Raw genomic sequence first — 110,906 nt, forward strand, 5'->3', positions numbered from 1 at the left:
GTGGTCGCGCCAGGCGCCGACCGGGTATTCATATTCGCCCGCCTTCTCGAACCCATAGGCGGCGTACAGGCGCTGAGCCTTTTCGTTGCCGCTCCAGACGCCGATCCAGAGCGGGCCGCCCGTGTTGGCCTCCATCCAGTCCAGCGACAGTGTCAGCAGCTTCGTGCCCAGGCCCAGGCCCTGGGCGGCCTTGGACACATACAGGCGGCGCAGCTCCATATGCTCCGGCCGCGCCTCGGGGTGGGGCAGGCCGTTGGGACCGGCGTTGGCGAAGGCCAGGAGTTCGCCGTCCCGCTCGGCCACCCACCAGGCTGCGTTGGGTTCGGCCAGCTTTTTCCGTGTCGGTTCGGGATCGAAACTGGCGTCCAGAAAGGCCGTGAGGTCCGTCTCGGGATAGGGAATGCCGAAGCCGGTCACGAAGGTCTCGACGAAGGTCCGACGCCCCAGGGCGCCCAGGGCTTCGGCGTCCTCGGGGCGGGGGGTGCGGATCAGGATCTCGGTCATGACCCGCCCCTTAGCCTCAGAAGCCGTCCAGCGCGACCTTGCCGATCGTCGAGCCGCTTTCCAACTGGCGATGCCCGTCGAGAAGGGTCTCGACCGAAAGCCGGCCCAGGTTGCGGGTCAGGGTGGTGCGGATGGCGCCGGCGTCGACCGCCTCCGACACGGCGTTCAGGATTTCGTGCTGCCGGATCATGTCGGGGGTCTGATGGACCGGACGGGTGAACATGAACTCCCAGACGAAACCGGCCGCCTTCTGTTTCAGCAGTTCGACCGGCAGACCCTTGAAGTCGTCAATGGCGCCGATGACCCCCTGGGGCGCGCCGGCGCGGGCCAGGGCCTCGAAATGGCCGGCCGTGTGGGTCAGGGATGCGATATATTTCGGCGCCCGTTCGCCGGCTTCCGTCAGGGCTTCGTCGATGGGGCGGGCATGGTCGATGACGGCGTCCGCCCCCAGGTCCAGGCACCATTGGCGGGTTTCAGGGCGAGAGGCGGTGGCGACGACACGCAGTTTCGTCATGGCCTTGGCGATCTGGATCAGGATGGACCCGACCCCGCCGGCGCCGCCGACGATCAGCAGGCTCTCGTCCTCGTCCCGGTCGGCTTTCATCCGGTCGAACAGCAGTTCCCAGGCCGTGATGGCGGTCAGGGGCAGGGCGGCGGCCTCGGCATAGGTCAGGGACTGCGGCTTGCGACCCACGATCCGTTCGTCCACCGCCTGACGTTCGGCGTTCGAGCCCGGACGGTCGATCTGGCCAGCGTAGAAGACCTCGTCTCCGACCTTGAACAGGCTGACCTCCGCCCCGACGCCGATCACCACGCCTGCGGCGTCGTAGCCCAGGATGCTGGGCTGGTCCGGCTGCCGACTGCTGCGCACCTTTGTATCCACGGGGTTCAGGCTGACGGCCTTGACCGCAACAAGCAGATCCCGCGGGCGCAGTTCAGGCTCGGCCGCCTCGAACGCGATCAGGGCGGCGGGATCCGAAACGGGGCGGGGGCCGGTCGTGCCGATGGCCTTCATGACAATGCTCCTTGGCTTGTGTCGTCGCGTCCCACATCGCCTTCAGCTACATTCGGCGCAAGAACGGCATTTTTCTATATGTAGTACCCAAATGGATACCGTCTTTTCCGAGACCTTCGTCGCGCCGCCTCGAAACGTGCGGCCGGGTGAATGCGTCGTCGACGCCGCCCTCAATCTGATCGGCGGCAAGTGGAAGGGGGTGATCGTCTATCATCTGCTCGACGGCCCCTTGCGGTTCAGTCAGGTGAAACGTCATCTTCCCGGCGTCACTCAGCGGATGCTGACAAAGCAGTTGCGCGAGCTGGAGGCGGCGGGACTGGTGCATCGGACGGTCTATGCTCAGGTTCCGCCCCGCGTCGATTACCGCCTGACGGAGGCGGGGCGGACGCTGTCTCCGGTCATCCTCGCCCTGCGCGCCTGGGGCGAGGCTCATCTGCGCATGGAGGCTGAGACATGACCCACCTGCCGATCTTCACCCACCCGTCGATGCCGGCCCATGCGCCGGTCGCCCCCCTGCGGCGCGCGATCCGCTGGCGCTCCTGTCGCTCGAGGCCGAGGATTTCGCCTGGGCGACCTGCGCGGTTCGCGGAAACGCGCGCCGGACCTGTTCGGGCAAGGTTGTGTCCGCGCGCGAGGGCGGTTACGACCTTGAAGGACCAGGCCGCTCCGCGGTCGCACACGTCGCCGCGCTCGGGGAGGATTAGGACGTATAAGGCCTTGAAACCTTAAGCTTCGTCCCATCGCCATGTCAGCCCCCGCCCTGTCCCTCGATTCGACTGAAGAGACCGCCGTTCAGGTGGGCGGCTCTGTTGGCGCGCCTGCTGCGAGCGGCGTGCGGCCCGGCGCCATCATCTTGACGCGCCACGGCGAACCCGCCCTGTCGCGCAAGTGCCTGATCACTGCCCGCGAGTACGGAGACTGGTGGGCGAAGTACGAGGTCGGCGGTCTGCTGGCGGGCCAGACGCCGCCGCCCGAACTGGTCGCCGCCGCCCAGGGCGCCGGGGCCATCTACGCCTCCACCCGCCAGCGGGCCCAGGAGACGGCCGCCGCGGTCGTCGCCGGGCGGGAAGTGATGTCGGACGTCATGTTCATCGAGGCGCCCCTGCCGCCGCCGCCCATTCCCGACTGGATCAAGCTGTCGCCGAAATGGTGGGGGGTGGTGTCGCGCTTTTGGTGGCACGCCTTCGATCATCACGGCGGCCAGGAGACCCGCGCCCAGGCCGAGGTCCGCGCCGAACAGGCCGCCCAGAAGCTGATCGCCCGCGCCGAGACCGGCCAGGACGTCCTGGTCTTCGCCCACGGCTATTTCAACCATATGGTCGGCGCGCGTCTGAAGGCCGACGGGTGGAAACTGGTGCATAACCAGGGCTTCAAATACTGGTCGCAGCGCCGTTACGAAAAACGCTAGCCGCATAACCGTTGATGCGGGGCGACCGGGTCTTTAGGGTCGCGCGCCATGACCGACGCCGCACCCGCCATTCCCGCCGACCTCAGCTTCGAAGACGCGCTGCAGCGTCTGGAGACCATCGTCTCGCGCCTGGAATCCGGCCAGGCCCCGCTGGAGGAATCCATCGCCCTGTACGAAGAGGGCGCCCGGCTGAAGGCCCATTGCGAGGTGCGTCTGAAGGCGGCCCAGCTGCGGGTCGAAAAGATCGTGGTCGGGCCGGACGGCCAGGCCAAGGGCGTTGAGGCGGCGTCGTTCGAATGAAGCCGCATCGTCCTCTTGCGGCCAAGGGCGGTCGATCGTCTTGAACCGGGTCATCGCCGCCAATTCGCCCGAGCAGGCCGTGATCGACCGGGTCGCTGAGGTCGCCGATCTGGTGACGGTGGCGCTGGATGAGCTGTTGCCGCGCGCGGAAGGGCCGGAATCCCGCCTGACCGAGGCCATGCGCTATGCGGCCCTGGGACCGGGCAAACGGCTGCGGCCCTTTTTCGCCCTTGAGGCGGCGCGGCTGTTCGACATCGACGCGCGGTCGGTGCTGCGCGCCGCCTGCGCCCTGGAATGCGTCCATGCCTACAGCCTGGTCCACGACGACCTGCCCTGTATGGACGACGACGACATGCGGCGCGGCCGCCCGACCGTCCACCGCGCCTATGACGAGGCCACGGCGGTCCTGGCCGGCGACGCGCTTCAGACGGCGGCCTTCGACATCATTCTGCACGAGGACACCCACGACGATCCCGCCGTCCGCTGCGAACTGGCGGCCCGGCTGTCGCTGGCCTCGGGCGCGCGGGGCATGGCGGGCGGTCAGATGATCGACCTCCTGGGGGTTCGCGACGATCTGGGCGGGGTCGCCCGAATGCAGCGGCTCAAGACGGGCGCCCTGTTCGCCTACGCCTTCGAAATCCCGCTTATCATCGCCGAGGCCTCGGCCCAGCATCAGCACGCCCTGATCAGCTTCGCCCACGACGTCGGCCTGGCCTATCAGATCGTCGACGACATTCTGGACGCCGAGGGTTCGGCCGAGGAAATGGGCAAGGCCGCCGGCGGCAAGGACGCGGCCCTGGGCAAGACCAATTTCGTCACCCTGCTGGGGCTGGACGAGGCGCGACAGAGGGTCGCGCTGTTGTCCGATCAGGCCCGCGCCCATCTGGAGTCCTTTGGCGATGAGGCGGAAATCCTCAAGGCGAGCGTGGACTTTGTGCTAAGGCGCCGGTCCTGATACGAAACGTCGACCGCCCTCGCGGGTTGATTGATCAGACTTCCAAGGTTTTCCCGGCTGATGCCCGACACCCCGCTCCTCGACACCGTCAAGTTTCCCGCCGACATGCGGGGCTTCGACATCGCCCAGCTCAAGCAACTGGCGGAAGAAGTGCGGGCGGAAACCATCGACGCGGTTTCGGTCACGGGCGGCCACCTGGGCGCGGGCCTTGGGGTGGTCGAGCTGACCACGGCGCTTCACCATGTGTTCGAGACGCCAAAGGACATTCTGATCTGGGACGTCGGCCATCAGTGCTATCCGCACAAGATCCTGACCGGACGTCGCGACCGGATCCGCACCCTGCGCCAGGGCGGCGGCCTGTCCGGCTTCACCAAGCGCAGCGAGAGCGAATACGATCCCTTCGGCGCCGCCCACGCCTCGACCTCGATCAGCGCCGCCCTGGGCTTCGCCGCCGCGCGCGACCAGAAGGGCGAACAAAACAAGGTGGTCGCCGTCATCGGCGACGGCTCCATGTCGGCCGGCATGGCCTATGAGGCGATGAACAATGCGGCCGAGGCCACCAGCGGCCAGCTGATGGTCATACTGAACGACAACGACATGTCCATCGCCCCGCCGGTCGGGGGGATGAGCGCCTATTTGGCCGGTCTGGTGTCCGGCGGCGCCTATCAGAACGTTCGCCGCCTGGGCCGCTCCTTCGCCCAGCACCTGCCGCGCCCGTTCCGCAACGCCGCCAAGAAGGCCGAGGAATACGCCCGCGGCATGGTCACCGGCGGCACCTTCTTCGAGGAGCTGGGCTTCTACTACGTCGGCCCCATCGACGGCCACGACATGGAGAACTTGGTGCCGATCCTGAAGAAGGCGGCGGCCATCGAGGACCGGCCGGTTCTGGTTCATGTCGTGACGCAGAAGGGCAAGGGCTACGCCCCCGCCGAGAGCAGCGCCGACAAACTCCACGCGGTGGTCAAGTTCGACGTGGTCTCCGGCAAACAGACCAAGGCCGTCTCCAACGCCCCCAGCTACACCAAGGTGTTCGGGACCGAGCTGATCAAACACGCCAAGGCCGATCCGTCGATCGTCGCCATCACCGCCGCCATGCCCTCGGGCACCGGGCTGGACCTGTTCGGCCAAGCCTTCCCCGAGCGGACCTATGACGTCGGCATCGCCGAACAGCACGCCGTCACCTTCGCGGCCGGTCTGGCCGCCGACGGGATGAAGCCGGTCTGCGCCATCTATTCCACCTTCCTCCAGCGCGGCTATGACCAGGTCGTCCACGACGTGGCGATCCAGTCCCTGCCGGTGCGGTTCGCCATGGACCGGGCCGGTCTGGTCGGCGCCGACGGGGCGACCCACGCCGGATCGTTCGACATCGGCTTCATGGGCGCCTTGCCCGGCATGGTGCTGATGGCCGCCGCCGACGAGGCCGAACTGGCGGGCATGATCTCGACCAGCCTGGCCATCGACGACCGCCCCAGCGCCTTCCGCTATCCGCGCGGCGACGGCGTCGGGGTCGAGATCCCGGAACTGGCCGCTCCGTTCGAGATCGGCCGCGGCCGGATCGTGCGCGAGGGGACCGCCGTCGCCATCCTGTCCCTGGGCACCCGACTTCAGGAAGCGCTGAAGGCCACTGACCTGCTGGCGGCGCGCGGCGTGTCCGCCACCGTCGCCGACGCCCGTTTCGCCAAGCCGCTGGACGCCGATCTGATCCTGCGCCTGGCCCGCGAGCACGAGGCCCTGATCACGGTGGAGGAGGGGGCCATGGGCGGCTTCGGCGCCTTCGTCCTGCAACTTCTGGCGGAGAAGGGCGCTCTGGATCGCGGGCTGAAGATCCGCACCCTGAACCTGCCCGACGTCTTCCAGGACCAGGACACGCCGGCGGCGATGTACGCCCAGGCCGGGCTGAACGCCGACCATATCGCCGCCGCCGCCGTCCAGGCGCTGGGGCTTGCGGCGGCGCGGGCCGTTCGCGCCTGACGCCCGCGCCCGTGGCCGCCGGCATTCCAACCCGGCCGGCCGGGCCGGCCTTCCTCTTCGGCTACGCCGTCGCCTATATCGGCGGCTTCATCGGCGTGGCGCCCCTGCTTCAGGTGCTTGCGCCTCTCCACGCCGAGCTTATCGGCGGCGAGGCCAAAGGCCCCCTGCTCAGTCAGGCCCTGTTCTGGGGCTGTATGGCGGCCGGGGTCGGCAACATCATCGGCGGCGCCCTCAGCGACCGCACCCGGTCCAGACACGGGCGCAGACGGCCCTGGATCATCATCGGCGCGGTGCTGACGATCGCCAGCTACGCCGGCCTTCATCGCGCATCGACACCCGTCGGCTTCGTTCTGGCGCTCGTCGGGTTTCAACTGGCGTTCAACATCCTGCTGGCGCCGCTCCTGGCCCTCTTCGCTGATCGGGTGCCGGAAAACCGGCGCAGCGCCATGTCGGCCGTCATGGGCATGGGCTATCCTCTGGCCGCCATGATCGGGTCGGTGGTCATGGCCTGGGGACCGCAGGGCGAGGCGGCGCGGCTGGCGGTCCTGGCCGCCGTCGTCGCGGCGGCCACCGTGCCCTTCGCCCTGCTGGCGCGCGAAGACCCGCCGCCGTCGGCGCAGGTCCGCCCGGTGTTTTCGGGCTTCTCCCTGGCGAGCCTGCTCAGGCCCTTTGCAACCCGCGACTTCAGCCTGGCCTGGTCCTATCGTTTCCTGGTCGTCACCGGCTATTCGCTGGTGGCCTTTTATCTGCTCTTCTACATCGCCGACGCCATCGGCTTTGCTCGGCTGTTCCCCGGCCGGACGGCTGAGGCGGGTCATTCCCTTGTCACCGCCATCGCCGTGGTCGGGGTGGTCGCGGTCAGCGCCGTGGTCGCCGTCAACGGGTCGCGTGTGACGCGGCGAAAGCCCCTGGGGGTGACGGGGGCGGTCCTGCTGACGATCGCAGCGGCCGTCATGGCGGCGACCCCGGACTGGACCCTGGTCCTGATCGCCTTCGCCCTCTATGGCCTGGGCCAAGGCTGCTACGGCGCCGTCGATATCGCCTTGATGACCGACGTCCTTCCCTCGGCTCAGGATCGGGGCAAGGATCTGGGCCTGATCAACCTGGCCGTGACCCTGCCCCAGGCGATCGCCCCCTTGATCGCTCTGGTCCTGTTGGAGCGGCTGGATCTGGGCTTGCGCAGCCTGTTCGTGGCCGCCGCCCTGTGTTTCTTGGGAGCTGCCCTTGCGGTGGCGGCGATCAGGCGGGTGCGGTGACGTCTTCCAACGGCCCCAGGCCCGTCTCAGTCCGCGCCAGACGATAGCGTTTCAGCGTACGGTTCTCATACGGCTTGGCCAGGATGGTGGAGACGGTGCGCAGTTCGCCGACGGCCTGATCCCGCTCCAGGGTCAGCAGCACGAAACCCTTGGCCGACTGGTCGCAGAACTTGACCTCGGGATTGGCGGCTTGCAGCGCCAGACCCAGGGGCAGGCCGCCGACATGGTCGCCGGGCGAGGGGCTGGAAATGGCCGAGGTTCCGAACTCGACCGCCCGGCGCTCCCCTCCGTTGTCATACAGTTCATTGACCCAGAAGGCGTGGCTGTCGCCGGCCAGGACGATGGGCTCGACCCCCGCCTGTTTCATGGTCTCGTACAGACGCTCGCGTCCGGCCGGATAGCCGTCCCAGCTGTCCAGGTTGAACGGCAGGCCCAGTCTGAACAGCTGGATGGCGGTCTCGACCTGGGGGCGGACGTCGTCGGGCAGGCCGGAGACCATCTGGGCCAGCTGGGCGGGGGGCACCATCTGTTCAATGTTCGGCCCCTTGACCCGGGCCATAATGACCTGATTACCCAGGATCTGCCACGGCCGGCCGGCGGCCTTGGACTGGCGCATGGCCTCGCCCAGCCAGCGGCGCTGGGGCTCGCCCAGCAGATCGCGCGACGGGTCCTGGCGCTGGGCCTCGAAGGCGTCGAGGTCCGGCCGCCCGTCGGCGGTCTTGGGAATGTCGGCGAACTCCATCTGTTCGACGCGGGCCAGCAGCCGGGTCTCGACCATATGCAGGCTGGCCAGGTCGCCGAAGTGGAAGCTGCGGTTGATCGCCTCCTTCATGGTCCCGGGGCGGGCTTCGCGGATCGGCATCCATTCGAAATAGGCCCGTAGAGCCGCCGCCTTGCGCGCGGCGAAGTCGCCTTCGGTCGCGGGCTGATGGTTCTCGGCGCCTCGCATCCAGGTGTCGTTGGCGACCTCGTGGTCGTCCCAGACGCAGATGAAGGCGGCGCGGGCGTGGGCGGCCTGAAGGTCGGGATCGGTCTTGTACTGGGCGTGGCGCGTTCGATAGTCGGCCAGGCTGACGATCTCATGCGGCGGCAGGGGCGACCGGCCCAGCGGCGCACCGGTATTCATGCCGTAGTCGTTCGGAGCGGCGCCGTATTCATAGATGTAGTCGCCGAGGTGGACGACGGCGTCCAGTCGATCCAACTGGGAGATGGCCTCATAGGCGTTGAACAGGCCGCCCGGATACAGCTGGCACGACACCACGGCGAGGTTCACCTGGGGCGTGGCGCCCAGAGGAAGGGTGCGGACCCGACCGACGGGCGAGGTCACGCCGCGGGCGATGAACCGGTAGAAATACTCATGGCCGGGCTCCAGGCCGCGCCCATGCAGATCGTGTTTGACGGTGAAGTCGCGCTCGGCCCGGGCGGTCAGGTCGGCGGTGCGGCGCACCATGTCGGTGAATTCGGCGTCCTTGGCCACTTCCAGAACGACCGGGATATCCCCGGCCGACGGATCGGCCGGGGTGACGCGGGTCCAGAAGACGGCCGAATGATGATCGGGATCGCCGCTCGCCACGCCGTGCAGGAAGGCGACCTGACCGGCATGGGCGGCCTGGGCGACGGCGGGCGTCGCCGCCCCCGCGCCCAACAGACCTAGGAGGCTGCGGCGATCCAGTTTCATCGTTCGATCCTTACAGCTTCAGCTTGAACACCAGACCATAGGCCGCCGGATGACCGGCGATGAAGGTCGGCATGCCCAGGGCGTCGCCGGTGTTGCCGGCGTCCTTGATGTACTTCTCGTCCAGGACGTTTTCGCCGAAGGCTTCGAGGCCCCAGTTTCCGCCTTCCGGCGTATAGCGGACCCGAATGTTCAGCAGGCCATAGGCGTCCTGATATTCGTCCTGGATCAGGTCCGCGACGAAGTTCTGCGTTTGCAGGGCGGGGATGTCGTTGTCGTCGCTGAAGAAGACCTTGGACTGCCAGGTGTAGGTCGGCTGGACCTCGATCTCGCCGCCCGTCGTCGGCAGGCGCCAGGTCGCGCCGATCGAGGCGGCGTGGTCAGGCGACAGGCGGAACTGATTTCCGTCGTAGATGCCGTTCTCGAAGCGCGAGTGGTTGTAGGCATAGGTGGCGAACAGGTCCAAGGTCGAGGCCACGGCGAAGTTCGCCTGACCTTCGAAGCCGTAAGACTTGGCCTCGCCCGCGTTCGTCGTGATGAACTGCGTGCCTTGCTGAATCGTCGTTTGGAAGTTTTCGTAGTTGTACAGGAAGACCGCGCCGTCGACGCGCAGGCGGCCGTCCAGCAGGGCCGACTTGGCGCCGACCTCATAGCTGTCCACGGTTTCCGCATCGACCGGGGTGAAGCGCGCCGCGCCGCTGGGCGCGGACGGCCCCGAGGCGCTGATGACTTCCGGGCGACGACCGCGGGCGTAGTTGGCGTACAGATTGGTCTCGTCGGTCAGTTCATAGCGGGCCGTGAGGCGCCAGGTCAGGCCGTCGTCTTCCGAGTCGAAGTAGGAGAAGTCGCCGTTGTTGGTCGTCGGCTGGGCGGTCAAACCGAACAGCGGGAAGAGGCCGGCGGGCAGGGCGGCGAAGCTCGGATTGGCCAGGGCCGCCAGGAAGCTGGGAACTTGGGTGGCGGGAACGGCGCCGGTCTGAAGACCCAGAAGAGCGCCCAGGGCCGAACGGCGCTCCACCGAACTGGCGTAGCCGGTGGTCTTGTCGTCGCGGGTGTAACGCAGGCCTGCCGACATCTCGAACCGGTCGGTGAAGGCGTAGGTGACGTCGCCGAAGACGTCATAGGAGGTCAGCTCCGACCGGTTGGTCGAGGTCTCGATATGGGCCGGGTCAAGATTGGCGGCGATCGGCGTGGCCAGGGCGCCCGCGCCCAGGGGCGTCAACAGGGCGGCCAGGGCGCCGCGCGCCACGGTGGGATAGGCGGCGAGCGGCAGGGTGCGGTCGCTGACCGTCGTCGGCGAACCGTCCAGCAGACCGGCCAGCTGGGCCAGGGCCAGGCGTTCGTCGAACTGGGCCGGGGTGCGCTGATAGCCTTCTTCGTGGAACCAGCCGGCGCCGACAAAGCCGGTCAGGCGGCCGCCGTTGTCGAAGCCGAGGCGCAGATCCTGGCTCCATTGTTCGCCATGGGTCTCTTCCGCCGCCGTCAGGACGGGCAGGGAGACGCCGTCGGCGTCGAAGGTTTCGTAGTTGTCGAACTCGCGATAGGCGGTGGTCGAATTCAGGGTCCAGGCGGCGTTCAGATTGATCCGGGCCAGACCGGTCACGCCCCAGACTTCACGATCCAGCCCCAGGTCCTTGCCGCCGTCGAAGGCGCCGCCGCGCGTCAGGGCCGCGCCTTCCCAGGGCTCCTTGCCGCCCAGGACGGCGCCCGTGTTCGGGTCGGCCGGCGCATAGGCGATCGACTTGAACGAGGTGCCCGAGGCGTGGTCGTTCTGATAGTTGCCGATCACGTCGAAACGCAGGGCGTCCGACGGGGCCCAGGCGCCGGACAGGCGAACGGCCTTGGTTTCGATGCCGTTGAAGTCGTCGCCGCCCCGCAGGTTCTCGACCGAACCGCCGCGGGTCTTCAGCCGGGTCGCCAGGCGCAGGCCGGCCGTTTCGCCGACCGGCAGGTTCAGCGCGCCCTCGACCATGCGATAGTCTTCATTGCCCGCCTCGATATTGGCGTAGGCTTCGGTCTGGCCGGGCTCGGCGCGGTTCTGGACCAGGTTCACCGCCCCGATCAGGGCGCCGCGGCCGTACAGGGTCGATTGCGGGCCCTTGGCGACTTCGACGCGCGCCAGGTCGAACAGTTCGACATAGGAGCCGCGCGACTTGGAGATCGACACGCCGTCCTGGAACACCGAGACGCGGGGCTCGGCCGTGGCGGCGCCCGAGTCGGAGGTGATGCCGCGCATCACGAAGCCGGGGTTGTTCGGCGACTGGTTCTGCACCAGGAAGCCCGGCACGAAGGCCGACAGCTGTTCGAACTCCTGAATGCCCAGGTCCTCAAGAAACTGGCCGGAATAGGCGGTCAGGGCGAACGGAACCTCGATGGTCTTCTGTTCGCGCAGCTGGGCCGTGACGACGATCTCGTCCAGATCGGTCGGTCCGGCGTCTTGGCTTTGCGCCTGGGCCGCCTGGCCCATGGCCAGGACGCCGCTCAGGGCGGCCGCGGCCATCAGCCGCGTCTTCAGTTCGTTCGCCATCTTTATCCCCAACTTGGCTGAATGGCGCTCAGTAGCGGGGGGCGATGTCGTGTGGACGACGAAAGCGTGCCGTCTGCATGACGCTAGGCTTGAAAATCCGCGACAAATCCACCGTGTGCGGAGGCTTTCAGCCTATCAGCTGCCGCGGCCCGCGGCGATGAAGGCGGCGATTGTCGGCCAGGTGTCGCCCCTGGGCCGCATGCTGTCGCAGGCGAAGCTCTTCAAGGCGCCGTAGATGCCGCCGGCCGGAGACGGCTCCCACGGCGTCTCCTCGGAGTAGCGGTCGGTCTCCGCCCCGTCGGCCCCGATCGTCACATTCGTCGTCGTGCGCGACTGCCCGTCCGAACAGCGGATCGAGACCTCTTCGATCTCATGGCTTTGATCCGCCGCATCGCCCTGAGACGGCACACGGGCGAAGCGGGCGGCGACCACGCCGTCCACGGCGTTCAACTGGTCCAGATCGACCAGATAGGCGATCCGATCCGTCGCCGAAAAACGGCTCCAGCTTTCGGCCGCAGCGGATTGGGCCGTCAGAGTCAGGCCGGCGATCAGTGCGAATGTGGCGATTCCGCGCATCATATCCTCCCCAAGAAGAGGCGATTTGATACCCGTGATCGGCCAATTTCAAGCGGTCACGGCGTCGCGTCAGGGGCGGGCGCGATCCGGCAGGGCCTCGACCTCCGCCTCGGTCAGGGAACGGGTGATGAAGGCGCGGCAGGTGCGGTTGCCCGGCGTGGCGCTGGGGACCAGGATGTTGACCGGATCGCCGACGCAGACGTTTTCGGACACCCCGGCCGTGGGCGTGATGGCGATGGAGATAGCCGAATCCAGATCCCAGCAGCCGCCGCTGGTGTTGATCTCGAACACGTCGCCGCGGACCGAGCGCACATAGAGGTTCGCCGGCCGCTCGGCGCGGAAGTTTCGGACCTGATCGGTGCGGAAGCAGCGCGCCGCCTCGGCCCCGGCCTCGGCGAGGGTCTTCTGCGGGGCAGGGGCGGCGCACCCCGTCAAGGCGGCGCCGGTCAGCAGGCAGGCGAGGGCGGGAGCGATCGGCGTAAAGCGCATGGCGTATCCTTTCAGCTTGGCGCGATGATACACGATCTATCTCGTTAAGTCCGTCGGCAGGCGCGGTTCAGAAGCGATCCGGCGACACCCGTTCCGCCAGGCTTGCGGGGAGGGGCGAGGGCTGGCCGGCGATCAAGGCCGCGACATGTTCGCCCAGCAGGGGCGCGATGCAGAAGCCGCGCGATCCCAGACCTGACAGAATATGGAGGCCGTCGCTCCTCAGACCCGCGACGGGCAGGCGGTCGCGGGTGGTGGCGCGCACGGCGACGCGCCGCCCGCCCTCTTGCGACAGTCGCGCGGCCAGTTGCGGCAGGCGGGCCTTCAATGTCTCAAGATTTTGGCGGCTGTCCGCGTCGCGCGGGGTCAGGTCCACGTCTCCGCGCGTGTGGGTCGCGCCGTACAGCAGGCCGCCCACAGTGGGGGCGACATAGCCGCCCCAGGCCGCCCCTTCGACCGAGGCGCCGTCGCGCCAGTCCGCCTGACCGCGGACGGGCGACAGGCCGCCGGTCTCCAGCAGGGCCTCGACCCCCCAGCCGGCCGCCGCCACGACGGCGTCGGTCGTGACGATGATCCGACCCTGGGCGTCCAGCAGGTCCCAGCGGTCGCCCGCGCGCCGGATGCTCGCCACAGTCGCGGACAGGACGGGGGTCCCTTCCAGCCAGGCCTCCAGAATGGCGGCGGGGCGAACCACGCGGGCGTCGGCCATCATCAGACCGCCGTCGGCCTGGGCCTCGCCCAGACGGTGTTCGGCCGCAGCGGCGTCGATCACCGTCATGGCCCCCTCGCGCCACACGGGCTGGTCGGCGATCTTGGCGAAGCGGGCCCGGTCTCTCTCCGCCTGGGGCAGTTGCAGCACCCCTCGGCCCAGGACGGCGCCCGGCGTGGCGTCGTACAGATGTCGCGCCCGTTCCAGCGCCTGGGCGTAGAGGCCGGCGATGGCCGCGTCTCCCGCATCCAGGCGCGGCGTCGCCAGGCCGGCGGGGAAGCCCGAACCGCCTGCGCCCGGCCGATCGGCCTCGATCACCACCGCCGTCAGCCCCGCGGCCGCCAGGGCGCGCGCGACCGAGGCGCCGGCTATGCCCGCCCCGACGATCGCGACCTGGGGTCGGTGTTCGGCCTGTGGCAGCCCCGTCCGTCGCGCCTCCAGCCGTTCGCGCTTGCGCCCATGCCCCGGCCGCTTGTCGACGACGAAGCCCCGCTCGCTCAATCCCCGTCGCACGGCGCCGGCGACCGTGAAGGTGGCGAGACGGGCGTCGGGCGCGGATCGTTCTGCGATCCGGTCCAGGACCTGCGGCGACCACATGTCGGGGTTCAGGGCGGGAGAGAAGCCGTCCAGGAACCAGGCGTCGGCGGTCCCGCTCCATTGATCCAGCGCCCAGCCTACGTCGCCGACGGCGAGATCAAGCACGGCGTCAAACCCCGGCAGATCGACCCGGTGGAAGCCGGGCGTCGCCTCCGGCCAGGCCTCAAGCAGGGCCTCGGCCGGCTCGGCCAGTTCCGGCCAATTGCTCAGGGCGCGACGGGCTTCCTCGACGGTCAGGGGAAAACCCTCGACGGAAAAGACGTTCAGCCGTGCGCCCTCAGGCCGCGTCCGTCGCCACAGGTCCAGCACGGCGGCGATGTTCAACCCCGTTCCGAACCCCAGTTCCGCCACGGTGAAGCCCTGACGGCCCGCCCAGGCCTCCGGCAGATCGCATCCCTGGAGAAAGACCGCGCGGCTTTCCGCCAGACCGTCGTCGCGCGAGAAATAGACGTCGCCGAACCGGCCCGAGCGCGGCTCGCCCTCTTCGGTCCAGGTCAGTCGGGGGGAGGCGTCTTGGGAACTCATGGCGCGGCTGTACACCCGGACGGCCGCAACGAAAAAGGCCGCCCCGAACGGAGCGGCCTTTAGACGGGGTCTGGACCTTAGTGGCCGGCGTCATGACCGGCGTCGTGCGCCGGCTCGGCCGGCTTGGCCGCTTCCGAATGGGCGGCGTCGACGGGCGGAGTTTCGGTCGGCGTCGTGGCCGCGTTCGCGGCGTCGGCGTCCTGGGCCGCCTCATTGGCGGCGGCGGCGGCTGCGGCGGCGGCCTGGTCCGCAGTCAGGGCGGCGTCGGCGGCGGTTCCGGCGGCTTCGACCGCGTCGCTGGCGGCCTCCTCGGCCTTTTCCTCGGGGGCCTTGGAACAGGCGGCGATGGCGAGGGCGGCGGCCGAGGCGGCGATGAGGGCGGTGATGCGCATGACAATCCTCCAGAAGGCGGTTCGCAAGGTCTGAGGCCTTGCCCGAAACGATAGCGCCGCCGCAAAGGCCGGGGCAAGCGGCGATCGCGACGGCGCAGATCAGGACGAAAACACCCCGGCCTGGGGCGTGTTCCGGTTCAGTCGTTCGACACGTTGTTCAGCGTTTCTTCCATCTCGCTGAAGGACGGCTGGAGGGAGGAGGGGATGTCGCCCCGGCCGATCTCGGCCGAGATCTGGGCCGCATTGCCGTGCAGGTGGGCCACCAGGACCGACTGGATGATCTTATAATAGGCCGCTTCTTCGTTGATGATGGCCGTCAGGCGCGCGGCGAACGGACCGACCAGACCATAGGCCAGGAACACGCCCATGAAGGTGCCGACCAGGGCCCCGCCGATCATGGTGCCCAGCACCTCGGGCGGTTCGGTGATCGAACCCATGGTCTTGATGACGCCCAGCACGGCGGCCACGATTCCGAGGGCGGGCAGGCCGTCGGCTAGGTTCTGCAGGGCGTGGGCGTTTTCCAGATGCTCGTGGTGGTGCTTCTCGAGCTGTTTTTCCATCGCGTCTTCGACCTGGTGCGGATCTTCCAGGTTCATCGTCATCATCCGCAGGGTGTCGCAGATGAAGTCGACGGCGAAGTGATCCTTCAGCACCTTGGGGTACTTTTGGAAAATCGTCGATTCCTTGGGCTTTTCGATGTGGCTTTCCAGGGCCACCACGCCCTTGGACTTCATCGTCTTGGTCAGCTGGAACAGCAGGGACAAGAGGTCCTTATAGTCCTGCTTCTTCCATTTCGGTCCGGCGAAGGTCTTGCCCAGGCCGCCCATCGACCCCTTGATCACGGGCAGGGAGTTGGAGATCAGGAAGGCGGCGATGCCGGCCCCCCCGATGGCCATCAGTTCGTGCGGGGCGGCGTGGATGATGACTTCGAACTTGCCGCCGGAGATGGCGTAGCTGCCGAAGACGAGGCCGAACAGCAGCACAATGCCGATGATCTGAAACATGGGGACGCGACATCCTAGACGGAGAGGCGTCGACCATGGCGGTTATTGATTAAGACGGCGTTTCGCCAAACGCCGTCCAGCCGCCGTCAAAGCCGGCCTTCACCGTTCAGAATGGCCGTGCGCGCCGCCGCAGTCAGCTTCTGATAGCCGCTCTTGCCGCCGCGCACATACAGGGACGCCCCGACCCTTTCGGGATCGAAACCGTCGGCCACAAGGTCGGACTTGCGATATTTGAAGGTGCCGGTGGTCTCGGCTGCCTCGATCATTCGCAGGAAGACGGGTTGGGCGTAGGCTGGCAGTTTGCCATTGATGTGGTCGGCGAAGGTCTTGGGATCGAACTTGCCTTCGATCACCAGGGCGGCCATCCCCGCCTTGCCTTCCTGGCCGGGCACGGGAATGCCGTAAACGATGGCTTCGGCCACGCCCGGCGCATCCATCAGAACCTGTTCGACCTCGGAGGTCGAGACATTCTCGCCCTTCCAGCGGAAGGTGTCGCCCATCCGATCGACGAAATAGAAGTAGCCCTCGGCGTCCTGGCGCATCAGGTCGCCGGTGCGGAACCAGCGATCGCCCTTCTTGAACACGTCGGTCAGGATCTTCTTCTGAGAGGCGGCCTTGTCGGCATAGCCCGAGAAGTCGTGACGGATGTCGTTGCCGATTTCGCCGATCGCTTCGCCGATCTCGCCCACGCGGGCCAGGCGGCACAGGCCGTCGGGCCCCCGAACTGGCTGTTCAGTCTCGACGTCGCACTGAACCAGACGGATGTTGATCTGCTTCTTCAGATAGCTGGGGACGCGGCCGATGGCGCCCTGTTTTCCGTCGAAGTTGAACAGGGAGACATTGCCCTCGGTCGAGCCGTAGAACTCCAGCACCTCGGGAATGTTGAACCGGCTCTGGAACTCAGGCCAGACGTCGCCGCGCATGCCGTTGCCGAAGGCGAAGCGCAGCTTGTGCTTCTTCTCATAGGCCTGGGGCGGACAGTTCACCAGATAACGGCACAGTTCGCCGATATAGACGAACATGGTGGCGCCCGACGCCACGACGTCCGGCCAGAAGCTGCTGGCTGAAAACTTCTTGCGGATCACCAGGCGCGCGCCGTTCAGCAGGGCCGCGCCCACGCCCACCAGACCGCCGGTCGAATGGTAGAGCGGCAGGACGTTGAAGATGCGGTCCTTTGGGGTCGAACGGGTCGCCCCGGCGAAGGCGCGCATATAGGTGCGGGCGCGCGAATGCGGAATGCGGGCGGCCTTGGGCAGGCCGGTGGTGCCGGAGGTGTAGATGTAAAGGGCCGTGTCGCGGTTCGTCAGACCCTCGCGTCCGCTGCGGGCGGGGCGCACCGAAGAGCCGCCGCGCACCGGCTTGTCCAGGCCCCGGCGTTCGCTGTTCTCGTCCTCGTCGTCCAGGCCCAGAACCCACAGCATCAGATTGTGGCCGACCAGGGGGCGGGCGTCCTCGATCTGGCGCCAGCAGTCCTCGTCCGCGACGACCTGGAAGGCATTGGAAATGGTCAGGCAGTGGGCCAGGCCCTGGCCCGTCAGATTGGTGTTGATCAGGGCGGTGGCCACCCCGACCTTCGAAAAGCCGATCCAGGCCGCCAGATATTCGACCCGGTTGGTCATCATCAGGGCGATGGTGTCGCTGCGGCGCAGGCCCCGGCTCTTGGCCCAGTGGGCGAAGCGGTTCGCCATGGCGTCCAGGTCGCGATAGGTCAGGCTGCGGCGCTCGTCCTCGACGGCGATGTTGTCGGCGAACTTGTCGACGGCCTCTTCGAAGTCGTCGCACAGCAGGACGTCGCTATCCAGCTCGATCGGCTTGATGCGCTTGAGCAGACGGAACAGGCCCCGCGCGAACCTCACGTCCCTGCGAATATTCGCTACCAAACCCATGCTCGCCGATTCTCCGGTCTGTGCGTTTCCACCCGTCTTCGTGATGAACGAAGCCGGTCCGTCGGGTCAACCGTGTGGCGGTCAATCACCTGCGAAAGCGCCACGATTGCCGACGGGCGTGTCCCAATTGTTCGCGTGACGTGACGTAAATCTAGACCCAAAAACGCGACAGCGACGTTATGCGTCGCCGACCCTGATCCTCAGCGGGCCGGAAGGGCGGGGTATTCCAGGCGGCTCACGTCATAGCCCAGGGCGCGCGCGCGATCCGTCAGGGCCTTGATCTCGGCCGCGCTCGGCACGTCCCGCGTGTAGATGAACAGGCGGTGGAAGGTGGGATCGGTCGAGATGAACCAGCTGTAGTCGTCGGCGCGGTCCAGCACCCAGAAGTCCCAGGTGACGAAGCCGTGCAGATAGCGCACGCGCAGCTTGGCGTTCGTTCCGGGGTCCAGGATGCGTCCGTCGCCGCTGATCGCCTTCTCCTTCCCTTCGGGCGTGCCGATCTGACAGGTGTCGCGCACCGCGATTCGGTCTCCGCCCAGCGGGCGATAGGCCGAGGCGCCGGCGACGCAGCCGTCGGTCAGCCGGTCCGGCAGGCGCGCCACCTCATGCCAACGCCCGGACCAGAGTCGGTCGATTTCGATCGCCTTCAGCGGCTGCGGCGCCCGATATTCGGACGGCGAAGGGGCCGTGACGCAGGCGGCCAAGGCGCCGCAAAGACTCAGAGACAGGGCGAGGCGGGCGAGCGTTTTCATGATGGAATCCCCTTTCGGCCATAAAGCCGCCACATGCGGCTCAGGTTCCGCCCAGGCTTGGCCGTTCGCCCGTCAGGTGCAAATCTCTCGACGGGCGACAGTATCATTCGCTTGCGACCCATTGCATGCTGGGCTTTCACGTCAGGGTTCGATGGAGACCTGACCTGGTGGACGCCGCCATTCTGACTGAACAGCCGACCCCGATCCGACCCTTGGCGATCAGCCCTTCGCGGCTGACCCATCTTCAGCGCCTGGAGGCCGAGAGCATTCACATCATGCGGGAGGTGGCGGCCGAGGCCGAGCGCCCGGTCATGCTGTATTCGATCGGCAAGGATTCGGCGGTGATGCTGCATCTGGCCAGGAAGGCCTTCTATCCGTCCACGCCGCCCTTCCCCCTGCTGCACGTCGATACGACGTGGAAGTTCCGCGCCATGTACGCCATGCGCGAACAGGCCGCCGCAGACCTGGGCGTCGAACTGCTGGTGCACCAGAACCCGGAAGCCCTCGCGCGCGGCATCAATCCGTTCGACCACGGATCGGCCCTGCACACCGACCTGTGGAAGACCGAGGGGCTGAAACAGGCTCTGTCCCTCCACGGCTTCGACGCGGCCTTCGGCGGCGCCCGGCGCGACGAGGAGAAGTCGCGGGCCAAGGAGCGGATCTTCTCCTTCCGCACCGCTGAACACCGCTGGGACCCAAAGAACCAGCGACCCGAGCTCTGGCGGCTTTACAACACCCGCAAACGGCCGGGCGAGAGCATCCGCGTCTTCCCCATCTCCAACTGGACCGAACTGGACGTCTGGCAATACATCCATCTGGAGAACATCCCCATCGTGCCTCTGTACCTCGCCGCTGAACGGCCGGTGGTGGAGCGCGACGGCGCCCTGATCATGGTCGATGACGACCGCTTCCGCCTGCGGCCCGGCGAGACGCCCCAGATGAAGTCCGTCCGCTTCCGCACCCTGGGCTGCTACCCCCTGACCGGGGCGGTCGAGAGCACGGCTTCGACCCTGCCCGAGGTCATTCAGGAAATGCTGCTGACCACCACCTCTGAACGCCAGGGCCGGATGATCGACCACGACCAGTCCGCCTCGATGGAGAAGAAGAAGCAGGAGGGCTATTTCTGATGGCTCACCAGTCCGACCTCATCGCCCGCGACATCGACGCCTATCTGGACGCCCACCAGCACAAGAGCCTGCTGCGCTTCATCACCTGCGGCAGCGTCGACGACGGCAAGTCCACCCTGATCGGCCGGCTGCTGTACGACTCCAAGATGATCTTCGAGGATCAGATGGCGGCGCTGGAGGCCGACAGCCGCCGCGTCGGCACGCAAGGGGGCGACATCGACTTCGCCCTGCTGGTCGACGGCCTGGCCGCCGAGCGGGAACAGGGCATCACCATCGACGTGGCCTACCGCTTCTTCTCGACCGAAAAGCGCAAATTCATCGTCGCCGACACGCCGGGTCACGAACAGTACACCCGCAACATGGTCACCGGCGCCTCGACCGCCGACGCGGCCGTCATCCTGATCGACGCCCGGCGCGGCGTCCTGACCCAGACGCGGCGGCACGCCTATCTGGTCAGCCTGCTGGGCATTCGCCACGTCATTTTGGCGGTGAACAAGATGGACCTGATGGGCTGGTCCCAGTCCGTGTTCGACGCCATCGTCGCCGACTTCTCCGCCTTCGCCGACCAGATCGGGCTCCAGGCCTTCGACGCCATCCCGATGTCCGCCCTGCGCGGCGACAACATCACCGAAGCCAGCGCTCATTCGCCCTGGTACGCCGGCCCGCCGCTGATGAGTCTGCTGGAAACGCTGGAGGTCGGGGACGATCTTCAGGCCGATCCCTTCCGCCTGCCGGTGCAATGGGTCAACCGGCCCAATCTCGACTTCCGCGGCTTCTCCGGCCAGATCGCCGCCGGCACGGTGCGCCCCGGCGATCCCGTCCGCGTCCTGCCGTCGGGCAAGACCTCGAGCGTCGCCCGCATCGTCACCGCCGACGGCGACCTGGCCCAGGCGGTCGCCGGACAGTCGATCACCCTGACCCTGGCCGACGAGATCGACGTCTCGCGCGGCGACGTCCTGGCCGGCGCCGACGCCCCGCCGGAGGCCGCCGACCAGTTCGAGGCCACGGTGGTCTGGATGGACGACGAACCCTTGCTGCCGGGGCGGCCTTACTTGCTGAAGATCGGCGCCAAGCTGGTCGGGGCGACCATCACCGAGCCCAAGCACAAGGTGAACGTCAACACCCTGGAGCAGCAGCCGGCCAAACGGCTGGAGCTGAACGAGATCGGGGTCTGCAACCTGTCGCTGGACGCCCCCGTCGCCTTCGCCCCCTACGCTCAGAACAAGGACCTCGGCGGCTTCATCCTGATCGACCGCATCAGCAATCGAACGGTCGGGGCGGGCCTGCTGCATTTCGCCCTACGTCGCGCCCACAACATCCATTGGCAGGCCCTGTCGGTGGACAAGGGCTCGCGCGCGGCCATCAAGAACCAAAAGGGCAGGGTGATCTGGCTGACCGGCCTGTCCGGCGCCGGCAAGTCCACCATCGCCGACCTGGTCGAGAAGCGGCTGCATGCCGACGGCCGCCACACCTATCTGCTGGACGGCGACAACGTCCGCCACGGCCTGAACCGCGACCTGGGCTTCACCGAGGAGGACCGGGTCGAGAACATCCGCCGCGTCGCCGAGGTGTCGAAACTGATGGTGGACGCCGGGCTGATCGTCCTGGTCAGCTTCATCTCCCCCTTCCGCGCCGAACGCCGCATGGCCCGTGAGCTGCTGGGTCCGGGCGAGTTCGTCGAGGTCCATGTCGACACGCCCCTGGCCGTCGCTGAGCAACGCGACGTCAAGGGCCTCTACAAGAAGGCCCGCGCCGGCGAACTGAAGAACTTCACCGGCATCGACAGCCCCTATGAAGCGCCCGAGGCGCCCGAGATCGTCGTCGACACCACGACCATGTCGGCCGAAGATGCGGCGGAACGGATCGTGGCCTGGTTGGACGGCCGGTTCTCGACCGAGGATTTCAGCATCTGAGGCGGGACTGCATCGCCGCGAGGAGCCAATATGGAACTGATCATCGGGCCCCGGACCTATTCGACCTGGTCCCTGCGGGGGTGGCTGGTGATGAAGCGCACGGGCGCTGACTTCACCACCGTGGACGTCCGCTATGAGACCCAGGCCCAGAAGGGGGCGCTGCGTCAGGTCTCGCCGTCCGGCTTCGTCCCGGTGCTGAGGCACGGCGATACGCTCATCTGGGATACGCTGGCGATCGCGGAATGGGCGGCCGAGACCTATCCCGAGGCGCGGCTGTGGCCTGCGGACCCGACGGCCCGCGCCCTGGCCCGATCGGCGACGGCGGAGATGCATTCCGGTTTTTCGGCCCTGCGGACCTTTTGCGGCACGGGGCCGGACCGGCCCATGGTCGGCGAGGCCCGGTCCGAGACCCCGTCGGACCCGGCCCTGGACCGCGATCTGGCCCGGCTGGTCGATCTGTTTCGCCAGATGCGCGGCCGGTTCGGGCAGGCCGGGCCCTGGCTGTTCGGGGACTGGTCGATCGCCGACGCCTTCTTCACCCCGGTCGCTGCGCGCATCCGACACTTCCAGATCGACCTCAGCGCCCATGGCGACGACGGCGCAGCCGCAACCCATGTCGCCGCCCTCCTGGCCCAACCGGATTTCCGGCAGTGGGAGGCTGAGGCCCTGGCTTAAGGGTTTCGCAACCTTGGCCGCAGACGGGCCGTTAAGATGACGTCGTTATCTTGACCGGCGTGGGACCGCCCGTTCCACCCGGAGGACGAGATGCCGCTTCACACCCCTGCGCCGACCAAGGCCGCCGTTCAGGTCAAGGCCTCGTCCGAAGGCCTCAGTCCGCTAGCCGGCTACGGCCTGGCGGCCCTGGTGGGAGCGGCCTTCTGGGCTCTTCTGCTGGCGGCGGTGTTCTGAAAACCTATTGGGCGCCGGCGATCGGGCTGGCCTGGGCCACCATCAGGGGCTGTTCCGTCGGCGGCGTATAGTCCAGGGCCAAGGGCACGAGCCGGGCGCCCGAAGCGACCGCATCCAGGGTCTTCAGCGGGCCGCCGAACAGACGCTGATAGATCCAATAGGCGGCGACGACCTTTTCCACATATTCGCGGGCCTGGGGCACGTCGATCGTCTCGATCAGCAGCAGGGGATCGGCGTCCGGCCCCAGTTTTCTCAGGGCCGCCAGCATTGGGCCAGGGCCGGCGTTGTAAGACGCCACCGCGCGCAACAGATCGCCTTGGAAGGCCGGCAGGTTCAGCATCCGGCTGACATAGGCCTGACCCAGCCGCATATTGGTCGCCGGGACCAGAAGCTTGGTCGGGTCGGTCACGAAGGTGCGGTCCCCCGTCATCTCCGCCGCCGTCGTCGGCATGACCTGCATCAGCCCATAGGCGCCAGCGCCGGACCGGGCGTCGGGATTGAAGTCGGTCTCCTTGCGCGCCAGGGCGTAGACCAGGGCCTTTTCGATGACGAAGCCGCCCTCCGGCTCCAGCACCGGCATGGGGAAGCGGGTCGCGTCGATCCGAGCGACGTCGCCGCCGCTGCTGGGCATCATCACCCGCGCCAAGGCCATCCACATCCGCGCGGCGTCGCCCACCGCCGTGCGAAGCCCGGCGCGCAGCTCATTCTCGCCCTCGGTGCGACGGCCGACCTCGTAATAGGCGACGGTGCGCCGGGCGCGGGCGTCGCTCTGCACGAAGGCGTTCAGCTCATCGGCCCCGACGCGGCCGTCCTGGGGCACATAGACGGCGCGCTGCAGCCGGGGTGGGGCCTCATAGGGGCGGGGGCCCAGGTTTTCGATCGCCGGTTCTTCGCCCAGCTGACGCAGGGCGATCTGGCCGTAGAAGGTCGCCGGCCACTGTCCCGCCAGACGCAGATAGTCGTTGACCCGGTCCTGGCGGCCGGACTGGGAGGCCGCACGCGCGGTCCAATAGGCGGCGCCGGCGCGGACCCAGGGATCTTCGGTCGGATCATTGGCGACGCGCTCGAAGGCGGCGAAGGCCTGATGGAACTGACCCAGCCGCCATTCGGCAAGACCCACCGTCCACCAGTCGCCGATCTCGCGGCCGACGGCCGAGGCGCCGGTCAGGTCGTCGTTGTTGTATGCGACGCGCGCCGCCTTCATCGGATCGACGGCCGGTCCCCCCGAGACGGCGGCGACGACGCTGTTCCAGGTCCGCCCCAGAAGGCCCCCTGGCTTGACCGGTTCCGGCGCCCCGTCGGGCCGACGCCGCATGGCGAGGGCGTAGACCCGGTCCGCGCAGGGCAGGTCGGAATAGGACTCAAGCCAGGCGGTCAGCTCTTCATAGGTGGCGACATGGTCCGGGTGGAACAGGCTTTCGAACTCGACCTGACCCAGCAGGACGCGGTCCTGAGCCTGACGCGCCGACAGGCGGGCCGCCTCGATGTCGCCGCGCCGCAGGGCGTCGAAAGCGGTGGTGTAGGACAGGCGATCCGATGAACTCAGGGCCGTAGGGCGGACGGAACCGGAACTGACGTCAGCCATTCCCTCTGCGGGCGCTTCGGCCTGCGCTGCGCCGGCGAAGGCGAGCGACAGCACCAGAGTCGGGGCGATCAGCGCCCGGCGAAACATAATCATACGCGGCGGCCCCGTTGGCGTCGCCCTGCCCGTTCTCGTCAGGCGGGGATCGTGTGGCGTTGGTCGTCAAACGATCATGATGCCTTAAAGCGGCGGTAACCTCAACCTGAGCCGTCCAGCCGCGCCGAAAGCGCCAGCAGATCGCCCCAGACCAGCCGCTTGGCCTGGGGCTGACGCAGCAGGAAGGCGGGGTGCAGGGTCGGCACGACCGGCGCGGACACGGCGCCCTCGTTCAGGCGCCACTCCCGCCACTGGCCCCGGATTTTCATGATGCCCTCCTCGGTCTGAAGCACCGACTTGGCCGAGGCCGCGCCCAGCAACAGCACCGCCCTGGGCTGCAACAGCGCAAAGGCGCGCTCGACGAAGGGCGCGCATACCGCCTGTTCCTGCGGGGTCGGGGTGCGGTTGCCCGGCGGGCGCCAGAAGACGGTGTTGGTGATGAAGACCTTGCCGGTCAGTCCGGCCGCCGCCAGCATTCGATCCAGCAGCTTGCCCGCCTTGCCGACGAAGGGCTGGCCCATCCGGTCCTCTTCGGCGCCGGGGCCTTCGCCGATGATCAGCACCGGCGCGTTCGGGTCGCCACGGCCGAAGACCGACTGGGTCGCCCCCATGGCGCGCAGGGGACAGCCTTCGAACGCCGCCACCGCCGCCGCCAGATCCTGGAGCGTGGCGGCCCCCGCCGCCAGGCGTCTCGCCTGGGCGATCGCATCGACTGCGCCGGGTCCGACCAGGGGCGCGGCCACCGAGGCCGTGGCCTTCTGCACCGCCTTCAGGGCGGGCGGCGGGGCCAGATGGGTATGATCGACCGGCGCGTCGCCGTAGCAGGCGTCCACCCCCGCATCCCGCCAAAAGGCGAGCAGGCTTTCGATTGCAGCGATCTCGTGAGGTTGCGCGTTCATGTCTCAACACACCGATAAGCCTTGACCGCCCTCGCGTCACCTTCCGATAAGCGGCATAACCACACGAACAAGCAGGATTTCAGGGGAAGACATGGCCGAAGAAGCCATCGAGGGCGGCGCGGAAAACGCCCGCCAGGAAGCCATCATCGACAATCTGCCGCCGCTGGAGGCTCTTCAGGGCGTCGAGCGCGAGGTCATGGAGTATGACGTCGTCATCGTCGGCGGCGGCCCCGCCGGTCTGTCGGCGGCCATCCGTCTGAAACAGCGGGCGGAAAAGGACGGCAAGGACATCAGCGTCGCCGTGCTGGAAAAGGGCGCCGAGGTCGGCGGCCACATCCTGTCGGGCGCGGTCATCGACCCCAAGGCGCTGAACGAACTCTTCCCCGACTGGAAGGAGCGCGGCGCCCCGCTGGAGACGCCCGTCACCCAGGACCGTTTCCTGCTGCTGGGTCCGCAAGGGTCGGCCGCCCTGCCGATGGGGCTGATGCCCCCCTTCATGCACAATGACGGCTGCTACATCGCCTCCCTGGGCAATGTGGCGCGCTGGCTGGGCGAACAGGCCGAGGCCCTGGGCGTCGAGGTCTATCCCGGCATGGCCGCCAGCCACGTCGTCTGGGAAGAAGAGACGGGTCGAGTGAAGGGCGTCGTCGCCGGCGTCTTCGGCATCGACCGCGAGGGCAAGCCGACCGGCGACTTCCAGCCGGGCATCGAACTGCACGGCAAATATGTCTTCATCGCCGAGGGCGTGCGCGGCTCCCTGGCCAAGACCATCATCGCCCGCCACAAGCTCCAGGACGGCAGGTCGCCTCAGAAATACGGCATCGGCCTGAAGGAGCTGTGGCAGGTGCCGGCGGATAAGCACCAGCCCGGCCTGGCCCAGCACACCACCGGCTGGCCGCTGGACGAGCACACCGGCGGCGGCAGCTTCCTGTATCATTTCGGCGACCGCTATGTGGCGATCGGCTATGTCGTTCACCTGAACTACAAGAACCCGCATCTGTCGCCGTTCGACGAGTTCCAGCGCTTCAAGCACCACCCGGCCATCGCCTCGCACCTGGAAGGCGGCACGCGCATCTCCTACGGCGCACGGGCCATCACCGAGGGCGGTCTTCAGTCCATTCCGAAGCTCAGCTTCCCCGGCGGCGTCCTGATCGGCTGCTCGGCCGGCTTTGTGAACGTGCCCCGCATCAAGGGCAGCCATAACGCCATGAAGACCGGCATGCTGGCCGCCGACGCCGCCTATGACGCGGTTCAGGCCGGACGCGGCGGCGACGAACTGGTCGAGTATGAGGCCGCCTTCAAGAAGAGCTGGGTCTATAAGGAGCTGTCGGTCGTCCGGAACGCCAAGCCCCTGCTGTCCAAGTTCGGCACCACCCTGGGCGGGGCTCTGGGCATGTTCGACATGTGGTGCCGCACCCTGCTGGGCGGCTGGTCGCCGATCCCGACCCTGCAACACGGCAAGACCGACGCCGCCTCGACCGAGCCCGCAGCCAAGCACAAGCCGATCGCCTATCCCAAGCCGGACGGCAAACTGTCCTTCGACAAGCTGTCGTCGGTCTTCATCTCCAACACCAACCATGCGGAAGAGCAGCCGGCCCACCTGAAGCTGCTGGACCCGTCCAAGCCGATCCAGGTCAACCTGCCCAAATACGGCGAACCGGCCCGGCTCTACTGCCCGGCGGGGGTCTATGAGGTCGTCTATGCGGACGAGGTCGCCAAGACCGACCCCCGTTTCGTCATCAACGCCCAGAACTGCGTCCACTGCAAAACCTGCGACATCAAGGATCCGTCGCAGAACATCGTCTGGACCACGCCCGAGGGCGGCGGCGGCCCGAACTATCCGAACATGTGAGGCAATCCCGGCGCTGGGGTCATAGCCAGCGCCGGATCGTCTCCATGACGACAGCCAGTCGCGCCTCGTCCAACGCCCCGATCCGTTCCGCCGCCGACGCTTCAATGGTGGCGATCTTGGAGGGGCGCACGACCGAGGGGGCGGGCAGGCCGGATTCGCCATAACGGTTACCCAGGTCCAGATCATCGGGCCAGCGCCGGTTGGCGGCGCTGGTGATCATCACCACCCAGATCAAGGCGGCCTGATCCCCGATCCCGCCTGCGGACACCACCAATCCTGGCCGATGCTGGCGGGTGTTGCGGTCGGTATAGGGAAAGGGGATGCGGACGACGTCGCCGCGCTTAAAGGTCGGCATAGGCTTTGCGGTCTGCTTCGCCGTCCCATTCCTCGAAGGTCGCAAAGGGGTCGTCGGCGACCGGTTTGCGGGCCTTTTTCAACAGAACCCGATTCCCCTCGATCTCGTAGATCAGCTCGTCGCCGTCCTGCAGTTTCAGAGCGGCGCGCACGGGCTGGGGAATGGTCGTCTGGGCTTTGGACGTCAGGCGGCTGGTGATCATCATCGCCTCCGTAAGGATTATCCTTACGGTACGCCCTTATCGGCCGTCGTCAACCATCCGCCCACTTGCAGGGGCGGGGGAAAGCGTGAAGGGTCGGGGCATGATCGCCTCCCATTCGCGCCTGTTCGCCGCCTCCCTGACCGTCCTCGCACTGGCCATAGCCCAGGGGGCCGTAGCGCAGGAGACAAGACCGGCGTCGCCGTCCGTCAATCCGTCCCAGGACCATCCGCCCGCCATAATCCTCGAGCCGGGTCAGACGCCTGAAGCCGCGCCCGCCGAAGACGAACCCGAGGACGGCGCGCCTCAGGAAAAGACGCCCGGCGGCGATCCGGCGATCGACGTCGCGGGCGATGACGAACCGGCCGCCCCGCCCATCCCCGAAATCTGGTCGCCGATTCCGACCGACGCCCAGGGCCGCAGCGCCTATGGGCTTTATCTCGCCGGCAAACTGGCCCTGATGACGGGGGAGGGCGAACGGGGCGCCGATCTTCTGGCCCAGGCCCAGGCCCTGACGCCGGAACAGCCGCGCCTGCGCGAACAGGCCTTCACCTCGGCCCTGCTCAGCGGCGATCTGGACGTGGCGGCGCGCCTGGCGCCGACCGCCGACGCCTCGCCGGCGTTTACCGAGGGCGGGCGGCTGATCGCGGCCGTGCAGACCTTCGTGCACGGCGACGCCCGCGCCGCCGACGCCGCATTGGCCGCCCGACCCATCGCCGCCCCGCACGCCCGCGCCGGGCTGATGGTCGCGCCCTGGATCGCGGGGGCGGCCGGCGACTGGACCCGCGCCCTGGCCGCGCCACCGGCCCAGGGCGATCCCGTCACCCTGGCCTTTGCGCGCCAGAACCGCGCCCTTCTCTTGGAAAAGCGCCGCAAATACGCCGAGGCGGAGGCCGAGCTGAAGGCCCTGTCCGATCTGCCGACCCTGGGCGCCCTGTTCCACCGGCCCTATGGCGAGTTTCTGGAGCGGCGCGGCAAGCGGGATCAGGCCCTGGCCGTCTATCAGGCGGCGATGCAGGGACAGACCGATCTGGCGACCGCCCGCGCCCTGGCGCGCCTCCAGGCCGGCGATCCGCCTCCGCCCGCTCCGGACTTCCGCCAGGGCGCGGCCCAGGCCCTGGCCACGGCCGCCGCCCAGGCCGTGGCCGAACGGGGTAATGAGTTTGCGGTGGTCTATCTGCGGCTCGCCCTGAACCTGCACGAGGATGCGGCGACCCAGATTCAGCTGGCCCAGGTGCTGGACCGGGTGGGGCTGAAGTCCGCCGCCCGCACCGCCCTGTCGCGCGTCGGGCCGGAGGATCCGGTTCTCTACGCCAGCGCCCGCGCCCAGCTGGCGATCAATCTGGAGGAGGACGGCCAGTCCGAGGCCGCCCTGACCGAACTGCGCGCCGCCGCCGCCGCCCAGCCGGACGATCCGCGCATCGCCCTGGTCCTGGCGGGCCAGCTGATCCAGGCGCAACAGTTCGAGGCGGCCCTGACCCTGTTGAACGGTCCCTTGCTGAACACGGCGGACCAGGGCGCCCACATCCACTTCCTGCGCGGCGCGGCGCTGGAATCGCTGGACCGCATCCCCGAGGCCGAGGCCGAACTGTGGGCCGCGCATCAGGCAGACCCGAACAACGCCGACGTGCTGAACTATCTCGGCTATCTGTGGGTGGATCGGGGCCTGCGTGTCGATCAGGGCGCCGGCCTGTTGGCCCAGGCCCACGCCGCTGCGCCCGACAACGGCAATATTCAGGACTCCCTGGGCTGGGCCCAGTTCAAGCAAGGCTATTACGACACCGCCGTCGTCACCCTGGAGCAGGCGGTCGAGAAGGAGCCGGCCAACGCCGAAATCAACGACCACCTGGGCGACGCCTATTGGAAGGTGGGGCGTCGGCGCGAGGCGGTCTGGCTGTGGAACCGCGTCCTGAGCCTGGACCCGGAGCCCGAACGCAAGGTCGAGGTCGAACGCAAGATCGCCAACGGCCTGGACGGCGCCGGCCCCGCGACCGGCGTGTCGCAATAGGGGGCGCGCCACCGCACCCTCAGCCCCCGCGCAGACACACCCATGCCCGTCATCCTCGCCCTTGTGGCGAGGATCCAGACTCCCGGTGTGTCCGCAGACGTGCGCCCGCTCGAACACCGGGAGTCTGGATCCTAGGGACAAGCCCTAGGATGACGACCGGGAAGGGAGAGGGGCGCCGTATTCCCCGTTCCGACCCAGCCCCCAAGTCGCTAAGACCTACTCCATGCCACCACTCACGGCCCTGGCCCCGGCCAAGATCAATCTGTTCCTGCACGTCGGCCCGGTGGACGCCGACGGCTATCATCCCCTGTCCAGTCTGGTCGCCTTCGCCGACGTCGGCGACCGGGTGACGGTCGAGCCCGCCGACCGCCTGTCGCTGAGCGTGAGTGGCCCGTTCGGCGCGGGTCTGGCGGCCGAGCCCGACAATCTGATCCTGCGCGCCCTTCGCGCCCTGGGCCAGGCGACCGGAACCGGCGAGCCGCCGCTGAGGGTGACGCTGGACAAGCGCCTGCCCATCGCCGCCGGCCTGGGCGGGGGGTCTTCCGACGCCGGCGCCGCCCTGAAACTGGCGCGTCAGGCCCTGGCGCTGGACATAGACGATGTGGAACTGGAGGCCGTGGCGGGGGTCATCGGCGCCGACGGCCCCATGTGCCTGCGGATGCGCACCGCCTGGGCCGAGGGCCGGGGCGACGTCCTGACCGACGAACAGCACCTGCCGCCGCTCCACGCCGTCCTGTTCAATCCGGGCGTCCCTTCGCCCACCGGCGCCGTCTACCGGGCCTATGACGCCGGTCCGCCGCGCGCCGCTGACCGTCCCGCGCCGCCCGCCGACTGGAGCCCGGCGGCCGTCATCGACTGGCTGGCCGGCCTCCGCAACGATCTTCAGCCGCCCGCCGAGGCCCTGACGCCCGCCATAGCCGATGCGGTTTCAGCGGTGGCGACGACGCCCGGCGTGGTCCTGGCGCGCATGTCCGGCTCGGGCGCCACCGTCTTCGGCCTGTGCCGGTCCGGCGAGGACGCCGCCGCCGCCGCCGCCGCCCTGTCGGCCGCCCATCCGGCCGCCTGGGTCGCCGCGACCCGGCTCGCCGCCGCCTGAGCCATAAATCCCCGGCGCGTGTTGAAGCGCGCGGCGCCGGGCCCTATGGTCCGCCGTCTTTTTTCCAGCCCCTCCCGAGCCCGATTTGACCACCTCGACCGAGCCGCTCGCCTTCCAGGACCTGATCCTGACCCTGCATCGCTATTGGGGCGACCAGGGCTGCGCCATTCTCCAGCCCTATGACATCGAGGTCGGGGCCGGCACCCTGCACCCCGCCACCGTCCTGCGCGCGCTCGGCTCAAAGCCGTGGAAGGCCGCCTATGTCCAGCCCAGCCGCCGCCCCGGCGACGGCCGCTATGGCGAGAACCCGAACCGTCTCCAGCACTATTATCAATACCAGGTCATTCTGAAGCCGAACCCGGACAATCTTCAGGAGCTCTATCTCGGCTCGCTGGCGGCGATCGGGATTGATCCGAAACTGCACGACATCCGCTTCGTCGAGGACGACTGGGAGAACCCGACGGTCGGCGCCTGGGGCCTGGGCTGGGAGGTCTGGTGCGACGGGATGGAGGTGACCCAGTTCACCTATTTCCAGGGGGTCGGCGGCATTGAGGTCGATGTGGTCTCGGGGGAACTGACCTACGGGCTGGAGCGTCTGGCCATGTATGTCCAGGGCGTGGACAACGTCTATGACCTCAAGTTCACCAAGGAGGGGCTGACCTATGGCGAGGTCTTCCTGGAGAACGAGCGCCAGCAGTCGGAGGCCAACTTCCACGGCTATGACGTCGACGGTCTGAAACGCCGGTTCGAGGATATGGTGGCTGAGGTCTCGCGCCTTCTGGCCCTGACCGGACCCCAGGGCCAGCCCCTGGTCCTGCCGGCCTATGATCAGGTGCTGAAGGCCAGCCACCTGTTCAACCTGATGGACGCGCGCGGCGCCATCGCCGTCGCCGAGCGCCAGAGCTACATCGGCCGCATCCGCGAACTCTGCAAAGCCTGCGCGACGGCCTATGTAGAGCGGGAACGGGCCGAGGCATGATTTCCCTTTCCGCTCATCCCCGCGAAAGCGGGGACCCAGTCCTGTCGCGAGGCGCGGTGTCTGGGATGGCGGTTGAAGCCCCTACGGCGCCGGTCGTGCGCCCACAGCGCTGGGTCCCCGCTTTCGCGGGGATGAGCGGACAGATTTGAGACTCTAATGCCCCAACTCCTCCTCGAGATCTTCTCCGAAGAAATTCCCGCCCGCATGCAGCAGGGCGCCGCGCGCGACCTCGACCGCATGGTCTCCGACCGGCTGAAGGCCGCCGGCCTGACCTGGGACGCGCTGACCACCTACGCCGGCCCGCGCCGTCTGACCCTGGTGATCGAGGGCCTGCCCGCCGCCACGCCCGACCGCGAGGAGGAGATCAAGGGGCCCAAGGCCTCGGCGCCGGAGCAGGCGCTGGAGGGCTTCCTGCGCAAGACCGGCCTGAACCGTGACCAGCTGACCGAGCGCGACGGCGTCCTCTACGCCGTCCTGTCGTCCAAGGGCCGGGCCACGACCGATCTGGTCGCCGAGACGGTGGACCAGGTCATCCGCACCTTCCCCTGGCCCAAGTCGATGCGCTGGGGCTCGGGAAGCCTGCGCTGGGTCCGTCCGATCAAACGCATTCTGTGCCTGTTCGACGGCAAGGTGGTCCCGTTCGAGATCGACGGCATCCCGTCCGATGCGATCACCGAGGGCCACCGTTTCCTCGGCTCTGGCCAACTGCTGAAGGTCAGCGACTTCGTCGACTACCGCACCCAGCTGGAGCGGGAGTTCGTCCTGCTGGATGTGGCCGACCGCAAGCTGCGCATCCTGGAACAGGCCAGGGCCGCCTGCGCCGCGCGCGGCCTGGTGCTGGTCGACGACGACGGCCTGCTGGACGAGGTGGCGGGTCTCGCCGAATGGCCGACCCCGATCCTGGGCGACATGGACCCCCAGTTCCTGGCCCTGCCGCCCGAGGTCGTGCGCCTGTCGATGAAGGTGCACCAGAAGTATTTCGCCGTCCGCAGCTCTCCCCCCTCTGGGGGGAGCACCCGCGAAGCGGGGGAGGGGGGCGCGCCCCAACTGGCCCCCAACTTCCTGGTCGTCGCCAATGTCGAGGCGACCGACGGCGGCAAGGCCCTGGCCGCAGGCAACAGCCGCGTCCTGTCCGCCCGCCTGAACGACGCCCGCTTCTTCTGGGACGAGGACCAGAAGGTCGGTTTCGACGCCTGGAACGAAAAGCTGAAGGGCGTCACCTTCCACGCCAAACTGGGCACATTGGCCGAGCGGGTCGAGCGCATCGCCGCTCTGGCCCGCGAGATCGCCCCCCTGGTCGGCGCCGACGCGGTCGAGGCCGAGATGGCCGCCCGCCTGTGCAAGGCCGATCTGGCCAGCGGCATGGTCGGCGAATTCCCGGAACTGCAGGGGATCATGGGCGGCTATTACGCGCGTCTGCTGAGCGCGCCCCCCTCGTCCGCTTCGCGGCCACTCCCCCCTGAGGGGGGAGATCGCACGGATCAATCCTCCCCCCTTGGGGGAGGGGGACCGCGGAGCGGTGGAGGGGGCTGGACGCCTCAAGTGCGCGACCGCATCGCCGACGCCGTCCGCGACCACTACAAGCCGCAAGGCCCCGCCGACACCGTCCCGACCGCGCCCGTCACGGTCGCCGTCGCCCTGGCCGACAAGCTGGACACCCTGGTGGGCTTCTTCGCCATCGACGAAAAGCCCACGGGCTCGAAGGACCCGTTCGCGCTGCGGAGAGCGGCGCTGGGCGTGATCCGTCTGGTGCTGGAGAATGGGGTGCGGTTGTCTTTGGGCGGCGTCCTGTTTGGCGTGGCTGTCGCAAGTAAATTCGGCGCTCCGACGGGTATACTTGCCTTCTTCGCCGACCGCCTGACCGTCCTCCTCCGCGATCAGGGCCAGCGCCACGACCTCGTCGCCGCCGTCTTCGCCCTGGGCGACGACGACCTCGTCCGCATCGTGCGCCGGGTCGAAGCCCTGGCCGCCTTCCTCGCCACCGACGACGGGGCCAATCTGCTGGCCGGCTACAAGCGGGCCTCCAACATCCTGCGCGCCGAGGAGAAGAAGGGACCGGTTCCGACCGGCATGGTCCAGACCGGCCTGCCGAACCAGCCCGAGGCCGAGACCACCCTGGCCTTCGCCGTCAACGCCGCCCGCACCGCCGTCGAGACCGCCCTGGAGACCGAGGATTTCGCCGCCGCCATGACGGCCCTGGCCGGTCTGCGCGCACCGGTCGACGCCTTCTTCGAGGCGGTGATGGTCAACTCCGACGTTTCCGAGGAGCGCGACAACCGTCTGAAACTGCTGGGCCAGGTGCGCGACGTGATGGGCCAGGTGGCGGACTTCGGCCAGATCGCGGGGTAGTCTTCAAGACCCTCTCCCGCTTGCGGGAGAGGTGGCCCGGCGTCCGGCGTAGCCGGACCAGGGTCGGAGAGGGGAGTCTTGTTTCAACAAGAAGACTTCCCCCATCGTCAGGCGTGTCGCTGCGCGCCACGGCCTGACACTTCCCCCGCAAGCGGGGGAAGATCAGCACACTCTAGCCCGACGCCCCCAACCGCCCTAAACCTCGCGCTCAATCCGTCGGACCCGCCTTGACCCCAACCTCGGACATCGCCGCAAAAACCCCCGCCTGGGTCTGCGCGCCCGGCGTGCTGAAGGTCCCCTTCCTCGATGTCTTCCTGAACGACTACGATCTGCGCCGCCTGCCGGGCGATCAGGTCCAGGCCGCGCTGGGCTGGGGCCTGAAGCCGACCGCCGCCGCCGGTCGCCGCTGGGCGGAAGCCAACGCCCGCCCCTATGTCGCGCTGGAGGACGGTTTCCTGCGCTCGGTCGGCCTGGGGGAGGCGGGGGCGGCCAGCCTCAGCCTGATCGTCGATGACCTGGGCGTCTATTATGACGCCACCCGGCCGAGCCGCCTCGAACAGCTGATCCAGACCGCCGACGGCTGGTGCGACGCCGCCCTGACCGCCCGCGCCCGCGCCCTGATCGACCGGATCGTCGCCTCGGGCGTGTCCAAGACCAATATGGGCGGGCCGCTGGACCCCGGCCTGCTGCGGCCCGGCCGCCGCGTGCTGATCGTGGACCAGACCTTCGGCGACGCCTCCATCGGCTATGGGCTGGCGACGCAAGACAGTTTCGACGCCATGGTCGCCGCCGCCCGGCGCGACGAGCCCGAGGCCCAGCTGATCGTCAAACGCCACCCGGCGGTGGCGGCGGGCAGGAAGCGAGGGTGCGTCACCGATCTGTCCGGCGTCACCCTGGTGGACGCCGACGTGCGGCCGGCCGACCTGCTGGCGGCGGTGGACGCCGTCTATTGCGTCACGTCTGCGCTCGGATTCGAGGCCCTGTTGCGCGGCCTGCCGGTGCGCTGTTTCGGGGCGCCCTTCTATTCCGGCTGGGGCCTGACGACCGACGCCGTGGACACCGGCCGCCGGGGTGTAGGGCGCAGTCTGGAACAGGTCGCCGCCGCCGCCCTGATCGCCTACAGCCGCTATGTCGATCCCGTCACCGGCGAACTGTGCGAAGCTGAACAGGCGCTGGAGCGGCTGATTTGCCTGCGTGATCGGGCCGACCGTCTGGCTGGGAACTGGGCCGCTGTCGGCTTCGCCCCGGCCAAACGCCCGCCGGTGCGCCGCCTGCTGAACTCGCCCAAGGCGCGGATGCGCTATTTCATGTCGCCGTCGCGGGCCGCCGCCCATGCCGCCGCGACCAATGGTCGGCTGATCTGGTGGGCGGGCAAGGAGAGCGAGGCCGTGCGCCGCGCCGCCGCAACCTTTAACGGCCCGACGGTTCGCATGGAGGACGGCTTCATCCGCTCGCGCGGCCTGGGGTCCGATTTCGTCGGCGCCCTGTCGGTCGCTCTGGACGACCAGGGGGTCTATTACGACCCGTCGCGCCCGTCGCGGCTGGAGACCCTGATCCAGACGACGGACGCCACGCCGGAGCAGCTGGCCCGCGCCGCTGCGCTTCGGACCCGGATCGTCGAGGCGGGCCTGTCGAAATATAATCTGAAGGGTCAGGCGCCCGCCGACTGGCCCGCGGATCGCGACATTCTGCTGGTCGTCGGCCAGGTCGAGAACGACAAGTCGATCCTGCTGGGCTGCGAACCGGACTTGAACACCAACTCCGCCCTCGTCGAGGCGGCGCGGGCCGATCATCCAGACGCCTTCCTGGTCTATCGCAACCACCCCGACGTTCTGGCGGGCAACCGGCCCGGGCGGCTGGACGCCGCGGCCCTGTCCGCCGTCGACGCCGTGGCGGACGGGCTGGACATCATCGACTGCCTGAACGCCTGCCGCCGGGTTGCGACCCTGACCTCCCTGACCGGGTTTGAGGCCCTGATGAGGGGCAAGGCGGTGTCGGTCTATGGCCGACCCTTCTATGCGGGTTGGGGCCTGACCGACGACCGGCTGAGTTTCGAGCGCCGCACCCGGCGGGCTACGGTCGATCACCTGATCCTGGCCGCCCTGGTCCATTATCCGATCTATGTCACGCCGACGGGCTGGCCCTGCGAGGCCGAGGACCTGGTTCAGGCCCTGATCGCCTCCCGAGACCGGCCGCCGCCCCCGGCGCCGCGCGGCCAAATCCAGCGCTGGGCCGCCGGGATCATCGCCAGTCTCGACCGCAGGCCGCCGCCGTCCTATTGAAGGCGTTCGCAAAGGAAACTGTCTACCCGTGCAACACGCCGTCATCGCCGCAACCGGCCTCTTCACCCCCGAACAATCGGTCTCCAACGCCGAACTGGTCGACAGCTACAACGCCTGGGCCGACGGCTGGAACGCCCGTCACGCAGATCGGATCGAGGCGGGGGAACTGGAGGCCAAGCCCCATTCCTCGCCCGAGTTCATCGAAAAGGCCTCGGGCATCAAGCAGCGGTTCGTGATGGACAAGGCCGGGGTGATCGACCCCGCCCGCATGGCGCCCAACCTGCCCGAACGCAGTAATGACGAGCTGTCGATCCTGGCCGAGATGGCGGTCAAGGCCGCCCGCCAGGCCATCGAGGCCTGGGGCAAGCCGGTCAGCGAGATCGGCGCGGTGCTCTGCGCCGCCTCCAACATGCAACGCCCCTATCCGGCCATGGCCATCGAGGTGCAGCAGGCCCTGGGGATCGAGGGCTTCGCCTTCGACATGAATGTCGCCTGTTCCTCGGCCACCTTCGGGATCAAGACGGCGGCGGACTTCATCGCCGGCGGCTCGGTCAAGGCGGTGCTGATGGTCAATCCGGAGATCTGCTCGGCCCACCTGAACTTCACCGACCGCGACAGCCATTTCATCTTCGGCGACGTGGCGACCGCCGTGATCGTGGAATCCTCGGACACCGCCGGGCCGGGCGGCTGGGACGTGCTGGGCACGCGGCTGAAGACCGTCTTCTCGAACAATATCCGCAACAATTTCGGCTTCCTGAACCGCAACGCGCGCGACACCGACCATCTGGATTCGCCGGTCGCCGACGACAGCGTTCAGAACGACAAGCTGTTCATCCAGCAGGGCCGCAAGGTCTTCCGCGATGTGGTGCCGATGGTTTCGGACATGATCGTCGATCATGCCGGCGAACTGGGCCTGGATCCGCGCGAATTGAAGCGGCTGTGGCTGCACCAGGCCAACATCAACATGAACCAGCTGATCGGCAAGAAGGTGCTGGGTCGCGAACCGTCGTCGGAAGAGAACGTCATCATCCTGGACGACTACGCCAACACCTCCTCGGCCGGCTCGATCATCGCCTTCCACCTGCACAACGACGGCTTCGTCCCCGGTGAGACCGGCCTGATCTGCAGCTTCGGCGCAGGGTACTCGGCCGGGACCGTATTCGTGCGCAAGCGTGGCTAGGGTGACGAAACCAAAAGTTTCGACCGGCGTTACGGCAGGTTAATCCCGATCTGCGACGATAATTTCTGAGGCCACGCTTGAATCCGGCGGCGGATTTTGCGAGGCGTTCGATTGTCGAGAACAGGGGAGTTCCCAGATGGCTCAGACGACGCCGAAGACAGTGCTGGAAAGCCTGGCTCAGGATATCGCCGCCGTGCTGAAGAGCATGGGCGGCTCGGCCCACCAGAATTTGGTCGTCGACTGCGTTGCGGCCCTCCGACGTCAGCGCGGCGAGGCGGTGGACGCCCAGGCCCTGCGTCAGAAGATCATCGAAGCCTTCGAACAGTACCGCGACTGGTTCGTGCGTCCGTTCGGCGAAGGCTCTCAGCGCTGGGCCCTGGCCCGCGACTTCGCCTGAAGTCCTGAAAGCAAAAAGGCGCGCCCCTTTCGGAGCGCGCCTTCTTCAATCCGCCTGATCGCCGGGATCAGAAGCGACGGATGTAGCTGAGCGAATAGGCGTCCGCCTCGCCCGCGTCGTCACGGTAGTCGCGACGGGTCCAGTCGGCCCGCAGGCCGTTCACGCCGTCCAGATAGTAGTTGGCGCCGGCGCCGTAGTTCCAGCTGTCGCCGCCCACGTCGGTGTTGGCGCCGGGGAACTCCTGCTTCAGCTCGGTATGGCCGTAACCACCGCGCGCGAACAGCTCCAGCTTGTCCGAGACCGGCACCTTGCCGACCACATAGCCTGCGGCGTCCCACTCGTGCTTGGTCGTGCCGTCCACGCCGGCGACGGTGAAGTCGTCGTCCTTGACGCCGACCGAGGCCTCGGTCTCCAGAGCCAGGTAGCGGTTCAGATTGACGCCCAGGCGGCCGGTCACGGCGCCGGTGGTGGCGTTGTCGCCTTCAAGATGAGTATAGCCCAGTGATCCGTAACCACGCGGTTCAGGATTGGTTTGAGCAAAAGCCGGAGCGGCGATTGCGGAAACGGCGACAGCAGCGAGAAGAATGTTGCGCATTGTTTCTTATTAACTCCTAGATGTGATGACCGGTTGGATCATCAGCCCCATCCAGCGAGTGCTTAAATAGGTGAGGGCGTTCTCTGTTCCAGAGGCCGCCAGAACAGTCCGTCGTCTGTGGACGGCGAGACACACACTGTGTTCTGTCAAGGTCGGCGACTTTGTGGCGATGCAACAAAAAGGGCGGCCTCGTCAGAGACCGCCCTCTAATCTTTCACCCCGTCATCCTCGGGCTCGACCCGAGGACCAGACGTTGATCGGGCTGTGCGTCAAAGTCTTCGCACAAGCGGCGTCGCGTCCGATCCTCGGGTCAAGCCCGAGGATGACGGAGAATGTCTAACCTCAGCGGTCCTTCTCACGCTCCCCGCTCAGCGCCGCCTGGGCCGCCGCCAGGCGGGCGATCGGCACGCGGTAGGGCGAGCAGGAGACATAGTCCAGCCCGGCCTTTTCGCAGAAGGCGATCGACGACGGATCCCCGCCGTGCTCGCCGCAGATGCCCAGCTTGACCTCGGGGCGAACCGCACGGCCGCGTTCGGTCGCGATCTCGATCAGGCCGCCGACGCCGTCCTGGTCCAGACGCACGAAGGGGTCCGTCTCGAAGATGCCCTTGTCCAGATAGGCCTGCAGGAACCGCCCCGAGTCGTCGCGGCTGATGCCGAAGGTGGTCTGGGTCAGGTCATTGGTGCCGAAGCTGAAGAACTGGGCGTATTCCGCCAGGTCCCCGGCGCGGATGGCGGCGCGGGGCAGTTCGATCATGGTGCCGACCAGATAGTCGACGCTGTCGCCCGCGTCGGCGAACACAGCCTGAGCCGTGCGGTCTGTCAGTTCGCGCAGATATTTCATCTCCAGACCCAGGGCGACCAGCGGGTGCATGATCTCCGGGATCGGCGCCACGCCCGAGGTCTTCTTCACCTCCAGCGCGGCCTCGAGCACGGCCCGGACCTGCATCTCGTAGATCTCTGGATAGGCCACGCCCAGGCGGCAGCCGCGATGGCCCAGCATGGGGTTGGTCTCGTGCAGCTCCTTGGCCCGGCGCTTCAGCTTCTCGGCGTCGATGCCAGACGAGGCGGCCAGGGCGTCGATGTCCTCGTCCGTATGCGGGATGAACTCGTGCAGCGGCGGGTCCAGCAGACGCACCGTCACCGGCAAACCGGCCATGATCTCGAACAGTTCGACGAAGTCCGACTTCTGGAACGGGGCGATCTTGGCCAGGGCCGTGCGGCGCCCGGCCTCGTCGTCGGCCAGGATCATCTCGCGCACGGCGGCAATCCGGGTGTCGTCGAAGAACATATGCTCGGTCCGGCACAGGCCGATGCCCTCGGCGCCGAAGCCGCGCGCGGTCTTGGCGTCCAGCGGGGTCTCGGCGTTGGCGCGCACCTTCAGGCGGCGCACCTGGTCGGCCCAGCCCATCAGGGTCTGGAAGTCGCCGGTCAGTTCCGGCTCGATCATCGGCACGGCGCCGTCCAGCACCTCGCCCTTGGAGCCGTCGATGGTGATGATGTCGCCGGTCTTGAAGCTGCGGCCGCGGGCGGTGAAGACGCCCTTGGCCTCGTCGATATGGATCTCGCCGGCGCCCGAGACGCAGGCCCGGCCCATGCCGCGCGCCACCACGGCCGCGTGGCTGGTCATGCCGCCCCGCGCCGTGACGATGCCCCGCGCCGCATGCATGCCGTGGATGTCCTCAGGGCTGGTCTCCTCACGCACCAGGATGACGGCCTCGCCCAGCCCGGCCAGACGCTCGGCCTCGTCGGCGTCGAACACGATCTTGCCGGTCGCCGCGCCGGGCGAGGCGGGCAGGCCGGCGGCGATGACGGTGCGGGGCGCCTCCGGGTCCAGGGTCGGGTGCAGCAACTGATCGAGCGCCGAGGGCTCGACCCGGCTGACGGCTTCTTCCTGGCTGATCACGCCTTCCGCCGCCAGATCGACCGCCACCTTCAGCGCCGACTTGGCGGTGCGCTTGCCGTTGCGGGTCTGCAGCATCCAGAGCCGGCCCTGTTCGACCGTGAACTCGATGTCCTGCATGTCGCGATAATGGCTCTCCAGCTTGCCGACCACCTCGACGAACTGGCCGAACACCTCGGGCATGGCCTCTTCCATCGAGGGGGCGGTCTCGCCCATCTCCTCGCGGCCGATCCTGGTCAAGGACTGAGGCGTGCGGATGCCCGCCACCACATCCTCGCCCTGGGCGTTGATCAGGAACTCGCCGTACAGCCGCGCCTCGCCGGTCGAGGGGTTGCGGGTGAAGGCCACGCCGGTGGCCGAGGTCTCGCCCATATTGCCGAACACCATCGACTGGACGTTGACGGCGGTGCCCCAGCTCTCGGGGATGTCATGCATGCGGCGATAGAATTTCGCCCGGTCGTTCATCCAGCTTTCGAACACGGCGCCGACGGCGCCCCACAGCTGGTCCTTGGGATCCTGGGGGAAGGGGTGGCCCAGCTCGCGCTCGACCACGGCCTTGTAGTCCTCGACGACCCGCTCCCAGTCCTCGGCCTTCAGATCGGTGTCGACGCTGACGCCCAGCCGGTCCTTGTGGGCGTCCAGCACCTCTTCGAAATCGTCGTGGCTGAGGCCCAGAACCACGTTGGAATACATGGTGATGAAGCGGCGATAGGAGTCGAAGGCGAATCGCCGGTCGCCTGACAGCCTGGCCAGGCCCTCGACCGTCTGGTCGTTCAGGCCCAGGTTCAGCACCGTGTCCATCATGCCCGGCATCGAGGCCCGCGCGCCCGAACGCACCGAGACCAGCAGGGGATTGTCCACGTCGCCGAAGGTCTTGCCGACCACGCCCTCGACCTTGGCCAGGGCCATCTTCACCTGGTCTTCCAGATCGGCCGGATAGGTCTCGCCGTGGGCGTAATAGTAGGTGCAGACCTCGGTGGTGATGGTGAAGCCGGGCGGGACGGGCAGACCCAGGGCGGACATTTCCGCCAGGTTCGCGCCCTTGCCGCCGAGAAGGTTCTTCATCGACGCGTCGCCGTCGGCGGAGCCTCCGCCGAAGCCGTACACCCACTGAGTCATCTTAAGCCCCTGAGCTTTGTCTTAAGGTTCGGCGGGTTGACCCGCTCGCACATGCGGCCTGCTCTAGCGCGGCGAAACCGGCTTGACCATGGCGTTTGTAACAAAGCGTGAGCCTGAAACCGGTTTCCGAACCTCGGTTTTTCGATCACGCCGAACCGTCGGACTGCGCCGTACAGGGACGATTACCAGCCGCGCCCGCCGCGACTCCAACGATCATCGCCATAGTAGCGGTTGTCCGGCACATAGCGGCCGTCCCGATCATACCAACCGTAGCCCTGCTGGTACCGATCATAGCCGTCCAGCGGATAGCCGTAGTCATAGTACTGACCGTCTTCGGCCTCCCACCAGTCGCGCGGATAGGGGCTGTATTGGCAGTCATAGCCGCGGTCGCCGCCGCCCCAGGAGGGGACGTAGCGGTCACGATAGCGGTTTTCGAAACGGGGGCGGCACAGGTCGCGCGACCACACCCGATTGTCGCGGGCCTCAATGCTGGCGCGCGGCTCGCCATAGATGGCGTCGCGGACGCCGGCGAAACTGTTGCCGGTGATCACCGCCCGGCCCGAGGCGGCGGCGACCCCGACCTGATCCACCCGGACGCGGTTCTGATCGAACAGCAGTTCGCCGTTATAGAGGACCGCGCCCTTGTCGCCCTTGCAGATCCGGCTGTTGGAGACCGAGACCGAGGCGCCCTCCACCGCCACCCCTTCGACATAGCCGCAGATCTTGGCGTTGCTGATCTCGACCCGGCCGTAATCGCGGGCGGAGCGAACGATCACTCCGATGGCGCGCGGGCCGAAGCTGTTCGGCTGTTCCGATCCGATCAGGGTGACCGAGGTCAGGCTGGAGGGGGCGGCGGAGCCCGGCGTCAGATCGACGCCCGAGACGGCGCCGGTGATGGCGGTCTCATACAGGGTGACGGCGGCGCCGTCGGCGACCACGGCGGCCGAGACGGTGCGGGCGTCGATCAGGGCGTCGCGCAGGTCCAAGAGGCCGCCGTCGACATAGATCGCCGCCTCGTCGCCCGCGTGGCGGAAGCCGACCCGGCTCATGACGATTTCAGCCCCATAGCCGATGACGCAGGCGGCGTCGCCGGCGTGGGGTGAGGCGAAGACCAGGTCGCGGACCTCGACCCGGACGCCGGGGGCGGCGGTCAGGCAGGGCAGGCCGTCCGGCGCCTGAAGGGTGGGCGTCGCCGCATCCCAGCGGCGCGGATCAAAGCCGCTGTCGCCGATGATGGTCATCGGCTTGTCGATGTTCAGCCAGCCAACGCAGGCGCCGCCCCTGGCCCGGATGATCAAGGTGCCGCCGGGGCGCACGCGCTGGACCGCGCTCTCGATCGCGCCCGAGCCGGGATTGCCGCCGCAATCGACCAGGACGACCTCTTCCTGGTGCGGGGGGCGGGGCAGGGGACGCCAGTCGGGACCACGATACCGGCCGTAGTCGTAGCGGCGATGGGCGCGGGGCCGGGCGCGGGTCGGCGGGTCCAGCAGGACGCCGAAATTGGGCCGGGTCTGGGCCTCGACCTTTGCGGCGACCTGGGCCTGGACCGGGTCGGGCAGGGTCGTCAGGGCGGCCAGGGCGAAGGCCGCCAGGAGCGAGACTTTCGCGAGCGAGCGGATGTTCATGCGACCAGACCCTCCGTTTCAGCGGCGCTGTTGTTGGGCGCGGGACACCTGGGACAGCAGGGCCTGCAGGCGCGAAGCCGAGGGGCCGAAGCCCGACAGCGCGGATTCGATACGGAAGGCGACGGCGTCGGCCTTGTCCTGGTCGGCCACCCCGGCGACGCCGAGGGCGAAATAGGTGGACATGGCGAACTTGGCCTCGGGGCTGCCCTGGCGGGCCGCCTCCTCGAACCATTTGAACGATCGGGCGTAGTCGGCGGGCAGGCCGATGCCCTCGGCGTACATGACGGCCAGGACCAGTTGGGCCTCCGACGAGCCGTTGACGGCCGCCAGCTGGATGGCGCGGACCCGTTCGACCGGGGACAGGCGGCTCTCGGTCGCATGGCCGATCATGGCCTCGAAGGCCTCGATCTGTTGTCGGGACAGCTGTTCGGGGGCGGTGACGACCTCGGGCGTCACGCCCAGATAGCGCAGGGCGCGGCCCACATGGATGAAGGGCAGTTCGCCCTGAAGCCGGGACAGGGCGTATTCATAGGCGTCGCCGCGCGGGCGGCTCTCGTCCGAGAAGGGGACGCCCGAGGCCGGGGCCTCCAGCGGATAAAATTCGAACGGCGGGGTCCACTGGCGGGCTTTGGCCTCGACGAAGCCGGCGTACTGGGCGCGGTTGGGCGAGGAGCGTTCGAAGTCCTTCATCAGGACATAGGCGCCGACGTCCCCGGTCTGAACCGCCAGATAGTTGTAGAGATAGGCGTCGACGTCGTTGCGCTGGAACAGATTGACCGCCGCCCAGTAGCCGCCGTGCGACCGGGGCTGGCCCAGGGCGCCGCCCTCGGGCTTGCGGCCCAGCGCCTCGCGGGCCTCGCGATTGTCGGCCGGTTCGCCGAAGGGGCCGTACAGGCCGTCGTGCAGCCGGGCCAGGGTGCGATAGCCCTCTGCGTCCTGGGTCGAGAGGATGTAGATGACGCGGTCGCGCACCGCCTCCTGCTCCTGGCGGCTCATCCGCGACAGCTGGCGGTCCAGCACCTGATAGGCGCGGTGGCGTTCGAAGGCGCGGCAGTCGTCGTATTTCGACAGGCGGCGCAGACCCCCGCCGAACAGGCCGCCGGCCTTGCGATCGACCCCGTTGATCGGGGCGTAGCCCTCGTCATTGGCCAGGGCCATGGCGTACCAGACCGAGCTTTCGATCGGATCCTCGATATTCTTGTCGGTGGCGCGGACGGCGGCGTAGCGCGAGCCCAGCTCCAGCTGGGCGAAGACGTCGCCACGGAAGGCGGCGCGGCGCAGGTGGCGCAGGCTCGCCTCCTGGGCGTTGAACTCGGACCCTGTGACCGAGGCTGGGCGGGGGCAGGACAGGGCGGCCTCGTTCTGGGCCCCTCGGCGCCAGAAGCCGGGGGCGCCGTCGCCGCAGCTGGCCAGAAGCAGGACGGCAATCAGCAGGACCAGAACCGCCACGGCGCCGCCGGCCAGGGGCATGCGATGCCGCTGGAGCTGGGATGGACCGTGACCGGCGTTGTCGTACTCGCCCATACCTTCCTGTCGCTCCCGCAATCCCAACTGGCCGACGCGACGCAGGACGGCGCGCCGACGCCGACGGGTCAGACCGCCAAACATGGTTAACAATGTTTTGCGACAAAGCGGCGCCACAGCAAGCGGCAAATTTGGCTACGCCGAACCTTGTTGTGCGATTTCCGGTATTTAACAAATTGAACCCTGTGGACGAAGGCTCGCTTCCGGGGGCAGGGGCGCCTATATCGGCTGCGAATCGAAGGAGCGCCCATGTCCTATGTCCCCCGCGACGACCGCCCCGCCGACAAGGCGGACCGCTATGCCGAGGTCGAGGCCGAGATCCTGGCGGTGCTGGACGGGGAGCCGAATCTGACCGCGCGGATGGCGACCGTGGCCTCGATGCTGGCCGACGCCTTCGACCACTTCTTCTGGACCGGCTTCTACGTCGTCGCGCCGGACAAGACGCCGGATGGGGCGGACGAACTGGTGGTCGGACCCTATCAGGGGACGCTGGGCTGTCTGCGGATCGCCTTCGGGCGCGGGGTGTGCGGGACGGCGGCGGCGACACGCCAGACCCAGCTGGTCGAGGACGTCCACGCCTTTCCCGGTCACATCGCCTGCGACAGCCGCTCGGCCAGCGAGATCGTGGTGCCGGTGCTTGACGTTTCGGGCGAACTGATCGCCGTCTTCGACGTGGATGCGACGACCCCGGCGGCCTTCGACGCCGTGGACCAGGCGGGGCTGGAACGCCTGATGGCCAAGGTCTTCGCCGCAGGCTGAGCCGACAGACGAGAGGGGCAAAGGGATGGAGGACGAGATGAAACGGGTGATCGCGATCACGGGCGGGCACGGGGTGCTGGGCCGGGCCGTGCTGGAGGCCGCCCTGGCGGCGGGGCTGGCGGTCGCCGTCATCGACCATGCCGAAGGCCATCCGGTTCCGCCCGGGGTGCTTGAGATCGGCGGCGTCGACCTGACCGACCCGGTCCAGGCCGAGGAGGCCGTGGCCTCTGTCATCAGCCGCTACGGCCGGCTGGACGTCCTGGCCAATATCGCCGGCGGCTTCGTCTGGCAGACGACGGACGACGCGCAGCCGGCCTGGGACCGGATGCAGGCCCTGAACCTGACCACCGCCCTGAACGCCAGCCGCGCGGCTCTGCCCTATCTGAAGGCGGCGTCGGACGGGCGGATCATCAATGTCGGTTCGGCTGCGGCGCTGAAGCCGGGCGCGGGCATGGGGGCTTACGGCGCCGCCAAGCTGGGCGTCCACGCCCTGACCCAGGCCCTGGCGGAGGAGCTGAAAACCACGTCCGTAACGGTCAATGCGGTGTTGCCGTCAATCATTGATACGCCCGCCAACCGCAAGGACATGCCCGACGCCGATCCGGCCGCCTGGGTCGCCCCGGCCGATCTGGCGGCGGTGATCCTGTTCCTGGCCTCGCCCGAGAGCCGGGCCATGACCGGCGCCCTGGTTCCTGTCACCGGGCGGGTCTGATGTCGGGCGAACTGGCTCGCAGCGTCCTCTATCTGCCGGCCTCCAACGCCCGGGCGATCGAAAAGGCCCGGAACCTGGACTGCGATGTCGCCGTCCTTGATCTGGAAGACGCCGTGGCGCCCGAGGCCAAGATTGAGGCGCGGGTGGCCGCCGTGGCGGCGGTGAAGGCGGGCGGATTTCGTCCCCGTCTGGGCGTGCGGATCAACGCCCTGGACACCGACTGGGGCGAGGACGATTTGGACGCTCTGGCTCAGGCGGGCGCCGGCCTGATCGTCGCGCCTAAGGTGGAGACGGTCGAGACCGTCTACGCCCTGTCGGCCCGCGCGCCGGATGCGGCCCTGTGGGCCATGATCGAGACGCCGCGCGGCCTGATCGCCCTGAGCGAGATTGCGGCGGCGGGCGGGGGGCTTCAGGGGCTGATGCTGGGGGTCAACGACCTGGCCAAGGCCCTGAGGACGGGCGCGTCGCCGGATCGCGAACCGTTCAAGCCCTGGCTGGCGGCCCTGGTGGTCGCGGCGCGGGCGCACGGACTGCTGGCCATCGACGGGGTGTTCAACCGGATCGAGGACGTCGACGGCCTGGCGGCCGAGGCGGCGCAGGGCCGGCTGTACGGCTTTGACGGCAAGAGCCTGATCCACCCGTCCCAGATCGCCGCCGCCAACGCCGCCTTCGCCCCGTCCGAGGCTGAGGTCCAGGCGGCGCAGGCGGTGGTGGCGGCCTTCGCCGCGCCGGAAGCCGAGGGGCGAGGCGCGATCCGGGTGGGGGGCGCCATGGTCGAACGTCTGCACCTGGGCCAGGCCGAGGCCTTGCTGGCGCGACACGCCGAGGCGACGAACCGCCGGTAAGGCCCTATCCGGCGTTTCCTAATCCGCCGGGACACTGTAGGAAGCCCGCCCTTCGAGGAGCCGGGTCATGACCACGCCGCAGCCGATCACGATCGGCATAGACTTCGGCACGACCAATTCGGTCGTGGCCCTGGCCGATCCTGCGACCGGCGCCGAGCTGGTCCGTTTCACGGTGGACGGGTCGGGCGGCGTCTCCACCTTCCGCTCGGCCCTCAGCTTCCAGTTTCACCCGGCCGAAGACGGCGGTCGCCCTGAGCGGGTGGTCGAGGCCGGGCCCTGGGCCATAGACGCCTATGTGGACGATCCGGCGGACACGCGCTTCATCCAGTCGTTCAAGACCTTCGCCGCCAGCGCCGCCTTCACCGAGACCCGCATCCACGACCGGCGCTATACGTTCGAGGATCTGCTGTCCGCCTTCCTGCTGAAGCTGCGCCACCATGCGGGGGCCGCCATGGCCGATCTGCCGCCCCGCGTCATCGTCGGCCGCCCCGTGACCTTCGCCGGCAATCGGCCCGACGAGGCCCTGGCCCTGTCGCGCTACGAGACGGCGTTCAAGCGGCTAGGGTTCCAGGACGTCCGCTACGCCTATGAACCCGTCGGCGCCGCCTTCTATTTCGCCCGCACCCTGAAACAGGACGCCACCGTCCTGGTCGCCGACTTCGGCGGCGGCACCAGCGACTTCTCCATCGTCCGGTTCGAACGCACGCCCGAGGGGCTGAAATCCACGCCCCTGGCCCAATCCGGCGTCGGAGTGGCCGGCGACGCCTTCGACTATCGGATCATCGACCATCTGGTCTCGCCCGAACTGGGCAAGGGCAGTTTCTACACCAGCCTGGGCAAGACCCTGCCGGCGCCCCAGCGCTACTATTCCGCCTTCGCCCGCTGGGACCAGCTGGCCCTGCTGCGGGCGTCGCGCGACATGCGCGACATCCGCGCCCTGGCGACCACCTCGCTTGAGCCCGAGAAGATCGAGCGGCTGATCGAGGTGCTGGACGACAACCACGGCCACGCCCTGTACCGCGCCGTCTCCAGCCTGAAACAGGATCTGTCGCGGGACGAGACGGCCGACTTCCGTTTCGTCGCGGGCGGGGTGCGGATCGAGGCGACGGTGACGCGGGCCCAGTTCGACGCCTGGATCGCCCCCGAACTGGCCGAGATGAAGGCGGCGCTGGACCAGGCCATCGACCGCTCCGGCCTGGACCCCTCCGCCATCGACCGCGTCTTCCTGACCGGCGGCACCTCCCTGACCCCCGCCGTCCGCGCCCTGTTCACCCGTCGCTTCGGCCCCGACCGGATCGAGACCGGCGGCGAGTTCGAATCCATCGCCGCCGGCCTGGCCCTGATCGGACTGGAGCCCGACGTCGAACGCTGGACCCAGGGCGGCTGATTCGCAGCAGCCTCAGTCTTCCGCCGCCGTCATCAGGCGGCGCAGCACCGTCTCCGCCTCCCGTCTCTGGCTCGGGTTCAACGGGGCCAGCGCGCGTTCGGCCATGGCGAAGCGCGGGTCTATGAAACCCTCGACCAGGGTCAGACCTTCCGGCGTCAGCTGCGCCAACAGGCGTCGGCGGTCTTCCTTCACACTGTGGCGCGACACCAGGCCTCGCGTCTCCAGACGCCGCAGGCAGGCCGTCAGGCCGCCGGAGCTCAGCAGGACACGCTTAGCCAGATCCGTCGGCGACAGTTCGAACGGGGCGCCGGCCCGGCGCAGGGTCGCCAGCACGTCATAGTCGGAATAGGACAGCCCATGTTCGGCCAGCATCTGGGCGACGGCCTCTTCGTATCGTCGCCCGAGCCACAGGATGCGCCCGACAATATTCAGGGCGTCGGCCTGGGTTTGAGGCCGCGCGTTTCGCCAATCGGCCAGGACGGCGTCGATCACGTCCGGCGAGGAAGAGGTCTGAATCATCGCTGCACGATAGGCGTCGGACGCTCTCGGCACAAATCTTTGCGAAAAATATCTTGACATAAAATATCTTGATGAAAAGATATTGGCGTGATCGAGAGGGCTTGGATGTGGCTTTGAGAATCCTTTGGAAGGCTGCTGCGGCCGCCTCCGTCTTTCTGACCGGTGCGTGCGCGACGCCGCTACAGGCCGCACCGCGCCAGACGCTTCAGGATCCAGCAACCTCTGCCCCCGCAACCTCCGCCCTTGCGGTCTCGCCCGATCTGAGCGCGGCCTTAGACGCCTATATGAAGGCGGCGGTGCGTAACGCGGCCTTCAGCGGGACCGTCCTGGTCGCCGCGCACGGGAGACCTGTCTTCCGTGGAAGCTATGGACTGGCGAACCGGGCCTTCGACGTCCCCAATGACACCGACACCGTCTATCAACTGGCCTCGGTCACCAAGCCCTTCACCGCCCTTCTGATCATGATGCTGCAGGAGGAGGGGCGGCTCAGCGTCGATGACCTGGCCTGCGACCACCTCGCCGACTGTCCCCCGGCTTGGCGGGCCGTCACCGTGCGGCAACTGCTGACCCACACCTCCGGAATCCCCAACTACACCAGCCTGCCGGACTGGGACGAAGCCCTGGACAGCCGAACCTACGGCCCCGGCGGCGTCGTGGCCCTGGTGCGGGATCGGCCGCTCGAATTCGCGCCGGGCCAGGGCTATCGGTACAGCAACACCGGCTACAACCTGTTGGGGACGATCATCGAACGGGTCGCCGGCAAACCCTATCCGGAGGTCCTTCGTGAGCGGATTCTGGCGCCGCTCCACATGGATCATACGGTCTTCAACGCTTCTCGCCGGATCATCCCTCATCTGGCGACCGGCTACTATTCGATCGGCTCCACCTTCATCGAGGCGACGCCGCAGTCGATGACCGGCGTCTACGGCGAGGCGGGGCTCAGCAGCACCGTGGACGATCTGTCGACCTGGGCCCAGGCGGTCGGCGCCGGGCGGCTGGTCTCGCCCGCCTCCCTGGCCCAGATGACCGACGGGGCGCGCAACAACTACGGCTTCGGCTGGGAGATTCGCACCTGGCACGGTCGCCGCATGGTCGGCCATGCGGGCAGCGGGCCGGGGTTTTCCAACATGGTCGCCCGCTTTCCTGACGACGACCTGACCATCGTGGTCCTCAGCAACAGCGACGAGGCCAGCGGCGGCGGGACCGCCCGGGCCCTCGCCGGCCTCTATTTCGGCGAGGCGACGTCCTTGCCGGAGGTTCAGCCCAAGACGGTGATCCTGGATGCGGTGATGGCGGGCGGGGCCGAGGCCGGTATCCGTCAGTATCAGGCCATGAAGGCGGCCCAGCCCTCGGCCGAAGCCTTCGCCACCGACGAACTTCTGGTCGAGATCGGCTATGAGCTGTCCGGCCTGCCCGCGATGGAGGAGGCGCGCCGCCTGTTCGAGTTCACGCTCGAACAGTTTCCGCAATCAGCCTTCAGCCATGACGGCCTGGCCGACATTTCGGTGGCCGAGGGCGACTTTGCGGCGGCGATCGCCCATTTCGAAACGTCGCTGCGGCTTGACCCAGACAATGAGTACGCCCGCGAGGGGCTGAAGCGCCTAAAAGGCCTCCCTGAAAGCTGACGGCGAGCGCTGTCGGACCGAGTCTTCCGCGAGTTCGAATCCATCCCCGCCGGCCTGGCCCTGATCGGACTGGAGCCGGACGTCGAACGCTGGACCCAGGGCGGCTGAGGCTCGCGCTGCGCGTTCGGCGCGACGTCTCATTTCTTCGCAGGCTTCTCCGCGGTCGGGGCTTGCGGCTGAGACGGCTTGTCCGCCGTCGGCTGCCGCTCCTTCCAAGCGAACAGGTTCCGATTGTTCCAGGCGACGCGGATCGTCGCGGATTTGAACTCTCGCACCGCCACCTCATAGGTGGTGAAGGCGCCCTCATGGCAAGGCGGCAAGGCCAGCCGCATCGCCAGATTGTCCTTGATCAGGAAGGCGGAGATGTCTTCTGGAGACGGCGCGGTTTCAGAATGGAAAAGGAACCTCAGTTTTACGTTCGTCACCGGATATCGCATCGAAGATATGGAGTAGAACGGTTCTTTTGCGTTGTATTCATCGACCAGATGAATGACAGTCGTTCTCTTGACGATCACATTGAAGAATGCGCCGAAATTCTTGTAAATCGAATGTACTACCTGGTTGGGCAGTATGGTTACGAGCGGATTTCGAGGCAGGGATTCGTTGTAGATCTCGATCACATTGATCGATTTTTCGTTGCCCTGCTTTATGATTTCCCCCTTGATCGAGCGATGTCCGACCTGGGCGTCAAAGACTTGGTGGTCGGGGTCTATCGACGCCTTTTCCCCATCCACCTTGGTGGTCGAATGATAGGCGCCCACGTCGGGTTGGTTGGCGTGGAAGAATTGCTTCCTCGTCAAAATTGCCCGCTTCATGTCGGGCTCGGCGAAGCTTAGGGTGACGTCGGTCTCCAAAACCGACAGTGGGACGCGCGCATTGTCCCAGTATTCGATCGCCTGTCGAACCCAGATGCCCAGCACCACCAAGGGTATGACGCTCGCCGCCAAGAACAGATAGCCGCCGATCGGCACGTCTGGATAGATCGGCGTCGGGATTTGCAGGAGGGCGATGAAGGTGTCGACGGCGTCGTGGGTGCAGACCTTGGGCAGTTCGCCTGCTTGGCCCGCCGCAACAGCGTTCAGCCGGTGGGCCAAGGCAGGGTCGCTGATCGCCACGCATTTTCCATACTCTCGGATCGGCGGCCAAAAGATCGCCGCCCAGCCCGCGATCCAGGTTATGGCGCCCGCCAACCAACCCAGCCTGTCCCACCACCTGCCTTTGAACATCACGCGCCTCCCGGTGGCATAAAGCTCGTTTTCAGCGAACGCGGCAATCCAAAAAGGAAGGGCCAAAAAGCAGAAAGGACAGGGCTGGTGAGGCCCTGTCCCTTTCACTCGCCGTTCGGCGAAAAACCAGCAGCCCGCTGGCGGGGCTTAGATCGTTTCGGTCGCACGCATACTCATTGCCTCGCTTCCAGAGTCGGAAAATACCGACGTTCAGAGCCTAACGGCCCATGATTAAGAAAATCCCTTCGCCGCCGCCGTGTTCCCGACGGTTGGAAGAGAGAGAAGTGGGTGTTCGACATCGACCGCACAAGCGATCTGCTGTTTGACTACTTGTGTTCGGCCGTTTCGGCTAGACCCCTGAGGGCTGAGAAATTCAGAGAAAGAAGTCCCGTGGTAGGCCCGGAGGGACTCGAACCCCCAACCAGACCGTTATGAGCGGTCGGCTCTAACCATTGAGCTACAGGCCCCCAAGGACGCGGCCGAGAGGCGCGGCGCGGCGGGAGGAACGGCCTAGCAGGGGAGGGCGCGGCTTGCCAAGGGCCTGATCTTCGCCGCGTCCGTTTCGGCGAATTCATCAAGATGAACGGAAACCGACATCGACGACCGGACGTTCGTTCAGGCGTAAAAGGCCAAGGTTACGGCCATGGATCGACGACCCCGTCGGTCGGGATCTTCCACGGAGACATCTTCATGAAACGCGCCTTCCAATCCCTGATGCTGGGCGGGGCCCTGACGGCCGCTGCGGTGATGGGCGCCGTCGCGCCGGCTGCGGCCCAGACGGTCCAGCCGGGCGTCCAAATGATGCAGCCTCCGCCCTCGCTGAACCTGTCGGCCTATGGCGAGGTCAAGGCCGCGCCGGACATGGCGACCATCAGTTTCGGCGTCCAGACCGAGGCGGCGACGGCCCAGGAGGCGATGCGCGACAATGCGACCCGCATGACCCAGGTCATGGCCGCCCTGCGCCGCGCCGGGATCGCCGAGCGCGATGTCCAGACCTCGGGCCTGAACCTGTCGGCGCAATATGACTATCAGCAGAACGAACCGCCCAAGCTGCGCGGCTATCAGGCCGTGAACCGGGTGACGGTGACGATCAACGACCTGACCAAGGTCGGGACCACCGCCGACGCCGTGGTGGCCGCCGGGGTCAATCAGATCGACGGCATCAGCTTCGGCCTGAAGGATCCCTCGGCGGCCGAGGACCAGGCGCGCCGACTGGCCGTGCAGGCGCTTCAGGCCAAGGCCCAGCTGTACGCCCAGGCCCTGAACGTCCAGCTGGCGGGCATCCGCAACCTGAGCGAAGGCGGCGGCTATGCGCCCCAGCCGCCGCAGCCGATGTTCGCCGCCCGCGCCGTGGCCATGGAAAGCCGTGACAGCACGCCGGTGGCCGCCGGCGAACTGACGGTGCGGATCGACATCACCGGCGTCTACGACATCGCCCGCTGATCCCGGGCGCAGAATGAGAAAGGCCCGCCGTCGCCGGCGGGCCTTTTTGCATCGGCGTCGATCTCGGCTCAGGCCGGGCGCTTGATCTCGTTATCATCGTCCAGCAGCACGACATTGGGCGTCCACTGGCGGGCTTCTTCCTGGGGCAGCTGGCCGTAGGTGACGACGATCACCTTGTCGTTCTTCTGGACCAGGCGCGCGGCGGCGCCGTTGACGCCGATGACCCTGGAGCCGCGCGGGGCCTCTATGGCGTAGGTGGTGAAACGGGCGCCGTTGGTGATGTTCAGCACATCGACCTGTTCGTTAGGATAGATTCCGGCCGCGTCCAGCAGGTCCATGTCGATGGCGATCGACCCCTCGTAATCGAGGTCGGCCTGGGTCACCGTGGCCCGGTGCAGCTTGGACTTCATCAGGGTGACCAGCATGGACGGCGGTCTCCGAAATAGGACACGGGGCGATAGGCCCCCGCTCGCAGGCGGCTCATATAGGGATTTCCGCCCTCCGCATCAATCGCGGCGCCGCATCGCAACCGCGGCCGTGTGCGGCGCCGAACTGCGCCCGCACGTTGCACGACGTTCATTTGACGGTGACTGTTCCCGCTCTATGGTGCGGCTGAGCCATTCCGGCCTCTTGCGAGCGCGCCTTTTCCCATGAAGCAATTCTTTCTGACGGTTCTGGGGGTTTTCACCGGACTGATCCTGTTCGTCGTCGTGGTCCCGGTCGTTCTGCTGACGGTCGCCATCGCCGGCGCCTCCAAGCCGACGACGCCCGCGACCATGGTGCTGGAACTGGACCTGCGCGAGGGGATCAGCGACCAGCCCTCGACCAATCCGTTCGCGGCCTTCGGGGGATCGAGCCTGTCGGTGACCCAGGTGGTGGACGGTCTGGCCCAGGCCCAGGAGGACGCCGGCGTCAAGGCCGTGCTGGTCCGCCTGCCGGAAAGCGGCATGACCCCGGCCTCGGCGGATGAGCTGCGCCAGGCGATCCGCCGCTTCCGCGCCTCGGGCAAGCCGGTCATCGCTCACAGCCAGGGCTTCGCCCCTGCGGGCGCGGTGATGTCCACCTATATGGTCGGCGCCTCGGCGTCGGAACTGTGGATGCAGAACACCGCCGGATTCCAGGCCACCGGCTTCTCGGCCGACAGTCTGTTCTTGGGGCGCGCCTTCGACAAATACGGCGTCCGCGCCGATTTCGAGCAGCGCTACGAATACAAGAACGCCGTCAACGAATACACCCAGAGCGACTACACCCCCGCCCACCGCGAGGCGATGACGGCCTGGATGACCTCCATCTATGACAGCGCCCTGGCCAACGCCGCCCAGGACCGCAAGACGACCTCGGCCGCCCTGAAGACGGTGATCGAGGCCGGCCCCTATTCGGCGGAACAGGCCCTGGCGAACAAGCTGGTCGACAAGATCGGCCAGGTCGAGGAGGCCGAGGCCGAGATCAAGCGCCGCGCCGGCAAGGGCGCCGAGATCGTCAAATTCGGCAAATACGTCTCTGAAAAGGGCGAACGGACCGGATCAGGCCGCAACGCCATAGCCATCGTCGGCGGGGAAGGGGCGATCGTGACCGGCCGCAGCGACGGCGGCGGCTTCGGCGGCGGCTCCTCCATCCATTCTGACGATACGGCCGAAGCCATCTATGACGCCATCGAGGACAAGAGCGTGAAGGCCATCGTCTTCCGCGTCTCCTCGCCCGGCGGCTCGCCCGAGGCGTCGGAACAGATCCTGGCGGCGGTGCGCGCGGCCAAGGCCGCCGGCAAGCCGGTGGTGGTCTCCATGGGCGCCTACGCCGCCTCGGGCGGCTATTGGATCAGCTCTGAAGCCGACTGGATCGTGGCCCAGCCCTCGACCCTGACCGGCTCCATCGGCGTGTTCGGCGGCAAGTTCGTGATCGCCGACGCCCTGGGCCGGTTCGGCGTGGACATGCGCGAGCTGACCGTGGGTGGTTCCTACGCCGACGCCTTCTCCCCGACCCAGCCCTTCACCAACAGCCAGCGCGCGGCCTTTGCGGCCTCGATGGACCGGATCTACGACGACTTCATCACGCGCGTCGCCACCGGCCGCAAGCTGGAGCCTGCGCGGGTGCGCGAGATCGCCAGGGGCCGGGTCTGGACCGGCGCCCAGGCCCTGCCTCTGGGACTGGTCGATCAGCTGGGCGGGCTGAACGAGGCGGTGGCCAAGGCCAAGGCCCTGGCCAAGATTCCGGCCGGCGAGTCGGTCCGCTTCAAACATTTCCCCAAGCAGAAGTCGCCGTGGGAGGCCCTGTCGGAAATGTTCGGGGTCCAGAGCGAGGCGGCCCAGGCCCTGGTCATGCTGGGCGGGGTCATGGCCGACCCTCAGGCCCAGGCCGTCATGCGCCGCATCGAGGGTGAGCGGATGCGCAGCGAGGGCGCGGTCATCCTGGCCGATCAGCCGCTTTTCTGAAGGAGGCGTGACGATCAATCGCACACAGGCGTGAGGGGGCGCTCCATTGACCGCACGGCTCAATGGACCGACATTGAGGCTTGGGCGTTCTGCGGAACGTCTGAAAGGATGATCCATGTTCCAGTCTGAACGTCTCGCCTCTCTGGGCGTCGCGGCCCGTCGCCGGCCCAACGGCCTGGTGTCCTCCATCCTGTGGGTCGCCAGCCTGATCGCCGCCGTCGCCGCCATGGCGGTGGGCGCGGTTCTGGCCGTCTTCACCGCCGCCGCGGTGGCCGTGATCGCCCTGTTCGCCGGCGTGCTGGTCTTTCTGGCGGGTCTGGCCATGCGGGCGCGCCGCAACCTGACCCCGCGCCGCCGCGCTGGAGACCCCGAGCTGATCGAGGCGCACAAGGTCAACGGCACCTGGGTCGCCTACGGCTGGGACCGCCACGGCCGCTGAGGCCCCCTGAACCATGGTTGAGCTGATCGCGGCGCCCTCGCCGAACTTCGATGCGCGCCGCGCGCCGCCCGATATGCTGGTGCTGCACTATACCGGGATGGAGACCGGCGAGGCCGCCCTAGCCCGTCTGCGCGACCCGGAGGCCAAGGTCTCGGCCCATTATCTGGTCGAGGAGGACGGCCGCATCTTCCAGCTGGCGCCCGAGGAACGGCGCGCCTGGCACGCCGGTCGGGGCGTCTGGCGGGGCGAGGACGACTGCAACGCCGTCTCCATCGGCATAGAGATCGTCAATCCGGGCCATGAGTTCGGCTATCGCCCCTTTCCCGAGGCCCAGATCGCCGCGGTGATCGCCCTGATGGGCGAGATTCGCCAGCGCTGGACCATTCCGGACAACCGCATCATCGGCCATTCCGACCTGGCGCCGGATCGCAAGGCCGATCCCGGCGAACTCTTTCCCTGGAAGCGGCTGGCCGAGGCCGGACACGGCCTGTGGTTCGAACCGGCGCCCGAACGGATCAAGGCCCTGGGCGGCCTACTGCAGAAGGGCGACCAGGGGATCGGGGTCGTGGTCCTGCGCGCCGGCCTGCACCGGCTGGGCTATGGGCTGGCGCCCGGCGGCGACTATGACGCCGAGACCGAGACCACCGTCCGCGCCTTCCAGCGCCACTGGCGGCCCGGGCGCGTCGACGGTGTCGCCGACGGCGAGACCCGCGCCCGTCTGGTCGGCCTGCTGCAGCTGGCCAGCGTCGAGAGCGTCACGGGCGTGCTGGATTAGTAGGTTCGCGCGCGCGCCGTCGCCGCCAGCAGTCCGACCCCCAGCCAGGCGCCCAGGATCGGGCTCATGCCCACCCCGACCAAGGGAACCGGAAAGGCGCCGAACAAGGGCGTGACCGCCCAGGCGGCCAGACACAGGCTCAGTGCGGCCCCGGCCAGCTTCAGTCTGGCGTCAGGCCGGGTCAGGGCGGCCGGAACCGCTGCGAAGACGGCCAGAAGGATCAGGGCCAGACCGCCGATCAGCGGAGAGACTTGGAAGGCCAGGCCGACGATCTCCTCCACCTCGGCCACCGGCTGCAACGGATCGGGCCGCATCCAGGCCGCTGCGGCCGCAACGCCGGCGAACAGGATCAAGGCGGCCTTCACTCCACGGCTGGGCGCGCGAAAGGCGGCGACCAGGATCAGGACCGCCGCCAGCGTCGTGGTCTGAGAAGCGTCCGGCTGGGCGACCAGCAGGATCAGGGCTGCGACGGCGGCGCCCCAGATCGCCCGACGATCCTCGGCCGCCGCCAGCACGACCGACAGGGACGGCAGGACGACCATGGCGATATTGACGTGCAGAGGCCCGGCGTCGATCCAGCGATGCACCCCCTCCTGGGCTGGATTGAAGAAACTGGCGGCCAGCCCCGTCACGGCCAATCCAGCGACGGTTAGAGCCGCCTCCGGCGACACGACGCGCCGCCCCGCCGCCGCCAGGGCAGCGGCGATCACCGCTCCGACCAGCCAGGCCGCCAGGTTCCGTCCCCAGGAGGCCGCCGATACGCCGCTGAGGGCGCAGACGGCGGCGCCCAATCCCACGGCGGCCAGGGACGCCAGGCCGAATACCGCCATCAGCCGCACGCTCTTGTTCGTCGCCGTCTTCGTCATGGTCTCGCCCCTCCAGCCACGCCCAGCAGTCACGGCGCCCCCGGTCTCGTCAAGCCGCGAATGATCCGCCTGCTGTTGACCTGGGCGGCCGGGCGGCGCATCTAGCCCCCGCCAGACGGCCGGGCGGTCGCGGCGGACTTCGCGTCCGTCGAGGAAAGTCCGGGCTCCACGGTGAAAAGGCGGCGGATAACTTCCGCCCGGGGCGACCCGAGGGATAGCGCCACAGAAAGCAAACCGCCTCCCGTTCGCGGGCGGCAAGGGTGAAAGGGTGGGGTAAGAGCCCACCGCGGACCTGGCGACAGGGACGGCATGGCAAGCCCCGCCTGGAGCAAGACCAAATAGGGACATCGTGCGGGGTTCGCCTCGCGGGGCTCACCGCCCTGGATGTCCGGGTAGGTCGCGAGAACCGTTCAGCAATGGACGGTCCAGAGGAATGATCGTCGCCGTCCTTCGGGGCGGAACAAAACCCGGCTTACAGGCCGTCTGGCATATCTTTTTTTGAGGGCCTATCGGCCTTCGGCCTACTTGAGGCCTTTCGTTTGGGCGGCGCGTCTTCAGCCCGCTTGAGGCAGTTGCTTCCATCCCCATCTTTCGCCGCCGGATCGGGCCGTCCACACGGCGGCGCCCGTTAACCTCTTGTGGGCGCTGGACTGCCTAGACTGATCCACAGCCTGTGAATACTTTGCAAGTTCCGCTTATGTTCTCTCCGTCGGAGCGACTTCAAGTCCAATCGCGTGAAAACATGGTTAAGTAACACTGCTGATCCCATTGAGACCCATTTCATCCCATGCTATCCCACTCTCATGAGATGGGGCTGAGAGGCGGGCGCGGCGGGCGTTCGTCAGGCATCTAAGGGACGGGCCGAAGGGTTCGATTGGGCAGGGCGTGTTTCTCTCGACCTACGAGAAGCAGCTGGACGGCAAGCGCCGTCTCCTGATCCCCAATGATTTCCGCACGGCTGAAAACGGCGCGGCCGGCGGCGTCTTCATCTTCCCTTCCATCGAGGCCGACTGTCTGGAAGCGGGCGGCGACCGCCTGTTCGCCGTCTATGCCGAGATGATCGAATCCCTGCCGTTCGGCTCCGAGGAACGTTCGGCCCTGGAATGGCAGGTGATGGGCGAACAGGTCCGCCTGGCCTATGACGCGGGCGGCCGCATCACCCTGCCCGAATCCCTGTGCGCCGAGGCGGGTCTGGAGGACACGGTCGTCATCGTCGGCTTGAACGACCGGTTCCAGATCTGGTCGCGCGAGAAGTGGGCGGCCCGTCGCGCCGAACAGCGCGCCCTGGCCAAGGCCGGCATGGCCCAGATCGGCGCCCTGAAACTGGCGGCCCAGATGAAGCTGGCGGGAGGCGGTTCGTGACTGAAGCGCCCCACGCCCCCGTCCTGCTCGCCGAGGTGATCGAGGCCCTTAAGCCCGCGCCCGGCGAGGTCGTGATCGACGCCACCTTCGGCGCCGGCGGCTATACGCGCGCCATTCTGGCGACCGGCGCCGCCGTGATCGCCCTGGATCGCGATCCGACGGTTCAGCCCCACGCCGACGCCGTGGCCGCCGACTTCCCCGACCGGTTCCAGCTGGTCCGCACCCCCTTCTCGGGTCTGGCCCAAGCCTTCGCCGACAGCGGCAAGGCCCGGCTGGACGGCGCCGTCTTCGATATCGGCGTCTCCTCGATGCAGCTGGACCAGGCCGAGCGCGGCTTCTCCTTCATGCGTGACGGGCCGCTGGACATGCGGATGTCCGATGAGGGCGAGACCGCCGCCGACATCGTCAACGGCTGGGACCACGGCCCCCTGGCCCACATCTTCAAACTGTACGGCGAGGAGCGTCAGTCGGGGCGGGTCGCCACCGCCATCCTGCGTCGCCGGGTCGAACAGCCCTTCACCCGCACCCTGGACCTGGCCGAGGTGGTCGAAAAGGCATTGGGCGGCCGTCGCGGCGCGCCGATCCATCCGGCCACGCGTGTTTTCCAGGCCCTGCGCATCGCCGTGAACGACGAACTGGGCGAGCTGGAGCGCGGGCTGGAGGCGGCCGAGGCGACCCTGGCCCCCGGCGGCCGTCTGGCCGTCGTCACCTTCCATTCGCTGGAGGACCGGATCGTGAAGGCCTTCCTGACCGAACGGACGGGCAATACGCCCGCCGGATCACGTCACGCCCCGATCGCCGTCGACCCGCGCAAGCCCAGCTTCGCCCTTCAGTTCAAGGGCGCGCGCGAAGCGGGCGAGGCGGAACGCGCCGCCAACCCGCGCGCCCGTTCGGCGAAGCTGCGGGCGGCGATCCGCACCGAGGCCCCGGCCTGGGCGCCCGAAAAGACGAGGATGGCGGCATGACCACGGCGCCCTTCTTCGGCTACTCCCGCAACGCCCTGCAGCGGCTGTTCGACTGGAAGATCCGCGGCGTCCGCTGGATCGAGATCATCGGCGTGGCCCTGGTCGCGGTGATGATCGTCTCGGTCTATGCGGCCAAGGCCGCCGCCGCGCGCGAAAGCAGCCGCATCGCCCAGCTGGAACAGGATATCCGCGAAAACCGCCAGCGGGTCCGCCTGCTGCGCGCCGAGGTGGCCCGCCTGGAACAGCCCGCCCGGCTGGAAAATCTGTCGCGCCAGATCGGCATGGCTCCGGTCGACGTCCGTCGCCAGGCCGATGAAGCCCAGTTGCCGCACCTGAAGTCGGCCGCCGCGCCCGCGTCCCCGGCTCAGCCTCAGGCCGCCGCCCCGTCCGCCGACGCCCCATCCGATGAGGCGGCGCAATGACGGTTCAGGATCATCGCTATCACCGGCCGGCGCCGGGCGTGGATCTGCAAGGCCGGTTGTCGCCCTTCTGGCGCTGGCTGTCGGAACTGGTCTGGCGGCTGGAGCACGGCTTCGAACGCGCCCGCGCCGACGCCCGCCCGGAAGAGGACACCCGCGTCCGCATCTTCCTGATCCTGATCGTCTTCTCCTGCGTCTTCGCCGGTCTGGCGCTGGGGGCCTCCTACCGGGCCCTGTTGGCCCCGGCCGGCGCCCGCGGGTCCGGCGCCAGCCCCGACGCCCTGGTGCGCGGCGACCTGACGGACCGCAACGGCGAGCTGCTGGCGATCAACATCGTCCACTACGGCCTCTATATCGACCCGGCGGAGATCTGGGACCGCGGCCTGGCCTATCGCCAGCTGCGCCGCGCCCTGCCGCGCATTCCGGCCGAGCGGCTTCGGCGGGTGCTGGACGGCGACCGCCGCCTGATCGTGTTGACCGGTCTGACGCCCCAGGAGAAGGCCGCCGTCCACGATCTGGCCCTGGGCGGCGTCACCTTCGAGCCCGAAGATCGCCGCGCCTATCCGCTGGGAACCTCCGCCGTTCACCTGATCGGCGACGCCGATACGGGCGGGCAGGGGATCTCCGGCGCCGAACTGGCCTTCAACGACGAGATCCGGGCGGCGGGCCAGCGCGGCGAAAGCTTCCCCCTGTCGATCGACCTGCGGGTGCAGGGGGTGGTCGAGAACGAACTGGCCGCTGCGGCGATCAAGAACCAGGCCAAGGGCGCGGTCGCCATCGTCACCGACGTCCAGACCGGCGAGGTCCTGGCCATGGCCAGCTGGCCCAACTTCAGCCAGTCGAACCGCGGCGCGGCGCCCGACGGCGCGACCCTGAACCGGGCGGTGTCGGGCCACTATGAAATGGGCTCGGTCTTCAAGACCTTTACGGTGGCGGCCGGTCTCGACACCGGCCGGGCGGACATGGGCACCCTGTTCGACGCCTCCGAGGCGTTCCAGATCGGCGACCGCAAGATCAAGGACTTCCACGCCCAGAACCGGGTCATGACCCTGGAAGAGGTCTATCTGCACTCGTCCAACATCGGCACGTCCCAGCTGGCGGTGCAGATGGGGCCGGACACGATGCGCGACTATTTCCGGCGCCTGGGGCTGCTGGACGCCTCCACCATCGAGCTGAAGGAATCGGCCCGACCGGTCCTGCCGCGTCGCTGGGACAACTCGACCCTGGCCTCGCTCTCCTTCGGCTACGGCATCATGATCACCCCGGCCCAGATGGTTCAGGCCATGGGCGCCCTGACCAACGGCGGGCGGATGGTGCCCCTGTCCCTGCGTCGCGGCGGCGCGCGCGGCGCCAAGCCGCAGCAGATCGTCACCGAGGACACCTCGCGGGCGGTGCTGGAGCTGATGCGCGCCAATGTGGTCAAGGGCTCGGGCGGTTTCGCCGACGCGCCGGGGCTTCGTGTCGGGGGCAAGACGGGCTCGGCCAACAAGCTGGTCAACGGCCGCTATGACCCCAGCCACGCCCTGGGCTCCTTCGCCGCCGTCTTCCCCGTGGACGGGCCTCTGACCGCCAAACGCTACGCCGTCTTCGTCCTGATGGACGAGCCGGGAACCTATCCCAAGACCGGCGCCTATGTGGCCGCGCCCGCCGTGCGCAACATCGCCGACCGGATCGCCGGCTTCCTGGGCGTCGAGCGCCGCGCCGACCGCTGGCGCACGGCCTCGGGCGAGAAGATCCCGCAATATCAGGACGTGCAGGGGGACGGGCTGTGAGCGCGCTTCACCTGTCCGATCTGCTGCGCCGCGACCTGGCGTCCGATCCGATCATCACCGGCGTGACCGCCGACAGCCGCAAGGTCGCGCCCGGCGCCCTGTTCGTCGCCCTGCCGGGTACGACGGCCGACGGCCGCGCCTTCATTCCCCAGGCCCTGGCCCAGGGCGCCGCCGCCGTCCTGGCGCCGGCCGATACGCCCGCCGGCGCCGCGCCGGTGCTGGTGACCTCGGGCGACGTGCGCCGGACCTACGCCATCGCCGCGCGCGGCTTCTACGGCGCCCAGCCCAAGACCTGCGTGGCGGTGACGGGCACCAACGGCAAGACCTCGGTCGCCGCCTTCTGCCGCCAGATCTGGGCGGGCCTGGGCCATAAGTCGGCCAGCATGGGCACCCTGGGCGTCGTCGGTCAGAAGGGCGACAAGACCTACGCCCTGACCGGTCCCGGCCTGACCAGCCCCGACGCCGCCGAGGCCGCCCGCCTGATGGCCGAACTGGCCGCCAAGAACGTGACCCGTGTGGCGGTCGAGGCCTCGTCCCACGGCATCGACCAGCGGCGTCTGGACGGAGTGGCGCTGAAGGCGGCGGCCTTCACCAACCTGACCCAGGACCACCTCGACTATCACGGCACGATGGACGCCTATCGCGCCGCCAAGCTGCGCCTGTTCGAGGCCCTGCTGCCGCGCGGCCGCACGGCGGTGCTGAACGCCGATTCCGACGCCTATTCCGCCTTCGCCGCCGCCTCCATCATGGCGGGCCTGGGGGTCATGGGCGTGGGCGAACGCGGGCGCGACCTGACCCTGATCGGCCGCCAGGCGACGCCGGAGGGCCAGCGCCTGACCCTGGACGTGCAGGGCGAGGTGCGTGACATCCTGTTGCCCCTGGCCGGCGCCTTCCAGGCCTCGAACGCCCTGGTGGCGGCGGGCCTGTGCATCGCCGCCGGCGACCGCCCCGACGCCGTCATCGGCGCCCTGGAAGGCCTGACCGGCGCCCAGGGCCGGCTGCAAAGGATCGGCGGGCCGGAAACCGGGCGCGGCGAGGTCTATGTCGACTACGCCCATACGCCGGACGGGCTGGAGACGGTGCTGACCGCCCTGCGCCCCCATGCGACCGGCCGTCTGATCGTGGTCTTCGGCGCCGGCGGCGACCGGGATCGCGGCAAACGGCCCCTGATGGGCGAGATCGCCGCGCGTCTGGCCGACGTCGCCATCGTCACCGACGACAATCCCCGCTCGGAAGACCCCGCCTCCATCCGCGCCCAGGTCCGCACCGGCTGCCCCGATGCGCTGGAGATCGGCGACCGCCGCGCGGCCATTGAAGCCGCCATCGAAATGATGCGCGACGGGGATGTGGTGGTGATCGCCGGAAAAGGGCATGAACAGGGCCAGATCGTCGGCGGGACGACTCATCCCTTCGACGACGCCACCGTCGCGTCCGAGGCCCTGTCTTTGTATGCCTGATACACCCGCCCGCCCGCTCTGGACGGCCGCCGAGATCGCCGCCGCCACGGGCGGCGTGCTGCACGGCGACGACCGCCCCGTCACGGGCCTGACCTACAACAGCCGCGAGATCGTCCCCGGCGACCTTTTCCTGGCCCTGAAGGGCGCGCGCGACGGGCATGAGTTCGCAGCCTCGGCCTTCGCCGCCGGCGCGGCGGCCGCCCTGGTCGACCGACCGGTCGAGGGCGGACCCTATGTCGTGGTCCCCGACACCCTGCACGGGCTGGAGGCCCTGGGCGTCGCCGCCCGCGAGCGTGCGCCCCAGGTCAAGCGCGGCGCCGTCACCGGCAGCGTCGGCAAGACCAGCGTGACCCAGGCGATCAAGGCGGGGCTTGATCTGGCCGGCCCCGCCCACGGCTCGATCAAGAGCTACAACAACCATATCGGCGTGCCTCTGACCCTGGCGCGGATGCCGGTCGAGACCCGGCGCGCCGTCTTCGAGATCGGCATGAACGCCCCCGGCGAGATCGCGCCCCTGTCGCGCTTCGTCGCCCCCCACGCGGCCTGCGTCACCACGGTCGGTCCGGTCCATATCGAGGCCTTCTCGGATGGAGAGGCGGGGGTGGCGCGCGAAAAGGCCGCCATCTTCCAGGGCCTGGTCCCCGGCGGGACGGCGGTGGCCAACGGCGACGTCGCCTTCTCGGGCCTGCTGTGCGACGCGGCCAGGGCGGTCGGGGCGCGCCTCGTGACCTTCGGGACCGATCCGGGCCATGACGCCCGCCTCAAGGACTTCCGCCCGGACGCCGAAGGGGCGACGGTCTTCGCAGACCTGTTCGGCCAGCCGCTGGAGTACCGCCTGGCCCAGTCCGGCGCCCATTGGGGCCTGAACAGCCTGTGCGTCCTGCTGATGCTGGACGCTCTGGACGTGGCGCTGGACACGGGACTTCAGGCTCTGGCCGGCTTCCAGCCTCTGGCGGGACGCGGCCAGACCCGCACCGTCGCCGTCCTCGGCGGCGCCTTCACCCTGATCGACGAGAGCTACAACGCCAATCCCCTGTCGATGACGGCGGGCTTCAAGAGCCTGGGCGCCCGCCCCGCCGCCGGCCGCCGCATCGTGGTCCTGACCGACATGCTGGAGCTGGGCGACCAGAGCCGCGACCTGCACGAGGGCCTGGCCCAGCCGATCGAGGCCGCCGGCCTGGACCTGGTCCATGCGGCCGGTCCCCAGATGCGTCATCTGTACGACGCCCTGCCGGTCTCGCGACGCGGCCTGTGGCGCGAAACCGCCGCCGAACTCGCCGCCGAGGCGTCCGTGCTGGCGGGCCCCGGCGATATCGTCATGGTCAAGGGATCGAACGGGTCCAGGGCGTCCCTGGTCGCCAAGGCCCTGGCCGATCTTCAAACCGCCCCTTCAAGCCCTGACACGCCCCCGGCGCCCCGATAGAGACCCCGCATGTTCTATCTTCTGTACCTCTATTACGCCGATGTCGCGCACCAGTATCCGCTGCTGAACCTGATCCAGTATCAGACCGTCCGCACGGCCCTGGCCCTGGCCACGGCGGCCATCGTCGCCGTGGCCATGGGCAGCCGCTTCATCAACTGGATCCGCGCCAAACAGGGCCGGGGCCAGCCGATCCGCGACGACGGTCCGGTCTCCCACCTGTCCAAGGTCGGCACCCCCACCATGGGCGGTCTCATGATCCTGGCGGGCATAGGCGTGGCGGTCTTCCTGTGGGGCGACCTGACCAATCCCTATATCTGGATCGTCAGCTTCGTGACGGCGGCCTTCGGCGTCCTGGGCTTCATCGACGACTACGCCAAGGTGACCAAACAGACCTCGGCCGGCCTGACTTCGAAACAGAAGCTGGTCGCCCAGACGGCCGTGGCCGTGATCGCCGGCGTCCTGACCGTGCTTTGGATGACCGCCTCGCCGACCTCGCCGGGGCTTGAGACCTCGATCGCCTTCCCCTTCTTCAAGGCGGTCCTGCTCAATATCGGCTGGTTCTATGTGGCCTTCGCCGCCTTCACCATCGTCGGCTTCTCCAACGCGGTGAACCTGACCGACGGTCTGGACGGGCTGGCGACCGTGCCGGTGATGATGGCGGCGGGGGCGTTCGGTCTGATCTCCTATCTGGCCGGCAACTTCGTCTTCTCCCAGTATCTGCAGATCCACCACGTCCCGGGCGCCGGCGAACTGGCCATCTTCTGCGCCGCCATGATCGGCGGGGGCGCGGGCTTCCTCTGGTACAACGCCCCCCCGGCCAAGATCTTCATGGGCGACACCGGATCCCTGGCTCTCGGCGGCGCGCTGGGCGCCATAGCCGTCACCACCAAGCACGAACTGGTGCTGGGCATCGTCGGCGGCCTGTTCGTGATGGAGGCCGCCTCGGTCATGATCCAGGTCGGCTATTACAAGCTGACCAAGAAGCGCATCTTCCTGATGGCCCCGATCCACCACCATTTCGAAAAGATGGGCTGGCCGGAATCCACCGTCGTCATCCGCTTCTGGATCATCGCCGGCGCCCTGGCCCTGCTCGGCCTGTCGACGCTGAAGCTGAGATGAGCGGGCTCCCCCATTCTCCGTCATCCTCGGGCTTGACCCCAGTTTCGTCATCCTCGGGCTTGACCCGAGGATCGGGCGTGGACCTGACTGTGCGACCGGCCCTTCGCACCAGCGGCGGACCCTCCGATCCTCGGGTCAAGCCCGAGGATGACGGAAAAGGGAGCGTGGAATGATCCCCGTTCCCGGCTATGAGGGCAGGCGGGTCGCGGTCTTCGGCCTGGGACGGTCGGGGATCACGGCGGCGCGCGCCCTGAAGGCCGGGGGCGCGATCCCCGTCCTGTGGGACGACGGCGTCTCGGGCCGGCTTCAGGCCCAGGCCGAGGGCTTCGTGGTCGAGGATCTGACGACCGCCGACTGGTCCGGCTTCGCCGCCCTGGTCCTGTCGCCCGGCGCCCCCCTGACCCATCCCAAGCCGCACTGGACCGTCGACAGGGCGCGCGAGGCCGGCGTGCCGGTCGTCGGCGACATCGAACTGTTCGCCCGCGCCCTGGAGGCCTTGCCGCAGGGGCGGCGGCCCAAGGTCGTCGCCATCACCGGCACCAACGGCAAGTCCACGACCACCGCCCTGATCGGCTGGGTGCTGCAGCAGGCGGGCCTGACCGTCTATGTCGGCGGCAATATCGGCATCGGCGTCCTGGCCCTGCCGGAGCCGACGCCGGGCGCCGTCTATGTGATCGAGGTCTCCAGCTATCAGCTGGACCTGGCGACGCGTTTCGCCCCGGATGTGGCGATCCTGACCAACATCAGCCCCGATCATCTCGACCGGCATGGCGGGATGGAGGGCTATGTCGCGGCCAAGCGACGGATCTTCCAGGCCCAGGGGCCGGAGGCTGTGGCCCTGGTCGGGGTGGACGAGGAGTGGGGGCAGGGGATTTTGTCCGGCCTGAACGGGCGGGTCATCACGATCTGTTCTTCCGCTCATCCCCGCGAAAGCGGGGACCCAGTCCTTTCGCAGGGGCAGGGCGCTGGGGATCAAGATCGTGGCCGCACGGACGAAGTGGACCGCCCAAAGACCTGGGTCCCCGCTTTCGCAGGGATGAGCGGGATTGAGGCCATGCCGGGCGCCATCCGCGCCGAGGGCCGGACTATTGCAGATATTGCACAGGCCCGCTCGCTGCCCGGCCGCCACAACGCCCAGAACGCCGCCTTCGCCTATGCCGCCGCCCGCGCCCTGGGCGTGTCGCACGAGGCCGCCGTCAAAGGCCTGCTGACCTTCCCCGGCCTGGCTCACCGAATGGAGGCCGTCGGCCATATCGGCCCGGTCCGCTTCATCAACGATTCCAAGGCCACCAACGCCGACGCCGCGCGTCAGGCCCTGTCGAGCTATCCCAAGGTCTTCTGGATCGCGGGCGGCAAGCCCAAGGACGGCGGCATCGACGACCTGACCGACCTCTTCCCGCGCGTGGCCAAGGCCTATCTGATCGGCGAGGCGGCCCAGGCCTTTGCCTCCACCCTGGGCGACACGCCCCATGTCATCTCGAACACCATGGACGCCGCCGTGGCCGCCGCCGCCGCAGACGCCCAGGCTGCGGCCGGCGACCAGATCGTGCTCTTGTCGCCCGCCTGCGCCAGTTTCGACCAGTTCCCCGACTTCGAGGCGCGGGGCGAGGCCTTCCGCGCCGCCGTCCTGGCCCTCGGCGCAACCCCGGAGACAGCCCGATGAGCGCCTCCTACACCCCCGCCTTTTCCCGAAACGACCAGAGCCCGATCGCCCAGTGGTTCTGGACTGTGGATCGCGGCCTCTTGGGCGCGGCGCTTGCCCTGATGGGCCTAGGCGTGGCCCTCAGCTTCGCCTCCAGCCCGGCCGCCATCCTGGCCGATGAATCCATCACCGATCCCTTCCACTATTCCTGGCGGATGATCGTCTTTTCAGGGGTCAGCCTGACCCTGATGCTGACCACCTCCCTGATGTCGCCGCGCGGGGTGCGGCGCATCGCCGTCCTGGCTCTCCTGGGCGCCATCGTCGTCATGATGGCCCTGCCCTTCATCGGCGATACGGTGAAGGGGGCGGCGCGCTGGGTGAATTTCGGCCCCTTCAGCCTGCAGCCCAGCGAGTTCGCCAAGCCGGGCCTGATCGTCTTCGCCGCCTGGATGTTCGCCGAGGCCCAGAAGGGGCAGGGGGTGCCGGGCGTCACCATCGCCTTTGGATTCTACGCCCTGACGGTGTGTCTGCTGCTGATCCAGCCGGACATCGGCCAGACCCTGCTGATCACCACCACCTTCATGGCCGTCTTCTTCATGGCCGGGGTGCCGTTCAAATGGATGGCGGTCCTGGCCAGCGCCGGCATGGCGGGGCTGGTGTCGCTCTATTTCGTCTTCGGCCACATGCGCGACCGCCTCAGCCGCTTCTTCTCGCCCGAGACCACCGACACCCACCAGATCGACGCCGCCGCCGAGGCCATCCGCGCGGGCGGCCTCCTGGGCCGCGGGGTGGGCGAGGGGGTGATGAAGCGCCGGGTGCCGGACCTGCACACCGACTTCATCTATTCCGTCGGCGCCGAAGAGTTCGGCCTGATTCTCAGCCTGATCATCATCGGCCTTTACGCCTTCATCGTCGTCCGGGGCCTGCGCCGGGCCATGAAGCTGACCGATCCGTTCGAACAGACGGCCTCGGCGGGCCTCTTCATGCTGATCGGGCTTCAGGCCTGCATCAATGTGGCGGTGAACCTGAACCTGATCCCAACCAAGGGCATGACCCTGCCCTTCGTCAGCTACGGCGGCTCCTCCATGATCGCCATGGGCCTGACCATGGGCTTCGCCCTGGCCCTGACCCGGCGTCGGCCGGGCGCCTATGAGCCGGGCGCCAGCCTGTCGCGGCCGGGGCGGCGGCTGCTTTAGGGCGGCGGCGCGTGAAGGCCCATGATCTGGGCCGTAAACCTGCGCCTTATCAAGGCGTTGATCCGACCAGCCGCCTTCTCCGCATCGCGCCGAAAAACCGTGGCATTCTACGGGGGCGAAGGGCTCAAACGGCCCAACCGGACACATCGGACACATCGGACACTCTTTTTTCCGCCCGCCGTCCTCAGACCGGACAAATCGGACTATTCAGACACTGTTTCTCCCGGAGGCCCCATGTCCAAACTCTGCGTCGTCGCCGCCGGCGGCACCGGCGGCCACATGTTCCCCGCCGAGGCGCTGGCGCGGGAGCTGGCCGGGCGCGGCTGGCGCGTGGTCCTGGCGACCGATCATCGGGGCGAGCAGTACGCCCACGCCTTTCCGGCCGAGGAACGGCTGGCCCTGGACGCCGCGACCGGCGCCGGCCCCCTGGGCCTGATCAAGGCCGGGGTGCAGATCTTCAAGGGCGTCATGCAGGCGCGGGCCGCCTTCGACCGGCTGGGCGCCGACGTCGTGGTGGGCTTCGGCGGCTATCCTTCGGCCCCGGCCCTGGTCGCGGCGGTGACGTCGCAGCGGCCGACCGTCATCCATGAGCAGAACGCCGTCCTGGGCCGAACCAACCGCATCCTGGCCCCCTATGTGGGACAGGTGGCCTCGTCCTTCCCGACCCTGGAACGGGCGCCGGCCCAGGTTCAGGGACGGTCCCACGTCGTCGGCTCGCCCGTGCGCGCCGACATCCGCGCCCTGTTCGACCGCCCCTATGTCGCCCCCGCCGAAGGCGGCCCCATCCAGGTGCTGGTGACGGGCGGCAGCCAGGGCGCTCGCATCCTGTCGGAGACCACGCCCCGAGCCCTGGCGGCCCTGCCGGAGGCCCTGCGTCGTCGCCTGAAGGTGCAGCAGCAGTCCCGGCCCGAAACCCTGGAGGCCGCTCGCCAGATCTATCTGGAAGCCGGGATCGAGGCCGAGGTCGCCCCCTTCTTCCGCGACATGGCTGAACGGCTGTCCAAGGCCCATCTGGTGGTCGGCCGCTCCGGCGCCTCGACCTGCGCCGAACTGGCGATCGCGGCCCTGCCTTCGGTCCTGATCCCGCTCAAGATCGCCACCGACGACCACCAGCGCCTGAACGCCAAGGCCCTGACCGAAGCCGGGGCGGCGGAGGTCATTCTGGAGGACGCCCTGACCGTCGAGAGCTTGACCGCAGCCCTGGATCGCGTCCTGTCCGATTCAGCCCGCCTGGCCGCCATGTCCGCCGCCGCTCGCTCGGTCGCCATCCCCGACGCCGCCGAACGCCTGGCGGACTTGGTCGAGGCGACGGCGGGGGCCGCCTGAGACCGACAACCGTCCCGCTTGTCGCGCGTTTAGGAGCCCATGCCTCCCGAAATCATCGCCCTGACCCGTCAAGTCCGCGCCCTGTGGCGTCAGTTCGACTGGCTGCCCGAATGGGCGGTGATCGGCCTCGTCCTACTGGTCTTCGTCGGCGGCGGCTGGCTGACGCACAAGGTCGTCTTCGCGGTCCTGCGCCGCATGGTCAGGAACAAGGACGTCTTCTGGCGCGGGATCGTCGAGAGGGCGCGGGTCAAGCTGCGGGTGCTGATCATCATCATCGGCGTCGGCATCGGCGTGACCGTGTCGCCGATGCATCCCGAACCCTCGGCCGACATCCGTGCGGTGCTGCTGTTCCTCTCCATCCTGACGCTGGGCTGGATGGCCTCGGGGGTGCTCGACATGTGGTCGGTCATGCATCTGAAGCGGTACAATATCGCCGTCGAGGACAATCTGCTCGCCCGCAAACACCTGACCCAGACCCGCATCCTTCAGCGGGTCGCCAAGGTGATCCTGTTCATCGTCACCGTGGGTCTGGCCCTGATGACCATCTCCGGCTTCCGCCAGTGGGGCGTCAGCCTGCTGGCCTCGGCCGGCGTCGTCGGCATCATCGCCGGTCTGGCCCTCCAGCCGATCCTGACGAACATGGTCGCCGGCATCCAGATCGCCCTGACCCAGCCGATCCGCCTGGACGACGCCGTCATCGTCGAGAACGAGTGGGGTAATGTGGAGGAGATCACCGCCACCTATGTGGTGGTCAAGCTGTGGGACTGGCGGCGTATGGTCCTGCCCCTGTCCTATTTCATCACCAAGCCCTTCCAGAACTGGACGCGCGAGAACGCCCGCCTGATCGGCACGGCCTTCTTCTACGTCGATTACGAGGCCCCGATTGATAAGCTGCGCGAGGCTTTCGAGGGGATCGTCAAGAACTCTAAGCTCTGGGACGGCGACGTCCAGGTCATGCAGGTGACCGACATCACCGAACGGGTGCTTCAGGTCCGCTGCCTGGCCAGCGCCCGCTCGGCCCCGGTCGCCTTCGACCTGCGCTGCGAGATCCGCGAGAAACTGATGGCCTTCATGCGCGACCAATGCCGCGAAGCCCTGCCGCGCGACCGCCTGGAATGGCCGCAGGGGGAAGAGCGGCCCCCTAATCTCCCTCCCCGCTCCGGGGAGGGTGGCCGCGCAGCGGCCGGGTGGGGCGGCGTCAGTCCTTCAACGCCGCCTGGCCCCGAGCGATCGCCTGATCCAGCGTGAGGATCTCCCGCGCCGGAGCCTCCCCGCACGCTACGGCCAGCAACTCCGCCGCATCCCCGCCGGGCGCGGCCTGATAGGCGGGCGCGGCGTCGGGCGTGGCCGGCCCCTCTGTCCCGTCTTCGCGCAGGGAGGCGAAATCCAGCCGGTCCGCCGTGCGCGCCCGGCAATCGAAAACCCAGCGCGACCAGCCGCCGACATAGGTCACGTCCCCCACCTTGAAGCCCGCCTCGGTGACCTGAAGCTCGCGCATCCGGGCCAGGTCTCCGTGCCGCTCGATTGAGGCGACATCGGCGTAGACGGCGAACCGGCCGACGCCGGTCTCGACCAGTTGGGGATCGGCGAATGCGAGCAGCAGGGCGATCATGCGACCAGCTTCTCCGCCTGCTTCAGATCCACGCTGACCAGCTGGCTCATGCCACGCTCGGGCATGGTGACGCCGTACAGCCGATCCATCCGGCTCATGGTCACCGGGTTGTGGGTGATGACGATGAAGCGGGTGTCGGTCCGCGACCGCATCTCGTGCAGCATCTTGCAGAACCGGTCCACGTTCGCATCGTCCAGCGGGGCGTCCACCTCGTCCAGCACGCAGACGGGGGCGGGGTTGGCCAGGAAGACGCCGAAGATCAGGGCCGCCGCCGTCAGGGCCTGTTCGCCCCCCGACATCAGGCTCATGACCGACAGCCGCTTGCCGGGCGGGCAGGCGTAAATCTCCAGCCCCGCCTCCAGCGGATCGTCGCTCTCCACCAGTTTCAGCTCGGCCTGGCCGCCGTCGAACAGGGCCTCGAACAGGGCCTTGAAGTTGGCGTTGATGATGTCAAAAGCGGCGATGAGCCGTTCGCGTCCCTCGGCGTTCAACTCGTCGATCCCGTCGCGCAGCTTGGCGATGGCCTGGGTCAGGTCGATCCGCTCTGACTTCATGCTGTTCAGCCGCTCGCCGTATTCGGTCGCCTCGTCCTCGGCGCGCAGGTTGACGGCGCCCAGGGCCTCGCGCTCGCGCTCCAGCCCGTACAGCAGGCTCTCGGCGCCGGCGGCGTCAGGCGGCCGGGCCACGGCCTCGTCGGTCAGCTTGCGGGCCAGGTCTTCGGGCGACATCTGGGCGGTCTCGCGCAAGGTCGCCTCGGCTTCGGTCAGTTTCTCGGCCGCAGCCTCGGCCCGAGCGGCCAGACCGGCGCGGGCTTCGCGCGCCTGGGAGGCGGCGGCGTCGGCGGCGCGGGCGGCGCGGTCGGCCTCGGCCGCAGCCGCCTCGACGGTGGCCATGGCGTCGGACGAAGCCTGTTTGCGTTGTTCGGCGGCGGTCAGTGTGTCCAGCAGCTTGCCGCGCTGTTCGGCGAACCCTTGGGGCGCGACCTCGGCCTGTTTCAGCAGGGCGGCCGTCTTCTCCGCGTCCTTCTCCAGGGCGGCAATGCGGGCGCCGCTGTCCTTGGACCGGGCGATCCAGCCGTCGCGCGCCCAGGTCAGGCCGCCCAGGCGCTGTTCGCGGCCTTGGCGGTCGCGAGCCTCGGCGTCGCGGTCCGATCGGGCAGTCTGGGCGGCGACGCGAGCCGCGTCGGCGGCGGCCCGGGCGGCGGCCAGATCGTCCCGCAATCCGGCCAGGGTTTCCGACGGGGCCTCGACCGTCTGGGCGGCGGCCAGGGCGGCTTCAGCCTCGGCAACTTCGGCCGCCAGCCGCGCCAAGGCCTCGTCCAGCGCTTGGGCGCGGGCTTCGCGGCGAGTCTGGTCCCGCGTCAAGCTTTCGACACGGTCGCGGGCGGCGGTCACGGCCTTGTCGAGGGCGAAGGGTTGCAGGCGGGCGGTCTTCACCGCCTCCTCTGCCGCGCGGAAGGTTTCGGCCGCCGCCTTCTGTTGGGCCTGGGCCTGTTCCAGCGCCGGCTTGCCCTTGTCGATCTCGGCTTCCAGCTCAGCCAGGCGGGTGCGTTGGGCCAGACGCACGGCGGCGGGACGGGGCGCTTCGGCGCGGCTGACGAAGCCGTCCCAGCGGAACAGGTCGCCCTCGGGCGTCGCCAGACGGGCGCCGACCGGCAGGGTGCGGGCCAGTTCGGCCGCCTGGGCGCGCGGCGCGACGCCGCACTGGGCCAGACGCGCCGCCAACTGGTCGGGAGCCTGGACATGATCCGAAAGCGGTTCGACGCCTGCGGGCCAGACGGGCGGGCGAGGTTCCGCCCCGCCCCAGTAGGCGGCGGCGCGGGCGTCCAGGGCCGCGTCCAGGTCTTCGCCCAAGGCGGCGGCCAGGGCGGCTTCATAGCCTCGGTTTGCGCGGACCTTGTCGAGCGCCGGCGGATGGTCGCGCTTGCCGCCGACCAGCAGCTGGGCCAAGCCGCGTGCCTCGGTCTGCAACCGGCCCAGCCGGTCTTCGGCGGCGCGGGCGGCGGTGCGGGCCTCCTGCTCGGCGCGGGCCAGGTCGCCGCGTCTGACTTCGGCCGCCTCGACGGCCTCGCGGGCGGCGGTCAGTTCGGCCTGGGCGATCTCCAGCGCCTGACGGGCGGCCTCCAGCTCCGGCGTCTCCAGCGGACCCAGGGTCTCGCGTTCGCGCCTCGCCTGTTCCAGCTGTGCGGCGACGCGGGACAGGCGGGTCTCGGCGTCGCGGCGGCGGGCGGCCTCGGCGTTGGCGCGAGCCTCCACGGCGGCGAGGGCGGCGGCCAGGCGTTCGACCTCGGCGTCGGCGGTCTTGCGGGCCTCCTCGGCGGCGGCCAGGGCCTTGTCCAGTTCGGGGCCGCGAGCGGGGGCGGCGGCGATCTCGGCCTGGAGTCGGTCCAGTTCGTGATCCAGCCGGTTCAGCTCGCGCTTGGCGTCGGCGGCCATATTGGTCTCGCGTTCCGTATCGGCGGCGATGCGGGCGGCCTCCGCCTTCAGGCGATCCACCTCGGCGCGGGCGGCCTGTTCGGCCATGTCCAGTCGGTCGCGCTCCAGGCTGGCGCGGTGCAGCAGGGCGGAGGCGACGGCGTCCTCCTCCCGTGCCGGCTTCAGGGCCTCCTGGGCGGCGAGGGCGGCGGTCTGGGCGGCGGCGGCGGCGGCCGTCGTCTCGGCCACGGCGCGGTCGGCGGCGCGCAGCTCTTCCGCCGTGGTCTCGGCCGCCAGTCGGGCGTCGTTCCAGCGGGCGTAGAGCAGGGCGGCCTGAAGGGCGCGGATTTCGGCGGAGATCTTCTTGTACTTCTCGGCCTGGCGGGCCTCCCGCTTCAGCCGGTTCAGCGCGGTTTCCAGCTCGCGGCCGATGTCGTCGAGGCGTTCGAGGTTGGTCTCGGCGGCCTTCAGGCGCAGTTCGGCCTCGTGGCGACGGGTATGCAGGCCGGCGACGCCGCCCGCTTCTTCCAGGATGCGGCGACGGTTCTGCGGCTTGGCGGCGATCAGTTCCGAGATCTGACCCTGGCGGACCAGGGCGGGGGAGTTGGCGCCGGTCGAGGCGTCGGCGAACAGCAGCTGAACGTCGCGGGCGCGCACCTCCTTGCCGTTGATCCGATAGGTCGAACCCTGGCCCCGGTCGATCCGGCGCGACACCTCCAGCACCGGGCTGTCGGTGAAGGGCTGGGGCGCGCGACGTTGCGCATTGTCGATGGTCAGCTGGACTTCGGCATGGCTGCGCGGGGGGCGGCCCGCTGCGCCGGCGAAGATGACGTCGTCCATCCCCTGACCGCGCATGGCCTTGGCCGAATTGGCGCCCATGACCCAGCGCAGGCTCTCAAGGACGTTGGACTTGCCGCAGCCGTTGGGTCCGACGATGCCGGTCAGGCCGGATTCGATGTGCACCTCCGCCGGATCGACGAACGACTTGAAGCCGACGAGCCGGAGGCGCTGGAACTGCATCGGTCCTGGCGCTTACCGGCGCAGCAGCGGGTCGACGGCGGCCGACAGGGCTTCCAGCGAGTAACCGGCGACAGGCTTGCCGTTGACGAACAGGGTCGGCGTGCCCTCGACCCCGGCCGCCTCGGCGCCGGCGATCTGGGCCTGAAGCGCGGCGCGGGTGGCGGGGTCGTTCAGGCAGGTTTCGACCTGTTCCCGCGTCTTGCCGGTGGCGGCGAGGCCGGCGTCGAACCAGGGTTTGGCGCCGGTGGTGCGCAGATTGGCCTGGTCACGCATGAAGACCTCGGCCACGTCGAAATAGCGGCCCGGCGCGGCGCAGATGGCCACGGCGGCGGCGGCGGCGGCGACATTGGCGGGCTGGGTCGGCAGGTTGCGATGCACCAGCCGGACCTTGCCCGTGTCGATGTAGCGGGCCTTGAAGGCCGGCAGGACGTCGTTGTGGAAGACGGCGCAGTGCGCGCAGGTGAAGCTGGCGTATTCGATCACCGTGACCGGCGCGTCGGCCCGACCCAGAACATGGTCCTGGGCCGTGACCGGCGGCGGGGGCTCGGCGGCCGAGGCCGGACCCGCCAGGGCGGCGGTCAGAGCAAAGGCGAGGACGGCGCGCCGGATCATCAGCTTACTTCGCCAGTTCGGCGTCGATAGCCGTGGACAGGTCGGCCAGGCTGGCGCCTTCGCCGCCGGGGGTGATGACTTGGGTGTCGTTCACGTAGAAGGCCGGAGTCCCCGTGACGCCTTGCGCCTGGGCCGCCTGGACCCGCTTCTCCATGGCGGCGACGGCCTCCTTGTCGGTGACGCAGTCGTTGAACTGCTGCTCAGACAGGCCGGCGGCCTGGGCCGTGCGCAGCAGCCAGTCGCGCGGCGAGGAGGTCAGCATCTCCTGCTGGGTCGCCATCAGCTGGTGGACGACGTCGAAATACTTGTCCGGCCCGGCGCAGCGCGCGACCAGGAAGCCGGCGGTGGCGGCGTCGACCGGCGGGGTCGGCAGTTCGCGGAAGACGTAGCGCACCTTGTTGGTGTCGACGTACTTGGCCTTGAACGCCGGCCAGGTGTTCTTCTGCCACAGGGCGCAGTGGGGGCAGGTGACCGAGGCGTATTCGACCACGGTGACCTTGGCGCCTTCCGGCGCGCCCAGGCCCATGTCGCCCTCGACGGCGCCCTTGGAGCCGCCGCCGCAGGCGGCCAGGGCCATGGTCGCCATGGCGGCGCCGGTGATGGCCGCACGGCGGCTCATGCGGGCGAAGCGGGATTCGGTCGGGGCCATAGGACTTCCTTGGTCGGATCGTTGGCGATCGGCGGCGTGATTCCGGGTGAACCGCGCAACCTTGATCATTCGAGAACAGGTGCGGCGAAGATTTGTCAATCGCGGTCGTTCGAACGCGATATCGCCGCTCGGCCCAGTTTGGCCAGGGCGGCCTTCAGTTCCTCGGGTGCGGCGGCCAGGGAGGCCGCCAGTTCCGCCTCGGCCGAGGCGGGCAGGGGCGGTGGAACAGCGGCGCGTTTGGGGCGGGCGGCCGGCTCGGTCAAGGGCTTGATCGGTCCCTGGGCGATGCGAAGCCGATCGACCGAACCGGCGCCCAGAAACAGGTTCACCCGCGCCAGGATGTCCTCTGACTGATGCTGGACCAGCAGGGCGGCGGCGCCGGCGACGCGCAGCTCCAGCACGCCGGGCTGGCCGCCCTTGCCCTTGGTCAGCTTCTGGGGCCGGGTGACGCGGGCCAGGCGGTCTCCGACGATCTCGCGCCAGCGCGGCTCAAGGGCGCCGGCGCCGCGGCCGAATTGTTCGTCCAGCTTCTTGATCAGGGGCGTCAGGGCCTGGCCCGCGCGCGGCGCCGGGCGCGGCGCCGGGCGGGTGCGGCGGCGCGACAGGATCTCGCGGACCTCGGCGTCTGTGGGCAGCGGGCGGCGCATGGGCCTATATAGACCGATCCCATGACTGACGTCTCTCCCGACATCGCCCTGATCCGCGCCCGTCTGCTGGACTGGTACGACCGCCATGCACGCAGCCTGGCCTGGCGCGCTCCGCCGGGGACGCGGCAGAGGCCCGACCCCTATCGCGTCTGGTTGTCGGAGGTCATGCTGCAACAGACCACCACCCCGCACGCCACCCCCTATTTCCAGACCTTCACCAGCCGCTGGCCGACGGTGTCGGACCTGGCGGCGGCCCAGGACGCCGAGGTCATGGCCGCCTGGGCGGGACTGGGCTATTACGCCCGCGCTCGCAATCTGCTGGCCTGCGCCAGGGCGGTGGCGGGCGAACATGGCGGGGTGTTTCCCGATACGGAGGCGGGGCTTTCAGCCTTGCCCGGCGTGGGCGCCTATACGGCCGCAGCGGTGGCGGCCATCGCCTTTGGCCGCCCCGCCAATGTGGTCGACGGCAATGTCGAACGGGTCATGGCGCGGCTGTTCGCCGTGGAGACGCCGGTCCCCCAGGCGCGGCCCGAACTCCGGCGGCTGGCGGGCCTCTTCATCAACGACCAAAGGCCCGGCGACTGGGCCCAGGCCCTGATGGACCTGGGCGCGACCGTGTGCCGGCCCAAGTCGCCGCTGTGTGGGACCTGCCCGATCGCCGACTACTGCTCGGGTCGGGTGACAGGCGAGCCTGAACGCTATCCGTTCAAGACCAAGAAGGCGGACCGGCCGCAGCGGAAGGGCGTCGCCTGGGTTCTGTTCGACGACCAAGGTCGAGTGGCGGTGGAGACAAGGCCGGAGAGAGGGCTGCTGGGCGGAATGCTGGGCCTGCCGACCAGTGACTGGACGACGGGCGAACCATTGACGCCGCCGCCGATCGACGCCGACTGGCGAGACGTCGGATCGGTCGAGCATGTTTTCACCCATTTCAGCCTGACCTTGACGGTGATGACGGCGCGAGGCGAGGCGAGGGCGGGTTGGCGATGGATGCCTTTCGAAGCGGCGCGCGCGGCCCTGCCCACCGTATTCGCCAAGGCCCTGGATCGGGCGACCGTTGAATCTGACCTATTTTTGTAGTAACAAAAATCTGTGCGCATCACCTTCGATCCCAGCAAGCGTGATCGCACGTGGATTGAGCGTGGACTGGATTTCGCCCAGGCGTCGGCTGTGTTCGACGGTGATCATCTGACGTTTGACGATGATCGTCGGGACTATGGAGAAAGACGTCTGATCACCATTGGGCGTTTGACCGACCGTATGGTGGTTCTGGTGTGGACGCCGCGTGGCGAGGCGCGCCACATCATTTCGATGAGGAAGGCGAATGACCGTGAACAGCGACGCTACGAAGACCGATTGGGTCGATCCTGACGAGGCGCCGGAACTTGACGACGTCTGGTTCGACAAGGCGGATCACTATCGAGGAGAGACGCTGGTCCAACGCGGACGCCCCAAGGGCGCGGATAAGATCTCGACCACCATAAGGTTCGACGCCGACGTGCTGGCCGCCTTCAAACAGGACGGGCCGGGATGGCAGACGCGCATGAACCAGGCGCTGCGCGACTGGCTGAAACGGAAGTCAGACGCCGCCTGATCACCGCAGGGTGCGGATGGCGATCCCGCCCTGTTTGCGGCGCGGCACCACCACGGCGCGGCCGTCCACATGCTGGATGTCCAGATCGACCGAGGCGTCTCCGACTTGAAGACCCTGAATCTTCAGCGTCTGCAACCCGGCGGGCAGAACCGGGTCGATCAGATCGACCGTTTCGCTCCAGGCGTCGATCGACAGGCCCAGCGACGCCTGAAGCATCAGAAAGACCGACCCCGCCGCCCAGGCCTGGGGCAGACAGGCGACCGGATAGGCGATCGGCGGTTCGCCCGGCGCGCGCGGGAAGCCGCAGAACAGCTCGGGCAGACGCAGATGGAAATGGGCGGCGGCGGCGTAGATCTCGGCCAAGATCTCGGCCACCGCCTGGCGTTCGCCATAGGCGGCCATGCCGGCGGCGGCCATGGCGGTGTCGTGGGGCCAGACCGAGCCGTTGTGATAGCTCATCGGATTAAACCGAGCCTGGCCCAGTTCCAGCGTCCGCACGCCCCAGCCGGTGCGGAACCGCGACGACAACAGCCGGCGGGTCACGCGACGCGCCCGTTCGGGCGACGGCAGGCCGGTGAAGAGCAGATGGCCCGCGTTGGAGGCGATGGCGCGGCACGGCTCCCCGTCTCCGTCCAGGGCGACGGCGTAGAAGCCCTCGTCCTCCATCCAGTACTTGTCCTCGACCAGGGCGCGGACCTGTTCGGCGCGGATGCGCCATTCCACCGCTCGGTCGTCGTGCAGCCGCTCGCCCAGATCCGCCAGGGCGCGCCAGGCGGCGAAGGCGTAGCCTTGAACTTCTAAGAGGGCGATCGGCCCCTTGGGAAAGCGGCCGTCGGCGTGGAAGATGGAATCCTCGGAATCCTTCCAGCCCTGGTTGGACAGGCCGGTGTCGGCGCCGCGCTGATAGTCGATCAGGCCGTCCCCGTTGGAATCCCCATAGTCGCGCATCCAGTCGGCGGCGGCGATCAGATTGGGCCACAGTTTGCGGATCAGCTCCAGATCGCCGGTGCGCCCGGCATAGGCGCCGGCCAGGGCGATGAACAAACAGGTGGTGTCGACCCCGCCGTAATAGAGGCCGAAGGGCACCTCGCCCAGGGCGCTCATTTCGCCGCCGCGCGTCTCGTGCAGGATCTTGCCCGGCTGGCTGTCCTGGAACAGCGACGTCTCAGTCGCCTGGCGCGAGGCCAGATAGGTCAGGACGCCCTTGGCCAGGGACGGGTCCAGCCACAGCATCTGCCAGGCGGCGATGATGCCGTCCCGCCCGAACGGGGTCGAGAACCAGGGCGTGCCGGCATAGGGGTAGGGGCCGGTCGGCAGGTCGGTGGTCAACAGGGCCATGTCCGCCCGCGACTGGTCCAGCCAGTCGTTGAACCGCGGGCTGCGGGGGCCGCGCACCGAGGCGCCGCGCCGCCGCTTGGCCCGCATCGCCAGACGGGCCTGGATGGCGTTCAGCCGCCAGCGACGGGCGTCCGGCGCTTCGCAGGAATCGACACCGCATTCGATGAACAGCTCCATCGACCGGCCCTTGGGCAGGCTGAACATGAACTCGGCGCGGTTAGGGGTCAGGCGGGCGGGCGGTTCGGAAAAGGCGAGGCAGCTGCCGCGGTCCACCCCGTCCAGGCCGGTGTAGCGGAAGGTGACGCGGCGCCCGTCGGTGGTGGGGGCGTGGATCGTGCCGCGCTTGGGCCGCGGCGTCCCCCGCACCTGGAAGATGTCGGCGAAGTCGGCCCCGAAGTCGAAGGCGAGGGGCAGAAGTATGTCCTCGACCCCGTGGTTGACCATCTGGATGCGTTCGAACATGCGCCGGTCCCACAGGAAGCGCCGCCGTTCGATATGCATCACCCCGGCCGGGGCCGAGCGTCCGCCCATCGGCGGCAGGGGACGATTGGTCGTGTGGCAGGAAAAGAAGACGTTGTCCTGGCTGACGCCGGACGACAGCCGCGACGGCTTCAACAGGCCCACGGTCATCGTCCAGCGCGACAGAACCCGCGTGTCCCCGGCGAACAGGCCGTCGGCCCCGCCCTTCATGTCGCCCCAGCCGTCTGCGACCAGGAAGGCGTCCCCCGCCTTCAGCGCCATCAGCTGCTCCAGGCCCGAAGCCTCTATGGACTCACCGGCGGTCAGCTGGGTGGAATAGGCGTCGTCCATGCGGTGTCTGTCCCCGTCGCTGTTGAGCCTGCGCGAAACGTCTCATTCGAATGCGGCGCTCTAGGGCCGCTCCGATGATGAAATGAAGCCGACGGCGGAGGGTTTCACCCTCCGCCGCTCAACCTCGACAATAAGACGGGGATCAGGCTATGGCGGCGAAGCTGCGATCTTCCAAGGGGCGCAGGGGCGTCACCACGTCCGCCAGCGGGGCCTCGGCGAACGGACGGCGCGCCAGAAGGTCGCCGTAGACGTCCAGATAACGGCGCGCCATGGCGGCGGCCGAGAAGCGCAGTTCGAACCGGGCGCGGATGGCCTCGCGGTCCAGGAGGCGGGCACGGTCGGCGGCGGCGACGGCCTGTTCCATGGTGTCCACCAGGAAGCCGGTGGCGCCGTCCTCGATGATTTCCGGCGTCGATCCGCAGCGGAAGGCCACCACCGGCGTGCCGCAGGCCATGGCCTCGATCATCACCAGGCCGAAGGGTTCGGGCCAGTCGATCGGGAACAACAGGGCCTCGGCGCCGCCCAGGAAGGCTGATTTCTGATGGTCGCCGATCTCGCCGATGAACTCGATCAGGGGATTGGCCTCGACCATGGGACGGATGGTCTCCTCCCAATAGATCTTGTCTGCGGCGTCCACCTTGGCGGCCATCTTCAGCGGGCGGCCCAGTTTGGTGGCGATCTCAATCGCGCGGTCGGGTCGTTTCTCGGGCGAGATGCGGCCCAGGAAGGCCAGATAGCCCTCTGACTTCGGCGAGAAGACATATTGGTCGCCGGGCATGCCGTGATGCACGGTCGCCTTCCAATTCGCATGGGGCAGGGGGCGGCGCTGGTCGTCCGAGATGGAAATCAGGCCGAAGTCGCTCCAGCGATCGTAAACGCCGGGCAGATCCTTCAGATCGAGCCGTCCATGCAATGTGGTGATGGTCCGGTCCGCATAGGGCCGGAACAGGGGGAAGTGGATCATGTCGGTGTGGAAGTGGATGACGTCGAACTGATCGACGCGATCCAGGACCTCGCTCAGCATGGTCATATGGGCGGCGAGATCGGACTTCAGCGGGGCGGGGTCCAGGCGGATGGCCTGGTCGCGGACGGGGACCAGCCGCGCCCGCGTCTGGGCGTCTGCGGAGGCGAACAGAGTGACCTCATGGCCCAGATCGACCAGGGCGTCTGTGAGATGGGCGACGACCCTTTCGGTGCCGCCATACAATTTGGGAGGCACAGCCTCATAAAGCGGTGTGACCTGCGCGATCTTCATCGATGTGCTTGCTCCAGCCCGGCGCTGCGGGCCTGTTCACATCAATGTTCACGCGGGTGCGCGGTTCCGTCGCGGAGACGAAATTTCCGTCGCAAATCCGGCGAGTTACAGAGCTTTACCGTAGGGCGGCTACTGCATCCCCGCCCGGACTTCCGCACGCAGGGCGTCGATCGACTTCAGCCCCTGGTCGGTCTTGAAGCGCCAGTAGGTCCAGCCGTTGCAGGCGGGGGCGTTCTCCAGCAGGGCGCCCAGCTTGTGGATCGAGCCGGTCAGGGAGCCCGACACCAGGGAGCCGTCGGCGCGGACGCGGGCCTCGCGCTCGCCCTTGGGGCAGTACAGACGGTCGCCGGGGTTCAGCAGGCCGGCCTCGACCAGGGCGCCGAAGGGCACCTTGGGCTCGGCGCGCTTGGAGCCCATGACGGCCAGGTCTTCGGGACTGGCGGGAATGACCGAGGCGATGCGGGTCTCGGCGACGGCCGCATAGGTCTCGTCCCGCTCGATGCCGATGTAGTGGCGACCGAGGCGTTTGGCGGCGGCGCCGGTGGTGCCGGTGCCGAAGAAGGGGTCCAGGACCACGTCGCCGGGGCGGGTGGCCGACAGCAGCACGCGGTGCAGCAGGGCCTCGGGCTTCTGGGTCGGATGGGCCTTCTTGCCGTCGGCGTCCTTGATCCGCTCCTCGCCGGTGCACAGGGCGAAGGTCCAGTCGGACCGCATCTGGGTGTCTTCGTTGAAGGCCTTCAGGGCGTCGTAGTTGAAGGTGTAGCGCTTCTGGTCGCGCGAGCGGGCGGCCCAGATCAGGGTCTCGTGGGCGTTGGTGAACCGGGTGCCCTTGAAGTTCGGCATCGGGTTGGACTTGCGCCAGATGATGTCGTTCAGCACCCAGAAGCCCAGGTCCTGGATCGCCGCGCCCAGGCGGAAGACGTTGTGATAGGAGCCGATCACCCAGATCGAACCTTCGGGCTTCAGCACGCGGCGGCATTCGGTCAGCCAGGCGCGGGTGAAGGCGTCGTATTCGGCGAAACTGCCGAACTTGTCCCAGTCGTCGTCGACCGCATCGACCTTCGAATTGTCGGGCCGCAGCAGGTCGCCGCCCAGTTGCAGATTATAGGGCGGGTCGGCGAAGACCATGTCGACCGAGGCGTCGGGCAGGCTTTTCAGAATCTCGATGCAGTCGCCACGGTGGATGACGTCGGTCTGGAACTGGGACATGGAACGCGGCCTCGGAACGATGAGACCGGCATGGTGAATCCTTACGGTTAAGGCAGTGTTGATTCCGTCGGTTTCGGCGTCAGCCTGGGACCACCTTCACCCGACCCGCCGCCTCTCGCGCCCGTTCGCGGGCTTCGTCCACATCGGCCCCGCGCGCGGTCGCCACGCCCATGCGGCGGCGCTCATAGGCTTCGGGCTTGCCGAACAGGCGCAGGTCGGCAGTGGGGACGGACAAGGCCTCGGCGACGCCCTCGAAGGCGACGCCTTGGGCATCCATGCCGCCGTAGATGACGGCGCTCGCGGCGGGTTCGCGCTGGGTCGCGTCGACGGGCAGGCCCAGGATGGCGCGGGCGTGGAGGGCGAACTCGCTCATGGTCTGGCTAGCCAGGGTGACCAGGCCGGTGTCGTGGGGGCGGGGCGAGACCTCGGAGAACCAGACCTGGTCGCCCTTGACGAAGAGTTCGACCCCGAACACGCCGAAACCGCCGAGGGCGTCGGTGACCTTGCCGGCGATGTCCTGCGAGGCGGCGAGGGCAGCGGGGCTCATGGCCTGGGGCTGCCAGCTCTCGACATAGTCGCCCTTGACCTGACGGTGGCCGATGGGGGCGCAGAAATCCGTGCGGGTCGAGCCGTCGGCGGCGCGCGAGCGGACGGTCAGCAGGGTGATCTCGAAATCGAAGTCGATCCGGCCCTCGACGATCACACGGGCGCCGGCGACGCGGCCGCTGTCTTGGGCGTAGGTCCAGGCGTCGGCGATTTCATCGGGGCTTTCGACAAAGGACTGGCCCTTGCCGGACGAGGACATGACCGGCTTGACGAAACAAGGGTAGCCGACGGTTTCGGCGCCGGCGGCCAGTTCCTGGGCGCTGCCCGCGAAGGCGTAGGGGCTGGTGGGCAGGCCCAGCTCTTCGGCGGCGAGACGGCGGATGCCCTCGCGGTTCATGGTCAGTTGGACGGCGCGGGCGGTGGGAATGACGCGAGCCATGCCGGCGGCCTCGATGTCGGCCAGGACCTCGGTGGCGATGGCCTCGATCTCGGGCACGATGATGTGCGGCGCCTCGGCCATGATCAGGCCGTTCAGCACCTGGGGATCGGTCATCGGGATGACGTGGCTGCGGTGGGCCACCTGCATGGCCGGGGCGTTCGGATAGCGGTCGACGGCGACCACCTCGACCCCCAGCCGCTGAAGCTCGATGGCGACCTCCTTGCCCAGTTCGCCGGAGCCCAGCAGCATGACGCGGACGGCGGTGTCGGAAAGCGGGGTGCCGAGTTTCATGGGGGGCTCCGGGGTTTGGATCAGGGCGTGGGGACGGCGTAGAGCTTGCGGAAGGCGTCCAAGGCCGCGCCGTGGTAGATGGTGGCGTGGGTCTCGGTCGGGCGGGGCGTGAAGCTCCAGCTCAGGCCGGGCAGGGCGTGGTCGCGCAGATTGGCGGTCAGGACGTCCATGGGGGCCTGCATCTCGGGGCCCTCGTCGCCCAGGGTCAGGATCAGGGTGCGCGGGTCGTTCGACTGGTCACGCAGACGGGCGCCGGACTGACGCGCCAGTTCGCCCCCGTCCCACCACAGGCTGGGGCTGACGGCGACATAGGCGTCGAACATCTGGGGTTCCTTGAGGAAGGTCTCGACCACGAACAGGCCGGCCAGGGATTCGCCCATCAGGGCGGTCTCGCCGCTGGTGCGGAAGCGCGTCTCGACGAAAGGCTGGACCTCTTCGGCCAGGAAGCGGCGGAAGCGGTCGGAATGGCCCTGGGTCGGATAGCGGGCGATCAGTTCGGGGTCTTGCGTCGGCAGGGCCAGTTCGTTGCGGCGGTCGATCGAGGCGATACCGACCACGATCACGTCGCGGGTCGTGCCGACGACGGTTCCGAGCTGGGCGAGGCCCGAGATGTGGTGGAAGTCCTGATCCTGGCCGCCGTCGAGGACATAGAGGACAGGATAGGTCTTGCCGCTGTCCGCATAGCCGGGCGGCAGCCAGACATTGATCTCGCGCGTCGCGCCCATGACGGCGGAGGGGAGGGCGTAGGACCGGCCGATGACGATGGGGGTTTCGGCGGGGGCGGGCGTCTGTGGAGCGGTCTGGGCTTGCGCCGCAGTCGCGGTCATGCCGAGTGCGAGAAGAAGACCAAGGACGCCGGGTTTCATCGTCAGCTCCACCTGATCCCTCTCCCCTTGCGGGAGAAGGTGGCCCGAAGGGCCGGATGAGGGGTTGGATGATGCGAAACGGCTCGGCCGGCGTGACCCCTCGCCCGACCGCGCCAGGACGACGGCTGACGCCGCCGTGCGCGGTCTCCCTCTCCCGCAGGGGGAGAGGGAGATGAAGAGAGATTACAGCCGCGCCTTCACCGCTGCGACCACCGCATCCGCCCTGACGCCGAACTTGTCGTACAGCACTTCCGCCGGGGCGGAGGCGCCGAAGCCGGTCATGCCGACGAAGGCGCCGTCTTCGCCGATGAACCGCTCCCAGCCTTGCTTGATCGCGGCCTCGACGGCGACACGCACCGTGCCGCGGCCGATGACCGAGGCCTGGTAGGCGGCGTCCTGCTGCTCGAACAGTTCGAAACAGGGGACGGAGACGACGCGGGTCGGCACGCCTTCGGCTTCCAGGGCTTCGGCCGCCTTCAGGGCCAGGGCCAGTTCCGTGCCCGTGCCGAACAGGGTGGCCTTGGCCTCGCCCGAGGCCGCCTTGATCTCATAGGCGCCCTTGGCGGACAGGTTTTCCGTCGCTGCGACCGTGCGCACTGCCGGGGTCTTCTGGCGCGACAGGGCCATGGCCGAGGGGGTGGTCTTGGCCTGCAGGGCGATCTGCCAGCACTCCATGGCCTCGACCGTGTCGGCGGGGCGGAAGACGTTCAGGTTCGGGATGGCGCGAAGCGCCGCCAGATGTTCGACCGGCTGGTGGGTCGGGCCGTCCTCGCCCAGGCCGATCGAGTCGTGCGTCAGGACGTGGATGGCGCGGACCCCCATCAGGGCGCCCAGACGGATGGCCGGGCGGCTGTAGTCCGAGAAGACCATGAAGGTGCCGCCGTAAGGAATGATCCCGCCGTGCAGGGCCAGGCCGTTCATGGCGGCGGCCATGCCGAACTCGCGGATGCCCCAGTTGACGTAGCGGCCCTCATAGGTGGGCTGGTCGAAGATGGGGGTGCCGGCGACGAAGGTGTTGTTCGAGCCGGTCAGGTCGGCCGAGCCGCCGACCAGTTCGGGGATGGCGGCGAAGACCTGGTCCAGGGCGGCGCCCGAGGACTGGCGCGTGGCCTGGGCGGGCTGGGTTTCGATCAGTTCGGCGATCTTGGCGTTCAGGGCGTCGAAGGCGCCCTCGGGCAGGTCGCCCTTCATGGCGCGGGTGAAATCGGCGGCCTGGGGCGAGGCGGCGAGGCGGGCCTCCCACTTCTTGCGGTCCTTGGCGCCGCGACGGCCGACCTTGGCCCAGGCGTCGGCGATGGTCTGGGGCATTTCGAAGGGTTCGTGATCCCAGGCCAGGCCCAGGCGGGTGGCGGCGATCTCGGCGGCGCCCAGGGCGGCGCCGTGGGTCTTGTGGCTGCCTTCCATGGTGGCGGCGCCCTTGCCGATCTTGGTCTTGCAGGCGATCAGGGTGGGCTTGTCCTGGCGCGTCGCCCACTTCAGGGCGGCCTTGATGGCGTTCATGTCATGGCCGTCGATGGCCTTGACCGCCCAGCCGGCGGCCTTGAAGCGGGCCTTCTGGTCGGTGGCGTCCGACAGGGAGACCTTGCCGTCGATGGTGATCTCATTGTCGTCCCACAGGACGGTGAGCTTGTTCAGACGGTAGCGGCCGGCCAGGGCGATGGCCTCCTGGGACACGCCTTCCATCAGGCAGCCGTCGCCGGCGATGACCCAGGTGCGGTGATCGACCAGGTCCTCGCCGTATTTGGCGGCGAGGTGACGCTCGGCCATGGCGAAACCGACCGAGGTGGCCAGGCCCTGGCCGAGGGGGCCGGTGGTGACCTCGACGCCCGGCATATGGCCGTACTCGGGGTGGCCGGCGGTCTTGGAGCCCCACTGACGGAAGTTCGACAGCTCTTCCTTGGTCGCGGCCTTGTAGCCGGTCAGGTGCAGAAGCGCGTAGATCAGCATCGAGCCGTGGCCGGCCGACAGGATGAAACGGTCGCGGTCGGCCCAGTCGGGGCGGCTCGCGTCGAACTTCAGAAACTTCGAAAACAGCACCGTGGCGACATCGGCCATGCCCATCGGCATGCCGGGGTGGCCCGACTTGGCCTTTTCGACTCCGTCCATGGCGAGGACGCGGATGGCGTTGGCCATCTGCTGGGGCGTGGCCTTGGGGGCGGATTTGACGTCGTTCACGAGGCGAGACCTTTCGGCGGGAACGGAAATTCAGAGGCGCGCCGCTTTACCCCGGCGCGTCCTCGGGTTCTATACGCAATTTGAAGGAGCGACCGATGGCAGACGCCACCACGGCCGCACGGGCCCGTATCGACCGGGCCCTGGCCGAACTGGAACGCAAGATCCTGGCGCTGAAGGCCCGACCGGCTTCGGCGCCGCCGATCGCCGACGACGATCTGTTCGCGCCCCGCAGCGATGCGAACGGGGCGGCGGACGCCGCACGCCTGGCCGAACTCGAGGCTGCGGGGCGCGAGGCGTCTGAAGCCTTGGGGCGGGCGGCCGAGGCCGTGCGAGAGGTGCTGGTCCAGGGCGAACGTCAGGCTCGCGATGAAATCGAAGGCGAGGCCGACTGATGGCGACGGTGACGGTGGAGGTGAACGGTCGCCCCTATGCGGTGGGCTGCGCCGACGGACAGGAGGAGCGGGTCCGCATCCTGGCCAAACAGTTCGACAACCAGGTGCGCCAGGTGGCCCAGGACGTCGGCCATGTGGGGGATCTGCGGCTTTTCCTGATGTCGGCTCTGATCCTGGCGGATGAGCTGCATGAGGCCCGACTGAACGGCGGCGGAGCGCCGGCCCCGACGGGCGACCCGGCGCCCACCCGTGACGGCGTCGCTGAGGCGCTGAATGCGGTTGCAGCCCGGATCGAGAAGATCGCCCAATCCATCTGAAGGCGGCTGATCGGATTACACCGCTTGAGAAGGCGGGGCGCAGGCCCTATCTTGTGCGACGGCGGGTCCTGCTGCGGCTCACGTCGGAGGCAACATTTCCTCGCGACCTTAATTCACTCGAAGGGATCTGTCCCTGTCCGGGCTCGAGGGCCTGGGCATATGGAGCCCACCTGGTTACCCAGGTCGAGAGGATTTAAACCGCTCTTCACGGTTCACGCGGCGCCGCCAACCCTTTCCCCTTCTTCGCCCTGCGCGTGAGACGCGCGCCAGCTGAGCGCACCCATGTTCGACAAGCATGAACTCCGGTCCGCCGCCCGCGCGCGGCGCAAGGCCCTGGCCGGGACCGATCCGACCGCCGCCCAACGCGCCGCCGACCACATCGACGCCCTGCCGCAGGGGGCTGTCGTGGCCCTCTATCGCGCCATGGGGTCCGAGCTGGACACCGGAGCCCTGGCTGTAGCGCTGGAGGCGGCGGGGCGGCGGCTGTGCCTTCCGGTGGTGCTGGAGCGGGACGCGCCCATGGTCTTTCGCGCCTGGTCGCCGGGCGAGCCGCTGGAGCTGGACGCCGCCGGCTGTCCCGCGCCCCTGCCGCTGGCCGAGTTGGTGGAGCCGGACCTGATCATTACGCCGCTACTGGCCTTCGATGCGTCCGGCGGCCGGCTGGGGCAGGGCGGCGGCTTCTACGACCGCACCTTTGCGGCCCGGCCCGATGTGATCCGGGTGGGCTTCGCCTATGCGGGGCAGGCGGTGGAGGCGCTGAGCCTGGAGGCGCACGACATGCGGCTGCACGGCGTGCTGACCGAGGCGGGGTATCAGGCGTTCTGAGGGATATGCCATTGACATATCCGTGCAGCAAGCCGATAGGGAGGCCATGAGCGCCCCGCTGAAAGCTACGGTCTTCAAGTCCAATCGCTCGCAGGCCGTGCGACTGCCCAAGGCCGTGGCTTTTCCCGATGACGTGAAGGAGCTTCGCGTCATCAAGGAGGGCAAGAGCCTGCGCCTGGTGCCGGTGGATGCGCTGTGGGATGACTTTCTCGACCAGCCCGGCATTTCGGATTGGCCGGATCGCGACCAGCCCGAGATGCAGAAGCGGGAGGACTGGTGAGCACCGGCTATATGCTGGACACCAGCATCTGTATCGAAATCCTGCGGGGCCGCAGCGCTGCGTTGAACGCGCGTCTGAGATCTGAGCACGAGCCGCTTCATGTATCGACGGTGGTCGTCATGGAACTGGCGGTTGGACCCAGCAAGCTCGCGGACTCTCTTCGCGCCGAACGGCTGGAGTCGTTCCTCGCGCGGCTGGACATTCTTGCTTTCGACGAAGATGCGGCCCGGCATACGGCGGCTATCCGTGCGGATCTGGAACGTCGCGGGCGCCCCATCGGACCTTACGACTATCAGATTGCGGGTCATGCTCGCAGTCGGGGGCTGACCGTCGTCACCCGCAACACTGGCGAGTTCGAGCGCGTTGCCGGCCTAAGGGTCGAGGACTGGTCGGATGGTGGTAAAGGCGTACACGAATGAGATTGGCGTTTTTCGGCGACGTTATCGGCAAGTCCGGCCGTGACGGGATCAGCGATCATCTTCCGGGCCTGAAGCGCGACCTGAAGCTGGACTTCGTGGTGGTGAACGCCGAGAACGCCGCAGGCGGCTTCGGCATTACCGAGAATACGGCGCGTGAGCTGTTCATGGCGGGGGCGGACTGCCTGACCCTGGGCAATCACTCGTGGGACCAGCGCGAGGCCCTGACCTATATCGTGCGCGAGCCGCGCCTGATCCGGCCGGCCAACTATCCGCGGCTGATGGATGCGCCGGGCGCCGGGGCCAATCTGTTCGAGACCGACACGGGCCGCACCGTCCTGGTGATGAATGTGCTGGGCCGGGTGCATATGGACCCGATGGACGATCCGTTCGGGGCGGTGGAGCGCGAACTGGCGGCGGCGCCCCTGGGCGCCGTGGCCGATGCTGTGATCGTGGACATGCACTGCGAGGCGACCAGCGAGAAGATGGCCATGGGCCATTTCTGCGACGGGCGAGCGTCGCTGGTGGTCGGCACCCATACCCACGTCCCGACCGCCGACTGCCAGATCCTGCCCGGCGGCACGGCCTATCAGACCGACGCCGGCGGCTGCTGCGACTATGACAGCGTCATCGGCAACGAAAAGGAGGAGCCGCTGCGCCGCTTCACCACCCGGATTTCGGGCGGGCGCTATACGCCGGCGTCCGGGCCGGCCACCGTATGCGGCGTCTTCGTGGAGACCGACGACCGGACGGGGCTGGCGAAGCGGATCGAGCCGATCCGGGTCGGCGGACGGTTGAGCCAGGCGGTGCCGGTTCTCTGACCCGCACGGGAGAAGTCGCCGCACTCTCCTGGCCGAGGCGGATCCTATCTCAGTGGCTGATGTCGCCCATGCCCGTGAGGTGAAGGACGCCCTTTCCGGGCAGTTCGACGCGCAGTTCAAGGGTGCCGCCGGCCGCCTCGACGAACCGGCGCAGAGTGGACAGGTAGAGATCGGCCTGGCGTTCCATCTTGAGCACCGAAGGCTGCTTTACTCCAAGCGCCTGGGCGATCTGCTCCTGGCTGCGTTCGGCGAGCTCGCGCAACGCCTTCAGGCCTTCCACTTCGCCCACGAGTTCGGCGGCGCGGGCGTCGATGCGCGCCCGGCGGGCCTCGGGCAGTGCAGCCATGATCTCTTCGCGCGTGCGACCCATCTTATGTCTCCTTCAACGCCCTCAAGTGGCTGGTGAACCGGCTGTCTGCCTTGGCGATAAGGCCTTTGTAGAATCGCTTCTGGGCCACGCCTGCCTTGTCGCCGGCGACCAGCAGGATGGCCTGCCGCTCCGGATCAAAGGCGAACGCAACCCGCCAGACCCCGTCGGCCGCCTTGAACCGAAGTTCCTTCATGTTTGCGTGCCTGGACCCTGCCAGGGTGTCGGCATGGGGGCGGCCCAGCCGGGGCCCATAGACTTCCAACAGCGCCGTCATCGCCAATAGCTCGTCCTGGACTTCGACTGGGAGGGCGTCGAACTCTGGGTCGAACTCATCATGGTTGCTGACGGCCCATGGCATGTCGCTATATAGCTGAGAGGCTATATCCTGTCCATAGGCTCCAGCCTATGTGAGGTCATCACGCCGGCGTCAGCGTGTTCGATCCCGCCTCGATCGCGAAGGTCTGGCGGGTCGTCAGCACGCCCGAGCGGTCCGACACCTTGTCCAAAACCTTGAATTGAGTGGTCCAGACGGTCGGCGTGGCTTCACAGACCACATAGCCGCGCTGGGAGTTGCGGAACTTCAGCTGGGGATTGACGGCCATAAACCGGTCGTAATCGGCGCCGCGGTCCGATCCGTCGCCGCGCGAGCTGATCGAGGTGCCGACGAACTCGACCGCGATGGGGGCGCCCTCGGGCTGGCTGCCGTCAAGCCACAGACCGCCCGCATAGTTCTGATGCTCGTCGCCGGTCAGGACCACGACATTGTCGATGCGGCGGTCGCGGATGTGGCTCAGCAGCCGGTTGCGGGGCACGCGATAGCCGGCCCAGCTGTCGGTGTTGACCCCCTGGCCGCCGGAGGTGTTGCGGTTCAGGTCCATCATCATGACCTGCTGAGCCAGGGCCTTCCATCGGGCCTTGGAACGGTCGAGGTTGGTCAGCAGCCAGGCTTCCTGAGCGTCGCCCAGAACCTGGGCCGTCGTCGCCTCTATGCCGGGGCAGTTGGCGTTGAAGCGGTCATTGCAGGGCTGGTCCGTGCGATACTGGCGGGTGTCCAGGAAGGCCACGTCCAGCAGGTCGCCGTACTGGGCCCGGCGATAGGCCTGCATGCCCGCGCCGCGCGGGAAGGCCGATTTCCGCATCGGCATGAACTCGTAGAAGGCCTGCATGGCGGCGGCGCGACGCAGCAGGAAGACCTCAGGCGGCGTGCCGTCCTGATCAATGTCGCCGACCCAGTTGTTGTCCACCTCGTGATCGTCATAGGTGCAGAACCAGGCAGCCGAGGCGCGCGAGGCCTGAAGGTCTGCATCCATCGTGTACTGGGAATAGCGGCGGCGATAGTCGTCCAGGCTGTAGATTTCGCCGCCCAGGTGGACGCGGGTGTTGTCCTGGGGGCCGGCGCCCGACTGATAGATGGGGTTGGCGCGACCCTCATAGATGTAGTCGCCGTAGCAGAAGATGAAATCCAGCTCCTCTTCCGCCATCTTGCGGTGGGCGGTGTAATAGCCCTGTTCATAGGCTTGGCAGCCGGCGACGCCGAAGCGGACGGCCGAGACGGAGGCGCCGGCCAGGGAGGCGGTCTTGGCGCGCCCGACGCCGCTACGCTCGGTCCCGCACTGGAAGCGGTAGAAATAGGGGCGGGCGGGCTCCAGCCCCTCGACCTCGACATGGACGGAATGGCCCAGCTCCGGCCGGGCGATCGCCTCGCCGGAACGGACGACGGTGTTGAAGCCCCGGTCGGCGGCGACCTCCCACTTCACGGCGACGGGCGCCTTGGGCATGCCGGAGCCGTAGGCGAGCGGGTCGGGGGCCAGGCGCGTCCAGATGACGAAGCCGTCCGGCAGCGGGTCGCCCGCCGTCACGCCCAGCCGGAAGGGGTTCACATCGAACACGGCCTGGGCCAGGGCGGGGCCGGTCGGCGACAGGGCCAGGCCGCCGCCGAAAGCCGCAAGCATGGAACGGCGGGAAAGAGCGAGGCGGGTCATCGGCGCGTCCTGAGTTTTCGTCGCCCTTATCCCTACAATGTGACAGGTCTTCCGGCTGCGGGGGCCGTCAGGCCGCGTCTCGGCGTTTCCGGCTTTCGACCAACTGGCGGCGCACCTGGGCCAGTTCAGCGGCGCGCCTTTCGGGCGTATGGGTCTTGAGCACATAGTGCTGGGCCGCACGGGCCAGGGCCAGGCGGCGGTTCGGTTCCCGGATCAATGCGTCCAACGCCGCGACCAGGTGACGGGGGGTCACGGCGTCCAGATAATGGGCGTGGTCGCCGCTGGCTTCGCGAAGGCCGCCGCGCCCGGATGATATCAGGGCGGCGCCCGCCGCATGGGCTTCCACCGCCGTCAAACCGAAGGGCTCGTCCCAGGTCGAGGGCGTCACGGCGATGGCGGCGGATTTCATCTGTTCGCGAACCTGGTCCAGCGGGGCGGACCGCAGGACGGCGACCCGGGGGCCAAACCGCTGAAGCGGCGTGAGATGCGGGGCGGCCCAGTCCGCGTGCGCGGCCCAGTCGTTCAACATCAGGACCGCGCGCCAGCTCGGGTGGCTGTCCAGCACGGCCGGCAAGGCGGCGCACAGGACGTCCAATCCCTTTTCCGGCATGGCCCGCCCGGCGAAGGCGATGATCGGCTGGCGATCTTCGGGCGGCGCCAGCCAGGCGCCGGCGTCGATGGGATTGGGCACGGCGTGGGCGCGATCGGCCAGCTGCGGATAGGTCCGGGCGAAGGCCGTCCTCTCCGCCTGGCTGACGAAGATGAAGCCGTCCATCCGGCTGTAGCGCAAGGCATAGCGCCACCGATCAAACCACTGGCGCGCGGGCTTCAACGCATTGTGTCGATACAGGACATGCACCGCCTGGGGGAAACGCGCCGACACGGCCAGGGCCTGTTTCACCTGCTGATGGTGTTCGATCAGTTCCGGCTGAAGCGCGCGCAGGGCGTTGAACAGGCTCTGTTGAGCGTTGCGTCGTGGAAGGGCGATCACGCGGGAGGCGTTGTGGTCCTGGGCGCCCTCCTGGCAGAGAATGCGGGTGTCTGGATCATGATCGCAGCGGGCGAGCGTCCGCACGACCGTCTCCATGGAGTTGGGGCGCGCTTCGGAGAAGAGCGAACCCGGCGGCAGCAGAATGGCGGTTCGCAGCGCGGTCGTCCTGAAGCTGATGGCAAGCTGAACAATGGCGCCCGGTCGGCGACACCCGCGTTCAACGCACAGAGCGGCGAATTCCGTCGCGTGAATTCGTCAGGATCTGCGCGTCCTCAGCCGAAGTCGCATCGGTTCGCGACTGCGCAGGGTGATCTGGTGCACGGGGCGGGGTTCGATCGTCGTGATCGGCTCGACCTCGGCGGCGCGCAGAATGGAGGCCAGGGCGATCACCGCCTCCTGAATGGCGAAGGCGGCGCCGATGCAGACGCGGGGGCCGGCGCTGAAGGGGATGTAGGCGTAGCGGTCGATGGACTTGCGGTTCTGGGGCAGGAAGCGTTCGGGCTTGAAGGCGTCCGGGTCTTCCCACAGCAGGCTGTGGCGTTGCAGGATCCACGGGGAGATGATGACGGTGGCGCCGGCCTTGATCGGCTGGCCGCCGATCTCGTCGTCGGCCAGGGCCTTGCGGGCCATGGTCGGGGCGGGCGGGAACAGGCGCATGGTCTCGTCCAGCACGGCGCGGGTCCAGGGCAGGGCCTCGGCCCATTGCGGATCGGAGACGTCGAAGGCGTCAGCCTCGGCCTGAAGCCGGGCGAGATATTCGGGCTGGCGCGACAGCAGGTGCAGGGTCCAGCCCAGGGCGCGGGCGGTGGTCTCGTGCCCCGCCAGGATGAAGGTCAGGATGTTGGCGGCGACTTCTTCGTCCGACAGGCCGGGTCCGCCGTTCTCGTCGCGGGCCAGCAGCAGGGCGCTGAGCAGGTCTTGGGGCGGCATGTCCCCAGCCTCGATGCGGGCGCGGCGGGCCTCGACCAGGCGGGTGACGCGCTGTTCGAAGAAACGGGCCGAACCGAAACTGGCCAGACGACCCAGACGGGGCGCCCAGTCCGGCGCGCCCAGCACGTCCAGCGGATCGATACGGGCGCCGTTGGCCAGGAACTGGTTCAGGGCGCGCTCGAAGCCGCGGGCCTCGCCGCCCAGTTCGTCGGAGAACATGGTAGCCGACAGGATGTCGAAGGTCAGGCCCGACATCTCGCTGTCGATATCCAGCACCCGGCCGCGCGCAGACAGGGACCAGCCGGCGACGCGCGCCTGACAAACCTCCGCCATACGGGCGTTCAGGGTGGCCATCTTTGCGGGGGTGAAAAGCGGCGCCAGGATGCGCCGGACGCGGCGCCAGGCGTCCCCCTCGGTCAGCAGCAGGCCCTCGGCCAGCATGGGACCGAGGACGCGGCGTTGCAGGTCGCCCTTCACATAGCTTGATGCATTTTCTGTCAGGACGTGGCGGACGCCCTCGGGGTGGCTGACCACCAGGATCTCGCCGAAGGCGCTGTTTCCGTACAGCTGCGGCTCGGTGAAATGCCGCTCGGACCACATGCGGATCGGATCGCGCCAGCTGATCCACAGGAAGGGCAACAGGGACAGCGGGCCGCCCGTGCGACGGGGCGGAATGGCGGGGCGGAAGACGGCGTCGGCAGCCAGGGTCATGTCCATGCCTCCAGTAAGGCCCTAGACTTGGGGTCCGGTCGAGGCTGAACAAGGGCCGCCGTGCGACGGCCCTTATCCGTTTGTAACCCGGCTAGTCCAGACGGCTCAGGCCGCGTCGCCGAGCCAGCCCGGCATCCAGCCCTCGTGCCATTCACGCAGGTCGGCGACGGGAATGCTGAACAGTTCACCCTTGTCGCCGCGAGAGGCGAAGGCGTCGCCACCGGCGTGGCCGACGACGGAGGCGTGCAGGCCGGCGGCCTGGGCCTTGGCGATCAGGGGGTCGGCGTCGGGGACGGCGACCAGATAACGGGCCTGGTCCTCTCCGAACAGGAAGATGTGGGCGTGGGCGGCGCTGGAGGCGTCCAGGGTCACGCCGACGTCGGAGGCCAGAACCAGATCGGCGGCGGCGCCGATCAGGCCGCCGTCGGACAGGTCGTGGACCACGGTCAGGTCGCCGGCCTCGATCAGGTCGCGGACGAAGTCGCCGGTCTTCTTCTCCAGCTTCAGATCGACGGGCGGCGGGGCGCCGTCCTCGCGGCCCAGCACCTCGCGCAGATAGAGGGACGCGCCCAGTTCGCCGACGGTCTGGCCGATCAGGACGAGCGCGTCGCCCGCGGCCATGCCGGAGAAGCCCGTCACCACATCATAGTTGGGCAGCAGGCCCACGGCGCCCACGGTCGGGGTGGGCGGAATGGCGACGCCGTTGGTCTCGTTATAGAGGCTGACATTGCCCGAGACGACGGGGAAGGACAGTTCGCGGCAGGCCTCGGCCATGCCGTCGATGGCGCGGACGATCTGGCCCATGATCTCGGGGCGCTGGGGGTTGCCGAAGTTCAGATTGTCGGTGATGGCGATGGGGCGCGAGCCGACGGCGGTCAGGTTGCGCCAAGCCTCGGCCACCGCCTGTTTGCCGCCCTCGTAGGGGTCGTTCTGGACGTAGCGGGGGGTGCAGTCCGAGGTGACGGCCAGGCCCTTGTCGGTGCCGTGGACGCGGACCACGCCGGCGTCGGCGCCGGTGGCCGAGTCCTGAAGCGTGTCGGCCATGACGTGGCGGTCGTACTGTTCCCAGATCCAGCGCTTGGAGGCCATGTCGGGGCAGGCGACGACCTTCATCACCGCATCGGCCCAGTTGTCGGGCGCGGGGATATCGGCGTGGTTCAGCTTCGGCTGCAGCGCGGGCTGGACCCAGGGGCGGTCGTACAGGGGGGCGTCGTCGAACAGGGGGGCGAGCGGCACGTCGCAGACCGTCTCGCCGTGATGCTTCAGCACCAGTCGGCCGGTGTCGGTGGTGAACCCGATCACCGCGGCGTCCAGGCCCCACTTCTGGAAGATGCGATAGCCGTCTTCCTCGCGGCCGGGCTTCAGGACCGCCAGCATCCGCTCCTGGCTTTCCGACAGCATCATCTCATAGGCGGTCATGCCCTCTTCGCGCTGGGGCACGGCGTCCATGTTCAGCTCGATGCCGACGCCGCCCTTGCCGGCCATCTCGACCGAGGAGGAGGTCAGGCCCGCCGCGCCCATGTCCTGGATGGCGGCCACGGCGCCCGAGGCCATCAGCTCCAGCGTCGCCTCGATCAGCAGCTTCTCGGCGAAGGGATCGCCGACCTGGACGGTGGGGCGTTTCGATTCCGACTCATCGTCGAACTCGGCCGAGGACATGGTGGCGCCGTGGATGCCGTCGCGGCCGGTCTTGGAGCCGAAATAGACCACTGACAGGCCCGCCGAGGGGGCGGCCGAATAGAAGATGCTGTCGGCCTTGGCCAGGCCGACGCACATGGCGTTGACCAGGATGTTGCCGTTGTAGCCGGCGTGGAAATTGGTCTCGCCCGCCACGGTCGGCACGCCGACGCAGTTGCCGTAGCCGCCGATGCCCGAGACGACGCCCTTGACCAGGCGCTTGGTCTTTTCATGCGACGGATCGCCGAAGCGCAGGGCGTTCAGCAGGGCCACCGGCCGGGCGCCCATGGTGAAGACGTCGCGCATGATGCCGCCCACGCCCGTCGCCGCGCCCTGGTAGGGTTCGATGTAGGAGGGGTGGTTGTGGCTCTCCATCTTGAAGATGCAGGCGTCGCCGTCGTCGATGTCGATCACGCCTGCGTTCTCGCCCGGCCCGCAGATGACGCGCTCGCCGGTGGTGGGGAACTTGCCCAGGTGGATCTTGGAGGATTTGTACGAGCAGTGCTCGGACCACATGACCGAGAAGACGCCCAGTTCCACCTGATTGGGCTCGCGGCCCAGCCGGTCGAGGACGACCTGATATTCGTTCGGGGCCAGGCCGTATTCGGCGGCCAGTTCGGCCATGGTCTTCTGGGGAGCGCTCATGGCCGCGCCTTCTAACGGCAGACGGGCCGATAAGCTACATTCCAGACAGCATTTTGGGCGTTCTGGCCTGAGACTCGGCGCCGACCTGTGATGTCGCGGCCGTGATCTGAGCCAGGGACGGACGGACGGAACGGGTCGGGCGCCGCGCCATTGTCTCCTGGCGACAAAGGAGCATCCGCATGACCGACACCCCCAACGACCCTGCCGCCGCCCCGGAAGAGGACGACCGCGCCGAGATCGCCGCCGACGACGCCGGCGCCTCCGCCATGGCCGAAGAGGCGCAAAAGGAGGTCGAGGAGACCGAGGAAGACGGGGAGGGCATCTGATGGCCTCCCACGATCTGACCAAGCCCAGCCCCGCCGAGCACCAGCAGATGGACCGGTCCAGCGATCCCGAAACGACGCGGGAGATGGACGCGGCGGCGCCGGAGGCGGCCCTGGCCAGCCGCCGCCAGCGGATGACTGGAGAGGCGACCGGCGTCGGCAGCGTCGGCTATGACGAGGAGGGCGCCTTTGACGTGGGGGCGGGCGAGGCGGTTCCGCCCTCGACCTCGACCTCGACCTAGACGGCGCGTTCGACCCCAGGCTTGAGGCGGAACACCAGAAGGACGCCGCCGACCAGCAGAATCACGGCGCCGGCCAGGGCCGTGAAGGCCACCGCCGGCTTTTCCGCCTGTTCCGCGACGAAGGCGCCCAGGAGGCCCCAGGCCGTCGGGAGGGGATAGGCCAGGGTCCGCAGCGCCGCCGTCACCGCCAGGGCGACCCCTGTCGTGGCGACGACGGCCAGCACGGCCCATGCCGTCGGCGACAGGGCGGCGGGCAGGGCGTCGAAGGCGGTGAGGGTGGTGATCAGGTTCAGCGGCGCCGCCACCGTCAGCCAGCCGGCCAGGGCGGCGAGGGGCCAGACCAGCAGCAGCCGGTCGCGATCGAAGCGGGCGAGCCGCCGCACCTCGCCCGACAGGGCCAGCATCGGCGCCAAGAGGGCGATCAGGGTGGCGAAGATGATGACGACGCTGGCCGCCTTCAGGTTCAGGGCCGCCACGATGATCCAGAGACCCAGGCCGAAGAAGGCCACGGCGGAGGGCCAGCCCATCCGGTTGATCAGGACGCTCTCGCCCGTCTGGGGCAAGACCTGACGCACGGCGTAGGCCAGAAGCCCCAGATAGATCAGGCCCCAGATCGAAAAGGCGTAGCCGGCGACCCGCAGGGTCTGGTTCCCGTCCGCGGCGAACTCGGCCTGGGTCAGGCCGAGCCCGGCCAGGTTCTGAACCAGGGGGACGACCACGGCGAAGACGGCGGCGGCCAGGACCACCAGGCGACGGGTGCGCTGAGCGGGCGTGGGGCGAAGGATCGAAGACATGGGGGTTCCACTTCACGGTTCAGCGCTCTGTACGCCCCACGGGGACGGAAGGTTCACCGGCCTGGGTTGAAAATGTGAAGCTTGCGAGAGAGGGACGGCCCATGCTGGTGTCGCCGGATGATCCGTTTGCGCCTTCACACCTGCGCCGGCCTGGCCGTTCTGCTTCTCGGCGCGTGGGGGAGCGACCCGGCCCTGGGCCAGACGCAGAGCCAGGCCCAGACCCAGGCCCAGGCCACGCCCGCGCTGGTTCTGAACGCCTCGGCCGAGGCGGCCTGGGCCGAGGTGCGCGCGGCCCTGACGCCGCCGCAGCAGGCCCTGGCCGTGCGGCGCTTCATGGCGGCCCTGGCGAACGCCAACGGGCGACCGGTCGTCCCGCCGATGGACGCGCGCGAGATCGCCTCCGGCCGGGCGGCGGCGGCGGACGATCCCGCCCTGCTGCAAAGGCCCCAGGCCTATGAGGCGACCTTGAGCGTGGGCGGGCGGTTCCTGACCTTCCGGCCCCTGTCCCGCGCCAGTCTGGAGCCCTTGACGCGACGGGGCGCGCCCTAAAACAGTGTCCGATGTGTCCGATGTGTCCGATGTGTCCGATGTGTCCGATGTGTCCGGAACCGGCGCCGACTCCGACAAAGACCCCCTGAAACATACGCCCGCTTGCCGCAGCGGCGGGTCGTTTGGGTTGGGGCTTCTGCAAGCCGTTGAAGCGCCGAGAGTTCCATCTGAGAATTGCACCGACGTCAGGAACCGGCGGCCGTGCGGCCGGTTGTCAGTCCAGTTCCAACTGGAGAGGCGACATGGCCGATCAGACCGAAACCCCGCATTTCGAAACCGATGAAGTCGCCGCCAACCGCGCCATCGAAAACGGTCAGGGCGTCGGCGCCCGCGAACTGGCCGCCCAGCGCGAGCCAGGCGGCGTCAACACCGCCGATGAAGACCCCGAACTCGAGAACGGCGTCTCGGTGATCGAGGACGGCGACGATGCTTTGGATGAGAACCTGGCGGTTCAGGGCGTGGACGACGCGGGCTGATCCCACCTTGCCGAGGATGAACGCGGGGGGCGCGGGCGCCGCCCTCTCTCACGCCTAAGGCGCGGATGTTCCAGGTCGCCATCAGCAGACTGTCGCCGGCCGTCTTGGACGCCACGGCGTCCCAGGGCGTTCAGCCGCTGGAGGTCGTCCAGCACCGCCTGGGGCGGTGGATCGAGAATAGTCGCCATGATCACCCCCGAGACGCTGATGCACCTTCAGGTTAGCCAAGAACGCGATCATCACGGGTCACGAGCGCGAGAGAACCGTGGTTTCCTACGTCCCAGCCTTCGAAGGGGGGCTGGCGACCGTGAGTCTCAATCCATCCTGAAGCTGACGGAGAAGACGATTATTCCGTCTTCAAGACGCCTTCCAGCGCTTGCAGCCTCGTCGCTGAGGCGGAGCCGCGCCCGATCCACCGAGCGCAAGGCTTCTCGCCCCAGGCCGTAACCGCGCGGCCATTCGCTTTCGATCTGGCAGTTCACCAGCCGACCGTCGTTTTCAGCGCCGCAGGACAGGACGGCGTAACCCTCCGTCGGCGATCGGCCGCCGACAGGGGCCGGGAACCGGGGTCGGGGAACGATTTCCCATCGCGCGAGCGCAGGAAGCGTTTCTCGCCCGTCGCCCTCCGTGTCCTTGTCGCGGGGATCGATCAGAGGCCGACCGCAGGCGGTCAAGGTCTGCTCAAGGGCGGTGCTGGACGGGTTGAGGGCCATGATGAAGCGGTAGCGTCGGTGGTCGGGGCCTTGGGCGACGATCTGGAGTTCGCCGCCTTCCGCCAGTTGGCGCGCCACCATGGCCGGCAGACGGCTGAAAGCCGTCGTGCGATCCTCTCCCACGGTCCAGACGGTGGTTTTAAGAGCCGCATCTTCTCCGACCGAAAGCCCAAGATCGCGCGTCGTGGCGCGTAAGGGGGCCTCGGGCAGGCCGGTGATGAAAAGGTCGTAGGCCCCGTCGATGCATCGGGCGACCAGGGTGACGCCCGAAGTGAATTCAGCAAGGGCCAGGGTAGCCTTACGCTCGGGGATGGAGGTCAACACCCAGTCTTCTTGGGGCGGCGGGGCGTCCTGCGCCTTCGCGGAGACGGCGCCGGCCAAGAGGGCGGAAACGGCGAGGGCGGGGAGGAAGGCTTTCATAACCCCACTCCGCCTCAACGCATGATTGCCGTCAAGCCGCCGCGTAGATGCTTTGGAACAGTACCGCGCCGTCGGCGGAGCCCAGTTCGGCTTCGAAGGCGCGGTCCGGGTGGGGCATCATGCCGAGCACATTGCCGCGGGCGTTCTGGATGCCGGCTATGTCGTGGACCGAGCCGTTGGGGTTGTCGACGTAGCGGAAGACCACCTGGCCCTCGCCCTCGATCCGGGCCAGGGTCTCGGCGTCGGCGAAGAAGTTTCCGTCGCCGTTGCCCTGGGTCATCACCACTTCGCGCTGGCCCTGATAGCCGGCGGTGAAGCGGGTCTGGCCGTTGGCGACGGTCAGGCTGATGGGTTTGCAGACGTATTTCAGGCCCTTGTTGCGCAAGAGGGCGCCGGGCAGCAGGCCGGCCTCGCACAGGATCTGGAAGCCGTTGCAGATGCCGACCACGGCGACGCCGTCGTCCGCCGCCTTCTTCACGGCCTGCATCACCGGCGACTGGGCCGCCATGGCGCCGCAGCGCAGATAGTCGCCGTAGGAGAAGCCGCCGGGAATGACGATCAGGTCCAGGCCCTGGGGCAGTTCGGTCTCGGCGTGCCAGACCATCGAGACAGGCTCGCCGGTGGAGCGTTCGACGGCGACCTTGCAGTCGCGATCACAGTTGGAACCGGGGAAGACGATGACGGCTGCGCTCATGGCGCGGGCCTCTAGCACCGTTTTCGGCAAATGTCAGTGCGCGGGTTCAAGAAGTCCGAGGCGGGTCTCGATCCGGCCGAGGCGATCGTCATGTCGGCCGATGATCTGGTAGATGTTTGATATGTCTTGACCCAGGCCGGTCATGTGGGTGCGGATGGCTTGGAGTTCGCCCTTCACGTCACGAATCTCTGCTTTCACGGATCCGAGGTCGTGCTGCATGGACTTGAGCACTTCGTAGATGAGGTCATTAGTCACTTCAGCCATGACCCATTATAACAGAGTGGCTGGCGAAACGAAACGCTCAGGCTGAGGCCGGAACGCGCGCCCGCCCGACCGCCCAGGCGATCACGAAGATCGCAAACCCGCCCAGGGACAGGCCCATGCCGACCCAGCCGGTCGAGGTCCAGCCGTAGCCGGCGGCGATGGCCAGGCCGCCAAGAAGCGGGCCCAGAGCGTTGGCGGTGTTGAAGGCGGAGTGATTCAGGGCCGCCGCCAGGGTCTGGGCGTCGCCGGCGACGTCCATCAGACGGGTCTGAAGCACCGAGCCCAGGCCGCCGCCGCCGCCGATCAGGAAGACCACGAGCATGACGGCCCACAGGTGCGGCGCGGCGAAGGGATAGAGGGCCAGGGCGGCGGCGCTCCACAGCAGCAGGCCGCCCGCCGCAGGAAAGCCGACCCGGTCGGCCGCCCAGGCCCCGAGTATATTGCCCAGGAACATGCCGACGCCGAAGACGGCGAAGACCCAGGGCAGGATTTCCGGCCCCACGCCGGTCACCGCCTGAAGCGTCGAAGCCAGATAGGCGTAGACGCAGAACATGCCGCCGAAGCCGATCGCGCCGACGCCGAGCGTCAGCCAGACCTGGCTGCGCTTCAGGGCGCCCAGTTCGCGCAAGGGGCTGGCGTCGGCATGGGCGGGGTCGCGCGGGGCGAACAGAGCGACCAACCCCATGGTGATCACGGCCAGGACGCTGACGATGGCGAAGGTCCAGCGCCAGCCGAAGGCGTGGCTGACCAGATTGGCGAAGGGGACGCCGATGACGGTGGCGACCGTCAGCCCCATCAGAATGGTCGAGACGGCGCGGGTGCGAAGATGCAGCGGCACGATGGAGGCGGCGACCAGGGCCGCCACGCCGAAATAGGCGCCGTGCGGCACGCCGCTGAGGAAGCGGAAGACCAGCATCCATTCATAGGTGGGCGCCATGGCCGAAAGGCCGTTGCCGACGGCGAACAGGGCCATGAAGCCGATAAGCAGCAGCCAGCGGGGGCTGCGCGCGCCCAGCACCGCCAGGATGGGCGCCCCGACCACCACGCCGGCCGCATAGGCGCTGATCACATGGCCCGCCGTCGGGGCGTCGACGCCCAGGCCGGCGGCGAAGTCCGGCAGGATGCTCATGGCCGCGAACTCGGTGACCCCGATGGCGAAACCGCCCATGGCCAGGGCGATCAGGACCAGGGCCACACGGCCCCTCGCCATGGGTTTTACGGCCACGTCAGTGTCGGCCACGGCGCCGGTGACGGCCATGCGAAAATCCTGGGGCGAGAGAAGGGCGGGGTGTTGCGCTGCAACATAGGCGGCCCCTCTCAGGCTTCAACCCGCTGGAAATGATCGGCGATCACATAAGGTTGCGGCGCGACCGCCGAGGGGCGGGCTCAGCCCAGGTTTTCATAGGTCGCGGTGATCGAGGCCTTGGCCAGGGTGTGGAAGTGCAGGTTGAAGCCGAAGACGGCGCCGGAATCGTCGGCGGTCACGTCCAGCCGCTCCACGTCCACGGCGAAGACGGTGAAGATGTAGCGGTGCGGGCCGTGGCCGGCAGGCGGGGCGGCGCCGCCGAAGCCGGCCCTGCCGTAGTCGGTGCGGCCCTGGACGGCGCTGGCCGGCAACTGGCCGCCGGGCGAGCCGGCGCCGGTCGCCAGTTCGGTCACATCGGCGGGGATGTTGGCGACCGTCCAGTGCCAGAAGCCGGAGCCGGTGGGGGCATCGGGATCATAGCAGGTGACGGCGTAGCTCTTCGTCCCCTCCGGCGCGCCCGACCAGGCGAGGTGGGGCGAGGTGTTGCCCTTGGCGTGAACCTGGGCGTCGGGCAGGACGCCGCCGTCCTGAATGTCGGTGGAGGTGAGGGTGAAGGGCATAGGTGCTCCGTCGTTCAAGCCGTTAGCTTAACTAGGAGTCCGCTGTATGGATGCAAGCGCCTCTTCCGCACCTTCGCGCGGAAGAGGCCGAATGCTTCAAGCCGCCTCGATACGGTAGCCTTCGATCACCGTATTGGCGAGCAGCTGCTCGCACATCTTCTTGGCCTCGCCTTGCGGATCCTCGACGCCGTCGAGGTCGAACTCGATCAGCTTGCCGACGCGGGCGTTCGATACGCCCGACCAGCCCAGACCCTGAAGGGCGCCTTCAACGGCCTTGCCCTGGACGTCCAGCACGCCGGCCTTGAGGAAGACGTGAACCTTGATTTTGGCCATCAGCCGTTGCCTTTCATGAAGGGAGTGAAGTCGGACCAGTTCTCGACGCGGAAGCCGCGAACGTCCTTCACGCATTGGGGGAACCAGGGCAGAGCCTTGAGGGCGGTCATGGCCAGAGTCAGATTAGCGAGGTCCGGGATTTCAGTGAGATAGACGCTCTGTTGGACGCGGTGGAAATCATAGCGTTTCAGGGTCCGTTCGATCTCGCGATACGCCTGCCTCACCCCGGCGGGATGGATAGCGGTCGTCTCGTTGAGGTCCAGATCGAAGGAAATGGCGAACATCAGGCCAGGGGGTCGTTTTCGGCGTCGGCCAGCGGATAGTCGAAGGCTTCGTCGCTGTCGATTAGACAGGCCCTGATGCGGTCCCCGACAATGGCGGTCACTTCATAGACCGGCCCGACGCCCGCGATGCGGCGAAAGCGGCTGGTTCCGGCCAGGTCAATGGACCGTCGGAACTCGCCGCCCTCTTCCGCGACGTCAATCATCAGTGCAGGCCGCCCTGGATCACCGTCGGCATGCCCTTCATGATGCCCAGGCGACGGGCGACTTCGGTGTAGCTTTCGATGACATTGCCCAGGTCGCGGCGGAAGCGGTCCTTGTCCATCTTCTCGCCGGTCGAGGAGTCCCACAGGCGGCAGGAATCGGGGCTGATCTCGTCGGCCAGGATGACGCGGCTGAAGTCGTTCTCCCAGATGCGGCCGAACTCGATCTTGAAATCGACCAGGGTGATGCCGACCGCGCTGAACAGACCTGACAGATAGTCGTTGACCCGAACCGTCATCGCCAGGATGTCGTCCAGTTCCTGGGTCGAGGCCCAGTTGAAGGCGGTGATGTGCTCTTCGGTGACCATCGGGTCGTTGAGCTCATCCTTCTTGTAGTAGAATTCGATGATCGAGCGGGGCAGGGGCGTGCCTTCCTCTATGCCCAGGCGCTGGCTCATGGAGCCGGCGACGATGTTGCGGCAGACGACTTCCAGCGGAATGATCTCGACTTCGCGGATCAGCTGCTCGCGCAGGTTCAGGCGTTTGATGAAGTGATTGGTCACGCCGATGCCGTTCAGGCGCGACATGATGAATTCGCTGATCTGGTTGTTGACCACGCCCTTGCCTTCGAGAACGGCCTTCTTCTGGGCGTTGAAGGCGGTGGCGTCGTCCTTGAAGTACTGGATCAGGGTGCCGGGCTCAGGTCCTTCGTACAGGATCTTGGCCTTGCCCTCGTAAATCTTCTTGCGTTTGCTGTTCATATTCCGGTCCCGGCTTACGGGCGCCCTCCAGAAACAAAAATCGCGCGGCCATGGTGGAAAGGGGGAAGACCCGGTCCTGGCGGCGCGTTTCGGAATCGTTCGGGCAGTCAATCTCGTTCGCGGTCTCCTTAGCGGAAGGCGGCGCCCGATACAAATGAACGCCGCGTGCGACGCCGCAACAGGACCAAGGTCTATGCAAGCCATGTTGCGTTCGGGCGCGGGCGGGCTATAGACGGCGCTTGCCCCGAGGTCAGGGGTGTGCGGAGCTTGCTGAGCGACATGACGACGTTCGACGATCGGGAAAAGGGCTTTGAGGCCAAGTTCGCCCTCGATCAGGAGCAGGAATTCAAGGCCATCGCCCGGCGCAACAAGATGCTGGGCCTGTGGGCGGCCGAGAAGATGGGCCTGTCGGCCGACAGCGCGGACCAGTACGCCGCCGCCATCGTGCGCGCCGACATGGAGCAGCCGGGCGACGAAGACGTGTTCCGCAAGGTCGCCGGCGACTTCAAGGCCTCGGGCCTGACGGTCTCGGAGGGCGAAATCCGCTCCAAGATCGACGAACTGGCCTCGATCGCCCGCGAACAGATTCGCGCCGGCGAATAGGACTTTCGGCCTTCGGGCCTTCAGACGTCGAAAGGGCCGCACCCGGGGGAAAGTGCGGCCCTTTCTTTTTGCCGGGGACGTTGGGGGATGTCTCACCCGGCTTACTGTGCGTCTCGCGCCCCCTAAGAACACGGGGGGCGGGATTTGGTTTCCGCCGGTTCCGGGCGGATCGTAAATATTTTTACGGCATCAGAACCGTATCTACGACATGGACCATGCCGTTCGATTGAGCCACGTCCGCCTGGGTGATGGTGGACTTTCCGCCCTTGGCGTCGGTGATGACCCAGGTATCGTTCGGGCCCGCCGAAACCTTCAGTTCCTCGCCCTGAACGGTCTTCAGGGTCGCGGTTCCGCCGTTCGCCTGGGCCTGGGCGGCGATGTCGGCGGCCGTCAGACGCCCGGCGACGACGTGATAGGTCAGGATCTTGGTCAGATCGGCCTTCATGTCAGGCTGCATCAAGGCGGTGCGGGTGGCTTCGGGAATCTTGTCGAAGGCGGCGTTGTCGGGGGCGAAGACGGTGAAGGGGCCGGGGCCTTGCAGGGTTTCGACCAGGCCGGCGGCCTGAACGGCGGCGACCAGGGTCGACAGGTTCGAGGCCTTGGAGGCGTTGGCGACGATGGTCTCGTTCGAGCTCATGGCGGCGCCGCCGACCATGGGTTCGGCCGCCATAGGCGCCATGGCGGTCCCTTCCGCCGGCGCCATGGCCGTCGATTCGGCCGGGGCGGTCTCGTTGTTGTTGCAAGCGCCGAGCGCCATCAAGGCGCCGCCGGAGGCGGCGACGAGCATAAGTGTCCGAAGATTTGGCATGGTTGTTCCTTCCCTGTTGGTCCGCACTGCGGCGTTGACGGAAAGGTTACGGCTTGAGGCGGGTAAAGGATGCCTGCGGCGTGACAAGAGGACGCAGCTTGGCCGTTAGTCCTCGAAGACGACCGTCTTGGCGCCATGCAGCAAAACCCGGTCTTCCAGGTGCCGACGGACTGCGCGGGCCAGGACGCGGCGCTCGATGTCGCGGCCTTTTCTGATCAAATCTTCGGGCGTGTCGCGGTGGCTGATTCGCTCCACGTCCTGTTCGATGATCGGACCTTCATCCAGGTCGGCGGTGACATAGTGGGCCGTGGCGCCGATCACCTTCACCCCGCGCGCATGGGCCTGGTGATAGGGGCGGGCGCCCTTGAAGCCGGGCAGGAAGGAGTGGTGGATGTTGATGCAGCGCCCCGCCAGCCGACCGCTGAGATCGTCGGACAGAATCTGCATGTAGCGGGCCAGAACGACCAGTTCCGTGCCGGTCTCCTCGATCAGGCGCAGAAGCTGGGCCTCCTGGGCCGGCCTGTCGGCGGCGCTGACGGGCAGGTGATGGAAGGGCAGGTCGCCCAGATCGACGTGGCCGATCATCTCGCGCGGATGGTTCGAAACGACCGCCGTCACATCCATGGGCAGTTCGTCGATCCGCCAGCGGTACAGCAGGTCCGCCAGGCAATGGTCGAAGCGCGAAGTCAGAATCATCACCTTGCGCGGTTCCGGCCCCCTCAGGGTCCAGTCCATGTCGAATCGCCCAGCCAGAGGGGCGAAGGCGGTGCGGATCGCGGCCGGGTCGTCGCCTTCGCGCGGTTCGAACACCACACGCATGAAGAAGGTGGCGCCGGCGGCGTCGCCGAACTGCTGGGCGTCGGAGATGTTGGCGTCCCGCTCCAGCAGGAAGGCGGACACGGCCGCCACAATGCCGTGGCGGTCGGGGCAGGAGAGGGTCAGGATCATCAGACGGCAGGCTTATCCGGGAGAAACTTGCCGAGTATGGCCCAGGTTTCCGCCTTTGCCGACAAGGATATTGCATGGGCGGGGCTGGACGACGGCAGATCGACCAGGGCTAGGCCGGCGAGGTCGGCCAGGATCCGCCGACCCAGCTTGGCCGCCAGACCGCCGTTGAAGGCGACGGCGCGCAGTTCGGGGAGGTCCTGGATCAGACCGCGCAGATCGGCGGCCTCGGGCGACTTGATCGCCGCGTCCAGACTGCCGGATCGCCGGGCCGAGGCAATTACGTCCCACAGGCCGACGCCGCGCGCCTTCAACCGCTCCAGGCGGTCGGGGTAGGGCAGGGCGGCCAGGGGCTCGTCCAGCACCCCGCCGATCAAGGGCCAGAAGCCGTTGCGCGGGTGGGCGTAATATTGCGCCGCCTTCAGCGAGGCGTCGCCCGGCAGGCTGCCGAGGATCAGCAGGCGGGTGGCGGCGTCGACGACGGGGGGGAACTGGCTCTTGGTCATTCCCGACGCGCCGCGTCCCGATACACCTGGCTGCGGTCGCGTCTGCCCACCGCGACGACGGTCACCGTGACGATTGCGTCCTCGACCCGATAGACCAGCCGATATCCGGCGTCGCGCAGCTTGATCTTGTAGTGATCGCGCATCCCGTGGAGCGCATCCTTCGGAACACGCGGACTCTCCAGTCGTTCGGCGAGCTTTTTCTTGAACTGGACCCGGACCGGAGCGCCCAGCTTCTCCCACTCCTTCAGCGCGGAGGGGAGGAACTGAAGATCAAAGGGCATCGAGCGAGACGCGCACCGGCGTCTCGTCCTGCCGCTGGCGGACAGTCTCGATCAAGGCCAGATCGTCCAGGCGTTCGATCATCGCCTCATAGGCGGCGGCCGGGACCATATAGGCCATGACCCGGTTGTGGTTCAGCACGGCCACGGTCTGGCCCGCCGCGTCGTCCATGACGGCGCTGGGGCTCTTCTTCAGGTCAGAGACGCTGACCGCGATAGAGGCTTCGACGCGTTGCATGATGATAGAGTACGAAAATCGGTGCCATTTTCAATACTGAAGATCATCCCTCGCCGAATACCCGCTTGAACACCACGTCCACATTCTTGGTGTGATAGCCGAGGTCGAACAGGGCTTCGAGCTGATCGTGGGGCAGGGTGACGCGGTCGTCGGCCTTGAGGAAGTCCAGGAAGGCGCCCTCGCCGCGCCAGACCTTCATGGCGTTCTCCTGCACGGCGGCATAGGCCGCCTCGCGCGAGACGCCGGCCTGGGTCAGGGCCAGCATGACCCGTTGCGAGTGCACCAGACCGCCCAGGCGGTCGAGGTTCTTCTGCATGTTCTCGGGATAGATGTTCAGCCGCTCGATCACGCCGGCCAGGCGTTGCAGGGCGAAGTCAAGATGGATGGTGGCGTCGGGACCGATGCCGCGTTCGACCGAGGAATGGCTGATGTCCCGCTCGTGCCACAGGGCGACGTTTTCCATCGCCGGGGTGACGGCTGAGCGGACCAGACGGGCCAGGCCGGTCAGGTTTTCGGTCAGGATGGGGTTGCGCTTGTGCGGCATGGCCGACGAGCCCTTCTGACCCTTGTCGAAGAATTCCTCGGCCTCCAGCACCTCGGTGCGTTGCAGGTGGCGGATCTCGACCGCCAGACGCTCGACCGAAGAGGCGACCACGCCCAGGGCGGCGAAGAAGGCGGCGTGGCGGTCGCGCGGGATGACCTGGGTCGAGACCGGCTCGACCTGGAGCCCCATCTGTTCGGCCACATAGGCTTCGACGGCGGGATCGACATTGGCGAAGGTGCCGACGGCGCCGGAAATGGCGCAGGTGGCGATCTCTTCCTTGGCCGTGATCAGGCGGCGTTTGGCGCGCTGGAACTCGGCGTGATAGCCGGCGAGCTTCAGGCCGAAGGTCACGGGCTCGGCGTGGATGCCGTGGCTGCGGCCGACGGTCGGGGTGTACTTATGCTCCTTGGCGCGGGTCTCCAGCGCGGCCAGGACGCGATCGACCCCGGCGATCAGCAGGTCCGACGACCGGGCCAGCTGGACCGCGAAACAGGTGTCCAGCACGTCCGACGAGGTCATGCCCTGGTGCAGGAAACGGGCTTCCTCGCCGACGATCTCGGCCACGTGGGTCAGGAAGGCGATGACGTCGTGCTTGGTGGTGCGTTCGATCTCGTCGATGCGGTCGGCGTCGAAGGTCGCATCCTTGCCCTTGGCCCAGATGGCGTCGGCCGCCTCCTGGGGGATGACGCCCAGTTCGGCCATCTTGGTCGCCGCATGGGCCTCGATCTCGAACCAGATCTTGTACTTGGTCTCTTGCGACCAGATGGCGGCGGCGTCGGGGCGGGAATAGCGCGTGATCATGGGGCGGTCGTGTCGGTCCCGACGCCGCCCGAGTCAAGGTTTGCGGCGCGCTAAAGCTGTCCCATCGTATTGTCGTGATCGACGGCCTGCCGCTTCAGCCAGGCGACGAAGGCGGTGGCGCTGGGCGAGGGCGGGCGGTCGCGAGGCTGGACGACGTAATAGGCGAATCCGACCGCTTCCGAGCCGTCGGGGAAGGGGGCG

The 110,906-nt window shown here is 68.2% G+C and carries 111 protein-coding genes, 1 tRNA gene and 2 other RNA genes (2 of these 114 only partly in view); 56 read left to right on the top strand and 58 right to left on the bottom strand.

Annotation, left to right across the window (positions count from 1 at the left end):
- Positions 1-504: the 5' portion of a GNAT family N-acetyltransferase gene (locus tag AC1RKE_RS06960; RefSeq protein WP_348685483.1), read on the bottom strand. The gene continues 24 nt to the left of window position 1, outside the view; the window shows 504 of its 528 coding nt (coding positions 1-504); its start codon is at positions 502-504; its stop codon lies off the left edge, out of view.
- A 16-nt stretch (positions 505-520) separates the two neighbouring features.
- Complete coding sequence (locus AC1RKE_RS06965; RefSeq protein ID WP_395941850.1) at positions 521-1,519, bottom strand: zinc-binding alcohol dehydrogenase family protein; 999 nt, start codon at positions 1,517-1,519, stop codon at positions 521-523.
- A gap of 91 nt (positions 1,520-1,610) precedes the next feature.
- Between AC1RKE_RS06965 and AC1RKE_RS06970 the strand changes: the two genes are divergently transcribed.
- From AC1RKE_RS06970 to AC1RKE_RS07000, 7 genes are all read left to right on the top strand, one after another.
- Positions 1,611-1,976, top strand: a complete 366-nt coding sequence (locus tag AC1RKE_RS06970; protein WP_191554408.1) for a winged helix-turn-helix transcriptional regulator — start codon at positions 1,611-1,613, stop codon at positions 1,974-1,976.
- Positions 1,966-2,223 carry an arginase family protein gene (locus tag AC1RKE_RS06975; RefSeq protein ID WP_224761208.1) on the top strand — a complete coding sequence of 86 codons (258 nt, stop codon included), beginning with the start codon at positions 1,966-1,968 and terminating at the stop codon, positions 2,221-2,223. The genes AC1RKE_RS06970 and AC1RKE_RS06975 overlap by 11 nt, the downstream gene beginning before the upstream one ends.
- A 41-nt stretch (positions 2,224-2,264) precedes the next feature.
- Positions 2,265-2,927, top strand: a complete 663-nt coding sequence (locus tag AC1RKE_RS06980; protein ID WP_054766483.1) for a histidine phosphatase family protein — start codon at positions 2,265-2,267, stop codon at positions 2,925-2,927.
- Between the two features lie 48 nt (positions 2,928-2,975).
- Positions 2,976-3,227 (top strand): exodeoxyribonuclease VII small subunit, encoded by a 252-nt coding sequence (locus AC1RKE_RS06985; protein WP_348684840.1) that lies wholly within the window; start codon positions 2,976-2,978, stop codon positions 3,225-3,227.
- 79 nt (positions 3,228-3,306) lie between these two features.
- A complete protein-coding gene (locus tag AC1RKE_RS06990; RefSeq protein WP_152951165.1) occupies positions 3,307-4,182 on the top strand; it encodes a polyprenyl synthetase family protein in 876 nt (291 codons plus the stop codon).
- Between the two features lie 60 nt (positions 4,183-4,242).
- Positions 4,243-6,153: a 1-deoxy-D-xylulose-5-phosphate synthase gene (gene dxs, locus AC1RKE_RS06995; RefSeq protein ID WP_395941851.1), complete on the top strand. Its 1,911-nt coding sequence runs from the start codon at positions 4,243-4,245 to the stop codon at positions 6,151-6,153.
- An 11-nt stretch (positions 6,154-6,164) separates the two neighbouring features.
- Entirely contained in the window at positions 6,165-7,409 is a 1,245-nt protein-coding gene (locus AC1RKE_RS07000) for an MFS transporter (RefSeq protein ID WP_395941852.1), read from the top strand.
- Here AC1RKE_RS07000 and AC1RKE_RS07005 read toward each other — a convergent pair.
- From AC1RKE_RS07005 to AC1RKE_RS07045, 9 genes are all read right to left on the bottom strand, one after another.
- Positions 7,393-9,087 (bottom strand): alkaline phosphatase D family protein, encoded by a 1,695-nt coding sequence (locus AC1RKE_RS07005; protein WP_348683970.1) that lies wholly within the window; start codon positions 9,085-9,087, stop codon positions 7,393-7,395. The two genes, AC1RKE_RS07000 and AC1RKE_RS07005, sit on opposite strands and share 17 nt — an antisense overlap.
- A 10-nt stretch (positions 9,088-9,097) precedes the next feature.
- Complete coding sequence (locus AC1RKE_RS07010) at positions 9,098-11,611, bottom strand: TonB-dependent receptor (protein WP_348683971.1); 2,514 nt, start codon at positions 11,609-11,611, stop codon at positions 9,098-9,100.
- Between the two features lie 135 nt (positions 11,612-11,746).
- Positions 11,747-12,187, bottom strand: coding sequence for a hypothetical protein (locus tag AC1RKE_RS07015; protein WP_287396443.1), 441 nt, complete (start codon positions 12,185-12,187; stop codon positions 11,747-11,749).
- 69 nt (positions 12,188-12,256) lie between these two features.
- Complete coding sequence (locus AC1RKE_RS07020) at positions 12,257-12,676, bottom strand: DUF6491 family protein (RefSeq protein WP_395941853.1); 420 nt, start codon at positions 12,674-12,676, stop codon at positions 12,257-12,259.
- Positions 12,677-12,743: 67 nt separating this feature from the next.
- Positions 12,744-14,504 carry a tRNA (5-methylaminomethyl-2-thiouridine)(34)-methyltransferase MnmC2 gene (gene mnmC2 / locus AC1RKE_RS07025; RefSeq protein ID WP_348683976.1) on the bottom strand — a complete coding sequence of 587 codons (1,761 nt, stop codon included), beginning with the start codon at positions 14,502-14,504 and terminating at the stop codon, positions 12,744-12,746.
- Between the two features lie 77 nt (positions 14,505-14,581).
- A complete protein-coding gene (locus tag AC1RKE_RS07030; protein ID WP_054766475.1) occupies positions 14,582-14,896 on the bottom strand; it encodes a hypothetical protein in 315 nt (104 codons plus the stop codon).
- A 137-nt stretch (positions 14,897-15,033) separates the two neighbouring features.
- Complete coding sequence (gene motA / locus AC1RKE_RS07035; RefSeq protein ID WP_054766474.1) at positions 15,034-15,900, bottom strand: flagellar motor stator protein MotA; 867 nt, start codon at positions 15,898-15,900, stop codon at positions 15,034-15,036.
- 86 nt (positions 15,901-15,986) lie between these two features.
- Positions 15,987-17,786: a long-chain-acyl-CoA synthetase gene (locus AC1RKE_RS07040; RefSeq protein WP_152950835.1), complete on the bottom strand. Its 1,800-nt coding sequence runs from the start codon at positions 17,784-17,786 to the stop codon at positions 15,987-15,989.
- A 200-nt stretch (positions 17,787-17,986) separates the two neighbouring features.
- Complete coding sequence (locus tag AC1RKE_RS07045; protein WP_395941854.1) at positions 17,987-18,538, bottom strand: lipocalin family protein; 552 nt, start codon at positions 18,536-18,538, stop codon at positions 17,987-17,989.
- Between the two features lie 167 nt (positions 18,539-18,705).
- Between AC1RKE_RS07045 and cysD the strand changes: the two genes are divergently transcribed.
- The 4 genes from cysD (at position 18,706) to AC1RKE_RS07065 (ending at position 22,487) form a co-directional block, all read left to right on the top strand.
- Positions 18,706-19,665 carry a sulfate adenylyltransferase subunit CysD gene (gene cysD, locus AC1RKE_RS07050; protein ID WP_191557951.1) on the top strand — a complete coding sequence of 320 codons (960 nt, stop codon included), beginning with the start codon at positions 18,706-18,708 and terminating at the stop codon, positions 19,663-19,665.
- Positions 19,665-21,578, top strand: coding sequence for a sulfate adenylyltransferase subunit CysN (gene cysN / locus AC1RKE_RS07055; protein WP_348684985.1), 1,914 nt, complete (start codon positions 19,665-19,667; stop codon positions 21,576-21,578). Before cysD ends, cysN begins: the two co-directional genes overlap by 1 nt.
- Positions 21,579-21,608: 30 nt before the next feature.
- Positions 21,609-22,253, top strand: coding sequence for a glutathione S-transferase (locus AC1RKE_RS07060; protein ID WP_348684983.1), 645 nt, complete (start codon positions 21,609-21,611; stop codon positions 22,251-22,253).
- Positions 22,254-22,343: 90 nt separating this feature from the next.
- Positions 22,344-22,487 carry a hypothetical protein gene (locus AC1RKE_RS07065; RefSeq protein ID WP_156314214.1) on the top strand — a complete coding sequence of 48 codons (144 nt, stop codon included), beginning with the start codon at positions 22,344-22,346 and terminating at the stop codon, positions 22,485-22,487.
- A gap of 4 nt (positions 22,488-22,491) precedes the next feature.
- On the opposite strand, the gene AC1RKE_RS07070 is transcribed toward AC1RKE_RS07065, so the two are convergent.
- A complete protein-coding gene (locus tag AC1RKE_RS07070) occupies positions 22,492-24,165 on the bottom strand; it encodes a lytic transglycosylase domain-containing protein (RefSeq protein ID WP_492896681.1) in 1,674 nt (557 codons plus the stop codon).
- 101 nt (positions 24,166-24,266) lie between these two features.
- Positions 24,267-25,064, bottom strand: coding sequence for a uracil-DNA glycosylase (locus AC1RKE_RS07075; RefSeq protein WP_348685450.1), 798 nt, complete (start codon positions 25,062-25,064; stop codon positions 24,267-24,269).
- A 196-nt stretch (positions 25,065-25,260) separates the two neighbouring features.
- Between AC1RKE_RS07075 and AC1RKE_RS07080 the strand changes: the two genes are divergently transcribed.
- On the top strand, positions 25,261-26,916 hold the full coding sequence (locus AC1RKE_RS07080; protein WP_395941973.1) for an electron transfer flavoprotein-ubiquinone oxidoreductase: 1,656 nt from the start codon (positions 25,261-25,263) through the stop codon (positions 26,914-26,916).
- 19 nt (positions 26,917-26,935) lie between these two features.
- On the opposite strand, the gene AC1RKE_RS07085 is transcribed toward AC1RKE_RS07080, so the two are convergent.
- Together AC1RKE_RS07085 and AC1RKE_RS07090 are read right to left on the bottom strand one after the other, a co-directional pair.
- On the bottom strand, positions 26,936-27,271 hold the full coding sequence (locus AC1RKE_RS07085) for a type II toxin-antitoxin system PemK/MazF family toxin (RefSeq protein WP_152950827.1): 336 nt from the start codon (positions 27,269-27,271) through the stop codon (positions 26,936-26,938).
- A complete protein-coding gene (locus AC1RKE_RS07090) occupies positions 27,258-27,473 on the bottom strand; it encodes an AbrB/MazE/SpoVT family DNA-binding domain-containing protein (RefSeq protein WP_152951162.1) in 216 nt (71 codons plus the stop codon). The genes AC1RKE_RS07085 and AC1RKE_RS07090 overlap by 14 nt, the downstream gene beginning before the upstream one ends.
- Positions 27,474-27,573: 100 nt before the next feature.
- On the opposite strand from AC1RKE_RS07090, the gene AC1RKE_RS07095 reads away from it, so the two are divergent.
- The 7 genes from AC1RKE_RS07095 to AC1RKE_RS07125 all read left to right on the top strand — a co-directional run bounded on the left by AC1RKE_RS07095 (position 27,574) and on the right by AC1RKE_RS07125 (position 37,761).
- Positions 27,574-29,478, top strand: a complete 1,905-nt coding sequence (locus AC1RKE_RS07095) for a tetratricopeptide repeat protein (RefSeq protein WP_348684942.1) — start codon at positions 27,574-27,576, stop codon at positions 29,476-29,478.
- A 223-nt stretch (positions 29,479-29,701) separates the two neighbouring features.
- On the top strand, positions 29,702-30,574 hold the full coding sequence (locus AC1RKE_RS07100) for a 4-(cytidine 5'-diphospho)-2-C-methyl-D-erythritol kinase (RefSeq protein ID WP_395941972.1): 873 nt from the start codon (positions 29,702-29,704) through the stop codon (positions 30,572-30,574).
- A gap of 85 nt (positions 30,575-30,659) precedes the next feature.
- The gene (locus tag AC1RKE_RS07105; protein ID WP_152950824.1) at positions 30,660-31,553 is read left to right on the top strand and encodes a glycine--tRNA ligase subunit alpha; all 894 of its coding nucleotides are present in this window, start codon (positions 30,660-30,662) and stop codon (positions 31,551-31,553) included.
- Positions 31,554-31,709: 156 nt separating this feature from the next.
- Complete coding sequence (gene glyS / locus AC1RKE_RS07110) at positions 31,710-33,902, top strand: glycine--tRNA ligase subunit beta (RefSeq protein WP_395941971.1); 2,193 nt, start codon at positions 31,710-31,712, stop codon at positions 33,900-33,902.
- Between the two features lie 227 nt (positions 33,903-34,129).
- Positions 34,130-36,184, top strand: coding sequence for a capsule polysaccharide biogenesis protein (locus AC1RKE_RS07115; protein WP_395941970.1), 2,055 nt, complete (start codon positions 34,130-34,132; stop codon positions 36,182-36,184).
- Between the two features lie 28 nt (positions 36,185-36,212).
- Positions 36,213-37,364: a beta-ketoacyl-ACP synthase III gene (locus AC1RKE_RS07120; protein ID WP_348684460.1), complete on the top strand. Its 1,152-nt coding sequence runs from the start codon at positions 36,213-36,215 to the stop codon at positions 37,362-37,364.
- A 136-nt stretch (positions 37,365-37,500) separates the two neighbouring features.
- Positions 37,501-37,761 (top strand): hypothetical protein, encoded by a 261-nt coding sequence (locus AC1RKE_RS07125; protein WP_182713300.1) that lies wholly within the window; start codon positions 37,501-37,503, stop codon positions 37,759-37,761.
- 67 nt (positions 37,762-37,828) lie between these two features.
- Here AC1RKE_RS07125 and AC1RKE_RS07130 read toward each other — a convergent pair whose 3' ends face one another.
- The 4 genes from AC1RKE_RS07130 to AC1RKE_RS07145 all read right to left on the bottom strand — a co-directional run bounded on the left by AC1RKE_RS07130 (position 37,829) and on the right by AC1RKE_RS07145 (position 44,472).
- Positions 37,829-38,356: a porin family protein gene (locus tag AC1RKE_RS07130; RefSeq protein ID WP_054766462.1), complete on the bottom strand. Its 528-nt coding sequence runs from the start codon at positions 38,354-38,356 to the stop codon at positions 37,829-37,831.
- Between the two features lie 342 nt (positions 38,357-38,698).
- On the bottom strand, positions 38,699-41,377 hold the full coding sequence (gene ppdK, locus AC1RKE_RS07135; RefSeq protein WP_348684461.1) for a pyruvate, phosphate dikinase: 2,679 nt from the start codon (positions 41,375-41,377) through the stop codon (positions 38,699-38,701).
- Positions 41,378-41,559: 182 nt separating this feature from the next.
- Positions 41,560-43,002 (bottom strand): right-handed parallel beta-helix repeat-containing protein, encoded by a 1,443-nt coding sequence (locus AC1RKE_RS07140; protein ID WP_395941969.1) that lies wholly within the window; start codon positions 43,000-43,002, stop codon positions 41,560-41,562.
- Between the two features lie 18 nt (positions 43,003-43,020).
- Positions 43,021-44,472 carry a tetratricopeptide repeat protein gene (locus AC1RKE_RS07145; protein ID WP_492896688.1) on the bottom strand — a complete coding sequence of 484 codons (1,452 nt, stop codon included), beginning with the start codon at positions 44,470-44,472 and terminating at the stop codon, positions 43,021-43,023.
- Between the two features lie 3 nt (positions 44,473-44,475).
- Between AC1RKE_RS07145 and AC1RKE_RS07150 the strand changes: the two genes are divergently transcribed.
- The 5 genes from AC1RKE_RS07150 to AC1RKE_RS07170 all read left to right on the top strand — a co-directional run bounded on the left by AC1RKE_RS07150 (position 44,476) and on the right by AC1RKE_RS07170 (position 48,229).
- The gene (locus tag AC1RKE_RS07150; RefSeq protein WP_492896690.1) at positions 44,476-44,616 is read left to right on the top strand and encodes a hypothetical protein; all 141 of its coding nucleotides are present in this window, start codon (positions 44,476-44,478) and stop codon (positions 44,614-44,616) included.
- Positions 44,617-44,775: 159 nt separating this feature from the next.
- Positions 44,776-45,285, top strand: a complete 510-nt coding sequence (locus AC1RKE_RS07155) for a GAF domain-containing protein (protein ID WP_183214964.1) — start codon at positions 44,776-44,778, stop codon at positions 45,283-45,285.
- A 37-nt stretch (positions 45,286-45,322) separates the two neighbouring features.
- Entirely contained in the window at positions 45,323-45,997 is a 675-nt protein-coding gene (locus AC1RKE_RS07160; protein WP_348684944.1) for an SDR family NAD(P)-dependent oxidoreductase, read from the top strand.
- Positions 45,997-46,842: an HpcH/HpaI aldolase/citrate lyase family protein gene (locus tag AC1RKE_RS07165; RefSeq protein ID WP_395941968.1), complete on the top strand. Its 846-nt coding sequence runs from the start codon at positions 45,997-45,999 to the stop codon at positions 46,840-46,842. Before AC1RKE_RS07160 ends, AC1RKE_RS07165 begins: the two co-directional genes overlap by 1 nt.
- Before the next feature lie 67 nt (positions 46,843-46,909).
- Positions 46,910-48,229: an Hsp70 family protein gene (locus AC1RKE_RS07170; protein WP_348683528.1), complete on the top strand. Its 1,320-nt coding sequence runs from the start codon at positions 46,910-46,912 to the stop codon at positions 48,227-48,229.
- Between the two features lie 12 nt (positions 48,230-48,241).
- Here the strand turns inward: AC1RKE_RS07170 and AC1RKE_RS07175 are convergent, their stop codons facing one another.
- Positions 48,242-48,748: a MarR family winged helix-turn-helix transcriptional regulator gene (locus AC1RKE_RS07175; protein WP_348683530.1), complete on the bottom strand. Its 507-nt coding sequence runs from the start codon at positions 48,746-48,748 to the stop codon at positions 48,242-48,244.
- Between the two features lie 113 nt (positions 48,749-48,861).
- On the opposite strand from AC1RKE_RS07175, the gene AC1RKE_RS07180 reads away from it, so the two are divergent.
- Complete coding sequence (locus tag AC1RKE_RS07180) at positions 48,862-50,373, top strand: serine hydrolase (protein ID WP_348683532.1); 1,512 nt, start codon at positions 48,862-48,864, stop codon at positions 50,371-50,373.
- A gap of 137 nt (positions 50,374-50,510) precedes the next feature.
- Here AC1RKE_RS07180 and AC1RKE_RS07185 read toward each other — a convergent pair whose 3' ends face one another.
- The gene (locus tag AC1RKE_RS07185) at positions 50,511-51,599 is read right to left on the bottom strand and encodes a hypothetical protein (protein WP_348683534.1); all 1,089 of its coding nucleotides are present in this window, start codon (positions 51,597-51,599) and stop codon (positions 50,511-50,513) included.
- Between the two features lie 391 nt (positions 51,600-51,990).
- Positions 51,991-52,066: transfer RNA gene (locus AC1RKE_RS07190), tRNA-Ile, on the bottom strand.
- 223 nt (positions 52,067-52,289) lie between these two features.
- Here AC1RKE_RS07190 and AC1RKE_RS07195 point away from each other — a divergent pair.
- Positions 52,290-53,042: an SIMPL domain-containing protein gene (locus AC1RKE_RS07195; RefSeq protein ID WP_201462999.1), complete on the top strand. Its 753-nt coding sequence runs from the start codon at positions 52,290-52,292 to the stop codon at positions 53,040-53,042.
- 68 nt (positions 53,043-53,110) lie between these two features.
- Here AC1RKE_RS07195 and panD read toward each other — a convergent pair whose 3' ends face one another.
- Positions 53,111-53,467 carry an aspartate 1-decarboxylase gene (panD, locus tag AC1RKE_RS07200; protein ID WP_152950811.1) on the bottom strand — a complete coding sequence of 119 codons (357 nt, stop codon included), beginning with the start codon at positions 53,465-53,467 and terminating at the stop codon, positions 53,111-53,113.
- Positions 53,468-53,692: 225 nt separating this feature from the next.
- Here panD and sppA point away from each other — a divergent pair, with 225 nt between their 5' ends.
- The 3 genes from sppA (at position 53,693) to AC1RKE_RS07215 (ending at position 56,685) form a co-directional block, all read left to right on the top strand.
- Positions 53,693-55,471 (top strand): signal peptide peptidase SppA, encoded by a 1,779-nt coding sequence (gene sppA, locus AC1RKE_RS07205; RefSeq protein ID WP_348683535.1) that lies wholly within the window; start codon positions 53,693-53,695, stop codon positions 55,469-55,471.
- Between the two features lie 115 nt (positions 55,472-55,586).
- Positions 55,587-55,910, top strand: a complete 324-nt coding sequence (locus tag AC1RKE_RS07210) for a hypothetical protein (RefSeq protein ID WP_191554389.1) — start codon at positions 55,587-55,589, stop codon at positions 55,908-55,910.
- A gap of 13 nt (positions 55,911-55,923) precedes the next feature.
- The gene (locus AC1RKE_RS07215) at positions 55,924-56,685 is read left to right on the top strand and encodes a peptidoglycan recognition protein family protein (RefSeq protein WP_333895833.1); all 762 of its coding nucleotides are present in this window, start codon (positions 55,924-55,926) and stop codon (positions 56,683-56,685) included.
- Here the strand turns inward: AC1RKE_RS07215 and AC1RKE_RS07220 are convergent.
- Positions 56,682-57,551 (bottom strand): hypothetical protein, encoded by an 870-nt coding sequence (locus AC1RKE_RS07220; RefSeq protein ID WP_333895834.1) that lies wholly within the window; start codon positions 57,549-57,551, stop codon positions 56,682-56,684. The two genes, AC1RKE_RS07215 and AC1RKE_RS07220, sit on opposite strands and share 4 nt — an antisense overlap.
- A 111-nt stretch (positions 57,552-57,662) precedes the next feature.
- Between AC1RKE_RS07220 and rnpB the strand changes: the two genes are divergently transcribed.
- The 12 genes from rnpB to AC1RKE_RS07280 all read left to right on the top strand — a co-directional run bounded on the left by rnpB (position 57,663) and on the right by AC1RKE_RS07280 (position 71,480).
- Positions 57,663-58,042: RNase P RNA component class A (gene rnpB / locus AC1RKE_RS07225), an RNA gene on the top strand.
- A gap of 394 nt (positions 58,043-58,436) precedes the next feature.
- Positions 58,437-58,913 (top strand): division/cell wall cluster transcriptional repressor MraZ, encoded by a 477-nt coding sequence (locus tag AC1RKE_RS07230; protein ID WP_054766445.1) that lies wholly within the window; start codon positions 58,437-58,439, stop codon positions 58,911-58,913.
- Positions 58,910-59,878, top strand: coding sequence for a 16S rRNA (cytosine(1402)-N(4))-methyltransferase RsmH (rsmH, locus tag AC1RKE_RS07235; protein WP_182713312.1), 969 nt, complete (start codon positions 58,910-58,912; stop codon positions 59,876-59,878). Before AC1RKE_RS07230 ends, rsmH begins: the two co-directional genes overlap by 4 nt.
- Entirely contained in the window at positions 59,875-60,300 is a 426-nt protein-coding gene (gene ftsL, locus AC1RKE_RS07240; protein ID WP_182713313.1) for a cell division protein FtsL, read from the top strand. The genes rsmH and ftsL overlap by 4 nt, the downstream gene beginning before the upstream one ends.
- A complete protein-coding gene (locus tag AC1RKE_RS07245) occupies positions 60,297-62,069 on the top strand; it encodes a peptidoglycan D,D-transpeptidase FtsI family protein (RefSeq protein ID WP_054766442.1) in 1,773 nt (590 codons plus the stop codon). Before ftsL ends, AC1RKE_RS07245 begins: the two co-directional genes overlap by 4 nt.
- On the top strand, positions 62,066-63,526 hold the full coding sequence (locus tag AC1RKE_RS07250; RefSeq protein WP_348684748.1) for a UDP-N-acetylmuramoyl-L-alanyl-D-glutamate--2,6-diaminopimelate ligase: 1,461 nt from the start codon (positions 62,066-62,068) through the stop codon (positions 63,524-63,526). The genes AC1RKE_RS07245 and AC1RKE_RS07250 overlap by 4 nt, the downstream gene beginning before the upstream one ends.
- Positions 63,519-64,949, top strand: a complete 1,431-nt coding sequence (locus tag AC1RKE_RS07255) for a UDP-N-acetylmuramoyl-tripeptide--D-alanyl-D-alanine ligase (protein ID WP_348684750.1) — start codon at positions 63,519-63,521, stop codon at positions 64,947-64,949. The genes AC1RKE_RS07250 and AC1RKE_RS07255 overlap by 8 nt, the downstream gene beginning before the upstream one ends.
- 9 nt (positions 64,950-64,958) lie before the next feature.
- On the top strand, positions 64,959-66,068 hold the full coding sequence (gene mraY / locus AC1RKE_RS07260) for a phospho-N-acetylmuramoyl-pentapeptide-transferase (RefSeq protein WP_152950801.1): 1,110 nt from the start codon (positions 64,959-64,961) through the stop codon (positions 66,066-66,068).
- Positions 66,069-66,237: 169 nt separating this feature from the next.
- Positions 66,238-67,731 (top strand): UDP-N-acetylmuramoyl-L-alanine--D-glutamate ligase, encoded by a 1,494-nt coding sequence (gene murD / locus AC1RKE_RS07265; RefSeq protein WP_395942167.1) that lies wholly within the window; start codon positions 66,238-66,240, stop codon positions 67,729-67,731.
- On the top strand, positions 67,728-68,906 hold the full coding sequence (locus AC1RKE_RS07270; protein ID WP_395942168.1) for a peptidoglycan glycosyltransferase FtsW: 1,179 nt from the start codon (positions 67,728-67,730) through the stop codon (positions 68,904-68,906). Before murD ends, AC1RKE_RS07270 begins: the two co-directional genes overlap by 4 nt.
- Before the next feature lie 234 nt (positions 68,907-69,140).
- Positions 69,141-70,232, top strand: coding sequence for an undecaprenyldiphospho-muramoylpentapeptide beta-N-acetylglucosaminyltransferase (murG, locus tag AC1RKE_RS07275; protein ID WP_183214944.1), 1,092 nt, complete (start codon positions 69,141-69,143; stop codon positions 70,230-70,232).
- A 39-nt stretch (positions 70,233-70,271) separates the two neighbouring features.
- Complete coding sequence (locus AC1RKE_RS07280) at positions 70,272-71,480, top strand: mechanosensitive ion channel family protein (RefSeq protein WP_227975978.1); 1,209 nt, start codon at positions 70,272-70,274, stop codon at positions 71,478-71,480.
- Here AC1RKE_RS07280 and AC1RKE_RS07285 read toward each other — a convergent pair.
- From AC1RKE_RS07285 to AC1RKE_RS07305, 5 genes are all read right to left on the bottom strand, one after another.
- Complete coding sequence (locus AC1RKE_RS07285) at positions 71,431-71,844, bottom strand: surface-adhesin E family protein (RefSeq protein ID WP_054766435.1); 414 nt, start codon at positions 71,842-71,844, stop codon at positions 71,431-71,433. The two genes, AC1RKE_RS07280 and AC1RKE_RS07285, sit on opposite strands and share 50 nt — an antisense overlap.
- On the bottom strand, positions 71,841-75,278 hold the full coding sequence (locus AC1RKE_RS07290; protein ID WP_395942169.1) for an AAA family ATPase: 3,438 nt from the start codon (positions 75,276-75,278) through the stop codon (positions 71,841-71,843). The genes AC1RKE_RS07285 and AC1RKE_RS07290 overlap by 4 nt, the downstream gene beginning before the upstream one ends.
- A gap of 12 nt (positions 75,279-75,290) precedes the next feature.
- Positions 75,291-75,890, bottom strand: a complete 600-nt coding sequence (locus AC1RKE_RS07295; protein ID WP_395942170.1) for a thioredoxin domain-containing protein — start codon at positions 75,888-75,890, stop codon at positions 75,291-75,293.
- Between the two features lie 4 nt (positions 75,891-75,894).
- Positions 75,895-76,539 carry a DsbA family protein gene (locus AC1RKE_RS07300; RefSeq protein ID WP_287397518.1) on the bottom strand — a complete coding sequence of 215 codons (645 nt, stop codon included), beginning with the start codon at positions 76,537-76,539 and terminating at the stop codon, positions 75,895-75,897.
- Positions 76,540-76,634: 95 nt separating this feature from the next.
- Positions 76,635-77,186, bottom strand: coding sequence for a DUF721 domain-containing protein (locus AC1RKE_RS07305; protein ID WP_054766431.1), 552 nt, complete (start codon positions 77,184-77,186; stop codon positions 76,635-76,637).
- Positions 77,187-77,207: 21 nt separating this feature from the next.
- On the opposite strand from AC1RKE_RS07305, the gene mutY reads away from it, so the two are divergent.
- The 3 genes from mutY to AC1RKE_RS07320 are packed head-to-tail and all read left to right on the top strand — an operon-like array spanning position 77,208 to position 78,777.
- Positions 77,208-78,263, top strand: a complete 1,056-nt coding sequence (gene mutY, locus AC1RKE_RS07310; protein ID WP_348684258.1) for an A/G-specific adenine glycosylase — start codon at positions 77,208-77,210, stop codon at positions 78,261-78,263.
- 12 nt (positions 78,264-78,275) lie between these two features.
- Positions 78,276-78,554 (top strand): BrnT family toxin, encoded by a 279-nt coding sequence (locus AC1RKE_RS07315; protein ID WP_152950794.1) that lies wholly within the window; start codon positions 78,276-78,278, stop codon positions 78,552-78,554.
- Complete coding sequence (locus AC1RKE_RS07320; RefSeq protein WP_182713319.1) at positions 78,508-78,777, top strand: BrnA antitoxin family protein; 270 nt, start codon at positions 78,508-78,510, stop codon at positions 78,775-78,777. Before AC1RKE_RS07315 ends, AC1RKE_RS07320 begins: the two co-directional genes overlap by 47 nt.
- Here the strand turns inward: AC1RKE_RS07320 and AC1RKE_RS07325 are convergent, their stop codons facing one another.
- The 6 genes from AC1RKE_RS07325 to tkt all read right to left on the bottom strand — a co-directional run bounded on the left by AC1RKE_RS07325 (position 78,778) and on the right by tkt (position 87,706).
- Positions 78,778-80,925, bottom strand: coding sequence for an amylo-alpha-1,6-glucosidase (locus AC1RKE_RS07325; protein ID WP_348684259.1), 2,148 nt, complete (start codon positions 80,923-80,925; stop codon positions 78,778-78,780). It lies immediately after the preceding gene.
- Positions 80,926-81,067: 142 nt separating this feature from the next.
- Positions 81,068-82,180, bottom strand: coding sequence for a glycosyltransferase family 4 protein (locus AC1RKE_RS07330; RefSeq protein ID WP_152950791.1), 1,113 nt, complete (start codon positions 82,178-82,180; stop codon positions 81,068-81,070).
- A gap of 129 nt (positions 82,181-82,309) precedes the next feature.
- Positions 82,310-83,389 carry a site-specific DNA-methyltransferase gene (locus AC1RKE_RS07335; protein ID WP_152950790.1) on the bottom strand — a complete coding sequence of 360 codons (1,080 nt, stop codon included), beginning with the start codon at positions 83,387-83,389 and terminating at the stop codon, positions 82,310-82,312.
- Positions 83,390-83,468: 79 nt separating this feature from the next.
- Positions 83,469-84,665: a formate-dependent phosphoribosylglycinamide formyltransferase gene (gene purT / locus AC1RKE_RS07340; RefSeq protein ID WP_152950789.1), complete on the bottom strand. Its 1,197-nt coding sequence runs from the start codon at positions 84,663-84,665 to the stop codon at positions 83,469-83,471.
- Between the two features lie 20 nt (positions 84,666-84,685).
- Complete coding sequence (locus AC1RKE_RS07345; protein ID WP_348684385.1) at positions 84,686-85,531, bottom strand: alpha/beta hydrolase; 846 nt, start codon at positions 85,529-85,531, stop codon at positions 84,686-84,688.
- A 183-nt stretch (positions 85,532-85,714) separates the two neighbouring features.
- Positions 85,715-87,706 carry a transketolase gene (tkt, locus tag AC1RKE_RS07350; protein ID WP_348684384.1) on the bottom strand — a complete coding sequence of 664 codons (1,992 nt, stop codon included), beginning with the start codon at positions 87,704-87,706 and terminating at the stop codon, positions 85,715-85,717.
- Between the two features lie 95 nt (positions 87,707-87,801).
- Between tkt and AC1RKE_RS07355 the strand changes: the two genes are divergently transcribed.
- The 7 genes from AC1RKE_RS07355 (at position 87,802) to AC1RKE_RS07385 (ending at position 90,757) form a co-directional block, all read left to right on the top strand.
- Entirely contained in the window at positions 87,802-88,098 is a 297-nt protein-coding gene (locus tag AC1RKE_RS07355; RefSeq protein WP_054766424.1) for a hypothetical protein, read from the top strand.
- Positions 88,098-88,415, top strand: a complete 318-nt coding sequence (locus AC1RKE_RS07360; protein ID WP_054766423.1) for a cell division protein ZapA — start codon at positions 88,098-88,100, stop codon at positions 88,413-88,415. The genes AC1RKE_RS07355 and AC1RKE_RS07360 overlap by 1 nt, the downstream gene beginning before the upstream one ends.
- A 65-nt stretch (positions 88,416-88,480) precedes the next feature.
- A non-coding RNA gene (gene ssrS, locus AC1RKE_RS07365) (6S RNA) lies at positions 88,481-88,642 on the top strand.
- Between the two features lie 55 nt (positions 88,643-88,697).
- Positions 88,698-89,240, top strand: coding sequence for a 5-formyltetrahydrofolate cyclo-ligase (locus AC1RKE_RS07370; protein ID WP_348684383.1), 543 nt, complete (start codon positions 88,698-88,700; stop codon positions 89,238-89,240).
- A gap of 46 nt (positions 89,241-89,286) precedes the next feature.
- Positions 89,287-89,520 carry a type II toxin-antitoxin system VapB family antitoxin gene (gene vapB, locus AC1RKE_RS07375; protein ID WP_221205100.1) on the top strand — a complete coding sequence of 78 codons (234 nt, stop codon included), beginning with the start codon at positions 89,287-89,289 and terminating at the stop codon, positions 89,518-89,520.
- A complete protein-coding gene (locus AC1RKE_RS07380; RefSeq protein ID WP_348684382.1) occupies positions 89,517-89,939 on the top strand; it encodes a type II toxin-antitoxin system VapC family toxin in 423 nt (140 codons plus the stop codon). Before vapB ends, AC1RKE_RS07380 begins: the two co-directional genes overlap by 4 nt.
- Complete coding sequence (locus tag AC1RKE_RS07385) at positions 89,936-90,757, top strand: TIGR00282 family metallophosphoesterase (protein ID WP_348684381.1); 822 nt, start codon at positions 89,936-89,938, stop codon at positions 90,755-90,757. Before AC1RKE_RS07380 ends, AC1RKE_RS07385 begins: the two co-directional genes overlap by 4 nt.
- Before the next feature lie 49 nt (positions 90,758-90,806).
- On the opposite strand, the gene AC1RKE_RS07390 is transcribed toward AC1RKE_RS07385, so the two are convergent.
- The 6 genes from AC1RKE_RS07390 to purL form a co-directional block, all read right to left on the bottom strand.
- Complete coding sequence (locus tag AC1RKE_RS07390) at positions 90,807-91,127, bottom strand: XRE family transcriptional regulator (RefSeq protein WP_182714043.1); 321 nt, start codon at positions 91,125-91,127, stop codon at positions 90,807-90,809.
- A gap of 1 nt (position 91,128) precedes the next feature.
- Positions 91,129-91,485 (bottom strand): type II toxin-antitoxin system RelE/ParE family toxin, encoded by a 357-nt coding sequence (locus AC1RKE_RS07395; RefSeq protein ID WP_201462980.1) that lies wholly within the window; start codon positions 91,483-91,485, stop codon positions 91,129-91,131.
- A gap of 58 nt (positions 91,486-91,543) precedes the next feature.
- Positions 91,544-93,109 (bottom strand): alkaline phosphatase D family protein, encoded by a 1,566-nt coding sequence (locus AC1RKE_RS07400; RefSeq protein ID WP_395941863.1) that lies wholly within the window; start codon positions 93,107-93,109, stop codon positions 91,544-91,546.
- Between the two features lie 67 nt (positions 93,110-93,176).
- Positions 93,177-94,184 (bottom strand): glycosyltransferase family 4 protein, encoded by a 1,008-nt coding sequence (locus AC1RKE_RS07405; RefSeq protein WP_348683384.1) that lies wholly within the window; start codon positions 94,182-94,184, stop codon positions 93,177-93,179.
- A 171-nt stretch (positions 94,185-94,355) separates the two neighbouring features.
- Positions 94,356-95,741: a cytochrome P450 gene (locus AC1RKE_RS07410; RefSeq protein ID WP_348683382.1), complete on the bottom strand. Its 1,386-nt coding sequence runs from the start codon at positions 95,739-95,741 to the stop codon at positions 94,356-94,358.
- 105 nt (positions 95,742-95,846) lie between these two features.
- Positions 95,847-98,063 carry a phosphoribosylformylglycinamidine synthase subunit PurL gene (gene purL, locus AC1RKE_RS07415; protein ID WP_348683381.1) on the bottom strand — a complete coding sequence of 739 codons (2,217 nt, stop codon included), beginning with the start codon at positions 98,061-98,063 and terminating at the stop codon, positions 95,847-95,849.
- A 179-nt stretch (positions 98,064-98,242) separates the two neighbouring features.
- On the opposite strand from purL, the gene AC1RKE_RS07420 reads away from it, so the two are divergent.
- Together AC1RKE_RS07420 and AC1RKE_RS07425 are read left to right on the top strand one after the other, a co-directional pair.
- Complete coding sequence (locus tag AC1RKE_RS07420; protein ID WP_152950781.1) at positions 98,243-98,389, top strand: hypothetical protein; 147 nt, start codon at positions 98,243-98,245, stop codon at positions 98,387-98,389.
- Complete coding sequence (locus tag AC1RKE_RS07425; RefSeq protein ID WP_348683380.1) at positions 98,389-98,628, top strand: Tat pathway signal protein; 240 nt, start codon at positions 98,389-98,391, stop codon at positions 98,626-98,628. Before AC1RKE_RS07420 ends, AC1RKE_RS07425 begins: the two co-directional genes overlap by 1 nt.
- Here the strand turns inward: AC1RKE_RS07425 and AC1RKE_RS07430 are convergent.
- Entirely contained in the window at positions 98,625-99,422 is a 798-nt protein-coding gene (locus tag AC1RKE_RS07430) for a TspO-related membrane protein (RefSeq protein ID WP_348683379.1), read from the bottom strand. The genes AC1RKE_RS07425 and AC1RKE_RS07430 overlap by 4 nt on opposite strands.
- A gap of 117 nt (positions 99,423-99,539) precedes the next feature.
- Between AC1RKE_RS07430 and AC1RKE_RS07435 the strand changes: the two genes are divergently transcribed.
- Together AC1RKE_RS07435 and AC1RKE_RS07440 are read left to right on the top strand one after the other, a co-directional pair.
- Positions 99,540-99,971 carry a hypothetical protein gene (locus tag AC1RKE_RS07435; protein ID WP_007445972.1) on the top strand — a complete coding sequence of 144 codons (432 nt, stop codon included), beginning with the start codon at positions 99,540-99,542 and terminating at the stop codon, positions 99,969-99,971.
- Positions 99,972-100,213: 242 nt separating this feature from the next.
- A complete protein-coding gene (locus tag AC1RKE_RS07440) occupies positions 100,214-100,447 on the top strand; it encodes a hypothetical protein (protein WP_182714085.1) in 234 nt (77 codons plus the stop codon).
- 314 nt (positions 100,448-100,761) lie between these two features.
- Here AC1RKE_RS07440 and AC1RKE_RS07445 read toward each other — a convergent pair whose 3' ends face one another.
- The 9 genes from AC1RKE_RS07445 to purC all read right to left on the bottom strand — a co-directional run bounded on the left by AC1RKE_RS07445 (position 100,762) and on the right by purC (position 105,982).
- Positions 100,762-101,580: a hypothetical protein gene (locus AC1RKE_RS07445; protein WP_227975975.1), complete on the bottom strand. Its 819-nt coding sequence runs from the start codon at positions 101,578-101,580 to the stop codon at positions 100,762-100,764.
- A 31-nt stretch (positions 101,581-101,611) separates the two neighbouring features.
- Positions 101,612-102,274, bottom strand: a complete 663-nt coding sequence (purQ, locus tag AC1RKE_RS07450) for a phosphoribosylformylglycinamidine synthase subunit PurQ (RefSeq protein ID WP_182714053.1) — start codon at positions 102,272-102,274, stop codon at positions 101,612-101,614.
- Positions 102,275-102,307: 33 nt separating this feature from the next.
- Entirely contained in the window at positions 102,308-102,538 is a 231-nt protein-coding gene (locus AC1RKE_RS07455) for a hypothetical protein (RefSeq protein ID WP_183214919.1), read from the bottom strand.
- 37 nt (positions 102,539-102,575) lie between these two features.
- Positions 102,576-103,796, bottom strand: coding sequence for an MFS transporter (locus AC1RKE_RS07460; RefSeq protein WP_287395735.1), 1,221 nt, complete (start codon positions 103,794-103,796; stop codon positions 102,576-102,578).
- 128 nt (positions 103,797-103,924) lie between these two features.
- A complete protein-coding gene (locus AC1RKE_RS07465; protein WP_183214918.1) occupies positions 103,925-104,404 on the bottom strand; it encodes a YbhB/YbcL family Raf kinase inhibitor-like protein in 480 nt (159 codons plus the stop codon).
- Between the two features lie 96 nt (positions 104,405-104,500).
- Positions 104,501-104,737, bottom strand: a complete 237-nt coding sequence (gene purS / locus AC1RKE_RS07470) for a phosphoribosylformylglycinamidine synthase subunit PurS (protein ID WP_054766403.1) — start codon at positions 104,735-104,737, stop codon at positions 104,501-104,503.
- Complete coding sequence (locus tag AC1RKE_RS07475) at positions 104,737-105,021, bottom strand: hypothetical protein (RefSeq protein ID WP_054766402.1); 285 nt, start codon at positions 105,019-105,021, stop codon at positions 104,737-104,739. Before AC1RKE_RS07475 ends, purS begins: the two co-directional genes overlap by 1 nt.
- Positions 105,021-105,224 carry a hypothetical protein gene (locus tag AC1RKE_RS07480; protein WP_183214917.1) on the bottom strand — a complete coding sequence of 68 codons (204 nt, stop codon included), beginning with the start codon at positions 105,222-105,224 and terminating at the stop codon, positions 105,021-105,023. The genes AC1RKE_RS07475 and AC1RKE_RS07480 overlap by 1 nt, the downstream gene beginning before the upstream one ends.
- Complete coding sequence (gene purC, locus AC1RKE_RS07485) at positions 105,224-105,982, bottom strand: phosphoribosylaminoimidazolesuccinocarboxamide synthase (RefSeq protein WP_054766400.1); 759 nt, start codon at positions 105,980-105,982, stop codon at positions 105,224-105,226. The genes AC1RKE_RS07480 and purC overlap by 1 nt, the downstream gene beginning before the upstream one ends.
- A gap of 279 nt (positions 105,983-106,261) precedes the next feature.
- On the opposite strand from purC, the gene AC1RKE_RS07490 reads away from it, so the two are divergent.
- On the top strand, positions 106,262-106,585 hold the full coding sequence (locus AC1RKE_RS07490; RefSeq protein WP_054767022.1) for a DUF1476 domain-containing protein: 324 nt from the start codon (positions 106,262-106,264) through the stop codon (positions 106,583-106,585).
- Positions 106,586-106,766: 181 nt separating this feature from the next.
- Here AC1RKE_RS07490 and AC1RKE_RS07495 read toward each other — a convergent pair whose 3' ends face one another.
- From AC1RKE_RS07495 to gcvA, 7 genes are all read right to left on the bottom strand, one after another.
- Positions 106,767-107,372: a fasciclin domain-containing protein gene (locus tag AC1RKE_RS07495; RefSeq protein ID WP_227975973.1), complete on the bottom strand. Its 606-nt coding sequence runs from the start codon at positions 107,370-107,372 to the stop codon at positions 106,767-106,769.
- A 126-nt stretch (positions 107,373-107,498) separates the two neighbouring features.
- Entirely contained in the window at positions 107,499-108,341 is an 843-nt protein-coding gene (gene purU / locus AC1RKE_RS07500) for a formyltetrahydrofolate deformylase (protein WP_054766398.1), read from the bottom strand.
- Positions 108,341-108,844 carry a DNA-deoxyinosine glycosylase gene (locus AC1RKE_RS07505; RefSeq protein ID WP_054766397.1) on the bottom strand — a complete coding sequence of 168 codons (504 nt, stop codon included), beginning with the start codon at positions 108,842-108,844 and terminating at the stop codon, positions 108,341-108,343. The genes purU and AC1RKE_RS07505 overlap by 1 nt, the downstream gene beginning before the upstream one ends.
- Positions 108,841-109,125, bottom strand: a complete 285-nt coding sequence (locus AC1RKE_RS07510; protein WP_054766396.1) for a type II toxin-antitoxin system RelE family toxin — start codon at positions 109,123-109,125, stop codon at positions 108,841-108,843. The genes AC1RKE_RS07505 and AC1RKE_RS07510 overlap by 4 nt, the downstream gene beginning before the upstream one ends.
- Complete coding sequence (locus AC1RKE_RS07515; protein WP_054766395.1) at positions 109,115-109,360, bottom strand: type II toxin-antitoxin system Phd/YefM family antitoxin; 246 nt, start codon at positions 109,358-109,360, stop codon at positions 109,115-109,117. The genes AC1RKE_RS07510 and AC1RKE_RS07515 overlap by 11 nt, the downstream gene beginning before the upstream one ends.
- A 43-nt stretch (positions 109,361-109,403) precedes the next feature.
- Complete coding sequence (gene purB / locus AC1RKE_RS07520; RefSeq protein ID WP_348685324.1) at positions 109,404-110,705, bottom strand: adenylosuccinate lyase; 1,302 nt, start codon at positions 110,703-110,705, stop codon at positions 109,404-109,406.
- A gap of 50 nt (positions 110,706-110,755) precedes the next feature.
- Positions 110,756-110,906, bottom strand: the 3' portion of a protein-coding gene (gcvA, locus tag AC1RKE_RS07525) for a transcriptional regulator GcvA (RefSeq protein WP_395941862.1). The gene runs 779 nt beyond the window's last position; 151 of the gene's 930 nt are visible here — the last part of the coding sequence; the start codon falls outside the window, past its right edge; the stop codon is at positions 110,756-110,758.

Source organism: Brevundimonas sp. GW822-FHT03E11 (assembly GCF_058801445.1).

Coding starts and splice junctions, on each gene's coding strand:
- AC1RKE_RS06965 (WP_395941850.1), bottom strand. CDS start 1,519: ATGAAGGCCATCGGCACGACCGGCCCCCGCCCCGTTTCGGATCCCGCC.
- AC1RKE_RS06970 (WP_191554408.1), top strand. CDS start 1,611: ATGGATACCGTCTTTTCCGAGACCTTCGTCGCGCCGCCTCGAAACGTG.
- AC1RKE_RS06980 (WP_054766483.1), top strand. CDS start 2,265: ATGTCAGCCCCCGCCCTGTCCCTCGATTCGACTGAAGAGACCGCCGTT.
- AC1RKE_RS06985 (WP_348684840.1), top strand. CDS start 2,976: ATGACCGACGCCGCACCCGCCATTCCCGCCGACCTCAGCTTCGAAGAC.
- dxs (WP_395941851.1), top strand. CDS start 4,243: ATGCCCGACACCCCGCTCCTCGACACCGTCAAGTTTCCCGCCGACATG.
- AC1RKE_RS07005 (WP_348683970.1), bottom strand. CDS start 9,087: ATGAAACTGGATCGCCGCAGCCTCCTAGGTCTGTTGGGCGCGGGGGCG.
- AC1RKE_RS07010 (WP_348683971.1), bottom strand. CDS start 11,611: ATGGCGAACGAACTGAAGACGCGGCTGATGGCCGCGGCCGCCCTGAGC.
- AC1RKE_RS07015 (WP_287396443.1), bottom strand. CDS start 12,187: ATGCGCGGAATCGCCACATTCGCACTGATCGCCGGCCTGACTCTGACG.
- AC1RKE_RS07020 (WP_395941853.1), bottom strand. CDS start 12,676: ATGCGCTTTACGCCGATCGCTCCCGCCCTCGCCTGCCTGCTGACCGGC.
- mnmC2 (WP_348683976.1), bottom strand. CDS start 14,504: ATGAGTTCCCAAGACGCCTCCCCCCGACTGACCTGGACCGAAGAGGGC.
- AC1RKE_RS07030 (WP_054766475.1), bottom strand. CDS start 14,896: ATGCGCATCACCGCCCTCATCGCCGCCTCGGCCGCCGCCCTCGCCATC.
- motA (WP_054766474.1), bottom strand. CDS start 15,900: ATGTTTCAGATCATCGGCATTGTGCTGCTGTTCGGCCTCGTCTTCGGC.
- AC1RKE_RS07040 (WP_152950835.1), bottom strand. CDS start 17,786: ATGGGTTTGGTAGCGAATATTCGCAGGGACGTGAGGTTCGCGCGGGGC.
- AC1RKE_RS07045 (WP_395941854.1), bottom strand. CDS start 18,538: ATGAAAACGCTCGCCCGCCTCGCCCTGTCTCTGAGTCTTTGCGGCGCC.
- cysN (WP_348684985.1), top strand. CDS start 19,665: ATGGCTCACCAGTCCGACCTCATCGCCCGCGACATCGACGCCTATCTG.
- AC1RKE_RS07060 (WP_348684983.1), top strand. CDS start 21,609: ATGGAACTGATCATCGGGCCCCGGACCTATTCGACCTGGTCCCTGCGG.
- AC1RKE_RS07065 (WP_156314214.1), top strand. CDS start 22,344: ATGCCGCTTCACACCCCTGCGCCGACCAAGGCCGCCGTTCAGGTCAAG.
- AC1RKE_RS07070 (WP_492896681.1), bottom strand. CDS start 24,165: ATGATTATGTTTCGCCGGGCGCTGATCGCCCCGACTCTGGTGCTGTCG.
- AC1RKE_RS07075 (WP_348685450.1), bottom strand. CDS start 25,064: ATGAACGCGCAACCTCACGAGATCGCTGCAATCGAAAGCCTGCTCGCC.
- AC1RKE_RS07080 (WP_395941973.1), top strand. CDS start 25,261: ATGGAGTATGACGTCGTCATCGTCGGCGGCGGCCCCGCCGGTCTGTCG.
- AC1RKE_RS07085 (WP_152950827.1), bottom strand. CDS start 27,271: ATGCCGACCTTTAAGCGCGGCGACGTCGTCCGCATCCCCTTTCCCTAT.
- AC1RKE_RS07090 (WP_152951162.1), bottom strand. CDS start 27,473: ATGATCACCAGCCGCCTGACGTCCAAAGCCCAGACGACCATTCCCCAG.
- AC1RKE_RS07095 (WP_348684942.1), top strand. CDS start 27,574: ATGATCGCCTCCCATTCGCGCCTGTTCGCCGCCTCCCTGACCGTCCTC.
- AC1RKE_RS07100 (WP_395941972.1), top strand. CDS start 29,702: ATGCCACCACTCACGGCCCTGGCCCCGGCCAAGATCAATCTGTTCCTG.
- glyS (WP_395941971.1), top strand. CDS start 31,710: ATGCCCCAACTCCTCCTCGAGATCTTCTCCGAAGAAATTCCCGCCCGC.
- AC1RKE_RS07125 (WP_182713300.1), top strand. CDS start 37,501: ATGGCTCAGACGACGCCGAAGACAGTGCTGGAAAGCCTGGCTCAGGAT.
- AC1RKE_RS07130 (WP_054766462.1), bottom strand. CDS start 38,356: ATGCGCAACATTCTTCTCGCTGCTGTCGCCGTTTCCGCAATCGCCGCT.
- ppdK (WP_348684461.1), bottom strand. CDS start 41,377: ATGACTCAGTGGGTGTACGGCTTCGGCGGAGGCTCCGCCGACGGCGAC.
- AC1RKE_RS07140 (WP_395941969.1), bottom strand. CDS start 43,002: ATGAACATCCGCTCGCTCGCGAAAGTCTCGCTCCTGGCGGCCTTCGCC.
- AC1RKE_RS07145 (WP_492896688.1), bottom strand. CDS start 44,472: ATGCCCCTGGCCGGCGGCGCCGTGGCGGTTCTGGTCCTGCTGATTGCC.
- AC1RKE_RS07150 (WP_492896690.1), top strand. CDS start 44,476: ATGCCGCTGGAGCTGGGATGGACCGTGACCGGCGTTGTCGTACTCGCC.
- AC1RKE_RS07155 (WP_183214964.1), top strand. CDS start 44,776: ATGTCCTATGTCCCCCGCGACGACCGCCCCGCCGACAAGGCGGACCGC.
- AC1RKE_RS07160 (WP_348684944.1), top strand. CDS start 45,323: ATGAAACGGGTGATCGCGATCACGGGCGGGCACGGGGTGCTGGGCCGG.
- AC1RKE_RS07165 (WP_395941968.1), top strand. CDS start 45,997: ATGTCGGGCGAACTGGCTCGCAGCGTCCTCTATCTGCCGGCCTCCAAC.
- AC1RKE_RS07170 (WP_348683528.1), top strand. CDS start 46,910: ATGACCACGCCGCAGCCGATCACGATCGGCATAGACTTCGGCACGACC.
- AC1RKE_RS07175 (WP_348683530.1), bottom strand. CDS start 48,748: ATGATTCAGACCTCTTCCTCGCCGGACGTGATCGACGCCGTCCTGGCC.
- AC1RKE_RS07185 (WP_348683534.1), bottom strand. CDS start 51,599: ATGTTCAAAGGCAGGTGGTGGGACAGGCTGGGTTGGTTGGCGGGCGCC.
- AC1RKE_RS07195 (WP_201462999.1), top strand. CDS start 52,290: ATGAAACGCGCCTTCCAATCCCTGATGCTGGGCGGGGCCCTGACGGCC.
- panD (WP_152950811.1), bottom strand. CDS start 53,467: ATGCTGGTCACCCTGATGAAGTCCAAGCTGCACCGGGCCACGGTGACC.
- sppA (WP_348683535.1), top strand. CDS start 53,693: ATGAAGCAATTCTTTCTGACGGTTCTGGGGGTTTTCACCGGACTGATC.
- AC1RKE_RS07210 (WP_191554389.1), top strand. CDS start 55,587: ATGTTCCAGTCTGAACGTCTCGCCTCTCTGGGCGTCGCGGCCCGTCGC.
- AC1RKE_RS07215 (WP_333895833.1), top strand. CDS start 55,924: ATGGTTGAGCTGATCGCGGCGCCCTCGCCGAACTTCGATGCGCGCCGC.
- AC1RKE_RS07220 (WP_333895834.1), bottom strand. CDS start 57,551: ATGACGAAGACGGCGACGAACAAGAGCGTGCGGCTGATGGCGGTATTC.
- ftsL (WP_182713313.1), top strand. CDS start 59,875: ATGACCACGGCGCCCTTCTTCGGCTACTCCCGCAACGCCCTGCAGCGG.
- AC1RKE_RS07245 (WP_054766442.1), top strand. CDS start 60,297: ATGACGGTTCAGGATCATCGCTATCACCGGCCGGCGCCGGGCGTGGAT.
- AC1RKE_RS07255 (WP_348684750.1), top strand. CDS start 63,519: ATGCCTGATACACCCGCCCGCCCGCTCTGGACGGCCGCCGAGATCGCC.
- mraY (WP_152950801.1), top strand. CDS start 64,959: ATGTTCTATCTTCTGTACCTCTATTACGCCGATGTCGCGCACCAGTAT.
- murD (WP_395942167.1), top strand. CDS start 66,238: ATGATCCCCGTTCCCGGCTATGAGGGCAGGCGGGTCGCGGTCTTCGGC.
- AC1RKE_RS07270 (WP_395942168.1), top strand. CDS start 67,728: ATGAGCGCCTCCTACACCCCCGCCTTTTCCCGAAACGACCAGAGCCCG.
- murG (WP_183214944.1), top strand. CDS start 69,141: ATGTCCAAACTCTGCGTCGTCGCCGCCGGCGGCACCGGCGGCCACATG.
- AC1RKE_RS07280 (WP_227975978.1), top strand. CDS start 70,272: ATGCCTCCCGAAATCATCGCCCTGACCCGTCAAGTCCGCGCCCTGTGG.
- AC1RKE_RS07285 (WP_054766435.1), bottom strand. CDS start 71,844: ATGATCGCCCTGCTGCTCGCATTCGCCGATCCCCAACTGGTCGAGACC.
- AC1RKE_RS07290 (WP_395942169.1), bottom strand. CDS start 75,278: ATGCAGTTCCAGCGCCTCCGGCTCGTCGGCTTCAAGTCGTTCGTCGAT.
- AC1RKE_RS07295 (WP_395942170.1), bottom strand. CDS start 75,890: ATGATCCGGCGCGCCGTCCTCGCCTTTGCTCTGACCGCCGCCCTGGCG.
- AC1RKE_RS07300 (WP_287397518.1), bottom strand. CDS start 76,539: ATGGCCCCGACCGAATCCCGCTTCGCCCGCATGAGCCGCCGTGCGGCC.
- AC1RKE_RS07305 (WP_054766431.1), bottom strand. CDS start 77,186: ATGCGCCGCCCGCTGCCCACAGACGCCGAGGTCCGCGAGATCCTGTCG.
- mutY (WP_348684258.1), top strand. CDS start 77,208: ATGACTGACGTCTCTCCCGACATCGCCCTGATCCGCGCCCGTCTGCTG.
- AC1RKE_RS07320 (WP_182713319.1), top strand. CDS start 78,508: ATGACCGTGAACAGCGACGCTACGAAGACCGATTGGGTCGATCCTGAC.
- AC1RKE_RS07325 (WP_348684259.1), bottom strand. CDS start 80,925: ATGGACGACGCCTATTCCACCCAGCTGACCGCCGGTGAGTCCATAGAG.
- AC1RKE_RS07330 (WP_152950791.1), bottom strand. CDS start 82,180: ATGAAGATCGCGCAGGTCACACCGCTTTATGAGGCTGTGCCTCCCAAA.
- AC1RKE_RS07335 (WP_152950790.1), bottom strand. CDS start 83,389: ATGTCCCAGTTCCAGACCGACGTCATCCACCGTGGCGACTGCATCGAG.
- purT (WP_152950789.1), bottom strand. CDS start 84,665: ATGAAACTCGGCACCCCGCTTTCCGACACCGCCGTCCGCGTCATGCTG.
- AC1RKE_RS07345 (WP_348684385.1), bottom strand. CDS start 85,531: ATGAAACCCGGCGTCCTTGGTCTTCTTCTCGCACTCGGCATGACCGCG.
- AC1RKE_RS07355 (WP_054766424.1), top strand. CDS start 87,802: ATGGCAGACGCCACCACGGCCGCACGGGCCCGTATCGACCGGGCCCTG.
- AC1RKE_RS07360 (WP_054766423.1), top strand. CDS start 88,098: ATGGCGACGGTGACGGTGGAGGTGAACGGTCGCCCCTATGCGGTGGGC.
- AC1RKE_RS07370 (WP_348684383.1), top strand. CDS start 88,698: ATGTTCGACAAGCATGAACTCCGGTCCGCCGCCCGCGCGCGGCGCAAG.
- vapB (WP_221205100.1), top strand. CDS start 89,287: ATGAGCGCCCCGCTGAAAGCTACGGTCTTCAAGTCCAATCGCTCGCAG.
- AC1RKE_RS07385 (WP_348684381.1), top strand. CDS start 89,936: ATGAGATTGGCGTTTTTCGGCGACGTTATCGGCAAGTCCGGCCGTGAC.
- AC1RKE_RS07390 (WP_182714043.1), bottom strand. CDS start 91,127: ATGGGTCGCACGCGCGAAGAGATCATGGCTGCACTGCCCGAGGCCCGC.
- AC1RKE_RS07395 (WP_201462980.1), bottom strand. CDS start 91,485: ATGCCATGGGCCGTCAGCAACCATGATGAGTTCGACCCAGAGTTCGAC.
- AC1RKE_RS07400 (WP_395941863.1), bottom strand. CDS start 93,109: ATGACCCGCCTCGCTCTTTCCCGCCGTTCCATGCTTGCGGCTTTCGGC.
- AC1RKE_RS07410 (WP_348683382.1), bottom strand. CDS start 95,741: ATGACCCTGGCTGCCGACGCCGTCTTCCGCCCCGCCATTCCGCCCCGT.
- purL (WP_348683381.1), bottom strand. CDS start 98,063: ATGAGCGCTCCCCAGAAGACCATGGCCGAACTGGCCGCCGAATACGGC.
- AC1RKE_RS07420 (WP_152950781.1), top strand. CDS start 98,243: ATGACCGACACCCCCAACGACCCTGCCGCCGCCCCGGAAGAGGACGAC.
- AC1RKE_RS07425 (WP_348683380.1), top strand. CDS start 98,389: ATGGCCTCCCACGATCTGACCAAGCCCAGCCCCGCCGAGCACCAGCAG.
- AC1RKE_RS07430 (WP_348683379.1), bottom strand. CDS start 99,422: ATGTCTTCGATCCTTCGCCCCACGCCCGCTCAGCGCACCCGTCGCCTG.
- AC1RKE_RS07435 (WP_007445972.1), top strand. CDS start 99,540: ATGATCCGTTTGCGCCTTCACACCTGCGCCGGCCTGGCCGTTCTGCTT.
- AC1RKE_RS07440 (WP_182714085.1), top strand. CDS start 100,214: ATGGCCGATCAGACCGAAACCCCGCATTTCGAAACCGATGAAGTCGCC.
- AC1RKE_RS07445 (WP_227975975.1), bottom strand. CDS start 101,580: ATGAAAGCCTTCCTCCCCGCCCTCGCCGTTTCCGCCCTCTTGGCCGGC.
- purQ (WP_182714053.1), bottom strand. CDS start 102,274: ATGAGCGCAGCCGTCATCGTCTTCCCCGGTTCCAACTGTGATCGCGAC.
- AC1RKE_RS07455 (WP_183214919.1), bottom strand. CDS start 102,538: ATGGCTGAAGTGACTAATGACCTCATCTACGAAGTGCTCAAGTCCATG.
- AC1RKE_RS07460 (WP_287395735.1), bottom strand. CDS start 103,796: ATGGCCGTCACCGGCGCCGTGGCCGACACTGACGTGGCCGTAAAACCC.
- AC1RKE_RS07465 (WP_183214918.1), bottom strand. CDS start 104,404: ATGCCCTTCACCCTCACCTCCACCGACATTCAGGACGGCGGCGTCCTG.
- purS (WP_054766403.1), bottom strand. CDS start 104,737: ATGGCCAAAATCAAGGTTCACGTCTTCCTCAAGGCCGGCGTGCTGGAC.
- AC1RKE_RS07475 (WP_054766402.1), bottom strand. CDS start 105,021: ATGTTCGCCATTTCCTTCGATCTGGACCTCAACGAGACGACCGCTATC.
- AC1RKE_RS07480 (WP_183214917.1), bottom strand. CDS start 105,224: ATGATTGACGTCGCGGAAGAGGGCGGCGAGTTCCGACGGTCCATTGAC.
- purC (WP_054766400.1), bottom strand. CDS start 105,982: ATGAACAGCAAACGCAAGAAGATTTACGAGGGCAAGGCCAAGATCCTG.
- AC1RKE_RS07490 (WP_054767022.1), top strand. CDS start 106,262: ATGACGACGTTCGACGATCGGGAAAAGGGCTTTGAGGCCAAGTTCGCC.
- AC1RKE_RS07495 (WP_227975973.1), bottom strand. CDS start 107,372: ATGCTCGTCGCCGCCTCCGGCGGCGCCTTGATGGCGCTCGGCGCTTGC.
- purU (WP_054766398.1), bottom strand. CDS start 108,341: ATGATCCTGACCCTCTCCTGCCCCGACCGCCACGGCATTGTGGCGGCC.
- AC1RKE_RS07505 (WP_054766397.1), bottom strand. CDS start 108,844: ATGACCAAGAGCCAGTTCCCCCCCGTCGTCGACGCCGCCACCCGCCTG.
- AC1RKE_RS07510 (WP_054766396.1), bottom strand. CDS start 109,125: ATGCCCTTTGATCTTCAGTTCCTCCCCTCCGCGCTGAAGGAGTGGGAG.
- AC1RKE_RS07515 (WP_054766395.1), bottom strand. CDS start 109,360: ATGCAACGCGTCGAAGCCTCTATCGCGGTCAGCGTCTCTGACCTGAAG.
- purB (WP_348685324.1), bottom strand. CDS start 110,705: ATGATCACGCGCTATTCCCGCCCCGACGCCGCCGCCATCTGGTCGCAA.